This is a genomic window from Brevibacterium aurantiacum (genome assembly GCF_900169065.1).
In the GTDB taxonomy this organism is placed as follows: Bacteria; Actinomycetota; Actinomycetes; order Actinomycetales; family Brevibacteriaceae; genus Brevibacterium; species Brevibacterium aurantiacum.
In genome coordinates this window covers 57,672-160,687 of sequence record NZ_FXZB01000008.1, presented here as the reverse complement: position 1 = coordinate 160,687, position 103,016 = coordinate 57,672, and the positions used below count along the sequence as shown (strand labels likewise).

At 63.4% G+C, this 103,016-nt stretch carries 91 protein-coding genes, 2 tRNA genes, 1 rRNA gene and 1 pseudogene (1 of these 95 only partly in view); 59 read left to right on the top strand and 36 right to left on the bottom strand.

Annotated features, from left to right (window positions below; translation table 11 throughout):
- Positions 1–116 (top strand): 5S ribosomal RNA (gene rrf / locus BAUR9175_RS07420); the annotation flags it as partial.
- A gap of 236 nt (positions 117–352) precedes the next feature.
- On the opposite strand, the gene BAUR9175_RS07415 is transcribed toward rrf, so the two are convergent.
- A complete protein-coding gene (locus tag BAUR9175_RS07415) occupies positions 353–1,006 on the bottom strand; it encodes a GNAT family N-acetyltransferase (protein WP_226824005.1) in 654 nt (217 codons plus the stop codon).
- Between the two features lie 140 nt (positions 1,007–1,146).
- Here BAUR9175_RS07415 and gdhA point away from each other — a divergent pair, with 140 nt between their 5' ends.
- The gene (gene gdhA / locus BAUR9175_RS07410; protein WP_069599794.1) at positions 1,147–2,493 is read left to right on the top strand and encodes an NADP-specific glutamate dehydrogenase; all 1,347 of its coding nucleotides are present in this window, start codon (positions 1,147–1,149) and stop codon (positions 2,491–2,493) included.
- A 118-nt stretch (positions 2,494–2,611) separates the two neighbouring features.
- Here the strand turns inward: gdhA and BAUR9175_RS07405 are convergent, their stop codons facing one another.
- Complete coding sequence (locus BAUR9175_RS07405; RefSeq protein ID WP_096161582.1) at positions 2,612–3,127, bottom strand: flavin reductase family protein; 516 nt, start codon at positions 3,125–3,127, stop codon at positions 2,612–2,614.
- A 31-nt stretch (positions 3,128–3,158) separates the two neighbouring features.
- Here BAUR9175_RS07405 and BAUR9175_RS07400 point away from each other — a divergent pair, with 31 nt between their 5' ends.
- Positions 3,159–3,413: a DUF3039 domain-containing protein gene (locus tag BAUR9175_RS07400; protein WP_009884033.1), complete on the top strand. Its 255-nt coding sequence runs from the start codon at positions 3,159–3,161 to the stop codon at positions 3,411–3,413.
- The gene (locus BAUR9175_RS07395) at positions 3,414–5,198 is read left to right on the top strand and encodes a DEAD/DEAH box helicase (protein WP_069599796.1); all 1,785 of its coding nucleotides are present in this window, start codon (positions 3,414–3,416) and stop codon (positions 5,196–5,198) included.
- A 37-nt stretch (positions 5,199–5,235) separates the two neighbouring features.
- Here the strand turns inward: BAUR9175_RS07395 and BAUR9175_RS07390 are convergent, their stop codons facing one another.
- Complete coding sequence (locus BAUR9175_RS07390; RefSeq protein ID WP_101583373.1) at positions 5,236–6,555, bottom strand: nicotinate phosphoribosyltransferase; 1,320 nt, start codon at positions 6,553–6,555, stop codon at positions 5,236–5,238.
- A gap of 52 nt (positions 6,556–6,607) precedes the next feature.
- Between BAUR9175_RS07390 and clpS the strand changes: the two genes are divergently transcribed.
- From clpS to BAUR9175_RS07340, 10 genes are all read left to right on the top strand, one after another.
- The gene (gene clpS / locus BAUR9175_RS07385) at positions 6,608–6,913 is read left to right on the top strand and encodes an ATP-dependent Clp protease adapter ClpS (RefSeq protein ID WP_069599797.1); all 306 of its coding nucleotides are present in this window, start codon (positions 6,608–6,610) and stop codon (positions 6,911–6,913) included.
- Positions 6,914–6,916: 3 nt separating this feature from the next.
- Positions 6,917–7,492, top strand: coding sequence for a DUF2017 family protein (locus BAUR9175_RS07380; RefSeq protein WP_101583372.1), 576 nt, complete (start codon positions 6,917–6,919; stop codon positions 7,490–7,492).
- The gene (locus BAUR9175_RS07375; protein ID WP_096158470.1) at positions 7,489–8,310 is read left to right on the top strand and encodes an MBL fold metallo-hydrolase; all 822 of its coding nucleotides are present in this window, start codon (positions 7,489–7,491) and stop codon (positions 8,308–8,310) included. The genes BAUR9175_RS07380 and BAUR9175_RS07375 overlap by 4 nt, the downstream gene beginning before the upstream one ends.
- A gap of 86 nt (positions 8,311–8,396) precedes the next feature.
- Positions 8,397–9,119, top strand: coding sequence for a ribonuclease PH (rph, locus tag BAUR9175_RS07370; RefSeq protein WP_009884027.1), 723 nt, complete (start codon positions 8,397–8,399; stop codon positions 9,117–9,119).
- Positions 9,116–9,721 carry an RdgB/HAM1 family non-canonical purine NTP pyrophosphatase gene (gene rdgB, locus BAUR9175_RS07365; RefSeq protein WP_096167584.1) on the top strand — a complete coding sequence of 202 codons (606 nt, stop codon included), beginning with the start codon at positions 9,116–9,118 and terminating at the stop codon, positions 9,719–9,721. Before rph ends, rdgB begins: the two co-directional genes overlap by 4 nt.
- A gap of 182 nt (positions 9,722–9,903) precedes the next feature.
- A complete protein-coding gene (locus BAUR9175_RS07360; RefSeq protein WP_096177519.1) occupies positions 9,904–11,406 on the top strand; it encodes an ABC transporter substrate-binding protein in 1,503 nt (500 codons plus the stop codon).
- Between the two features lie 13 nt (positions 11,407–11,419).
- Positions 11,420–12,367, top strand: coding sequence for an ABC transporter permease (locus tag BAUR9175_RS07355; protein WP_009884024.1), 948 nt, complete (start codon positions 11,420–11,422; stop codon positions 12,365–12,367).
- Entirely contained in the window at positions 12,364–13,266 is a 903-nt protein-coding gene (locus tag BAUR9175_RS07350) for an ABC transporter permease (protein ID WP_096177518.1), read from the top strand. Before BAUR9175_RS07355 ends, BAUR9175_RS07350 begins: the two co-directional genes overlap by 4 nt.
- Entirely contained in the window at positions 13,259–15,064 is a 1,806-nt protein-coding gene (locus BAUR9175_RS07345) for a dipeptide ABC transporter ATP-binding protein (protein WP_101583370.1), read from the top strand. The genes BAUR9175_RS07350 and BAUR9175_RS07345 overlap by 8 nt, the downstream gene beginning before the upstream one ends.
- Positions 15,065–15,116: 52 nt before the next feature.
- Positions 15,117–16,517, top strand: a complete 1,401-nt coding sequence (locus tag BAUR9175_RS07340) for an amidase (RefSeq protein WP_096177516.1) — start codon at positions 15,117–15,119, stop codon at positions 16,515–16,517.
- 119 nt (positions 16,518–16,636) lie between these two features.
- On the opposite strand, the gene BAUR9175_RS07335 is transcribed toward BAUR9175_RS07340, so the two are convergent.
- Positions 16,637–18,307, bottom strand: coding sequence for a zinc ribbon domain-containing protein (locus BAUR9175_RS07335; protein ID WP_096177515.1), 1,671 nt, complete (start codon positions 18,305–18,307; stop codon positions 16,637–16,639).
- Between the two features lie 116 nt (positions 18,308–18,423).
- On the opposite strand from BAUR9175_RS07335, the gene BAUR9175_RS07330 reads away from it, so the two are divergent.
- Entirely contained in the window at positions 18,424–19,704 is a 1,281-nt protein-coding gene (locus tag BAUR9175_RS07330; protein ID WP_101583368.1) for a cell division protein PerM, read from the top strand.
- A gap of 36 nt (positions 19,705–19,740) precedes the next feature.
- Here the strand turns inward: BAUR9175_RS07330 and BAUR9175_RS07325 are convergent, their stop codons facing one another.
- Positions 19,741–20,187, bottom strand: coding sequence for a hypothetical protein (locus tag BAUR9175_RS07325; RefSeq protein ID WP_009884018.1), 447 nt, complete (start codon positions 20,185–20,187; stop codon positions 19,741–19,743).
- A gap of 105 nt (positions 20,188–20,292) precedes the next feature.
- On the opposite strand from BAUR9175_RS07325, the gene purN reads away from it, so the two are divergent.
- The 4 genes from purN to BAUR9175_RS07305 all read left to right on the top strand — a co-directional run bounded on the left by purN (position 20,293) and on the right by BAUR9175_RS07305 (position 23,211).
- On the top strand, positions 20,293–20,913 hold the full coding sequence (gene purN / locus BAUR9175_RS07320; protein WP_009884017.1) for a phosphoribosylglycinamide formyltransferase: 621 nt from the start codon (positions 20,293–20,295) through the stop codon (positions 20,911–20,913).
- Between the two features lie 49 nt (positions 20,914–20,962).
- Complete coding sequence (gene purH / locus BAUR9175_RS07315) at positions 20,963–22,546, top strand: bifunctional phosphoribosylaminoimidazolecarboxamide formyltransferase/IMP cyclohydrolase (RefSeq protein WP_101583366.1); 1,584 nt, start codon at positions 20,963–20,965, stop codon at positions 22,544–22,546.
- Positions 22,547–22,550: 4 nt separating this feature from the next.
- A complete protein-coding gene (locus tag BAUR9175_RS07310) occupies positions 22,551–22,889 on the top strand; it encodes a hypothetical protein (RefSeq protein ID WP_009884015.1) in 339 nt (112 codons plus the stop codon).
- Positions 22,890–23,028: 139 nt separating this feature from the next.
- Entirely contained in the window at positions 23,029–23,211 is a 183-nt protein-coding gene (locus BAUR9175_RS07305; RefSeq protein WP_009884014.1) for an antitoxin, read from the top strand.
- Positions 23,212–23,290: 79 nt separating this feature from the next.
- Here the strand turns inward: BAUR9175_RS07305 and BAUR9175_RS07300 are convergent, their stop codons facing one another.
- Together BAUR9175_RS07300 and BAUR9175_RS07295 are read right to left on the bottom strand one after the other, a co-directional pair.
- Positions 23,291–25,843, bottom strand: coding sequence for a UvrD-helicase domain-containing protein (locus tag BAUR9175_RS07300; RefSeq protein ID WP_101583365.1), 2,553 nt, complete (start codon positions 25,841–25,843; stop codon positions 23,291–23,293).
- A 136-nt stretch (positions 25,844–25,979) separates the two neighbouring features.
- Positions 25,980–26,396 carry a hypothetical protein gene (locus BAUR9175_RS07295; protein WP_101583363.1) on the bottom strand — a complete coding sequence of 139 codons (417 nt, stop codon included), beginning with the start codon at positions 26,394–26,396 and terminating at the stop codon, positions 25,980–25,982.
- Between the two features lie 63 nt (positions 26,397–26,459).
- Here BAUR9175_RS07295 and BAUR9175_RS07290 point away from each other — a divergent pair.
- From BAUR9175_RS07290 to pth, 6 genes are all read left to right on the top strand, one after another.
- A tRNA-Gln gene (locus BAUR9175_RS07290) sits at positions 26,460–26,531 on the top strand.
- A gap of 32 nt (positions 26,532–26,563) precedes the next feature.
- Entirely contained in the window at positions 26,564–28,021 is a 1,458-nt protein-coding gene (gene glmU, locus BAUR9175_RS07285) for a bifunctional UDP-N-acetylglucosamine diphosphorylase/glucosamine-1-phosphate N-acetyltransferase GlmU (protein ID WP_101583361.1), read from the top strand.
- Positions 28,014–28,985 (top strand): ribose-phosphate diphosphokinase, encoded by a 972-nt coding sequence (locus tag BAUR9175_RS07280; protein ID WP_009884010.1) that lies wholly within the window; start codon positions 28,014–28,016, stop codon positions 28,983–28,985. The genes glmU and BAUR9175_RS07280 overlap by 8 nt, the downstream gene beginning before the upstream one ends.
- 103 nt (positions 28,986–29,088) lie before the next feature.
- Positions 29,089–30,126, top strand: coding sequence for an alpha/beta fold hydrolase (locus BAUR9175_RS07275; protein WP_009884009.1), 1,038 nt, complete (start codon positions 29,089–29,091; stop codon positions 30,124–30,126).
- 160 nt (positions 30,127–30,286) lie between these two features.
- On the top strand, positions 30,287–30,928 hold the full coding sequence (locus BAUR9175_RS07270) for a 50S ribosomal protein L25/general stress protein Ctc (protein WP_009884008.1): 642 nt from the start codon (positions 30,287–30,289) through the stop codon (positions 30,926–30,928).
- Between the two features lie 190 nt (positions 30,929–31,118).
- On the top strand, positions 31,119–31,718 hold the full coding sequence (gene pth / locus BAUR9175_RS07265; RefSeq protein ID WP_009884007.1) for an aminoacyl-tRNA hydrolase: 600 nt from the start codon (positions 31,119–31,121) through the stop codon (positions 31,716–31,718).
- A 9-nt stretch (positions 31,719–31,727) separates the two neighbouring features.
- Here the strand turns inward: pth and BAUR9175_RS07260 are convergent, their stop codons facing one another.
- A complete protein-coding gene (locus BAUR9175_RS07260; protein ID WP_009884006.1) occupies positions 31,728–32,480 on the bottom strand; it encodes a rhomboid family intramembrane serine protease in 753 nt (250 codons plus the stop codon).
- A gap of 106 nt (positions 32,481–32,586) precedes the next feature.
- A pseudogene (locus BAUR9175_RS07255) lies at positions 32,587–33,753 on the bottom strand (arylsulfotransferase family protein).
- Positions 33,754–34,132: 379 nt separating this feature from the next.
- Between BAUR9175_RS07255 and mfd the strand changes: the two are divergent.
- The 5 genes from mfd to eno all read left to right on the top strand — a co-directional run bounded on the left by mfd (position 34,133) and on the right by eno (position 40,836).
- Positions 34,133–37,726, top strand: a complete 3,594-nt coding sequence (gene mfd, locus BAUR9175_RS07245) for a transcription-repair coupling factor (protein ID WP_009884004.1) — start codon at positions 34,133–34,135, stop codon at positions 37,724–37,726.
- A gap of 145 nt (positions 37,727–37,871) precedes the next feature.
- Entirely contained in the window at positions 37,872–38,066 is a 195-nt protein-coding gene (locus BAUR9175_RS07240; RefSeq protein ID WP_096161593.1) for a CsbD family protein, read from the top strand.
- A 106-nt stretch (positions 38,067–38,172) separates the two neighbouring features.
- On the top strand, positions 38,173–38,655 hold the full coding sequence (locus tag BAUR9175_RS07235) for a MazG nucleotide pyrophosphohydrolase domain-containing protein (RefSeq protein ID WP_009884002.1): 483 nt from the start codon (positions 38,173–38,175) through the stop codon (positions 38,653–38,655).
- A complete protein-coding gene (locus tag BAUR9175_RS07230) occupies positions 38,652–39,467 on the top strand; it encodes a tyrosine-protein phosphatase (RefSeq protein ID WP_101583356.1) in 816 nt (271 codons plus the stop codon). The genes BAUR9175_RS07235 and BAUR9175_RS07230 overlap by 4 nt, the downstream gene beginning before the upstream one ends.
- An 88-nt stretch (positions 39,468–39,555) precedes the next feature.
- Positions 39,556–40,836 carry a phosphopyruvate hydratase gene (gene eno, locus BAUR9175_RS07225; RefSeq protein WP_009884000.1) on the top strand — a complete coding sequence of 427 codons (1,281 nt, stop codon included), beginning with the start codon at positions 39,556–39,558 and terminating at the stop codon, positions 40,834–40,836.
- Positions 40,837–41,194: 358 nt separating this feature from the next.
- Here eno and BAUR9175_RS07220 read toward each other — a convergent pair whose 3' ends face one another.
- Positions 41,195–42,232, bottom strand: a complete 1,038-nt coding sequence (locus BAUR9175_RS07220; protein WP_240689290.1) for a DUF559 domain-containing protein — start codon at positions 42,230–42,232, stop codon at positions 41,195–41,197.
- Between the two features lie 553 nt (positions 42,233–42,785).
- On the opposite strand from BAUR9175_RS07220, the gene BAUR9175_RS07215 reads away from it, so the two are divergent.
- The 5 genes from BAUR9175_RS07215 (at position 42,786) to BAUR9175_RS07195 (ending at position 47,509) form a co-directional block, all read left to right on the top strand.
- Positions 42,786–43,277: an FtsB family cell division protein gene (locus tag BAUR9175_RS07215; protein ID WP_009883998.1), complete on the top strand. Its 492-nt coding sequence runs from the start codon at positions 42,786–42,788 to the stop codon at positions 43,275–43,277.
- Positions 43,277–43,807: a DUF501 domain-containing protein gene (locus BAUR9175_RS07210; RefSeq protein WP_009883997.1), complete on the top strand. Its 531-nt coding sequence runs from the start codon at positions 43,277–43,279 to the stop codon at positions 43,805–43,807. Before BAUR9175_RS07215 ends, BAUR9175_RS07210 begins: the two co-directional genes overlap by 1 nt.
- An 8-nt stretch (positions 43,808–43,815) precedes the next feature.
- Positions 43,816–44,763 (top strand): Ppx/GppA phosphatase family protein, encoded by a 948-nt coding sequence (locus BAUR9175_RS07205; RefSeq protein ID WP_101583355.1) that lies wholly within the window; start codon positions 43,816–43,818, stop codon positions 44,761–44,763.
- A complete protein-coding gene (locus BAUR9175_RS07200; protein ID WP_096161597.1) occupies positions 44,760–46,055 on the top strand; it encodes a S8 family peptidase in 1,296 nt (431 codons plus the stop codon). Before BAUR9175_RS07205 ends, BAUR9175_RS07200 begins: the two co-directional genes overlap by 4 nt.
- An 80-nt stretch (positions 46,056–46,135) precedes the next feature.
- On the top strand, positions 46,136–47,509 hold the full coding sequence (locus tag BAUR9175_RS07195) for an NAD(P)/FAD-dependent oxidoreductase (RefSeq protein WP_096158492.1): 1,374 nt from the start codon (positions 46,136–46,138) through the stop codon (positions 47,507–47,509).
- 141 nt (positions 47,510–47,650) lie between these two features.
- Here BAUR9175_RS07195 and BAUR9175_RS07190 read toward each other — a convergent pair whose 3' ends face one another.
- Positions 47,651–48,256 carry an NAD(P)-dependent oxidoreductase gene (locus tag BAUR9175_RS07190; protein WP_101583353.1) on the bottom strand — a complete coding sequence of 202 codons (606 nt, stop codon included), beginning with the start codon at positions 48,254–48,256 and terminating at the stop codon, positions 47,651–47,653.
- An 80-nt stretch (positions 48,257–48,336) separates the two neighbouring features.
- On the opposite strand from BAUR9175_RS07190, the gene BAUR9175_RS07185 reads away from it, so the two are divergent.
- Positions 48,337–48,705 (top strand): winged helix-turn-helix transcriptional regulator, encoded by a 369-nt coding sequence (locus BAUR9175_RS07185; protein WP_009883992.1) that lies wholly within the window; start codon positions 48,337–48,339, stop codon positions 48,703–48,705.
- A gap of 12 nt (positions 48,706–48,717) precedes the next feature.
- Here the strand turns inward: BAUR9175_RS07185 and BAUR9175_RS07180 are convergent, their stop codons facing one another.
- The 4 genes from BAUR9175_RS07180 to BAUR9175_RS07165 form a co-directional block, all read right to left on the bottom strand.
- A complete protein-coding gene (locus BAUR9175_RS07180; protein WP_101583352.1) occupies positions 48,718–49,815 on the bottom strand; it encodes a carcinine hydrolase/isopenicillin-N N-acyltransferase family protein in 1,098 nt (365 codons plus the stop codon).
- Between the two features lie 107 nt (positions 49,816–49,922).
- Positions 49,923–50,381, bottom strand: a complete 459-nt coding sequence (locus tag BAUR9175_RS07175; RefSeq protein ID WP_096158495.1) for a hypothetical protein — start codon at positions 50,379–50,381, stop codon at positions 49,923–49,925.
- Between the two features lie 66 nt (positions 50,382–50,447).
- The gene (locus BAUR9175_RS07170; RefSeq protein ID WP_101556642.1) at positions 50,448–51,017 is read right to left on the bottom strand and encodes a dienelactone hydrolase family protein; all 570 of its coding nucleotides are present in this window, start codon (positions 51,015–51,017) and stop codon (positions 50,448–50,450) included.
- A gap of 78 nt (positions 51,018–51,095) precedes the next feature.
- A tRNA-Leu gene (locus BAUR9175_RS07165) sits at positions 51,096–51,169 on the bottom strand.
- Between the two features lie 162 nt (positions 51,170–51,331).
- Between BAUR9175_RS07165 and BAUR9175_RS07160 the strand changes: the two genes are divergently transcribed.
- Together BAUR9175_RS07160 and ppk2 are read left to right on the top strand one after the other, a co-directional pair.
- On the top strand, positions 51,332–52,588 hold the full coding sequence (locus tag BAUR9175_RS07160; RefSeq protein WP_101583350.1) for an MFS transporter: 1,257 nt from the start codon (positions 51,332–51,334) through the stop codon (positions 52,586–52,588).
- Positions 52,589–52,692: 104 nt separating this feature from the next.
- Positions 52,693–53,595, top strand: a complete 903-nt coding sequence (gene ppk2, locus BAUR9175_RS07155) for a polyphosphate kinase 2 (protein ID WP_009883987.1) — start codon at positions 52,693–52,695, stop codon at positions 53,593–53,595.
- Positions 53,596–53,786: 191 nt separating this feature from the next.
- On the opposite strand, the gene BAUR9175_RS07150 is transcribed toward ppk2, so the two are convergent.
- From BAUR9175_RS07150 to BAUR9175_RS07130, 5 genes are all read right to left on the bottom strand, one after another.
- Positions 53,787–54,836: a TIGR01906 family membrane protein gene (locus BAUR9175_RS07150; protein ID WP_009883986.1), complete on the bottom strand. Its 1,050-nt coding sequence runs from the start codon at positions 54,834–54,836 to the stop codon at positions 53,787–53,789.
- A gap of 85 nt (positions 54,837–54,921) precedes the next feature.
- Positions 54,922–55,848, bottom strand: a complete 927-nt coding sequence (locus BAUR9175_RS07145; protein WP_009883985.1) for an AEC family transporter — start codon at positions 55,846–55,848, stop codon at positions 54,922–54,924.
- 28 nt (positions 55,849–55,876) lie between these two features.
- Positions 55,877–56,194: a hypothetical protein gene (locus tag BAUR9175_RS07140; RefSeq protein WP_035279090.1), complete on the bottom strand. Its 318-nt coding sequence runs from the start codon at positions 56,192–56,194 to the stop codon at positions 55,877–55,879.
- Positions 56,195–56,253: 59 nt separating this feature from the next.
- Positions 56,254–56,604, bottom strand: a complete 351-nt coding sequence (locus BAUR9175_RS07135; RefSeq protein ID WP_069599824.1) for a DUF202 domain-containing protein — start codon at positions 56,602–56,604, stop codon at positions 56,254–56,256.
- Positions 56,601–57,014: a YidH family protein gene (locus tag BAUR9175_RS07130; protein WP_009883982.1), complete on the bottom strand. Its 414-nt coding sequence runs from the start codon at positions 57,012–57,014 to the stop codon at positions 56,601–56,603. Before BAUR9175_RS07130 ends, BAUR9175_RS07135 begins: the two co-directional genes overlap by 4 nt.
- A gap of 132 nt (positions 57,015–57,146) precedes the next feature.
- On the opposite strand from BAUR9175_RS07130, the gene BAUR9175_RS07125 reads away from it, so the two are divergent.
- From BAUR9175_RS07125 to hrpA, 3 genes are all read left to right on the top strand, one after another.
- Positions 57,147–58,502 (top strand): Nramp family divalent metal transporter, encoded by a 1,356-nt coding sequence (locus tag BAUR9175_RS07125; RefSeq protein ID WP_101583349.1) that lies wholly within the window; start codon positions 57,147–57,149, stop codon positions 58,500–58,502.
- An 85-nt stretch (positions 58,503–58,587) separates the two neighbouring features.
- Positions 58,588–59,175 carry a DinB family protein gene (locus BAUR9175_RS07120; RefSeq protein WP_009883980.1) on the top strand — a complete coding sequence of 196 codons (588 nt, stop codon included), beginning with the start codon at positions 58,588–58,590 and terminating at the stop codon, positions 59,173–59,175.
- 77 nt (positions 59,176–59,252) lie between these two features.
- Positions 59,253–63,554, top strand: a complete 4,302-nt coding sequence (gene hrpA / locus BAUR9175_RS07115) for an ATP-dependent RNA helicase HrpA (RefSeq protein ID WP_240519914.1) — start codon at positions 59,253–59,255, stop codon at positions 63,552–63,554.
- A gap of 2 nt (positions 63,555–63,556) precedes the next feature.
- On the opposite strand, the gene BAUR9175_RS07110 is transcribed toward hrpA, so the two are convergent.
- A complete protein-coding gene (locus BAUR9175_RS07110) occupies positions 63,557–63,931 on the bottom strand; it encodes a hypothetical protein (RefSeq protein WP_101583347.1) in 375 nt (124 codons plus the stop codon).
- 201 nt (positions 63,932–64,132) lie between these two features.
- Here BAUR9175_RS07110 and BAUR9175_RS07105 point away from each other — a divergent pair, with 201 nt between their 5' ends.
- From BAUR9175_RS07105 to BAUR9175_RS07055, 11 genes are all read left to right on the top strand, one after another.
- Positions 64,133–65,725 (top strand): peptide chain release factor 3, encoded by a 1,593-nt coding sequence (locus BAUR9175_RS07105; RefSeq protein WP_009883977.1) that lies wholly within the window; start codon positions 64,133–64,135, stop codon positions 65,723–65,725.
- A 204-nt stretch (positions 65,726–65,929) separates the two neighbouring features.
- Positions 65,930–67,015 carry an inositol-3-phosphate synthase gene (locus BAUR9175_RS07100; protein ID WP_029417319.1) on the top strand — a complete coding sequence of 362 codons (1,086 nt, stop codon included), beginning with the start codon at positions 65,930–65,932 and terminating at the stop codon, positions 67,013–67,015.
- 288 nt (positions 67,016–67,303) lie between these two features.
- Complete coding sequence (locus BAUR9175_RS07095; RefSeq protein ID WP_101583345.1) at positions 67,304–68,887, top strand: AbgT family transporter; 1,584 nt, start codon at positions 67,304–67,306, stop codon at positions 68,885–68,887.
- 235 nt (positions 68,888–69,122) lie between these two features.
- The gene (locus BAUR9175_RS07090; protein ID WP_069599829.1) at positions 69,123–69,917 is read left to right on the top strand and encodes a Bax inhibitor-1/YccA family protein; all 795 of its coding nucleotides are present in this window, start codon (positions 69,123–69,125) and stop codon (positions 69,915–69,917) included.
- Between the two features lie 262 nt (positions 69,918–70,179).
- The gene (locus BAUR9175_RS07085) at positions 70,180–71,082 is read left to right on the top strand and encodes a dihydrodipicolinate synthase family protein (RefSeq protein WP_069599830.1); all 903 of its coding nucleotides are present in this window, start codon (positions 70,180–70,182) and stop codon (positions 71,080–71,082) included.
- Complete coding sequence (locus BAUR9175_RS07080) at positions 71,075–71,470, top strand: aldehyde dehydrogenase family protein (RefSeq protein WP_069599831.1); 396 nt, start codon at positions 71,075–71,077, stop codon at positions 71,468–71,470. The genes BAUR9175_RS07085 and BAUR9175_RS07080 overlap by 8 nt, the downstream gene beginning before the upstream one ends.
- A 71-nt stretch (positions 71,471–71,541) precedes the next feature.
- On the top strand, positions 71,542–71,889 hold the full coding sequence (locus BAUR9175_RS07075; RefSeq protein ID WP_009885280.1) for a hypothetical protein: 348 nt from the start codon (positions 71,542–71,544) through the stop codon (positions 71,887–71,889).
- 127 nt (positions 71,890–72,016) lie between these two features.
- The gene (locus tag BAUR9175_RS07070; RefSeq protein ID WP_257944290.1) at positions 72,017–73,459 is read left to right on the top strand and encodes a molybdopterin-dependent oxidoreductase; all 1,443 of its coding nucleotides are present in this window, start codon (positions 72,017–72,019) and stop codon (positions 73,457–73,459) included.
- A 357-nt stretch (positions 73,460–73,816) separates the two neighbouring features.
- Complete coding sequence (locus BAUR9175_RS07065) at positions 73,817–74,020, top strand: hypothetical protein (protein WP_009885278.1); 204 nt, start codon at positions 73,817–73,819, stop codon at positions 74,018–74,020.
- Positions 74,017–75,555: a sodium/proline symporter gene (locus BAUR9175_RS07060; protein ID WP_096147119.1), complete on the top strand. Its 1,539-nt coding sequence runs from the start codon at positions 74,017–74,019 to the stop codon at positions 75,553–75,555. The genes BAUR9175_RS07065 and BAUR9175_RS07060 overlap by 4 nt, the downstream gene beginning before the upstream one ends.
- Positions 75,548–76,222: a hypothetical protein gene (locus tag BAUR9175_RS07055; RefSeq protein ID WP_101583344.1), complete on the top strand. Its 675-nt coding sequence runs from the start codon at positions 75,548–75,550 to the stop codon at positions 76,220–76,222. The genes BAUR9175_RS07060 and BAUR9175_RS07055 overlap by 8 nt, the downstream gene beginning before the upstream one ends.
- A 56-nt stretch (positions 76,223–76,278) precedes the next feature.
- On the opposite strand, the gene BAUR9175_RS07050 is transcribed toward BAUR9175_RS07055, so the two are convergent.
- Entirely contained in the window at positions 76,279–76,689 is a 411-nt protein-coding gene (locus BAUR9175_RS07050; RefSeq protein WP_101556698.1) for a VOC family protein, read from the bottom strand.
- Between the two features lie 18 nt (positions 76,690–76,707).
- Between BAUR9175_RS07050 and BAUR9175_RS07045 the strand changes: the two genes are divergently transcribed.
- Positions 76,708–77,631 carry a helix-turn-helix domain-containing protein gene (locus BAUR9175_RS07045; protein ID WP_069599834.1) on the top strand — a complete coding sequence of 308 codons (924 nt, stop codon included), beginning with the start codon at positions 76,708–76,710 and terminating at the stop codon, positions 77,629–77,631.
- A 52-nt stretch (positions 77,632–77,683) separates the two neighbouring features.
- Here the strand turns inward: BAUR9175_RS07045 and nhaC are convergent, their stop codons facing one another.
- From nhaC to BAUR9175_RS06995, 10 genes are all read right to left on the bottom strand, one after another.
- Entirely contained in the window at positions 77,684–79,126 is a 1,443-nt protein-coding gene (gene nhaC, locus BAUR9175_RS07040) for a Na+/H+ antiporter NhaC (RefSeq protein WP_101583342.1), read from the bottom strand.
- Entirely contained in the window at positions 79,123–80,265 is a 1,143-nt protein-coding gene (gene iadA, locus BAUR9175_RS07035) for a beta-aspartyl-peptidase (RefSeq protein WP_009885272.1), read from the bottom strand. Before iadA ends, nhaC begins: the two co-directional genes overlap by 4 nt.
- A gap of 35 nt (positions 80,266–80,300) precedes the next feature.
- Positions 80,301–81,110, bottom strand: a complete 810-nt coding sequence (locus BAUR9175_RS07030; RefSeq protein WP_009885271.1) for an ABC transporter ATP-binding protein — start codon at positions 81,108–81,110, stop codon at positions 80,301–80,303.
- Positions 81,107–81,901: an ABC transporter ATP-binding protein gene (locus BAUR9175_RS07025; protein ID WP_009885270.1), complete on the bottom strand. Its 795-nt coding sequence runs from the start codon at positions 81,899–81,901 to the stop codon at positions 81,107–81,109. The genes BAUR9175_RS07030 and BAUR9175_RS07025 overlap by 4 nt, the downstream gene beginning before the upstream one ends.
- Positions 81,898–82,839: an ABC transporter permease gene (locus BAUR9175_RS07020; RefSeq protein WP_009885269.1), complete on the bottom strand. Its 942-nt coding sequence runs from the start codon at positions 82,837–82,839 to the stop codon at positions 81,898–81,900. The genes BAUR9175_RS07025 and BAUR9175_RS07020 overlap by 4 nt, the downstream gene beginning before the upstream one ends.
- Positions 82,836–83,906 carry an ABC transporter permease gene (locus tag BAUR9175_RS07015; protein WP_009885268.1) on the bottom strand — a complete coding sequence of 357 codons (1,071 nt, stop codon included), beginning with the start codon at positions 83,904–83,906 and terminating at the stop codon, positions 82,836–82,838. Before BAUR9175_RS07015 ends, BAUR9175_RS07020 begins: the two co-directional genes overlap by 4 nt.
- A gap of 2 nt (positions 83,907–83,908) precedes the next feature.
- Positions 83,909–85,480 carry an ABC transporter substrate-binding protein gene (locus tag BAUR9175_RS07010; protein WP_009885267.1) on the bottom strand — a complete coding sequence of 524 codons (1,572 nt, stop codon included), beginning with the start codon at positions 85,478–85,480 and terminating at the stop codon, positions 83,909–83,911.
- 330 nt (positions 85,481–85,810) lie between these two features.
- The gene (locus BAUR9175_RS07005) at positions 85,811–87,946 is read right to left on the bottom strand and encodes an iron ABC transporter permease (RefSeq protein ID WP_009885266.1); all 2,136 of its coding nucleotides are present in this window, start codon (positions 87,944–87,946) and stop codon (positions 85,811–85,813) included.
- 3 nt (positions 87,947–87,949) lie between these two features.
- A complete protein-coding gene (locus BAUR9175_RS07000) occupies positions 87,950–89,011 on the bottom strand; it encodes an ABC transporter substrate-binding protein (protein WP_069599837.1) in 1,062 nt (353 codons plus the stop codon).
- Positions 89,012–89,127: 116 nt separating this feature from the next.
- Positions 89,128–90,000 (bottom strand): ABC transporter ATP-binding protein, encoded by an 873-nt coding sequence (locus BAUR9175_RS06995; protein WP_009885265.1) that lies wholly within the window; start codon positions 89,998–90,000, stop codon positions 89,128–89,130.
- 343 nt (positions 90,001–90,343) lie between these two features.
- On the opposite strand from BAUR9175_RS06995, the gene BAUR9175_RS06990 reads away from it, so the two are divergent.
- Positions 90,344–91,477: a metallophosphoesterase family protein gene (locus tag BAUR9175_RS06990; RefSeq protein ID WP_009885264.1), complete on the top strand. Its 1,134-nt coding sequence runs from the start codon at positions 90,344–90,346 to the stop codon at positions 91,475–91,477.
- On the top strand, positions 91,474–94,122 hold the full coding sequence (locus BAUR9175_RS06985) for an AAA family ATPase (RefSeq protein ID WP_009885263.1): 2,649 nt from the start codon (positions 91,474–91,476) through the stop codon (positions 94,120–94,122). The genes BAUR9175_RS06990 and BAUR9175_RS06985 overlap by 4 nt, the downstream gene beginning before the upstream one ends.
- Positions 94,123–94,254: 132 nt before the next feature.
- Here BAUR9175_RS06985 and BAUR9175_RS06980 read toward each other — a convergent pair whose 3' ends face one another.
- The 4 genes from BAUR9175_RS06980 to BAUR9175_RS06965 form a co-directional block, all read right to left on the bottom strand.
- The gene (locus tag BAUR9175_RS06980) at positions 94,255–95,991 is read right to left on the bottom strand and encodes a class I adenylate-forming enzyme family protein (protein ID WP_101583340.1); all 1,737 of its coding nucleotides are present in this window, start codon (positions 95,989–95,991) and stop codon (positions 94,255–94,257) included.
- Positions 95,992–96,060: 69 nt separating this feature from the next.
- Positions 96,061–97,266, bottom strand: a complete 1,206-nt coding sequence (locus BAUR9175_RS06975) for an acyl-CoA dehydrogenase family protein (RefSeq protein ID WP_069599841.1) — start codon at positions 97,264–97,266, stop codon at positions 96,061–96,063.
- Positions 97,250–98,149 (bottom strand): SDR family oxidoreductase, encoded by a 900-nt coding sequence (locus BAUR9175_RS06970; protein ID WP_009884754.1) that lies wholly within the window; start codon positions 98,147–98,149, stop codon positions 97,250–97,252. Before BAUR9175_RS06970 ends, BAUR9175_RS06975 begins: the two co-directional genes overlap by 17 nt.
- The gene (locus BAUR9175_RS06965) at positions 98,146–99,180 is read right to left on the bottom strand and encodes a phosphotransferase family protein (RefSeq protein ID WP_009884755.1); all 1,035 of its coding nucleotides are present in this window, start codon (positions 99,178–99,180) and stop codon (positions 98,146–98,148) included. The genes BAUR9175_RS06970 and BAUR9175_RS06965 overlap by 4 nt, the downstream gene beginning before the upstream one ends.
- 187 nt (positions 99,181–99,367) lie before the next feature.
- Between BAUR9175_RS06965 and BAUR9175_RS06960 the strand changes: the two genes are divergently transcribed.
- The 4 genes from BAUR9175_RS06960 to ligD (BAUR9175_RS06945) all read left to right on the top strand — a co-directional run.
- Complete coding sequence (locus BAUR9175_RS06960) at positions 99,368–100,339, top strand: NADPH:quinone oxidoreductase family protein (RefSeq protein ID WP_009884756.1); 972 nt, start codon at positions 99,368–99,370, stop codon at positions 100,337–100,339.
- 223 nt (positions 100,340–100,562) lie between these two features.
- On the top strand, positions 100,563–101,534 hold the full coding sequence (locus tag BAUR9175_RS06955; RefSeq protein WP_009884757.1) for an NADP-dependent oxidoreductase: 972 nt from the start codon (positions 100,563–100,565) through the stop codon (positions 101,532–101,534).
- 91 nt (positions 101,535–101,625) lie between these two features.
- A complete protein-coding gene (ligD, locus tag BAUR9175_RS06950; RefSeq protein WP_009884758.1) occupies positions 101,626–102,576 on the top strand; it encodes a non-homologous end-joining DNA ligase in 951 nt (316 codons plus the stop codon).
- A protein-coding gene (gene ligD, locus BAUR9175_RS06945; RefSeq protein ID WP_029417597.1) for a non-homologous end-joining DNA ligase crosses the window boundary here: on the top strand, positions 102,573–103,016 show its beginning. Its footprint extends 459 nt past the window's final position; the window shows 444 of its 903 coding nt (coding positions 1–444); the start codon lies at positions 102,573–102,575; its stop codon lies beyond the right edge, outside the window. Before ligD (BAUR9175_RS06950) ends, ligD (BAUR9175_RS06945) begins: the two co-directional genes overlap by 4 nt.

The following is a 103,016-nucleotide window of genomic DNA, read 5'->3' as shown; positions in this document are numbered from 1 at the left end:
GGTGGTGATAGTGGTGGGGAAACGCCCGGTTAACCGTTCCGATCCCGGTAGCTAAGCCCATTCGCGCTGATGGTACTGCAACTTGGTGGTTGTGGGAGAGTAGGTGACTGCCGCAATATTCTTTAAGGTGAGGGGTCATTCCACTTCGGTGGGATGGCCCCTTACTTGTATTCACGAGTGGTGTGGTGGGGGAGTGTTCGCTGGAGTGATTCAGCGGGTGCTCCCCTTTCTGCTATTCACGGACATTGTGCTGATGTCTCAGAGACTCTGAGCTGGCCGATGCGAGGCTCAGACCCTTACAGTTGCTGCCCCAGCAGTTGCATCGGATCCTCGGCCTGTCGGTATCGGGCTCTCAGGCCTGTTTGAGCCCGAGGAAGCGACGGACCACCTCGGCGCCGGCAACCTCCACTGGCTCGGTACCGCGGACGATCTCTTGAGCTGCCAGGATGACCTGCTGCTCAACGCGCGCCTGTCCATCCTGTGCGACGAGCGTCTTGACTCCATTGGGCGTGTACCCCAGTTTCTCTGAGACTCTGCGACTGGCTGCGTTGCCCTCGAAGTAGCCAGAGTTGAACTCTCTGGCATCGAAATGATCAGCAAACGCCACCAACGCAGCTCTGCGCATCTGGGTTCCATATCCCTTGCCCTGCTCATGCAGCGCCAACCACGACCCTGTAGAGACCGCCCGGGTGCGGACGAAGTCCGTTGCACTCACGCCCTGCACGCCGACAGCTCGGCCGTTGACCCTGACGGTGAACTCCATGGTCCAGTCATCGACTCTGAAGTTCGCTCGAGTGCCCCATTGGTACTGAGCGATGGACCGTGCGATTTCCTCAGGAGTCCCAGAATCCCAGTTGACGAGAAAGGCAGGAATGTTGTTACGGCGAACCCCACCGGCCGCAATATCGGCCAATTCTGAATAGTCCGATTCGCGTACAGGCGACAACTCTATGTGTCCGCAACGAATTCTTAAAGAAAAGGGCGGCCAAACGTCTTCTAAATCCATAAACCGAGTCTAGCGTCGGATGGATTTCGGCAACGCGAAACTCTGAAACTTGCAATATACCAAACCTGGGCCGCGACACCAGTTTGTCCATTATTCGGTCGTATCCGCTCATGTTATGCGGGTCACGGTAAATTGGTTCCATGAGCTTACATCCATCACTGCAGCCAATCTTCGACACCGTGCTTCATCGCAACCCCGGAGAGTCGGAGTTTCATCAGGCGGTACAGGAAGTTCTCTATTCCTTGGGCCCTGTCGTCGACAAGCACCCGGAATACCTCGAACTCTCAGCCTTCGAACGCCTGTGCGAACCCGAACGCCAGATCATCTTCCGCGTCCCCTGGATCGATGATCAGGGGGTCGTCCAGATCAACCGCGCGTTCCGCGTGCAGTTCAACTCCGCACTCGGCCCCTACAAGGGCGGTCTGCGGTTCCACCCGTCAGTGAACTTGGGCATCGTGAAGTTCCTCGGCTTCGAGCAGATCTTCAAAAACGCCATCACAGGTCTGCCCATCGGCGGCGGCAAGGGCGGATCCGACTTCGACCCCAAGGGGCGCAGTGACCTTGAGGTGATGCGCTTCTGCCAGTCATTCATGACAGAGCTCAGCCGCCACATCGGCGAGTACCGCGATGTTCCGGCCGGTGACATCGGCGTCGGCGGACGCGAGATCGGATACCTCTTCGGCCAGTACAAGCGCATGAAGAACGAATACGAAGCTGGTGTTCTCACCGGTAAAGGTCTGTCCTACGGCGGCTCCATGGTCCGCACCGAGGCGACTGGCTACGGTGTCGTGTACTTCCTCAAGGACATGCTCGCAGCAGCGAAGAAGAACATCGATGGACGCACCGTCTCGATCTCCGGATCAGGAAATGTTGCTGTCTTCGCAGCCGAAAAGGTCGCAGCTTTCGGCGGTACGGTCATCACCATGTCCGACTCGGGCGGATTCATCCACGACCCCGACGGCATCGACACCGACATCGTCAAGCGCATCAAGTTCGAAGAGCGCGGTCGCATCTCCGAATACGTTGACGAACGCGGTGGCCGTGCAAAGTACTACGAGGGCGGCAACGTCTGGGACATCGAGGTCGACGTCGCACTTCCGTGCGCGACTCAGAACGAGCTCGACGCCGATTCGGCGCGGACTCTCGTGAAGAACGGAGTCATCGCCCTCGCCGAAGGTGCGAACATGCCCTGTACCCCAGAGGCTGTGAAGACCTTCTCCGATGCCGGTGTGATCTTTGCCCCGGGCAAGGCAGCCAACGCCGGTGGCGTGGCCACCAGTGCCCTGGAGATGCAGCAGAACGCCAGCCGCGACACCTGGGACTTCGACTTCACCGAAGCCCGACTGGCTGAGATCATGGGCGACGTCCATGATAGCTGCGCCGAGGCAGCCGCAGAGTTCGGCTCACCCGGTGACTATGTGGCCGGCGCCAACATCGCAGGCTTCATCCGCGTCTCCGAGGCGATGCTCGCACAGGGCGTCGTCTGATCTGAGCGACACGCAGCCGGCCTCGAACCGGCGCACAGCGGCCCTCTGCTCATCTTCCAGCTTCGTTTGAGGCTGAGGGACGAGCAGAGGGCCGCTGGCATTCGACGATGACCTGCAGTCAGCGTGGCCCGATCGTTCCGTAGCCCTTGCGCCAGCGCAGCAGCGGTTTGCTCTTGCTGCTGCTGACTCCGGTGCCCATCGACACGACTTCGCCGACGACGAGGTAGTGCGTGGCGATTTCAAGGGTCTGCGTCTGCCGCAGTTCGAACCATGCGATCGCATCCGTGAGCACCGGCTGGCCCGAATGGGGTGCCGGAAACGTATCGATGCCCTTGAGCGAACCGTAGAGCGGCTGCCCAGACGCACCCAGGCGCTCGGAGACGTCCCGCTGGGAGGAGTTGAGCAGGGAGATGGCGTAGTGATCACTCATCTCCAGGGACTCCATCATCCGTGACCCGCTGTAGATGCTCACCGCCATGGTCGGCGGATCGTAGGACACGTCGAGGAATGAGTCGACGGTGATCGCATGCAGGGCGGTCCCGCGTTTGACTGAGACCACGGCAACAGCGGCGGCAATATCGTCGCTGAGTTCGCGATAGCGTTCTGTGAGCGAATCCTCGTGAGTTCTGTCCATGGGTCTCATTCTAGGGAACTACAATGGAGCCATGACCTATCCAGCATCAGGTGGTTCAGCAACAATCGAGCGTGAGCAGTCCGAGCAGCTTGTTGAACCCGGCGACCACGAACGATTCAGCCACTACGCACCCAAAGACAAGATCATGGAATCCATGGTCACGGGCACACCGCTGATTGCTCTGTGCGGAAAGGTGTGGGTGCCCACCCGCGACCCCGAACGATTCCCCGTGTGCCCGCGTTGCAAAGAGATCTACTCATCGATGTCTGAAGGACCCAAGGAGTAAATGGCCGCGGAACGTCTCCCAGGGACCTCCGCCGCCGAACAACTGCCACCGGCCTTTCCCGAGCGTGCTGCTTGGGGAACGGCCGGAAAGTTGCGTGCGTGGCAGGCAGAGGCTCTCGAACTCTATTTTCGGGAACAGCCGAAGGACTTCCTCGCCGTCGCAACGCCTGGTGCAGGTAAGACCACCTTCGCCCTGCGCGTCGCCGCAGAACTGCTAGCCCAGCGGGTCGTCAACAGGGTCACCGTCGTCGCCCCAACCGAGCACCTCAAGGTGCAGTGGGCTGACTCGGCCTCACGCGTCGGCATCAAACTCGACCCGCACTTCAAGAATGCCCAGGGCAAGCACGCGCCGGGCTATCACGGTGTGGCCATCACCTATGCTCAGGTCGCGGCGAAGCCGGTCCTTCACCACAACCGCACCGCTGCCGGTCGCACCCTCGTCATCCTCGATGAGGTCCACCATGGTGGTGACGCACTGTCCTGGGGTGATGCAGTCCGTGAGGCATTCGGCCCGGCAGTGCGCAGACTCTCCCTGACAGGAACCCCCTTCCGGTCCGATACCTCGCCGATCCCGTTCGTCACCTACGCTCCAGACGAAAACGGCATCCGCACCTCGGTGGCCGACTATTCCTACGGCTACGGCCGTGCGCTCAAGGACTCCGTCGTGCGTCCGGTCCTGTTCCTCACCTACGCCGGCACCATGTCGTGGCGGACGAAGGCCGGGGACGAGATGTCGCACGTCCTCGGTGAGGAGACGACGAAGGACATCAACTCCCAAGCCTGGCGAACCGCGCTCGACCCCTCAGGTGACTGGATGCCTGCCGTCCTCAAGGCTGCCGATATCCGCCTGACCGAGGTCCGTCGCACCGTGCACGACGCCGGCGGACTCGTCATCGCCACCGACCAGGACTCTGCGCGTGCCTACGCGAAGATCCTCCGCGAACTCACCGGAGAGGCACCGACCGTCGTGCTCTCCGACGAAGCCGGAGCCTCGGAGCGCATCGAGAAGTTCCAGAACTCCACGGACCGCTGGATGGTCGCCGTGCGCATGGTCTCCGAAGGTGTCGACGTACCGCGACTGTGTGTCGGGGTCTATGCCACCTCCTCGGCGACTCCATTGTTCTTCGCCCAGGCGATCGGGCGCTTCGTGCGTGCCCGCAAACGCGGAGAGACAGCCTCGGTGTTCCTGCCCTCCGTGCCGATCCTCCTGGCGCTGGCCAACACGATGGAGGTCGAACGCGACCACGCCCTCGACCGGCCGAAGAACGAAGACGAGAACGACGTCGTGGTCTTCGACGATCAGGCCATGGAACAGGCCAACCGCAGCGAAGGTGCCTCCTCCGATCAGCTGGGCTCATTCGAAGCCATCGGCGCCGAAGCGCTCTTCGACCGCGTGCTCTTCGACGGAGGCGAGTTCGGTACGGGAGGTGCGGTCGGCTCCGAGGACGAGCTCGACTTCATCGGCATTCCCGGCCTCCTCGAACCGGATCAGGTCCACGAACTGCTGCGCACCCAACAGGCACGTCAGGCGAAGCGGAAGACCGCCTCCGCACCGCCGGCACCGGAGCCTGAGGTCAGCGAACTCGACCACCGGGCGATGAAGGAGGAGCGCAATCAGCTCCAGAGCCTCGTCGGTGCCTGGTCTCGTCGCACGGGTACGCCGCACGCGACCGTCCACGTCGAACTGCGCAAGGCTTGCGGGGGACCGGCTGTGGCACAGGCGACCCAGGAACAGATCCAGGCGCGGATCAAAAAGCTGCAGGGCTGGTTCGTCGGCAAGAAGTGACGCCTGAGAGCCTCAGCTCAGCTGACTTCGGTCGAAATCATTTGGGGTAGAAGACCGTGGGGATCGCGGGTTCGCCGTCCTGCATGCGGCGGGCCGAACGTGGCAGCTCGGCCAGAGACTCGTCATGGCGGGCGCAGGCCTTCGTGACTCCGGCCGCGCCGATATAGGACTCATCGATCTCACCATCGACGACGAGGTCGACAGTCAGCGAGCGGCCATCGCCGAGGTCGTCCGGCAGAGTCGGGATGCCCACGGCCTCTTCGACCGCGATGGCACCATCGATGAGACGCAGAGCATCTTTGTGCCCTCCCCGGGAGGGCTTGCCTGCCGAGTTCTTCGCCACCGAGGTCCAGGCACCCGATTCGTCGGCTCGGGCCACGAGCTTGTATACGAGCCCGGCCGCCGGAGCGCCCGAACCGGTGACCACCCGTGTTCCGACAACGTAGGAATCCACGGGGGAGGCTGCGAGAGCGGCGATGGCATATTCGTCGAGGTCGCTGGTGACGGTGATGGTGGTGTCGTGAGCGCCGAGGCGGTCGAGGCCGGCACGGACCTCACTGGCCTGCTCGACGAGGTCGCCGGAGTCGATGCGCACACCGCCGAGGTTCTCACCGGCCAGGCGCACAGCCGTGGCCAGTGCTTCCTCGACGTCATAGGTGTCCAGGAGCAGAGTCGTGTCGGTGCCCAATGATTTGAGCTGAGCGGCGAAGGCCTCCTGCTCGGAATCATGGAGAAGAGTGAAGGAGTGGGCGGAGGTGCCGATGGTTCGCAGACCGTACCGGAGTCCGGCGGCGAGATTCGACGTCGACGCGAACCCGCCGATGACAGCGGCGCGGGCGGCCGCGACCGCTGCATGCTCGTTGGTGCGGCGTCCACCCATCTCCGCACAGGGCCGATCTCCTGCGGCCTGCGCCATGCGCGAGGCCGCCGAGGCGACCGCACAGTCATAGTTCATCGCCGAGAGGATGAGCGTCTCGAGGATGACCCCTTCCGCGAACGTGGACTCAATCGTCATCAGAGGTGACCCGGGGAAGTAGATCTCGCCCTCGGCATACCCGCGGATGCTGCCGGAGAACGAGTAGTCGGCCAGCCAGTCGATGGTCCGCGAGTCGACGATCTGCTCGCGGCTGAGGAACGAGAGCTCTTCGTCGCCGAAACGGAAATCCTTGAGCATCTCGAGAATACGACCGGTACCGGCAACGACCCCGTAGCGGCGACCGGCAGGCAGGCTGCGACCGAAGACTTCGAACAGGCTCCTGCGGTGCGCAGCACCTGATTCCAGGGCAGCCTGGACCATCGTCAATTCGTACTGATCGGTGTAGAAAGCCGTCGAACCGGTCCGTGTGAGATCACTCATAGGCGCGATACTACGTCACGACAGCGTCAGTGTTCTGCCGTAAGGTGGAAACGTGAGCAATCCAACGACTCCAGTTCTGGAGCCGGAGGTCGACATTCGACCGGCGACAGAACAGGCAAAGCCATGGAAGACCGTCGTCTTCAACGACCCCGTCAATCTCATGAGCTACGTCAGCTATGTCTTCCAAGCCTACTTCGGGTATTCGACCGAGAAGGCTCACTCGCTGATGCTTGAAGTCCATGAGAACGGTCGCTCCGTCGTCGCCACAGGCGGACGCGAAGCCATGGAGAGGGACACCCAAGCCATGCACGAATACGGTCTGTGGGCCGCGTGCCAACCCGAATCAGGATCCGACTGAGATATGGCTGCAATCGATGCTCGTGGGGACGATGTCGTCCTCAAACTCGAGGACAATGAACGATCCCTCATGCTCACCGTCTTCACCGACCTGGCAGCACTGCTGGCAGAAGACGACAACGAAGACGGTCGCCCCGATTCTGAGAACTGGGAGGCACGTCTCGGGCTGGTCGAACGGCCACGCCCCCAGGACCCTGCGCTGCTGCGGCTCTTCCCCGACGTCGACCCCCTCGACGAGGAACGATCACAGGAGTTCCGACGCCTCACCGAGTTCGATCTCCAGCAGGCGAAGGCCCACAATGTGCGCATCGTGCTCAACGGACTGGCTAAGGGGTCCTCGATCACCTTGAACCACGATGAGGTTCTAGCGTGGATGAAGGGACTCAACGATCTGCGTCTGGTGCTTGCCGTTCGTATGGGCATCGACACCGAGGAAGCCCAAGAAGAGAAATACGCTCAGCGGGAGGACCTCGACGAATCCGAGGAACTCACACTGACCCTGTATGACTTCCTGACCTGGATTCAGGACCGACTCTCCACTACTTTGCTCAGCGATCTGCCGGGGGACGACGACGTATGAAACTCACTGCCATCGGCACCGCCGGCTCCTTTCCCGGCCCCAACTCAGCGGCCAGCTGCTACCTCATCGAAACAGACGAGGAAAAGCCGACGCGCGTCGTCCTCGACCTCGGATCCGGGGCACTGAGTCCGCTGCAGCGCGCGGTCGATACGGACGGGCTGAGCGCGGTCGTGCTCAGCCATCTTCACCCCGACCACTGCATGGACATGACCGGTCTGTACGTCAAGCACTGCTATGACCCGAAGTTCTTCAACGGCAACATCTCCGACACAGGGTCGATCCGCACGAGGACAAGCGTCTTCGCTCCCGCAGGTGCACAGGAACGATTGACACGTGCCTACTACACGGATCCCGGGAAGTCCCCAGTCGCCGCGAGCGCACACGACTCCGACCTCAGCCACGCCTTCGACTTCACCGATATCGATCACGGGACCAGCCACCAGGTGGGCAGCCTGACGATCGAATCCTTCCTTGTCGACCACCCGGTTGAGGCCTATGCCCTGCGCATCACCGACGCCAAGGGCGCGGTGATCACCTATTCCGGTGACAGCGACGAATGCGACAATCTCGTCGCAGCGGCCCGGGGCGCGGACCTGTTCCTCTGCGAAGCTGCCTTCCAAGAAGACCGCGACACTGCTCGCGGCATCCACCTCACCGGCAAACGTGCCGGACGTGTGGCACAGGCGGCAGACGCCAAGTCACTCGTCCTCACCCACATTCCCTCCTGGACGGACTGCTCCATCGTCCGTGGAGAGGCCGCCCGCGAATACCGTGGACCCATCGAACTGGCCAAACCAGGCAACAGCTGGACCGTGTGAGACTCTCCACCGACACAGACCACGACACAGAACACAGAGCACCCAGGACGCAACAGAACAGCACCGACAACCGAAAGAGGCCCACAGTGCGCGCAGACGGACGAAATGCCGACGAACTCCGCGAAGTGACCATCACTCGCAACTGGATCAACACCGCCGAAGGATCCGCCTTGGTGGAATTCGGCAACACCCGTGTCCTCGTCGCGGCCTCACTGACCGCAGGAGTGCCACGCTGGCTCAAGGGCCAAGGCCGCGGATGGGTCACCGCCGAATACGCGATGCTCCCGCGAGCCACAGACTCCCGCAATACCCGCGAGTCCGTCAAGGGCAAGCTCGGCGGTCGCACCCATGAGATCTCCCGACTCATCGGTCGCAGCCTGAGGGCCGTCATCGACCTCGACAAGCTCGGCGAGAACACCCTCGTCCTCGACTGCGACGTCCTCCAGGCTGACGGCGGCACCCGAACCGCATCGATCACCGGAGCCTACGTGGCACTGGCCGACGCGATCGACAAGGGACGGTCGACCGGGATCATCCCCGCTGCGAACAATCCCATCAAGGACTCGATCGCAGCCATCAGCGTCGGCATCATCGACGGTGAGCCCGTGCTCGATCTGCCCTATGTCGAGGACTCACGCGCCGATACCGACATGAACGTCGTCATGACCGGCAGCGGACAGTTCGTCGAAGTCCAGGGCACCGCCGAAGGCGCACCGTTTGACCGTGACGAACTGGGCACGCTGCTCGACCTCGCAGCCAAAGGCTGTGCCGACCTCACCGGCATCCAGTCGGAAGTCCTGAGCAAATGACCACGTTCGTGCTGGCCACCCACAACGAAGGCAAGAGGCGCGAACTCCTCGCGATCCTCCTGCCCACGTTGGGGGAGGACACGAATGTTCTCACAGCCGCCGAGGCAGGACTCGGCGATATCCCGGAAACCGGGGTGACCTTCGCAGAGAATGCACTGATCAAGGCCCGCGCCGCCGCGCAGGCCACCGGTCACATCGCCATTGCCGATGATTCGGGAATCGCCGTGGATGTCCTCGGCGGGGCACCGGGAATCTTCTCCGCCCGGTGGGCTGGCCGACACGGAGACGATCGAGCCAACCTCGAGCTGCTTCTCGCGCAGCTGTCGGACATCTCGAGCGAACATCGCGGGGCGCAGTTCCGCTGCGCTGCCGCCGCGGTCACTCCCGACGGTCGAGAATTCTCCGCAGAGGGAGTCATGCCCGGGCGTCTGGCCACGAGTCCCTCGGGAGACCATGGTTTCGGCTACGACCCGATCTTCGTGCCCGACGGTTCTGACATCAGCGCCGCACAGATGACACCGGAGGAGAAGAACTCCCGGTCGCACCGAAGAGTCGCCTTCGACAAGCTCGCCGCGGTGCTCGCGGCACAGGCAGGGCTCTGACTCCTGCCCAATGGGCCCGGACATGCTCCGGGCCCGTCCCATTGAGCCTTCTCCACAATCTGGACAACGACTCATCGCCTGGTGAGAACTTCCGCTAAACTGGCGAGGCCGGTGTGCGCCCGCGCACAGTCTGGTCAGAGAAGACGAATGAACCACCGTCGGTTCGTGAAAATGGGAGAGCGATGAAGACTCCGCGCATCATAACGTGGATGGCAGCCCTGGCTGCCTCGAGCCTGATCCTGACCGGCTGTTCGGCAGGAGCATCGGACTCCGGCGACGAGTCCAAGAAGGATTCGATGGCGATCGCGTTCACCGCCGAACCGGTCAACCTCGACTTCACCTCCACCTCGGGCATCGCCATCCCTGAGGCACTGATGGAGAACGTCTACGAGTCCCTCGTCCGCGTCGACGGTGAGGGCGAGATCCAACCGGGCCTGGCCGAGGACTGGGACGTCTCCGATGACCGCAAGACCTACACCTTCCATCTGCAGAAGGGCGTGAAATTCTCCAACGGCGCCGATCTCACGAGCGAAGACGTGAAGTTCTCCTATGAACGGGTGCAGAACGACTGGAAGAACGCACTGAAGTCCAAGATGGACATTGTCGATTCGATCAAGACCCCCGACGATCTCACCGTGGAGATCGCTCTCAAGAAGCCGTCCAATACGTGGCTGTTCAACCTCACCAGCCTCGTCGGAGCTGTCTTCGACACCGAGGGCACCGATGATCTGGCCAACGAAGCCATCGGAACCGGGCCCTTCGCCATCGAGAAGTTCACCCGCGGACAGTCGATCGACTTCACAGCGCGAGACGACTACTGGGGTGAGACACCCGGCGTCAAGAACGTCCAATTCAAATACTTCCAAGACGCAGTCTCGGCCTCGAACGCCCTGAAATCCGGAGAGATCGACGTCGTCTCCAACCTCCAGGCCCCCGAACTGGCCGGAGAGTTCCAGAGCAGCGACTACCAGATCATCTCGGGCACCACGAACGGTGAGGTCGTGCTCTCGATGAACAACGCGAAGGGCATCTTCAAAGACAAAAAGGCCCGGGAGGCGGTCATGCATGCCGTCGACCGCAAGGCAGTCCTTGACACCGCATGGGCCGGCTACGGAGAGCTCATCGGCTCAATGGTCCCGCCGACGGACCCGTACTACGAGGATCTGACGGGAGTCTGGGACTACGATCCGCAGAAGGCCAAAGATCTCGTCAGAGAAGCCGGTATCGAGGGGGAGACGTTCGCCTTCACCGTGCCGAACCTGCCGTACGCGAAGGCCATCTCCGAAATCGTGTCCGCACAGTTGGAAGAGGTCGGGCTCAAAGCCGATATCGAAACTCAGGAATTCCCCGCAGTCTGGTTGGACAAGACCTTCACCGAACACAAGTTCGACATGTCGGTCATCAACCATGCCGAACCCCGGGACATCCTCACCGTCTTCTCCAACGACTACTACATCGGCTACGACGACTCGAAGATCAAGAAGATCGCCGAGAAAGCCGATACCGGCACGGAAGAGGAATACGTCTCAGGGATGAAGACGATCGCGAAGACGATCACCGAAGACGCAGCCTCGGACTTCCTGTTCCTCTTCCCGAACCTCGTCATCGCGAAATCCGACCTCGCCGGAATCCCAGCCAACAGGGTCAACGACGCATTCCGGATCGCGGATCTGAGCTGGAACTGAAGTACCGCCTCCCATGATCATCTATGTGGCCAACCGTGCGATACAGTTCGTTCTGGCGCTGATCGTCGCCTCGGTTGTGGTCTTCGCGCTCATGAGCATCCTGCCCGGCAACGCCGCGCAGGTCGCGTTGGGAACGAACGCCACGCCTGATGCGGTGGCGGCGCTGGAAGCCCAGTACGGACTCGACCAGCCGCCGCTCATCCGCTACTTCAATTGGGTCATGGGCATGCTCACCGGCGACTTCGGAACCTCGTATGTGACAGGGGCAGCGATCACCCCGGTCATCGTCGGCAGCGTCCAGGTCACGGGCATCCTCGTCATCGCCGCGATCTTTCTGGCGATCGTCATCGCCGTTCCTTTGGGCACCTTCGCGGCCCTTGAACAGCGCAACTGGATCGGAGTCACGATCTCCGCGCTGAGCCAGATCGGCATCGCCGTGCCGAACTTCCTCGCGGCCATCATCCTCGTCATCGTCTTCTCCCTGACGCTTGGCTGGTTCCCCTCCCAAGGGTGGATGGCCCCGGTCGAAGGACTGGGCGGGTTCCTCATCCGACTGGTGCTGCCTGTCGTGTCCCTGGCACTCGTCCAGGCCGCGATCCTCACCCGGTACGTGAGATCGGCGGTCCTCGACGTCATGCGCGAGGACTACATTCGCACCGCCCGAGCCAAAGGTCTGACCCGAACCAAGGCGCTGTTCGTCCATGGTCTGCGCAACGCTGCCATCCCCGTCATCACCGTGGCCGGGGTTCAGCTGGCAACACTCCTCGTCGGAGCCGTCATCATCGAACAGATCTTCGTGATCCCCGGCATCGGCTCCGAACTCGTTCGCGCCGTAGCCAACCGCGACCTCGTCTCGGTCCAGGGAATCGTCATGGTCCTCGTCTTCCTCGTGCTCATCATCAACCTCATCGTCGACGTGCTGTACCCGATCGTCGACCCCCGGATCAGGAACGCGTCATGAGCGAGAACCCGAGCACCACCTCGGCGGGGGAGACCTCAATGGATCGTCGCAGACGTACGAAACTGAGGCTCAATGCCTCGATGGTCATCGGTGCCGTCCTCATCTTCGTCATCGTCGCGCTTGCACTCGTGTCCTTCGTGTGGACCCCCTACGATCCCAGCGTCGTCGACCCGGTCGCACGGCTGCAGGCAGCGAGCCCCGAGCACCTGTTCGGCACGGACAAATTCGGCCGCGACACTCTGACCTGGATCATGTACGGGGCCCGGATCACCCTCATGGTCGGCATCGTGGCCGTCGGTATCGCCGTGCTCATCGGCACTCCCATCGGCATCATCGCCGCGGTCTTCGCGCAGTACCCGTGGGGTGTGTGGCTGAGCGCGGTGATCATGCGCGCCAACGACATCCTGCTCGCCTTTCCTGCGCTGCTGCTGGCGATCGTCTTCGCCGCCGTCTACCAACCCGGCACCGGGCCGGCCATGGTGGCCGTGGGAATCGCTGCGATCCCCGGCTTCGCCCGCGTCGCCCGTTCCGGCACGATGCAGGTGCTCGGCTCCGAATATGTGCGCGCGGCCAAGGCTTCGAACCGGAGTGCCCCGGCGATCGCCATCGTCCACGTCCTGCCCAACATCGCCGGCATGGTCATCGTGCAGGCCTCCGTGGCGTTCGCGATCTCCGTCCTCGCCGAGGCGGGTCTGTCCTTCCTGGGACTGGGCACACAGGCTCCCGTGCCCTCCTGGGGCCGGATGCTGCAGGAATCCCAGCAGTTCCTGTCCACCCAGCCCGAACTTGCGCTGTGGCCAGGGCTGTTCATCGCCCTCGCCGTGCTCGGGTTCAACCTCCTGGGCGACGGACTCCGCGACCGATTCGACCCGAAGATGGAGGCCCGCGGCAATGGCTGAGAACCTGCTCGAGGTCCGTGACCTCACCATCACCCCAGCGGGCGCCGAGGCGCCTGTTCTCCACGATGTGTCGCTGAGCCTGGCACCCGGTGAGAGGGTCGGGCTCATCGGCGAATCAGGATCGGGGAAGTCACTGACCGCGCAGTCTGTGATGGGACTGCTGCCCGAAGAGCTGCGAGCCCAGGGCACTGTGTCTCTGCACGGCTTCGCTGGAAATGTTCTTGAGGCGAAGGAGAAGACCCTCGCCAAGATGCGTTCGGACCTCGTCTCCATGGTGTTCCAGGAGCCGATGAGCGCACTCAACCCGCTGATGCGCATCGGCGACCAGATTGCCGAGGTGCTGCGCATCCACGGTGAGGTGGCGCGCGGTGACATTCCCGGACGAGTCCTCGACCTGCTGACAAGCGTGCACATGCCCGATCCGGACAGTGCCCGCTATGCCTACCCGCACCAGATGTCGGGCGGCCAACGACAGCGCGCGATGCTGGCAATCGCCCTGGCGAACTCGCCACGGCTGCTCATCTGTGACGAACCGACCACCGCACTCGACGTGACGGTGCAGAAGCACATGCTCGATCTCATCGCCGAACGCGTCGCCGCAGTGCAGGCAGGACTGCTGTTCATCACCCACGACCTGGCCGTCGTCGCCGGAGTCTGTGACCGGGTGATCGTCATGTACGCCGGGCGTATCGTCGAGACCGGCAGCGTCCACCAGATCTTCACCGATCCCCAGCACGAATACACCCGTGGGCTGCTGGCCTCCTCCGACCTCGAAGCCACCGACGCGCATGGGAAACTCTTCACTCTCAAAACCGCGCTGTCATACGCAGGACCGGTCGATGGCGCCGGGTCGGGCGAGATGCCTGGGCATACCAACGAGGCAGAGCCGGTCAACGAGGCGGAGCCGGTCAAAGCAGATTCGACTGCTGCCGGTGGGCCAGCCGATGTGCGAGACCCCGCGTCCGCCTCGGCGAGGGAGACTGGCGCAGCAGACGAATCCGCGCCGCTCATCGACGTCAGCGGAGTCTCGAAGCACTTCCGCTCCCGAGGGCTGCTGCGACGACGGTCCCCGGTTCGCGCACTCGATGACATCAGCTTCAGCGTCACTTCCGGACAGCGCCTGGGAATCGTGGGGGAGTCGGGGTCGGGGAAATCGACCCTATTGACCATCCTCTCCGGATTGGACCGACCGACCTCCGGCCGGGTGAGGGTCGGCGATATCCGGGTGGAGTCAGCGAGCGCACCGGCTCTGAGGTCGCTGCGCGAGGATCTGCAGATCGTCTTCCAAGACCCCTTTGCCTCCCTTGATCCACGTATGCGGGTCGAAGACATCGTCTCCGAACCCCTCACCGCCCGCGGTATGGCACGGGAAGAACGCCTGGCCAGGGTGGAAGAGATGCTGCTGGCCGTCGATCTCGATACGAAGGCCATGCGACGCTACCCGCACCAATTCTCCGGTGGACAGCGGCAGAGGATCTCGATCGCCCGGGCGCTGGTGACTCGGCCGCAGATCCTTGTCGCCGATGAGCCCGTCTCTGCTCTCGACGTCTCCGTGCGCTCCCAGGTCCTCAACCTGCTCACCGACCTCGTCGATGACTACGCGCTGACCCTGCTCTTCGTCTCCCACGATTTGGGTGTGGTCAAACACCTGTGCTCCGACGTCATCGTCATGAAGGACGGGCACATCGTCGAATCCGGGGCGACCGAAGACATCTACGCCAACCCGCGCGAGGACTACACCCGCAAGCTCATCGCGGCCACCCCGAGTCTGGCCGGAGCGCTCGCCTCAATCACCTGAATCCGACTCTGCGCCACTTCCTCAGCAGAGGCAATAGAAGAAAGGACGGCACTTGAGTCAGAACACGCTTGCCGACCACACAGCGGACGCCATGACCAGCGGCTACACCTCGGGAGACTTCACTCCCTTCGAGGTCCTCGCCGCAGTCGTGGAGAGAATGAACGAGTGCGAACCCGTTATCAACGCACTCCACCATCGGGACGACGAACGTTCACGCGCTGCGGCAGAAGCCAGTGCTCAGCGTTGGCGCGAGGGCCGGTCCCTGGGGGCCTTGGACGGGGTGCCGGTCACGATCAAAGAGAACGTCGCACGAAAGGGAGTGTCGATGCCCGGCGGTCATGCCTGGGCCAAGGTCCCGGTGTCGACTCACGACGCTCCGATCACGCAGCGCCTCGAAGAAGCCGGTGCGCTCATCCTCGGATCGACGACGATGCCCGACTGGGGCATGCTCTCCTCCGGTGTCTCCTCACTGCACGGCATCACCCGTTCGCCCCTGGACCCGAGCCTCACCACCGGTGGATCGAGCGCAGGTGCAGGTGCCGCCGCCGCTGCCGGATACGGTCCCATCCACATCGGCTCTGACATCGGCGGATCGATCCGTCTGCCCTGCACCTGGTTGGGACTGGCCGGCCTCAAACCCAGCTTCGGCAGGGTCCCGCTCGACGCCCCGTACATGGGGCGATGCGCCGGGCCACTGGCCAGGACGATGCCCGACGTCAAGGCCGCGATGGATATCATCTCCGCCCCCGATGACCGTGACTACTCCCGCCTGCCTCAACCTGCTTTAGAGACTCCCAGCCGTCCCAGCTTCGACCCGAAGGGGCTGAAGATCGGGCTCCAGCTCGATGCCGGATGTGGAGAACCCGTCAACCCGGAAATCGCGTCTGCCATCACCGAGGCTGCCGAACGTTTCGCACGAGCCGGAGCCGTCGTCGACACAGTCGACCCCTTCATCGATGATGGGCTGCTGAGAGACATGGACCTGTTCTGGCGAGTGCGCTCATGGAGTGACTTATGCGCCCTGCCGGTGGAGGAACAGGCGCTCATCCTGCCCTACATCCAGCAATGGGCCCAGGGCGGGGCTGACGTCACGGGACTGCGGCTCATGGAGTGCTACCACAGCGTGCAGGAGATCAGACGTCGCAGTGTGGCAGCCACAGCAGCCTACGACCTGGTCATCTCGCCGGTCTCACCCGACGCAGCATTCCCCGCCGAACAGCCCATGCCCTACCCGAGGGTCCACGAACCGATGGGACACATCGGCTTCACCATGCCCTACAACATGTCAGAGCAGCCAGCAGGCACAGTCTTGGCCGGCTACACGAATGACGGTCGGACCATAGGCGCTCAGATCTCGAGTCGTCGCTTCGCCGACGAGCTCGTGATGGCGGCCGGGTCCTGGTTCGAACAGGCAACGGATGTGCCAGCACCCGTGCGTGCTGCGATGAACTGAAGGCGAGGACGTGAGGAGGGCCTGGGTTCTGCAGAACCCAGGCCCTCCTCAACTACGCTTTCCCACTCAGGCGGGACCACCTCGGCGAGGGCAGCGCCGCACGCCGTCGATGACTCGAATCAGAAGTCGAAGAACTCGACCGAGAGCTTGTCTCCGTCGATCTTCACGCTTCCGGACACCGACAGTGGAATATCGTCGTTATAGTACGGACCTTGATTCTTGCCCTTCACAGTGAAGTCGAACTTGCCCGGCTTCTTGGTGAAGAACGAACCGGTGGTCGTGTCACCCGAACCGAAGCTCGCTTCCACCTTGGGCATGTCCTTCATGTCCCACTTGGCGGAGTTCTTCTTGGCCAGATCGGCCAGCTTCTTGTCGGTACCGGCGACTGGGCTCTTTGTCGGATCGTACTTGATGAATTTGCACTTCGGCTTGATGTCCTTGTTGTCGAAGCACTTCTTGAGCTCCTTCTCGACCTGTTTCTGAACTTCCTTCTGGAAGGCGCTCGTCGGGGCGAGATCAAGATTGAGCGTGATCGGAGACACCTCATCGTTGGTCGGTTTTTCACCTGGGGCGAAGGCCTGTGGGAAGTTCACCGCTGCCGTGTCCTTGGCTTCACCGACCCATTTGCTCTTGGGGATCGTAAAGTCATAGTTGCCCGGATACACAGCGAAGGACGTGGTGCCAGCCTGAGCCGTGTAGTCCTTGCCGTTGACGCTGAGGCCATCAGATGCAGGGATGTCGAGCGCGATGACGTTGAGCGCAGGTCCGGTCAGTGACCATTTGTCGAAGAACAGATCCTGCTTGCCATCGTTCTTCGCCTTCAGCTCGACGTTGTACTTGGAGCCGTCGAGATCGTAGGAGACGATGACTGTGCCCTTGTCACCGTCGACCTTCGAGGACTCGACCTTTGCATTCTCGACCTTCGCCGAGGACGCGTCGGTGAACTCCTTGGACAGGAGGTCCAGATTCGTTCCCTCCGGACGAGGCGAGGGCGCGATCTTCTCAGCAGCGGCGAAGTCGCCCTTGCTCAACGATGACACATAGTCTTCGGCAACTTTATCGGGGCCGTAGTTGTTCTTATTGACCGTGTTGACGACGAGGAACCCGACAAGGACGAGAATGATGACGAGGGCCACCGAACCCAGAGCAATGAAGAGAGGCATCCTGCTCTTCTTCTTCTCGGGGCGGGCATCGGCGCGGGTCGCAGTGGCCGCAGGGCCGGCGAACCCGGGAGCCGGCGCCGGCTGTGGGATCGCTTGGGACTGGCCCGGACCCGAACCCGTCCGAGGGGCAGCGGAACCCGAACCGGGCTGGTACTGGCCGGGCTGACCTGTCTGGTACTGACTGGGCTGACCGGGCGCCGGCTGATAGGACGAATCCTGTGCTGAGCCCGGCTGGTACGGACCACCCGGGTAGGGTGCGCCACCCTGGTGGTGACCGGGTTGCTGCTGACCGCCGTTCTGTTGACCGCCGTTGTAATTCGGGGCCTGATTCGAGCTGGCCTGCTGCACTTCGGGGCGCGGCGGCTGGTACTGCCCGGGCTGGTTCGGCTGGGATGGCTGATTGCTCTTGGTCTGATCGTTCGCCGTGAACGGAGGGGCCTGATCGTCGCGGTAGGACGGAGCCTGTTCGGGTCCACTGGCTGGCGCCTGCGGACCGGAGCTGCTGGTGTCCACCGAATCATCAGTAGTGTTGTCCGCCGACGTCTCCGCACCGGATCCCGTTCTGTTGTTCTCGGGAGGGTTCTTAGGAGGCGGCGGGAAATTCGGTTCGTCGTTCCCGTTGCTCATCGTTGGATGCATCCTTCGTGTCTTCAAGCGTGTCCTGGCGCAATTGTACTTCCCACTAAAGAGAATCGCGTGGTCAATACCGGGAAGCAGGTGCCGAGTCAGCGAAAATGGAAGAGATGCACACTTCTCCGCACCCTCGAACCCACCGCCAGCCAGTCCTGCTGGGGCTGCTGGAGGCACTGCGAATCGACCTCATCGCCGTCCCCGCGGCCTTCGTCATCGCCACCGTATTCTGGATCATCGGACTCGGTTCACAGCTGCCGTATTCGATTATCCCGGAGTGGGCATTCGCCCTGTGGGGCGTCGCCCACGGGCTGAGCGTGTCGACGATAGGCTTCGACTTCTCATTGGCCCCGAGCCTGGTCACACTCGGCGTCTGGTTCTTCTTCGCCGCAGGCGCCAAGCGTCTGGTCGCCAGCATCACCGAAGAGGAATCCGCTGACGCTGACATCGTGGACGCCGCGGGGTGGAAGCAGGTCGGCATCGCCTTGGCGACGTACGTCCTCGCGTATGCCGTTCCCATGGTCTCATTGACCTTGCTGCTGGGGGAGGGGAGCCCCACACCGTTGGGCTTCCTCCGCATCGGTCTCCTGCTGCTGTCTGCCTCGGCGGCCGGGTTCCTCTGGGTGCGCGGAGTCGATGACATTCCGCGACTTCGGGATCTCGACAGCGAGGTCTGGGCGGCTGGCGGTCATCTGGTCAAGCGTCTGCTGTGGGGTTCGGCGTTCCTCGCTGTCCTCGTCATCGCCGCCGGCATCGTGCTGAGGTGGAGCGAGCTGAGCGAATCGCTGCAGGTCTACAGTTCACCCCTGTCTGCCGGCGTGGGCCTGCTCGTCATCCAGATCCTCTTCGCCCCTGGCATCCTGTTCGCTACACTGTCCTGGATCGCAGGCGCCGGTGTGAGCGTGGGAGTCGGAGGTTCAAGTTCGGTCTTCCACACCGCAACGGGGCCGGTCCCACATGTGCCTGTGCTCCAGCTGCTCGTCGGCGACTATCCGGCATGGACGGCTGCGGCACCGGTGCTGCTCGTCCTGCTCGGAGTCCTCAGCGTCATCCTCGGCCGAGATCATGCCCGCCAGGTGATGGGAGCCTCGTGGGCCGGGCTGGCGACCGCCGCAGTCAAACTGTTCGTCGTGCTCCAGGTCCTTGCCGTATTCGCGCGAGGAGCTATGGGGCCACTGGGGCTGTCGGCATTCGGGCCCTCTCCGCTGACCTCTGCGCTGGTCATCACCCTATGGGTGGCGGTGGGCATGGCTGTCGGGCTGTTGCTGACCAGGCTCTCCGACATGCAGGCCGCGTCGGGGTTCTCCGGTGACCGGGACGACTTCGACGATGACGAGGAACCCTTCGGCCACATCGCCGAAGAACGACGCACCGACTACTCCGACGAGGACTGAACCACGGGCGGGGCCTGATCCACAGCCGGAGATGGCTCAGTTCGTGCCGGGCAGTTCCTGGCCGGTGAGCTGTTTGAACCAGTCGCCAAGTCCGGTCTGGTACTCCGTTGTGCATGAGAGCTGGGCCTGCTGCGTGATGGCATCACGCACGCATTCCTCATACTTCGACTGAACCGGCCAGAGGACGACGGACGACATCGTCGAGAAGATGAGGTAGAGGGCGAGCAGGCCACCCAGAATGCCCAGGGACATGTTGCGCTTCTGCTTCGTCCTGACGACAGCGACGATGTAGCGAATCGCCCAGACGACAGCGGCGATGGCGAAACCGATGGCCGCGACCTTGAACGGCAGCGGATACGTGAACGTCAGGACCGAGGCGAGGATCAGGAGGATCAGGACCAGGCCATGTCGAGCGGGTGCGGCCTGCTTCTCCTCTTCGGGAGTGGGCGCGCTCTTCTCTTCAGTATTGTTTGGTGACGTCACACGAATAGTTTGTCATAGTCCACTGACAAAAGCCTTGACGGCAGAGAGAGTCCGTATTCTGGTGCCCTGACCGACAGGCGGAGATACAAACGTTAGAATGGGTCTGTGCGCATCGTTCTTCTGGCATCCGGCTCCGGTACCCTCACACAGGCAGTCATCGACGCGTTTGCAGATGCGCAGCGTGGAGTCGAGATCGTCGGCGTCGGTTCGGACTCGCAGACGGCAGGTGTTCTCGACCGCGCGAATGCCCACTCGATTCCCACCTTCGTCGTCCGGCCCAAGGACTGTGCAAGCCGCGAGGACTGGAACCTCCAGCTGCGTGACGCCGTCGCAGATCTGACTCCAGATTGGGTGATCTCGGCCGGGTTCATGCGGATCCTGGGGCCCACGTTCATCGCGGCCTTCCACAATCGCATCATCAACACGCACCCGGCTCTGCTGCCGGCATTCCCCGGCGCGCATGGGGTGCGAGATGCCCTCGCCCACGGTGTGCGCATCACCGGCGGCACCATCCACCTCGTCGACTCAGGAGTCGATACGGGCCCGATCATCACCCAGTTCGCGGTCCCCGTCAGCGACGTGGACACAGAAGACACGGTGCACGAACGCATCAAGACCCAGGAGCGGGCCGAGCTCGTACGGCTCCTGACTCATCTTGCCCACCATGACCTCAGCATCGAGGGACGGCACGTCAGCGGATATGCCACCTCGGCGTCCCCAGTCTGACCCACTCACCAACCGCACGAAACGGCAATCGAGCCTTCAAGGAGGACTTGTGACAGGAACCCGCGCGATCAAAAGAGCGCTCGTCAGCGTTTACGACAAATCGGGATTGGAGGACCTGGCCCGCGGACTGCACGCCGCCGGTGTGCAGATCGTGTCCACCGGTTCGACAGCAGCGAAGATCGCCGAGGCGGGTGCTGCGGTCACGAAGGTCGAAGAGCTGACCGGGTTCCCCGAATGCCTCGAAGGTCGGGTCAAGACCCTGCACCCGCGGGTCCATGCCGGCATTCTGGCCGATTCGCGCAAATCGGACCACATGAGCCAGCTCGAAGAGCTCGAGATCGAGCCATTCGACCTCGTCATCGTCAACCTCTACCCCTTCTCCGACACCGTGGCCAGCGGCGCCGGCTTCGACGACTGCGTGGAGCAGATCGACATCGGCGGGCCGTCCATGGTGCGGGCAGCGGCGAAGAACCACCCAGGCGTCTCCGTCATCACCGACCCCAGCGACTACCCCGCGGTCATTGAAGCGGCCCAGGGACAGGGCTTCGATCTCGCGGCCAGGTGCAGCTTCGCCGCCCGCGCCTTCGCCCACACCGCCGCCTATGACACGGCTGTGGCCTCCTGGTTCGCCGCCGAGATCGCCTCCGGTGCTGACGACGGCGCATCCGCTGAGGAAACTCAGTCTGCCGGGCAGCCCGCATTCGCCGGGGTGACGGGGGAGAAGCTGACCGACCTGCGCTACGGCGAGAACCCACACCAGGCTGCAGCCGTGTACTCCGACGGAACTCGCGGAATCGCCGGTGCGAACCTGCTGGGCGGCAAAGCCATGTCCTACAACAACTACACGGACACCGACGCCGCCATCCGCGCCGCCTTCGATTTCGACCGTCCCGCCGTGGCGATCATCAAGCACGCCAACCCCTGCGGAATCGCGGTGGCCGACACCGCTGCCGCCGCCCACAAGGCAGCCCACGAATGCGACCCTCTCTCGGCCTACGGCGGCGTCATCGCCACCAACCGCGAGGTCGACGCCGAGCTGGCTGCCTCGATCAAGCCGATCTTCACCGAGTGCCTGGCCGCACCCTCATTCTCAGCCGAAGCGCTGGAGCTGCTCTCGAGCAAGAAGAATCTGCGTCTGCTCGAACTCGGTGACGTCGACTTCGCACCTGCTGAGATCAAGCCGATCACCGGCGGATTCCTCGTCCAGGACCGCGACGCGTTCCAGGCCGAGGGAGATGCTTCGGAGAACTGGACGCTGGCCGCAGGCCCGGCCGCTGCACCACAGGTGCTCGCCGACCTGGAATTCGCGTGGAAGGCCTGCCGGGCAGTGAAGTCCAACGCAATCCTCGTGGCCAAGGACGGTGCCTCTGTGGGCGTGGGCATGGGCCAGGTCAATCGTGTCGACTCCGCGAAGCTGGCCGTCGAGCGCGCCGGTGAACAGAGGGCAACGGGCGCAGTGGCCGCCTCGGACGCGTTCTTCCCCTTCGCCGACGGACTCCAGATCCTCCTCGATGCCGGCATCAGCGCGGTTGTGCAGCCAGGTGGCTCCATCCGCGATGAAGAGGTCGTCGCAGCCGCGGAGAAGGCGGGGATCACCATGTACCTGACCGGGAGCCGCCATTTCTTCCACTGAGAAGGTGAAGGCCCACCCACGCCATGCCAGGCGTGGGCGCGGCCCGATCGCCAAGCGCTGGATCTACTGGAAACGGCGCTACGCGAACCCTGTCCTGCGCGACTGGGTTCTTCTGGGCTGCCTGCTGGGAATCTTGATCGCCGCCGCATGTACCCTCATCGACTTCCATCTCGGTGCGATCGTGCTGGCAGTTGTGCCGGCGGGACTGGCGATGATGCGCGCAATGCCCGAACCTTGGGCCGAGGTCTGGACCAATCGATCGAAGACCGTCGACATCGCCACCGGCCTCATCTTCGCTGTGGTTCTCGTGGCTTTGGCGTTCGTCGTCCCGGAGTCGCGCTGAAGCTACCGAGCTCACAGAATCGGTTACTTTGTGCATTCCCTGAAAAACGGGAATCTTCGGTTACACCGAAGCGGAATAAGTGGCAGGGTGAGTGGTGTAAGAAGGTTCGCAAGAACCTTTTCCATTGAAGGGAGACAGTATGGGACTCGACGATCTTACAAACAAAGCCAAGGACGCCGTGAATAGCGAAAAGGGTGAAGAGTTCAGCGATCAGGGTCTGGATAAGGCTACTGACTTCGCCAATGACAAGACCGGCGGCAAGTTCGAAGACCAGATCAACCAGGGTCGCGACGGAGTCGACGGAAAACTTGGCAATGAGTGACTTTTAATTCCATCGCCGCGTCCGGCATGGAAAAGCGCCGAGGTGAATTTCATTTCACCTCGGCGCTTCTTTTATGTCCTCAGCCCAGTTTCTCGATGGGGGCGTAGCGCAGCAGGAGGCGCTTCGTGCCCAAGGAGCCGAAGTCGACGACCGCGACCGTCTTGTCACCGACGCCGTTGACCTCCGTCACAGTTCCCAGACCGAAGGACTCGTGTGAGACCTTCTCTCCCACCGACACGGTGATGACCTCTCGGTTGGGTCGGATCCGATTCGGGAAACCGGCCACAGGCGACGAAGAGTTCGCGGATCCTGAGCGTGAGCCAGAGGACCTGCTCGATCCACGTGAAGAGCCGAATCCGCCGCTGCGTGAGCTGGCGTAGCCGCCGCCGAGGCTTCCTCCGCCGTAGCCGCCGGAGGTGAAGCCGCCGCCCATGCTGGATGAGAAGGTGCCGGTGTTCTCCCATTCGATGAGGCTCTCGGGGATCTCGGACAGGAACCGGCTCGGCGGGTTGTACTGCGGCTGGCCCCACATGCTGCGTGTCTCGGCACGAGTCACAATCAGGCGCTGCCGCGCCCGGGTTAGACCCACATAGGCCAGGCGCCGCTCCTCGGAGAGTTCACTGGGGTTCTCGAAGGATCGGGCATGGGGGAAGCCGCCGTCCTCGAGTCCGGTGAGGAAGACGACCGGGAATTCCAGTCCCTTCGCCGTGTGCAGGGTCATGAGCGTGACCTGGCCGAGCTCGGCATCAGGAATCTGGTCGGTGTCGGAGGCCAGCGCCACCTGCTCGAGGAAGGCCTCGATCGATGAACCGCCGGCGGAAGGAGCATCGCGGCCCTCATCCGCAGCGTCTGCGCCTGCGTCGTCGGTGCTGTCGCCCGCATCGCCGTCTTCGGCTGAAGAGCCTTCGTCGACCGCAGTGCTTGAGCCGGTCTCGGCTGCTTCTGCGTCCGCGTCATCGGCGTCCTCGTCGTCTGTGGCATCGGCCAGGGCCCGAGTCGCGACGAAGTCTTCGGCCACGGCCACCAGCTCGGCGAGGTTGTCGACCCGGGACTCGTCCTGCGGGTCGGTGCTCTTCTGCAGCGACTCGAGGTAGCCGCTCTGCTCGAGGATCGCTTCGATGACCCGCGAGAGCGGAGCCGCCTCGGCGGTGGCCGCCAGGTCACGCATGAGGTCATAGAACTTCGCCACGGAGGTCTTCGCTCGGGCAGAGAGGTGGACGATCTCGTCAAGGCGCCCCAGCGCCGTGTAGAAGCTGATGCCCTCACGGTCGGCGAAGTCTGCGACGATGCCCTCGGTGCGATCGCCGATGGAGCGTTTGGGGACGTTGAGGATGCGTCGCAGATTCACATCGTCATCGGGGTTGGCCACCACACGCAGATACGCGAGGGCGTCCTTGATCTCTTTGCGCTCGTAGAACCGTGTGCCGCCGACGACCTTATAGGGGATGCCCGAGCGGACCAGGGCGTCTTCGATGGCACGTGACTGGGCGTTGGTGCGATAGAAGACGGCGAAGTCACCGTAGGTGTACTTCTCATTGTCGATGAGCTCATCGACCCGGTCGACGATGAAGCGAGCCTCGGCCTGTTCGTTCTCGGCCACCCAGCCGACGATGGTTTCGCCCGTGCCCTCCGAGGTCCACAGCTTCTTGTCCTTGCGATCCTGATTGTTCGAAATCACAGCGTTCGCGGCATCGAGGATGTTCTGCGTGGAGCGATAGTTCTGCTCCAGCAGAATCGTCTCCGCATTGGGGAAGTCCTTCTCGAACTCCATGATGTTGCGCACCGTGGCCCCGCGGAAGGCATAGATCGACTGGTCTGAATCGCCGACGACCGTCAGCTCAGCACCGGTGGCGCCGCCGGCCCCATCACCGGCCAGAGCCTTGATCAGGGCATATTGGGCCGGGTTCGTGTCCTGGTACTCGTCGACGAGGATGTGCCGGAACCGTCGGCGGTAGAAGTCGGCCACCTCGGGGATGGCTCCGAACAGGTGAACGGTCTCAGAAATGAGGTCATCGAAGTCGAAGGCATTGGCCAGCCGCAGACGGGAGGTGTAGCGCTTGAACACATCGGCGAGGACTTCATCGGCCGGATTGTTCGCCCGGGGTATGAAGTCATCGGGTGTCTGCAGATCGTTCTTGAGATTGGAGATTCGGTGCAGCATCGACCGCGGGGTGTACTTCTTCGTGTCGATGCCCAGTTCCTTGAGGATCTGGGACACGAGCCGCTGCGCGTCCTGGGAATCGTAGATCGTGAAGTTGGACTTCATGCCCAGCACCTTCGCCTCCCGGCGGAGGATCCTCACACAGGAGGAGTGGAAGGTCGAGACCCACATGGCACGCGAAGCGGGACCGACGATGGAGCGCACACGCTCGGCCATCTCCTTGGCGGCCTTGTTCGTGAACGTGATCGCCAGGACCTCACCGGGGTGTGCCCGACCGGTGGCCAACGCATAGGCGATACGCCTGGTCAGAACCGTCGTCTTCCCTGAACCGGCACCCGCCACGATGAGGAGCGGTGACCCGGTGTGGGCAACGGCCTCGCGCTGTCGTGGGTTGAGTCCGGTGAGGAGTTCGGCCGCACGTGAGTCGGCTCCCGGCGTGGCTTCTTCGATGTTTTCAGCTGCAGCAGTCATGTCCGGATCAACGATACCGTCCGGCGCTGACGCAGGGAAAAGAGGTGAAGGCCGAACACAGAGGCGGCCCCGTTCCGATCACCGTAAATCTGGTGATCGGAACGGGGCCGCCTCGGCGAATATTGAGAGGTGACGATCAGTGGACGAAGACGGCCACCAGGACGTTGATGATCGCTCCGGCGAAGACCAGATGCGCCATCGTCGCCGAAGGATTCTTCACTCCGGTCGCCACTGCTGCGTCGGCGCCGGCTCCCGCGGGAGCACCATTGAGAGTGCCGGAGGCGAAGGCCTTCTGCTTCTTATTGCCGATGAATGCGAAGACGGTGACGAGAATCGCAATGACGAGCTTGATGCCCATCTTCATGTGCTTGACCTCGCCGTCACCCATCTCGGCAAGGCCGAGCAGGAGAATCCCGGTGATCAGCTGTAAGTAGGAGCCGTGCAGCATGCCCGGGGCGACTTTGGGGGAGCGGATGAGGCTGAAATATCCACCCACGATGATCGCCATTCCGATCAGATGCAGGGCCACTAAAATCTCGCGAAGAATTTCCATACGGTTCATCGTAGTGGCATGATGGTGTCTCGTGAGCGCGGGCCCTCTACTGGCGCACGCTGTTCCGCCCTGGTGTAATGGCAGCACGCCGGCCTTTGGAGCCGTGCAGTATAGGTTCGAATCCTATGGGCGGAGCTGGCCCAATCCGACTTGCGAAGGATTCTAGAATGTCGCAGACCCGACCTACCGCCGTCATCGTTCTGGCCGCTGGCCAAGGCACCCGTATGAAGTCGACCCTGCCGAAGGTCCTGCACCCGATCGGCGGCCGATCCCTGCTCCACCACTCCATCTCGGCAGCAGCAGGTGCCACCCCGGAACACCTCGTCGTGGTCGTCAGGCACGAGCGTGACCAGCTCGTCTCCCACCTCGAATCACTGTCGATCAATTCGACGCAGACCGTTCTCATCGCTGATCAGGATGAAGTCCCCGGCACCGGCCGCGCCACCGAGTGCGCGCTGACCCAGCTGCCCGAGGATCTCTCCGGCACCGTGGTCGTGACCTACGGTGATGTGCCGCTGCTGACCGCGGACACGATCAACAGCCTCGTCGAGGTCCACGAGTCCTCGCACAATGCCGTCACGGTCCTGTCCGCCGAGGTGGACGATCCCAACGGCTACGGACGGATCGTCCGCGACGCCTCCGGTTCACTGCTGCGCATCGTCGAGCAGAAGGACGCCAGCGAAGACCAGCGCAGCATCCGGGAGATCAACTCCGGCATCTACGCCTTCGACGCCGCGGCACTGCGCGACGGTCTCGCCTCACTGACCACGGACAACGCCCAGGGCGAGAAGTACCTCACCGACGTCATCGGATTCTCCCGCGACGCCGGTCACTCCGTCGCCGCCACGGCCACCCAGGATCTGTGGCAGGTCGAGGGCGCCAACGACCGTGTGCAGCTGGCCAACCTCGGCAAGGAACTCAACCGTCGCGTCTGCGAGAAGTGGATGCGCGCCGGTGTGTCCATCATCGACCCCGACACCACCTGGATCGACATGGACGTGTCTCTGGGTGAGGACGTCACCATCCTTCCCGGTGTTCAGCTCCTCGGTGCCACCGACATCGCCTCCGGTGCCGTGGTCGGTCCCGACTCGACCCTCAAGGACACCGAGGTGGGTGCCGGGGCACAGGTCGTGCGCACCCATTCGGAACTGGCCGTCGTCGGCCCCGGAGCCAAGGTCGGACCGTTCGCGTACCTGCGACCTGGGACCAACCTCGGCGAGGATGGGAAGATCGGCACCTTCGTGGAGACGAAGAACGCCGACATCGGACGGGGCGCGAAGGTGCCGCATCTGTCCTACGTCGGCGACGCCGAGATCGGTGAGGGCTCCAACATCGGTGCCGCATCGGTCTTCGTCAACTACGACGGTGTCAACAAGCACCGCACCGTCGTCGGAAAGCACGCACGCATGGGCTCGGACAATATGTACGTCGCCCCTGTCACGGTAGGCGACGGCGCCTACTCGGGTGCGAGCACAACAGTGCGCAAAGATGTCCCTGCGGGAGCGCTTGCCATAACCGTGGCGCCACAGCGTAACCTGGAGGGCTGGGTCGTCAGCAACCGCCCCGGCACACCTGCAGCGCAGGCAGCCGAGGCCGCATCTGAAGGGGAACCGGCAAGTGAATGAAATAACGACAGCAGGCGAGAAGAAGCTCGTCCTGGTCAGTGGGCGTGCGAACGCCGAACTCGCTGAACAAGTCGCTGAGAACCTGGGGACGGAGCTCCTCCCCACCGACATTTACAACTTTGCCAATGGAGAGATCTACGTCCGGTTCTCCGAATCGGTCCGTGGCTGCGACGTCTTCGTCCTGCAGTCGCACAGTGCGCCCATCAACGAATGGCTGATGGAACAGCTCATCATGGTCGACGCTCTCAAGCGCGCCTCAGCGAAGCGGATCACGGTCATCGCACCGTTCTTCCCCTACGCCCGTCAGGACAAGAAGCACCGCGGACGTGAGCCCATCTCGGCCCGTCTCGTGGCCGACCTGTACAAGACGGCCGGTGCCGACCGCATCATCACCGTCGACCTGCACACCGCGCAGATCCAGGGCTACTTCGACGGACCGGTCGATCACCTCATCGCAATGCCGATCCTCGCCGGCTACGTCAAGGACAAGTACCCCGGCGACCTCGCCGTCGTCTCACCCGACGCCGGTCGCATCAAGGTCGCCGAGAACTGGTCGAACTCGCTGGGTGGAGTGCCCCTGGCATTCATCCACAAGACGCGCGACATCACACGTCCGAACGAAACCAAGGCCAACCGCGTTGTCGGTGAGGTCGAGGGCCGCACCTGCGTCCTCGTCGATGACATGATCGACACGGGCGGAACCATCGTCCAAGCCGCCGATGCCTGCATGGCCGCCGGTGCCACCGGAGTCATCGTGGTCTCGACGCACGCAGTGTTCTCCGGCCCGGCAGTCGAACGCCTGTCGAACTCCGTGGCGCAGGAAGTCATCGTGACGAACACGCTGCCGCTGACCGAGGACAAGATGTTCGACAAGCTCACCGTGCTCTCGATCGCTCCGCTGATCGCCCGCGCCGTGCACGAGGTCTTCGAAGACGGATCGGTCACCAGCCTCTTCGAGGTCTGAGGTACCTTCCGCCGACGCTTCATCTGATTCGAACCCCGAGCCGATCTTTCGGCTCGGGGTTCGTTCTGCCTCGGGAGGTTCCCTCTACACTGGAGACAACAGAGTGAAGGGAACCGTGACGATGTCGTCCCACGATTACAATCGGTACCGAGTCAGCGTCTCCGGCGGCGAACTGTCCGTCGGCGTCTGGGAACCGGTGGCCTTCGAGCCCGGCCGCGTCCCCACCGTGTGCGTCATCCACGGCATCACCTCGAACCATCTGTTCTTCGCCGGTCTGGTCTCAGCGCTGCCCGGGGTGCGCATCATCGGCCCCGACCTGCGCGGACGCGCCGACTCCCATCTGCTGGGCCCACCGTTCGGGATGAAGGCCCATGCCGAAGACGTCCTCACCGCCATCGACACCTTCGCCGAACCCGGTCCGGTCACACTGGTCGGACATTCCATGGGCGGCTTCGTCGCCATGACCCTGGCCGGGATGGGCGCTGGGGTCGATTCCGACGCCGAGGTGGCCGACCGTTTCCGCGGACCTGTCCTCATCGACGGGGGACTCCCGCTGTCCGTGCCGGAGGCAGGCAGCGGCAGCGGCTCGCAAGCGCTCGATGATCTCTACGACCAGGACCTGGACACCGATGATCTCATCGCCCCGGTCCTCGGTCCGGCCGCCGAGAGGCTGTCGATGTCCTTCGGCTCGGTCGAGGAGTACCTCGCCTTCTTCGCCGCGCACCCGGCCTTCGTCGACGGGCTCGACACCGTGGCCACGGAGAGCTTCGTCTACGACCTTGCCGCCAAGGACGATCACAGCTTCCAACCCTCCACCCCAGTCGAGGCGATGCAGGCCGACTTCGCCGACATGTACTCCGGGGGCGCCTATCACAACTCCCTGGCGGCGGTGATGAGCAGTCAGCGACGCCAGGCCGAGGTGACGTTCCTCTTCGCCGAACGTGACCTCGTCGCATCCGAGCCGGGACTCTACCCACCTGAGCTCGTGGCCGCCTACCGGCAGCGGTGGGAGGAGATGGCAGTCATCGACGTGCCGGGTACGAACCATTACGACATCCTGCTCACCGAGACCGGAATCGATGCCTGCGCGACGGCGGTGGTGTCCCGACTTGGTGCCATCGGTGACGGTGAACTAGAATGATGGGGTTGCCTCGGCGAGGGAAACACATGTTTCCGTTATCGACGCGGTCCTGACCCACAGCGCTGACCGGCCCATCGCGGCCGAATCGAGCAGCGACAGTGCGGTTGAAGGCTGTTTCGCCGTGGTGCTTGCAAGATAAGGACACCACGAAGGAGAGAAAATGGCTGACTTCAAACTCATCGCCGAACCCCGCACCGAATTCGGCAAGGGCGCTGCCCGCCGGACCCGCCGCGCGGGACGTATCCCCGCAGTCGTCTACGGACACGGCGGAGACCCTGTGCACATCTCGATTGACGGCCACGCCACCATGATGGCACTCAAGCACGCCAACGCCCTGTTCGAGATCGAAAGCACCGACGGTGCCAAGAACGTTCTCGCCATCGCCCGCGACGTGCAGACCGACGCTGTGACACGTGAGATCGAGCACCTCGACCTCATCATCGTCAAGCGCGGCGAAAAGGTCGAGGTCGACGTTCCCGTTCACCTCATCGGCGAATCCGCACCGGGCACCATGGTTCAGCAGGAAGAGTCGACCATCCTCATCAAGGCCGACGCCACCAAGCTGCCTGAGTACATCGAGGTCACCATCGACGGCCGCGCCGCCGGTGAGCACGTTCTGGCCGGACAGATCGAACTGGCTTCGGGCATCGAGCTTGCCGCCGATCCTGAGATGCTCGTCGTCAACGTCTCGGAAGAGGCCGAGATGGACACCGAGTCTGATGCAGAAGAGACCACCGAGGAAGCTGCAGAGGGCGAAGAAGCTGCAGAAGGCGAAGCAGAGGAGAAGACCGAGGACGAGTGACCTCGGCTTCTGCGGATGCGCCTGCATGATGGGCGCAGCCTGAGCTGTGAATTCGGTGGGTCGTTGACGAAACGGCCCACCGAATTCGTTTCGCAGGAACGAAGGAATTCGCAGACACGGAACAAACAGGGGCTCCTGACCATTCAGGCGACCTCGATGGGCACGGACACAGTACGAGCGAAGGACGACGATGACGAACGAAGCATGGCTGGTCTTCGGCTTGGGCAATCCCGGCCCCAAATACGAAACGACGCGACACAACATCGGGCAGATGGTCATCGCCGAACTCGCACACCGCATCGGCGTCAATCTCACCCGCACGAAGCTGCGCTCCAACGTCGGCACATCCCGACTGCCGACAGGCTCGATCCCCGGCGTTCCCGGACCGCGAGTGGTCCTGGCCACCTCGACGGGCTATATGAACGAATCGGGCGGGCCGGTCAGACAGCTCGCCGACTTCTACTCGATCGACACCGACCGGATCATCGCCGTCCACGATGATGTCGACATCCCCTACGACACCATCAAGGCCAAGGTCGGCGGGGGAGAGGGCGGACACAACGGACTGCGATCAATGACCTCGGCGCTGGGGACGAAGAACTATCCCCGAATCCGCGCCGGCGTCGGACGGCCTCTGGGCCGCCAGGACACCGCCGACTATGTGCTCAAGCCCTTCTCCAAGGACGAACGCGCAACACTGCCGATCTTCATCTCGGATATCGCCGATGCTGTGGAGATGTACATCGTTGAGGGACTCGAGAAGGTCCAACTCAAATACCACTCGAAATGACAGTGGCGGTCACTGCTGGGCAGTCGGTGCCTTCCCTGAAGTGACACCCTGACGCTTGCGGTGGATGATCCAGGCGGCGAGGACGCCGCCGACGAAGCCGAAGAGATGACCCTGCCAGGAGATCCCGTTGTCCTGGGGCAGCATCCCGAAGATCATCGATGCGCCGAAGGTGATGAAGACGAAGAAGCCGAGGGCGAAGTAGACGATCTTGCGGAGAATGTCATCGGTGAACCAGGTGCGCACCGCCAGGTATCCGAAGAACCCGAACACGATGCCTGAGGCACCGACGATGTGCTGTCCGACCGGCAGAGTCGTCAGCCAGGCGCCGAGACCGGAGACCACTGCTGTGATGGCGGTGACGAGCCAGAATCGACGTTGGCCCTCAATGGCGATGCACAGGCCGAGGATGAGGAACGGGAACGTATTGGCCGTGAGATGGCCGAATCCCGAGTGCAGCAGGGGAGAGGTCACCACTCCGTAGAGCGACAGCGGGTTCCAGGACTGCAGGCTGAGCATATCGAGATCAGCAGGCAGGAGGGTGTCGATGATCTCAATCACCCACATGAGCGCCAAAAGGGCGATGACGGGGACGAAACGCGCGAGCCTATGATCGCGGCTGACGCTTGTGCGCAGATTGGCGACCTTGGGCGAGCCTGCCTGTGTGTGGCCGCCTGACCTGGGGGAATCGGAGGCGGTTGAATCGTTGCCGAAGATGAACTGGGATTCTGCGGAGGTGAAGCGAGGGGACTGGTCGGAACTCATGTCTCAATTGTGGGTGATGAAGCTTGGAGAACGCCGAAGAACCGGGGCGCGGAGACAATCGTGTCCGATCCGTTAGGCCCGTTACAGTCTTGAGATCTCGGGGGCTTCACTCCACCGTTGTGCTGCCGATCGCCTCCTTGTTCTCATCCAGCGCCTCGACGACGATCCGGGAACCGGTGGGGGTGACATCGGCGGCGGTCTCGAAGCCTTCTCGGTCGACGACCGCAGTCTCTGTCAGCTGTTCCTCGCTGTCACCGCTGAGGATGCGCCAGGCCGCGACCTCGGTCGCTCCGTTCCAGCTCATATGCACGCGTGTGATGCCCTCGCCCGGTTCGGACTTCGTCGCAGTCGGCGGTGCCGACGGGGTCGCCTGCCAGTCGAAGCGATAGGCCCGATAGTTCGAGCCGCCCGTGAACGTCGCGTCGTAGAGCAGCTTGCCATCGTTGGTGAACTCGGAGAAGTACGGTTCTGAACCCCAGCCGATGAACACGTTGCCATTGTCCAACTCCTGGAAATTGCCCTGACTTCCCGAGGAACGATCATCGGGAGCCGGGTATTCGGTGTCGACCGTGGCCCTCTTCGCCTCTTCGTCCACGTCAAGGCGCAACCCCCGGGAATCGCCGAGGCGGGGTGCGGCATGATTGTCGAAGAGAGTGATCTTGCCGTCATCGCGGCGTTGAGCATCATGCTGCCAGGCGAAGGCCGCGCCTTCGCCCATCTCGAAGTCGCTGGCGGATCCGCCCAGCACCCACTGCAGGTCAGCGTCCTTGCGATCGAGCTGATAGATCGCGTGCGTGTTGCGGGCAGAGACGAGCAGAGACTTCCCGTCGTCGTCGACGGACACCGAGTTCAGGTGGATGTAGTCGAACGGCTCCTCCTCCGTGCCTTCGCCGTCCTTGAGCTTCGACTCCGTCTGGTCGACGGGAACGTCATCGAGAGTCCGCCATTCGACCACGGGTTCGCCGGTGGCGATGTCGACCTCCTGGACGACTCCCTCCTAGACCCAGCCGTCCTTCGCACCTCCCACAGAGCTGAGATCCGTCTGGGTCTTGATGTAGGACAGGAGAAGCATCGTGTCGTCGTCGGTGATCGTCGTCTCGTGCAGATCCGAGGTCTTGTGCGCCAGGTCCCCACCCATGCCGACCCGGGCGATCTCGTTGTAGCTGTCATCGAGCATGACGACCTCGCCTGCCGTTTCAGGGGTCTGCGCCAGACCTTCCCACCAGGTGAGGACCGGTTCGTCCTGGTATTCCTGGACCCGTAAGTCCCACATCTGTCCCGAACCCTGCCGCGCCCAGACCGGCTCTCCGGCCGAGTCGAGGATGAGCCCGCCGACCCATGACTCCTCATCAGCGGCGGTCTGCCCCTTGGGGGCGATAAACGTCGTGAGGTCCTTCTCTTCCTTCGGTGGGGGAGAGGTGACGTCGATGTCGATCTGCGGCGGGTTGAGGTCGGGTCTGCTGTGGAAATCCCAACGATCGGGTTGGGGAATTTCTTCTTCAGCGGTACATCCTGACAGGAGCAGCGTCGCGGCCGCCACAGATGCGAACAGAGCGCGGTAAGACATACTCTCATCTTCACACGTCCGCGCGCGCAGAGTGCGGAGCACAGGCGTTGTCGTTTCTCGTGTCCGGCCCGTGGCTTAGAATTGCATGGTGCTCAATGGACTCGATCTCACACGCCAGAACCCCACCATCACTGACCTCGTCTCAGCGTTCAACGACCCGGAGACCACCGGTGGGACGATCGATGCGATCAGGGGACTGTGGCCATCGATCCTGCGCCGAACGCTCGTGTCCGCCGATTCCGGCTCGACCACCTCGGCACCACAGCTCATCGTCACGGCCACGACCCGTGAGGCCGAGGACCTGGCCCGGTCGCTGGCGGACTGGGTGGCCGAAGATTCGATCGCGATCTTCCCCAGCTGGGAGACTCTCCCACACGAAAAGCTCTCACCTCGTTCCGACACCGTCGGGCAGCGCCTGCAGATCCTGCACCGCCTGGCCCACCCCAGCCCGGACCGACACCTGGCCTTCATCATCGCCCCGGTCCGCGCCTTCCTGCAGCCCTTGGTCAAGGGGCTCGGAGACATCGAGCCGGTGGAACTGGGCGTCGGAGACGAATACGAGATCGACCAGCTTTCCCAACGCCTGACCGAACTGGCCTACTCACGAGTGGACATGGTCTCCCGCCGAGGTGAGTTCGCGGTTCGCGGCGGCATCGTCGACATCTTCCCACCGACCGACGAGCATGCCCTGCGCATCGAATTCTTCGGTGACGAGATCGACGAGATCCGCGAGTTCTCCGTCAGCGACCAGAGGTCCATTCCCGCCGAGGCGGATGCTCAGCCATTGACTCTCTCGGCCCCGCCCTGTCGTGAGCTCCTGCTCACCGACTCCATCCGCGAACGTGCCGCCGCGCTGTCCCAGACGCTGCCGGCCGCCTCGGACATGCTCGACAAGATCGCCGGCGGTGTCGCCGTCGAGGGTATGGAATCGCTGTCTGCCGTGTTGGCCGATGGCATGGAGCCGATCATCGCTCTGCTGCCTGAGGCCACGAAGATCATCATCACCGAACCCGAACGCGTCCACGCCAGGGCCGCCGACCTCGTTGTGACGACGAACGAATTCCTCGAGGCTGCGTGGTCAGGGGCCGCAGCCGGCGGAGAATCCCCGATCGATCTGTCCGCAGCGACTTTCCGGACGATGGAGGAGATGGAGGAGGGCGCTCGCCTCATCGGCCTGGCCTGGTGGGAGCTCGGCGGCTTCTCCACCGATGAAGAACTCGTCTCACCGACGGAGAACCTGTTCCCCGTACCGGCTCGCGCACCTCGAGGATATGCCGGCGACGTCGAAGCGATCCTTACCGACGTCAAGGGACTCATCCACGACAAGTGGCGCATCCTCGTCCTCACCGAAGGCCAGGGGCCGGGCCAGCGCATGGTCGAGGTGTTCTCGGAAGCCGGAGTGCCGGCGACCTTCGTCGACGACCCGGCGGACCTCCCCGAGGCCCTGGTCACCGTCACCACCGCCGCACCCTTCGGCGGGTTCGTCTTCGACGACCTCAAACTGGCCGTCCTCACCGAAGCCGATGTGCTCGGACGCGCAGCAGCCACCTCGACGAGGGACATGCGTCGCCTGCCCACTCGGCGCAAACGCAACCAGGTGGACCCGCTCAACCTGGCGCCCGGCGACTTCGTGGTCCACGACCAGCATGGTGTCGGCAAATTCGTTGAGATGACGCAGCGGACGACGGGCAAGGGCCCGAACAAGCACACTCGTGAGTACCTCATCCTCGAATACGCCCCGGCCAAGCGCGGTCAGCCCGGAGACCGTCTGTACGTGCCCAGCGATGCCCTCGACCAGGTCAGCCGCTACGTCGGCGGGGAGAGTCCGACCCTGAACAAGATGGGCGGCTCCGACTGGTCGACGACGAAGGCCAAGGCCAGGAAGGCGGTCAAGGAGATCGCCGGCGAACTCGTCCGCCTCTACTCGGCCAGACAGGCCACCGTCGGCCACACCTATGGGCCGGACACACCATGGCAGCGTGAACTCGAAGACGCCTTCCACTATGTGGAGACCGCCGATCAGCTCACGACCATCGACGAGGTCAAGGGCGACATGGAGAAGGCAGTCCCAATGGACCGTCTGATCTGCGGCGACGTCGGCTACGGAAAGACCGAGATCGCAGTCCGTGCGGCATTTAAGGCGATCCAGGACGGTAAACAGGTCGCCGTGCTCGTGCCCACGACTCTGCTCGTGCAGCAGCACCTCGAAACGTTTGCCGAACGCTACTCAGGCTTCCCCGTCACTGTCGGGGCGCTCTCTCGCTTCCAGACGAAGAAGGAGTCGGACAAGGTCGTCGAAGATCTGGCCGCAGGCAAGCTCGACCTCGTCATCGGCACACACCGCCTGCTCAGCGGCGAGGTGAGGTTCAAGAGCCTGGGCCTGGTCATCATCGACGAGGAGCAGCGCTTCGGCGTCGAACACAAGGAGACGCTCAAGGCGATGCGCACGAATGTGGACGTGCTCGCGATGTCGGCAACTCCGATCCCAAGAACCCTGGAGATGGCCGTGACCGGCATCCGAGAGATGTCGACCTTGGCCACCCCGCCCGAGGAGCGCCATCCGGTGCTGACCTACGTGGGTAAGAAGGAAGACAAGCAGATCAAGGCCGCGATCCGTCGCGAACTCATGCGCGAGGGCCAGGTCTTCTACATCCACAACAGAGTCAAGGACATCGAATCCGTGGCCGGCCACATCGCCGAACTCGTTCCCGAGGCCAGGATCGCCATTGCCCACGGAAAGATGAACGAACAGCGCCTGGAACAGGTCATCGTTGACTTCTGGGAGAAGAAGTTCGATGTGCTCGTGTGCACGACGATTGTCGAGACCGGCATCGACATCTCCAACGCCAACACGCTCATCATCGATCACGCTGATCGCTTCGGACTCTCGCAGCTGCACCAGCTGCGCGGTCGGGTCGGTCGTGGCAGGGAACGGGCCTACGCCTATTTCCTCTACCCGGCAGACACGACACTCACGGAGACGGCTCACGACCGTCTGACTACGCTGGCCGCCCACACAGAGCTCGGCGCCGGCATGCAGGTGGCTATGAAGGACCTCGAGATCCGCGGTGCCGGCAACCTCCTCGGCGGACAGCAGTCCGGACAGATCGAGGGGGTCGGATTCGACCTCTACGTGCGGCTCGTGGGGGAGGCCGTCGCCAACTTCCGCGGGGAGGACACCGAGCCCGAGGCCGATATGCGCATCGAGCTGCCCGTCGACGCACATCTGCCGGCAGAGTACGTCGACCACGAACGGCTGCGGCTTGAGGCCTATCGGAAGCTGGCCGCCGCGACGAACGAGAGCGAACTGCAGGAAGTCCTCGACGAGCTCGTCGACAGATACGGGCCCTACCCGGAGTCCGTGGGAGTGCTCGCCGATGTCGCCAGGCTGCGGATCAGGGCCAAAGCATCGGGGATCAACGACATCGTCGTCCAAGGCAACTTCGTGCGCTTCGGTCCGCTCGAACTTGAAGATTCGCAGGTGGTGCGGCTCAAGCGGCTCTACCCGAAGTCTCTGCTCAAGCCGGCGATCAGGTCGGTGCTCGTACCCAAGCCGATGTCCGGCAGCGGCTTCGATGCCAAGGAGATGACCGATTCCGACATCCTGCGTTGGGCTCACCAGTTCCTCGATGCGATCGTGCCGGTCGTTGCCTCCGAAGTCGTCGAGGCCGGAGTGTGATCGTGGCGAGGTCGCAGGCCCGGAACTGTGATGATCGACGTGAGGGTAATCTGCACGTATTCTGAAAGTCCACATTCGACCGCTCTTGCTAGCGTAGAGTGCGAATACAGGTACAGACGTACCGTGCGACTTAAGGAGAGCCACCATGGGTTTTGACGACAAGTTCGACAACAAGACTGAAGAATTCTCCGGCAAGGCCAAGGAGACCGTCGGCGACATGACCGGCGACGACGAGCTCAAGGCCGAAGGGTCTGCTGAGCAGCTCAAGGGCAAGTCCAAGCAGGTCGGTGAGAAGGTCAAGGACCTCGGCAAAGACGTCAAGGACAAGTTCAGCAAGTAATGAGGAATTCGGCCCCCATCGCACCCGCGGTGGGGGTCATTCTTATTGTTCGGCCAGTGAGGAATCGGAAGGCGGCACGGCAGTGGAGCAGTCAAGGGTATCGGGCTTGAACGACACCTCAAGCGCTGATGTCGTCGAAGCCGGGACCACCGGCGTCACCCCGGCACAGACGCAGGGAGCGATCGAGGCGATGGCGACTCTGCGTCGCCGGTGCCCCTGGTCGAGCAAGCAGGACCACGGAAGTCTCGAGAAGTATGCGCGCGAAGAAACCGAAGAGCTCATCGAAGCGCTCGAGGACTACCGCAGCGATGCCAGTCCTGCGCACCGGGCGGCCGTCGTCGAGGAGCTCGGAGACGTCTTCTACCAGGTCCTCTTCCACTCGGCCCTGTTGGATGAGAGCGGGTCCGCTCCCTACGGCCACACACTGGGACTCATCATCGACGGACTCGAGGAAAAGCTCATCCGACGCCACCCCTTGGCCTTCGGTGAGGACAGTCGTGACGACGAGATGCCTGAGCTCGAAGACGTCGAACGCGAGTACCGCCGGATCAAGACCGAAGAGAAGCAGCAGAAAGACGATAATCAGTGAGCTTGGATCGCATCGACATCGAAGGCACATTCAATTTCCGCGACATCGGAGGATCTCCCACCTCGGCGGGAGATACGACCGTCGCCACAGGCAAGGTCTACCGCGCCGACGGACTCGCCCAGCTCACAGACAAGTCGCGTGCCGACCTCAGAGCACTCGGCATCACCACCGTCGTGGATCTGCGTGACGTGGGGGAGCGGTCCAAGCTGCCCGACGCCCTTGATGGACTCGGTGTGAACCACATCGAGCTGCCCATCTTCGATGATCATTTCTTCCCCGCGAAGCAGCTCAGCCGCGAGGAGATGAAAAAGGCCGCCGAAGCGACCGGCATGGACCTCTCAGATCGCTCGCTGAGCAAGATCTATGACCTCATGATCGGCCATTTCGGGACCCGCCTGGCCATGGCCGTCGACGTCGTTGCACAAAGCTGTGGCGTGGCCGTGGTCTTCCACTGCTCTGCCGGCAAGGACCGGACCGGAGTGGTCGCCGCATTCATCCAGATCCTCCTCGTCGTGGGCCGACACGAGATCCTCGAGGACTACGCAATCACCTCGCAGCACCTGTCCGGCGGCTTCCTCGAGAACATCGTCAGAAACTTCGCCGATGCCGGCATCTCCGGCAACCTCGCCGAGACCGCAACAGCGGCACCGCCGGAACTCATGGCCAAAATCCTTGACTCCATCGAGGGCAAGTACGGCGAGAACGGTGTCGAGGCCTATCTGCTTGAGCATGGAATGGCCCCGGAGAGTCCGGAGAAGCTGCGCCGACAGCTGCTGGCACCCGTGAACCGCGAAGAATCCGTCCAGGGCTGAGCCGGAGAGCAAGCCCGGTGCCGCGGTGCATTAAGCTGTCCTGCAGGCACATGTTCCCCATGTGAAACCAATTGCGAAGGAGTAATCAGTGGCTGAGATTGTTGCCGCAAACGCCCGTGAAATCCTGGATTCCCGGGGAAATCCCACCGTCGAGGTGGAAGTGCTGTTAGCCGACGAATCCGTCGGTCGTGCCGGTGTCCCTTCCGGTGCTTCCACCGGTGAGTTCGAAGCCGTGGAGCTGCGCGACGGAGACCCGGAACGTTACCTGGGCAAAGGCGTCACCAGTGCTGTTGACGCAGTTGTCGACGAGATCCATGAAGTCATCGTCGGCCTGGAAAGCGATGACCAGCGACTGGTCGACCAGGCTCTGATCGAGCTCGACGGCACCGAGAACAAGTCCCGCCTGGGTGCCAACGCCATCCTCGGCACCTCGCTGGCAGTGGCTCGTGCAGCCGCAGTGTCCGCGGACCTGCCGCTCTACCGCTACCTGGGCGGACCGAACGCGCACGTCATGCCCGTTCCGATGATGAACATCCTCAACGGTGGATCGCACGCCGATTCCAACGTCGACATCCAGGAATTCATGATCGCCCCGATCGGTGCGGCCAGCTTCCACGAGGGACTGCAGTGGAGCGTCGAGGTCTACCACGCGCTCAAAGGCGTGCTCAAGGAACGCGGTCTGTCCACCGGACTCGGTGATGAGGGCGGATTCGCGCCGAACCTCGACTCCAATGCCGCGGCGCTCGACCTCATCCTCGAGGCCATCGAGCTCGCCGGACACCGTCCGGGCCGTGACATCGCTGTGGCACTCGACGTGGCCTCCTCGGAGTTCTACTCAGACGGAGCCTACGAGTTCGAAGGCGAGAAGAAGTCGGCTCAGGACATGGCTGCCTACTACGAGGGTCTGCTGGCCAAGTACCCGCTCGTGTCCATCGAGGACCCCCTGGATGAGAACGACTGGGAGGGCTGGGCCACGCTGACCCAGTCCATCGGCTCAAAGGTTCAACTCGTCGGCGATGACCTCTTCGTCACGAACCCCGAGCGGCTCCAGCGCGGTGTCGACAACAACACCGCGAACTCTCTGCTCGTGAAGGTCAACCAGATCGGTACGCTCACGGAGACCCTCGACGCAGTGTCGCTGGCACAGACCAACGGCTACACGACGATGATCTCCCACCGTTCGGGTGAGACCGAGGACACGACGATCGCCGACCTGGCCGTGGCCACGAACGCCGGCCAGATCAAGGCAGGCGCTCCGGCACGGTCCGAGCGTGTGGCCAAGTACAACCAGCTGCTGCGCATCGAAGAGCAGCTCGGCGACGCCGCCCGGTACGCCGGACGAGGAGCATTCCCGCGCTTCGACGGCTGAGTGAACTTCGCGCGGTCGGCTGAACGACTGCAGCGCTGAGGCGCTGAATGGCTTCATCCCCGAGGCGGGGGTCAGGTGATCATCAAAGGTCACCCGGCCCCCGCCTCGGCGACATTCATCGGTGGGTCGTTGCTGCTGAGGTCGGTGTGCTTCGCGATCACACAACCTCTTCGCGACTTCAAGAACTCTTGGCGATCACACAAAACTACTCCGCGACTCCAAAACCTCCTGTCCCTCGCAGAACACCCCGGGAATACAGCAACTCCACCCGCACCGCGCAATTCATACATTTGCAGAGGTTGTTCATGAAGCTGCGGGCGACGGGTCTATCGAGGCAGCCGACCGCATCGATGGAAAGTCACCTGGCGCTCACGAGGGCCCGCCTGATCTCTTCGAACTTCGCCTCTGTGAAGAGCTCTTTCCACGTGACTCTGATGACCCCCCAGCCCTGATCACGCAGCCATTGTTCTCTGCGCCGTTCGCGTTCGAGTTCGTCCCGTGGCACTCCCGAGCCGAGATACAGCTTTCCAAGTCCATCGATCTCAACGATCAGCCGAGCTGCTTTATGGCAGAAATCGACGCGAATCTTTCTTCGCAGCGAGGGTGCGTCGAACTCAACTTGGGGCACGAAACCGACGAATCCGTGCTGAAAGAACCTCACCGCGGCGATCGACTCGGCGGGGGACTCGCGACGGGCATCGGCCAGTTCGAGGGCGAGATGAACCTTCTTGGTGTTCCTGGTCTCCAGGCATTGCGCCAGAGTCGCCAGGATCTTCTCCCTTGTCGTCAGTCCGCGGTGCAGGGCATCGTCGAGCATCGACACCGAGATATCGGGGTTGTATGTGCGCGCCACGTCAATGAGTGTTCGCTCCAGCGTCGTCACCTCGGTGCCGCGAACTCTCTGACGGTGATGCTTCGGGATTGTCACGCCCCTGACATGGATGCTCTTGAACCTGCGGTTGACTCCAGGGCGCACCACCTCCACCTGGTGAGTGACGGGGTAGGCAATAGGCAGGCCGTGGATGAGGGCAGCGGAGATGTGCGAGAACACCTCAGCCGGGGGAGATGCCGGCGACGTTCGGGTTGCTGTGTCTGATCCATTCGCGGTGTTAGTTTCTTCCTGCCGTGCCTCCTGACTCTGCTTCTGGAACCTGACTTCGCATCGAGCCATGACTGCGGCGTCGAGCTCTTCGATCTGGTCGCGGAGGTCTCCGTGCTCGGTGAACTCCGAATGAGTTCCTTCAATGATGCTGGCCCACAGTCGCCGATGGCCTTCCACGGTGCAGACGTGTCTGACCGAATAGACGCCGCGAGACAGCCGACGAACGCAGCAGCTTCGAGCCCGCCGAATGTCTGCGTGAGTGAACCCAAGCCGGATGATCTGTTGTGTGGTCATAATTTTGTACATATCATTAAACTGCATCAAAAGTTGTCAAACGGCAACATAGGTTTGTGCAACTGTGGATAACGCTGTGGGTAAATGAGTCTGGTGCGGGGGCTGGGGAGGGGAGTGCGGCGGTCGGGAAGCGTTGAGGCGCGAGCGACAGGCTTCGTACCCTGCACTGTGAGTGCTAGATCACCCCGTAGCAACGGGAGGTTTTAGAGCTGGCGGTGCCGGAAGCTGAACTAGTTGTAGGACGTGAAGGTAAGGGGAGGGCATGCGCCTGCGACGAGGGTGAGGGCCGCGAGCCTGAATGCGAAGGGCGTGTGTCAGCCGCGGCGGCGTCAGACGGAACGGGCGCCTGAGGCGACGGGGCGTGAGTGGCCCGAGCGACGGCCTGAGACGACAGGGGTGGGCGCGCTAGAGAGGCGAGCGAACCGGGCGGATTCAGACTTTCGAAAAATAGAACACGCCACGACACCCAAATCCTCGCAGGCCGGATGCTGACACGGCAGACTTAGATGTGTTGTGACTGCCTTCCCCATCCCCGGTCGCAGAGGAAAGAGACATGGTTCCGAGCAAACCCAGAAACAGCGCCCCCAAATCGGCTCCAGGCCGAGCCGCTCCCCGTCGACGCCCAACGCCGGTCGTCGAGGCTCAGTCCACCGAGGGCACTCGCAAACGGAAACTGTCCTGGCAGACAGGTGTCTTCCTCCTTGTCATCGCCATCGTGCTCGTCACATTTCTTCCCTCGATCAACTCCGCACTCAAGCAGGCACAGCAGATCGCGGCACTCAACAGCGAGATCGAATCGACGAAGTCCGAGGTCCAGGGGCTGGAAGAGAAGAACGAGAATCTCAAGGACCCCGCGTACATCAAACGCAAGGCCCGCAAGGACCAGTACTACGTGGAAGAGGGCAAGAACGCGGTCATCGTCACCAACCAGGAGGCGATCGACGGTGACGATCCGGATGCTGACCGTCCGCAGCGCAAGCAAGCCTGGTACCTTGAGTTGCTGGAGTCGATTCAAGAGGTCGGCAATACCGTGGAGAAGGGCTGATGATCACAGAGTGCACCGAGGCGGACTTCGCCATACTGAAGGAACAGCTCGGGCGGATTCCGCGCGGCGTCGTCGGGATCGCCGCCCGCAGCACTTCAGGTGAGCCGCTGGTCGTCGCGACCGCTCCCCGGCTCGAGGACGGCACACCGTTCCCCACCACCTTCTACCTCACGCACCCTGCCTTCGTCGCTGAATGCTCACGCCTCGAAGCCTCGGGAATCATGACCGAATGGAGCGCCGAGATCGCCGAAGACGAGGAACTCGCGGCCGCCTACGCCAAGGCCCACGCTGCCTACCTCGCAACACGGTCGGAGATCGGACAGTCTGCCGGAATCGCCGAGGTGGAAGAGATCAAGGACTACACCGCCGGTGGCATGCCCACCCGAGTGAAATGCCTGCACGCTCTCGTCGGACACTCCCTGGCCGCAGGGGCAGGAGTCAACCCGATCGGAGACCGTGCCATCTCCTTCATGACCGACGTTCCCACCCCGGCAGGCGCAGAGGGCGCCTCGACCGAGGCAAGCGAATAGGAGAGCTCATGCGCGTAGCCGCCTTCGACTGTGGGACCAATTCCCTGCGCCTGCTCATCGCCGATGTCGACGAACAGGGCCAGATGACCGAACTGCGTCGCGAAACCCGGATCGTGCGCCTGGGCCAGGGAGTCGACGCAACGGGTGAGTTCGCCCCCGAAGCGCTCGAGCGCACGTTTGCCGCGGCCCGAGAGTTCGCCGAGGTGGCCGCCGAGTACTCACCGGAGAAACTGAGATTCGTCGCCACCTCCGCCAGCCGTGACGTGAAGAACCGTGATGAATTCTCCGCCGGAATCTTCGGCATCCTCGGCGTCGTGCCCGACGTCATCACCGGTGATGAAGAGGCCCATCTGTCATTCCTCGGCGCCACCGTCGGACGTTCTGCCGACAGCGGCCCGTTCCTCGTCATGGACCTGGGCGGCGGCTCAACCGAACTGGTCCTCGGCACCGAAAGCGTCACCTCGGCGGTGAGCATGGACATCGGATCCGTGCGCCTGACCGAACGACACATGTCCGTCGACGTCCCCGACCGGGCGCAGATCCAGGCGGCCATCGACGACATCGACGCCAACCTGGACAAGGCGGCAGAGATCGTCAACCTCGCTGCGCCGCGGACGATGATCGGGGTTGCAGGCACCGTCACCACACTGACCGCGGGAATCCTCGACCTTGAGAGCTACCAGCGTGAACGCATCCACGGCACCCATCTGCGTGTGGCAGACATCGACGCCGAGGCCGATGAACTGCTGAGCATGGGGCGTGAGGCTCGTGCCGCACTGCCGTACATGCACCCCGGACGCGTCGACGTCATCGCGGCCGGGGGACTCCTGTTCGCCCGCATCGCAGCCCGCATCGACTCTGCAGTCAAGAGTGCCGGAGCCGAGCTCGACATCATGGTCTCGGAGACGGACATCCTCGACGGCACCGCGCTCGACCTCGCGCGCACGCAGTCGTGAAGCCCGTCGCCGCGCGGGAACTGACGGCTCCCAAGCGTCTCCGCGCTGGAAAGCGCACCGCAAAGCTCGCACTCGTCGGCTCCCTGGTGCTGGGTCTGGTCATGGGCACGACTCAGCCGGCGCTTGCTGCACCCGAACCCGGACCCGGGCAGTGGTACATCAAGAAGTACGGCATCGATGACATGTGGAAGAAGTCCACGGGCAAAGGTGTGAAGGTCGCCGTCATCGATTCAGGTGTCAACACCAAACATGAGGACCTCAAAGGCGTGGTCAGCAAGTCCAAGGACTTCAGCGGACTCGACAAAGACGGCAAGACACCCATCGGCGGCAAGACCACCATCCATCACGGCACCGCCGTCGCCGGCGTCATCGCCGGTCAGGGGAAAGGCGCAGGCCCGACGGGAGTCGCCCCCGACGTCGATATTCTCTCTGCGTCGATGTGGTTGGGACCTGAGCGGCCGAAGGAATCCGGCTCGACTCGCGAGCAGGCCGACAAGGCGATCAGGTGGGCCGTCGACTCGGGAGCCAAAGTCATCAACATGTCTCTGGGTTGGGACGATCCTGCCTGGCCTTCAAGCTGGGACGAATCCTTCGCCTATGCCTATAAGAAGGACGTCGTCGTCATCGCCTGTGTCGGCAATGCCTCCCAGGGAGCCACGCAGGCGTGGTCACCGTCGACAGTGCCCGGTGTCATCGGAGTCGGCGGACTGGGTAAGAAGAACCGCGTCCTATCCGAATCCACAGCGCCCGGAACGGCCGTGGATCTCATGGGGCCGGCGGAAGACATTCCGATCCCTTACTACTCGGGCGGCTATGCCGAGGGGCAGGGCTGTTCCTTTGCCTCACCCATCGTCTCCGGCGTGGCAGCGCTGATCCGGGCCGAGGATCCCGACCTCAGCGCCGATGAAGTCACCGCCAAGCTGACTTTGACGGCCAAGCCGGTCCCCGGACATAAGGGGCAGAGCAAAAAGGACAAACCGGATCCGATCGTCGGTTGGGGCCGGCTCGATCCGAAGGCCGCGATGAAGTCAGGCGTTCCGAAGACCGTGCCCAGCGCGGCCGACGACCTTGCCGATTGGGTGACGATGCACCGACGCGCGGCATCCGATCCGTCCGAGACCGAAAACGCAGTCCCGGCCGAGGACAACAACCCGAAGGCGGTCGCGCCGAAGGACGTCGTCTCATCACAGTCGACACCCATGTTGGGCTACTCGGTTCTGGGCGCTGGCGCCCTCATTGCGGTGATCCTCTTCGTGCTTTCCGCGGTGGTTTTCATTCGCCGCAGACGGTGATCGAACCTGGTGCTGAACCTCTCATCTGGGGCGTCGAGATTCAATTAGTGAAAGTTTTCACAAAGGCCTAGGATGGGCATATGGCACTCATCAGAAACTCAAAATTGCGTCCTCGAATCCTCGTCGTTGGTGGCGGCTACCTTGGTCTCGTTACCGCTCAGAATCTGTTGAAGAACCTCGGTCGTGGCGAAGCCACAGTGACCGTGGTCGATCCCAACCCGTACATGACCTACCTGCCGTTCCTCCCCGAGGTGGCTGCCGGGTCCATCGAGCCGCGTCACGCTGTCGTGCCGCTGCGCCGCAACCTCTCCGGTGCTGAAGTCATCACCGCGAAGGTCACCTCGATCAATCACGGCGACAAGTTCGTCACCGTCGAGCCGGAGAACGACGAAGCGTTCGAGCTCGACTACGACCACATCATCATGGCCGCCGGTTCGGTGGCGCGTGCTCTGCCGATCCCAGGCCTCAAGGAGAACGCCATCGCGCTCAAGCGCATCGAGGAAGCTGTCGCACTTCGCGATCACCTCCTCAGCCGCTTGGCCGATGCCTCGCTGATGGAAGACGATGATGAGCGTCGCAAGGCGCTGACCTTCGTCTTCGTCGGCGGCGGATTCGCTGGCATCGAACTCCTCACCGAGCTCGAAGACGTTGTCCGCTCCGCAGTGGCTCAGTACGAGACGCTGACCGAAGCCGATGTCCGCTTCGTCCTCGTCGAGGCACTCGATCGTGTCATGCCCGAGGTCGGCGAAGCTCAGGCTCGCTGGGTCGTTGAGCACATGCGCGAACGCGGCATCGACGTGTACCTCGAGACCTTCCTCCAGGACTGCACCGACAAGCACATCAAGCTCTCCAGCGGCGAAGAATTCGACGCCGACACCATCGTCTGGTCGGCTGGCGTCAAGGCCAACCCGATCCTCGTCGACTCGGACCTGCCTCTCGATGAGCGCGGTCGTGTGACCGTGCGCGCCGATCTGCGCGTCGAGGGCGACAACGGTGTGGTCGAAGGCGCTTGGGCCGCCGGCGACAACGCTGCTGTGCCTGACCTCTCCGGTGGCGGCGTGGGCGGCTACTGCGTGCCCAACGCTCAGCACGCCGTGCGCCAGGCACCAGTGCTGGCTGCCAACGTTCTTGCCGCACTGCGCGGAGAGACCGAGTTCAAGCAGTACTTCCACAAGACCATCGGCACCGTTGCAGGTCTCGGCCTGTACAAGGGCGTTTCGCAGATGGGCGACTTCGAAGCCCGCGGCGTCCTCGCTTGGCTGATGCACCGCGCCTACCACGGCTACGCGATCCCAACAGTGGATCGCAAGGTCAAGGTCTTCGGCAACTGGATCCTCAACGCCATCGTCGGCCGCGACGCCATGCCGCTGGCCGATCTCGATGTTCCTCGCAAGAACTTCGTGGAGGCAGCCAACTCGAAGCCGGCTCCGAAGAAGGAAACTGCCAAGGCCTGATGCCTGAGTGCAGGATTCGCCCCAGGCGATTGCCGGTGTGAACCCTGATGAGTTCTGAAGAACGCCGGGAGTGCGATTGCACTCCCGGCGTTCTTGTCATTCACGAGGGGCTGGATCAGAGCGGCTGAGGCTCTGCAGCGCTCAGTTCGCGACGGTGAAGCGAGCGTCGATGTGCTTCGCGTCGACGATCTCATCGACCATGGCCACCGCAAAGTCCTCCGCGGAGATCGAATCGCCGGCAGGCGTCTCAAGTTCGGTTTTGTAGGTGCCTGTGCGCTCACCGGGGCCGATCTCTGGGGCGGGGGAGATCAGAGTCCAGGGGGAGTAGTCGCCGGCCCGCATGAGGTCGAGTGCCTTCGTGCCGGTCTCCGACTCAGCCTTGTAGGCCTCTGGGAAGCCTTCGGTGTCTTTGAGCATGGTGTCGCCGACGAAGAGCGATCCGGCGCCGCCGACGACGAAGACACGCTTGTCTCCGCTGGCCTGAGCCAGTGTCTCCAGGGCCTGCAGCCACTCTTCGTGTGGTGCGCCGGTGCGGCTGGGGCCGGTTGTCGAGACGATGACGTCATGATCGGCGACGACCTGTCGGTCGAACTCGGCGTCGCCCATATCGCCCTTGAGGTTTGCCGCAGCTCCTGGCACCTCAGCACCGGTTCGAGTGATGGCGGTGATCTCGAGCCCACGCTCTGTGGCTTCCTTGGTGACGCGGGATCCGATCATTCCTGATGCGCCGTACAGTGCGATCTTCATGGTGTGTCCTTTCGTTGGAGTGAGGTACTGCCATAAAGATATCCTTTGAATATCGAGTACCTCAAAGATACTATTGAGATATGAGATTGAGCAGTTCCTGGGAAGGCGATGCCTTCGATCCCGAATGCCCGACCAGAATCGTCCTCGATCGGGTCGGTGACAAGTGGACGGTCCTCATCATCGGAATCCTTGATGAGGGCCCGAAGCGCTTCAGCGAGATCCGTTTGGCGATCGGTGGCATCACACCGAAGGTCCTCACTTCGACACTGCGGTCGTTGGTCGCCGATGGGCTGGTGACCAGAGAGGTCTTCGCCGAGGTCCCTCCTCGCGTGGAGTATGAGCTGACCGACCTGGGCCGGTCCCTGCAGGAGCCCGTAGCTGCACTGCGTCGATGGGCGGAGCTGAACGTGGCGGCGATTTCAGACAACAGGAGCCGTGTGGCGCGTTAGGAAATGTCGGTGTCAGGCGCTGAGCCGGTAGTCGTGTGGCTTCTTGCCGACGACTCGAAGAGTGCCTGCTGAGAGACCGTAGACGCTCTGCCATTGGGTATGCGGTTGCCGGACATCATTGAGTAGATTGACTGTGTCGTCGACGGAGACCTTGCCCCGAGAGGAATCGAGAGTCTTCGCACAGGTGCTGTAACGGGAGTGCGTGATGCGATCTTCTTCGGCGAATGACGACATGTGGAAATTCTCCAGGCACATCCATGGCTGGCCCGATGGCGGACGGATGACAGCGAGTTTGCGGGCATCGAACTCGACGACTGCCTTGGCGCCCGAACGGTCGGCGAGCAGGTAGTGCAGTCCCGGGCCGCCCGCGAAATCGATGTTGTAGGTGTCGAATACCTCGATGGCGTCTTTGACCGTGTCGGCGTGGTCGAGGATCATTCTCTGGACGCCCAGGCCACCCAGCCATTCGCGGCCGTCAACGACTTCGGCTCGTGCCGATGCGTCGGCGGCGAGGCCGATGTAGACCCCGGAATCATTGATTCCATCGAAGGCGTACGCCTCGCAGCGTGGCAGGTCCTGTGTTTTCTGCTTGTTGCCGAGATCTGATTCGGACTCGATGCCCACATAGCGAAGGTCGGTCACAGCCAAGGTCGAGCGACCGTTGTTCAACTTTGATTCCACCACCGAGGCGGGAGCTGGGTCCCAATCGAAATTGCGAGCGACCAGCGGCGCTCCGTCGGCATCGGCGGCTGCGAAGAGAGTACAGGCGTATCCGGTCGGCAGTGCGGCCGCATTCGCTCCATCGGGCGCCGAGGTGGTTGCGGGTGCACCCTCCCAAGTGAGGTGGAACGTGGGGTGCCCGTCCAGGCGTGTGCACGAATCAAGGGTCGCCTGCTTCTGCATGTCGGTCTGGGCGATCGACAGAGGCTGGGCATGCTGCTGTGTTCCGGTCTCTGCTGAGGTCGTCGAGGATTTCCCCGGCTCGCTTCCTCCCGCCCCAGATGCGCACCCGGCTAGACCAAGCGATGCCGAGGCGGTGCCGGCAACTAGAAGGGTTCGTCGTGTGATGCCTGCGGTGGTCATCGATGGTCCCGTCATAGACCTGCCCATCTGTGGACTGTAGTCACGGAGCCGCGGCGGCGAGTGAGCGCAACACTGCGGTTGCCGTGAATACTACTCCTATGCGGGGACAGCGATCAGAGGGGACGAAGCCAGGGTCAGCGACCGATCTCCGCGAGCACCTCGGCGAGTTCACGCAGCTCGCCCGCGACACGATAGGTGCGAGGGGAACCGGAGTAGGTCCAATTGCTTGTGATCATTGATGCGCTGGCACCCTTGGTGGTGGCGGAATAGTCCTCACGGCTCACCTGCGCCGTTCGATCAGCGATGAGGCGATCACGCAGCTCGGGGGTCAGGCCCTCCCAGTGGTCGGAGGCTTCGTAACCGAGCTCGTGCCAATCGCCGCCGGGCTCGCGGTAGGCGATCGGGCGGTTGTTCAGAGCTGAGGCATTGTCCGGAGCCGGGGTTGCTTCGATGCCTGCGCCGTTGCTGGAATCGTCACTGGTCGATGAGGCTGAGAAGAGAACGGCAGGCCCCGGGGTGGAGCCGACGTTGGGATTTCCCAGATCGCCGACTGACTGGGGTGGTGCCTGTGGAGTGAGAAGCAGCTTCGTCATGGCACTATCTTGCCCGGGCCAGAGCAGAGACGCGAACTTGTCTGCGCCGCTGTGCCTCTGCAGTTCTCAGATGTCGGCGAGGAACCCACGCACCCGCTCGAGGAGAACCGCCGTGGCCTTCGGATCGTAGGCGTCGAGGGATGAGTCGAGGAAGAGGTGTCCGTCGCCCGGGTAGACGAAAAGCTCCGCCGAGGCCGTCGAATCAGCGAGTTCTCGAGCTGAGGGCAGATCCTCCTGGAAGAACTCATCATCTTCCCTGCCATGGATCTGTACGGGCACGCTCGCGGGCCATGCCGACCCGAATTCGGAGACTGGGAGGCAGGCATCGAAGAGAAGCGCGCCCCGAGCATCGTTGCTGGTCTGGGCGAGATTCTGGGCGGTGGCAACTCCGAAGGAGATTCCTGCGTAGACGAACCCGCCGTCTGGTGTGGGGAGTGAGGCGGGGCCACGCTGGCGAATTGTGTCGAATCCGACCTCTCCGGCGTAGGCGAAGCCTTCTTCGATGGACGCGAATGTGTGGCCTTCGAACATGTCGGGAGCGTGCACTGTGTGCCCGGAGGACCTCAGTTCCTCTGCGAATGCGGCGACTCCGTCGGTGAGCCCCTGGATGTGATGGAAGAGCGCGATTTCAGCCATGGCGATGAATCTCCTTTGATTGCCTTCGGCAGATGCTCCGATTGTACGCAGGAGGAGGAGAACGGCGGGAAGAAAAAGTCCCCCCAGTGGGACTCGAACCCACACTTGATCGATTTTAAGTCGACTGCCTCTGCCGATTGGGCTATAGGGGGATATGCGGGCCTTCGCCCGTTGTGCAGACACTGCATTCACAGCGCCAGCACTCACTTTATAGCGTACCTGGGCCCGCCGCGATCCGTGACACGGCGGCCTCGCCGACGCCGCGATCTGAGACACACCGACACCCCGATTGTGAGACGGCTAGTCTCAAACCCATGACCGAGAATCCGCCCAGCAGACAGGCCTGGGTGATCCTCGTCGTCGGAGTCCTCTCCCAGATGGCAGCCACCATCGCGATCACAGGTCCGGCCTTCCTGATCCCGTACATGCACACGGATCTCGGCTATACGCTGACTCAGGCCGGCACCGTCGCCGCGGCCCCGAGCTTCGGCCTCATCCTCACCCTCATCGCCTGGGGTGCCTTCGCCGACAGATTCGGCGAACGCCTGGCCATGACCCTGGGCATCGCCCTGACCGCTCTGGCCTCTGGAATCGCCGTCGCCCTGGTCGGCTCACCGGTATGGATGGTTCTCATTATCGCTGCCTCCGGCGCTGCCGCAGCCTCCGTGAACTCGGCCAGCGGGCGCGTGGTCATGGGGTGGTTCCCCCGCCACCGTCGCGGTCTGGCCATGGGCATCAGACAGATGTCGCAGCCCCTGGGCACGAGCGTTGCGGCAGTGACCGTCCCACCCATCGCCGCCTCAGGCGGGTTCAGCGCCTACCTGTGGTTCGTCGTCATCGTCACCGGTGTCATGGCCGTCATCTGCTTCGGACTCGTCAAAGATCCTCCCCGCGCCGAGGCGGTTCCCAGCCCCGTAGTCACGTCCACCGATGCTGGACAGCCGGGCCCCACCTCGGCGAGAGGAGAGTCGACGGCATCACCGGCGACAGACAACCCCTACCGGATGGATTCGTTCCTGTGGCGGATCCACGCGGTCTCCGCGCTGCTGGTGATCCCACAGTTTGCGTTCTCCACCTACGGCCTCATCTGGCTCATCGCGAACCAGCACATCAGCGTCGGCATCGCCGGCGGCATCGTCGCGGCCTCGCAGATCGTGGGAGCGATCGGGCGCCTCATCGTCGGCGGCCTCTCCGATCGACTCGGCTCCAGGGTCGGGCTGATGCGGGTCGTGGCGATCGCAGCGGTCGTCTTCGTGGCGGCGATCGCGCTGACGTCGCTGACGCCGATGCCGATCGTAGCCACAGTGGTGTTCATCCTGGCGTCTGCGATCTCGGTGGCCGACAACGGACTGGCCTTCGCCTCGCTCGCCGAGGCGGCCGGCCCCCATTGGTCGGGCAAGGCCATGGGTACGCAGAACACGGGACAGTTCGTCATGTCCGCGCTCATGGGCCCGGGATTCGGTGCACTCATCACGATCTTCGGCTATCCGCTGTCCTTCGCCTTCGTCGCGATCGCACCCCTGCTCAGCCTGGGAATCATTCCGAAACAGGACATTGATCGGATAACCTGATGTTCATCTTTGCTCAGTACTGTGCCTGAAGACTGGTGACGACCGCGACATGACGAGGCCAAGCCGCTGAAGAAGACGAAAGCTGTCGATGAGAAGGAGCGCCCGTGAACAACCTGCTCAATGAGAATCTGCGCGAATACATCGACAAGCTGCGAATCGAAGGCTACACGGTCGAGGACTCACACACCACGGACCCGCACCTCATCGACCCGATGGGCCGTGCGGTTGAGACCTGGCGTGAAGGCTACCCCTACCCGGAGCTCATGGACCGGGAGGAATACGAGCTCGAGAAGTACCAGCTGCAGGTGGAGCTGCTGAAGTTCCAGTACTGGGGGCAGGACACCGACCGGAAGCACGTTATCGTCTTCGAAGGCCGTGACGCCGCCGGCAAGGGTGGCACGATCAAACGGTTCACCGAACACCTCAACCCCCGTGCGGCACGTGTCGTGGCACTGAACAAACCCTCAGACAAGGAAGCCGGGCAGTGGTACTTCCAGCGCTACATCAGCCACCTGCCGACCAGCGGCGAGTTCGTCATGTTCGACCGCTCCTGGTACAACCGGGCCAATGTCGAACGCGTGATGAATTTCTGCACCGACTACGAGTACGAGACCTTCATGGGTCAGGCCCCGGTGTTTGAGAAGATGCTCATCGACTCCGGCATCCACGTCACCAAGTTCTGGTTCTCCGTGACACAGCGCGAACAGCGGACACGATTCGCCATCCGCCAGATCGATCCGGTGCGACAGTGGAAGCTGTCTCCCATGGATCTGGAATCTCTGGATCGCTGGGACGACTACACCGCGGCGAAGGAAGAGATGTTCCGCCGCACGGACACCGATCACGCTCCCTGGATCACCATCAAGAGCAATGACAAGAAGCGGGCACGACTCAATGCGCTGCGCTACTTCCTCAACCAGTTCGACTACGAGGACAAGGACACCTCGGTCGTCTACGAGCCCGACCCGATCATCGTGCGCCGCGGCCGCGATGCCGTCGACGATTGAGGTTCGCCGCGGCCGGGGATATTTCGACGCGGCCGGGGGCCGAGTCACAGATGTGAGAAATACTGCGGCCGGGTGGAAGGGGAAAGACCACCCGGCCGACAACCGTGGAGCGGACAGAGTCCGCAGCATTCACTTGGGTATGAGACCCGTATTGGGCATGAAGCCCACGTTGGGCATGAGGCCCGTGGTGCTCAGGCTTCTCGGCGAGCCTTCTTCAGCGCGCGGCGCTTCTTGTGACCTGCGAAGCTGAGCCAGAAGAGGACGATGGCAAGGAGGACGAAGAGTCCGCCTCCGGCGATGCCCGAGTCGACCCAGAACTGCGGTGGGAACAGACGGATGAGGGAGTCATCGCTGTAGAACTCCCAGGTTCCGTCGGAGAAGAAGATCTTGTGGAATCCGCGGAAGAACGTATCCCAGCCGAGGAACGCGAGCACTGCCGCGGCGGCCATGACGACGACGCTGATGATGGCACCCAGGCGCAGTCCGACGTGGATGCCCATCCCGTGCCTGCGTGACATGTAGAGGCCGAAGAGCACGGCACCGGTGAGGCCGATGAGGGCAATCAGGTACAGCAGTGAGATGAGACCCTTGACGTCGGCCATGTGGTTGAGCTCGTCGGAGATGAAGATCGGCTCGCCGTTGGGCATGATGACGTCGGCGAGGTAACGCCGGGAGTCGAGGTTGGCCAGGTAGTCGATGACGTAGGTGCCGTAGTGCTCTCGGTCGGCGGCGCTGAAGCCGAACTGGTCGGCCGGGAACCCGGGACGGAAGTACTCGAACTTGAGGAACAGGCCTGAGGCCACGAACCGCACGGCCAGGGCCAACAGGATGAACGGTGTGGCCAGGGTGATCCAGATGGTGCCGATGATATCGAGGACGCTGCGGCGTCGCTCGGGCACCTCGGGGTCATGAGGTTCGGTCGATGTCGCGGCGTGAGTCACTGCTGCCCAATCGGCTTCGCTCATCACCGCGGTGCGCGCGTTTGCGGGAACCTCACGGGTCCTGGCGGTCTCGGCAGGGTTCGACGAGTGAGCGGGCGCAACGCGCACCGGTCCGGTCGAAGGCTTGGGCTCGTCCTTGGCGATCGGTTCCCTGATGGGGTCGAACGCCTCGGTGTCGGTCGAAGGATCATTCGCGGCCTCCAGCGGAGGCTCCGACTGCTTTTCGGCAGCACTACTGGATCCTGAACTCATCCGCCTGCTCAGGAGGTCTTCGGTCTCGTTCTTCTTGTCTCCAGCCACGTTCCCATTGTCATTGACCCGAGTGGGCAAGCGGGCTCCGACACGCCACAGACCCCCAGATCACCGAGGAGGCCGGGACGGAACGTCAGCCCAGCAGGGCTGCGATGATGACCAGGGTCGGCACGGCCAGCACCGTGGTGATGAAGACCGCATCACGCATGAGTGCCTCGGACTGTCGGTACTGCATGGAATAGATGTAGACGTTCTGAGCTGTCGGCAGGGCCGAGGTGACGACGATGGCGAAGAGCGCGATGCCCGAGTACCCGAGCAGGGGACCGCCGATGACCCAGGCCAGCACCGGCTGGATGACCTGCTTGGCGACCGTGATGTAGGTCAACTGCTTCCTGGTACCCGGTGCCGGCAGCCCCCAGCCGTCCTTGAGCGAGATGCCGAAGGCCAACAGTGCGCCCGGGACCGCAGTGGCTCCGATCATGTCGATGGGCTCGAAGATGAAGCGGGGGAGTTCGAAGCCGGTGGCCGAGGCGGCCACCCCCGCGGCGGCGCCGAGGACGATGGGATTCTTGAGTATCTGGAGGACGCCTGAGTACCAGCGCTGATTGTGCTTCTTCTTTCCCGCGGCGTCGAGGACGGCCATGCCGATGGGTGCGAGGATGAGCAGCTGGAACAGCAGCACGGGAGCGACATATCCGATGTCGTGGAGGACGTAGGCCGCAATCGGGATGCCGAGGTTGCCGATGTTGACGTAGCTGACGGCCCAGGCCGAGAACATCGCCTCGCCGGTGCTGCGTTTTCGGATGTATCGGGTGAGGACGAACAGCAGCACACCCACGATGAGTGCGGACCCTCCTGTGGCCAGGAGAGCAGTGTTGAAGATCAGCCCCAGATCGGTGTCGGCGACCGTGACGTAGAGCAGGGTTGGTGTACCGGCGTAGAAGACGAGCTTCGCGATGACCTGCTGTCCGTTGGGCCCCAGAACCTCGGATCTGCCCAGCACGAAACCGACCAGGATGACTCCTGCGATGACGGCGAAGCCTTCGAAAACAGCCAGCATGGGCTACCTGTGGTCCTCGCTTTCCGGTTCAGGCAGCTTCGGCGGAGTCGACGGCCACATAGGCAGCCGTCGCTGTGACGGCAGCGACGCTGAGCACCGCGGGCCACGCACCGATCTTCTTCGCCAGCGGATGAGAGGCCCCGAACCCGCCGAGGTAGCCCAAGGTCAGCGCCGTGCCGATGGGCCAGCCCTGCTTGGTGAACCATGTGCGGGCCGCGTAGGCACCGGCGGCGGCGAGCACGACTCCGCCGAGGGGGCGGATCCCGGTCTCGCGGGCGGTCAGGTACCCGCCGACGAGACCGACGGCGACAAGCGGTGCGGTTGAAACTTCACGTGCGTCCTTCATGAGGTCCAGTTTAGGCAACGCCGCATTTGAACCGGAGGCCGGTCTCACAACGAGGAACGTCATTCGAGGGAGATCTTGATGACCGAGGCGATTCCGAGAGCGGCGATGAGGCAGACCGAGCTGCTGAGGAAGAGAACCGCCCATGGGGTCGGCCGTCCCCGTTCAGCCCGAATCGATACCGATCCGAGGCGGTAGCGCCTGACCTGCATGGCGATGGCGGCGATCGCCAAACCTATGCAGATGACGAAGATGACGATGGACAGCCCTTCGAACACGTTGATCCAGCGGACGAACAGGAGGCTGACGACCGTCATCGTCAGACTGGTGCGCAGCCATGACTGGGTCGTCCTCTCCGGCTGCAGCCCCGGATCGGCGTGGGGCTGTGGCCGTCTGGGACTCGGCGTGGTCACAGGACTCCGGCGAAGACCAGAACGAGGAGGCCGGCGCCGAGTGCGGAGGCAAGGGAGACGATGGGAATGATGAGCGGCAGCGGCAGCGAAGTCTTGTGGCGCATGGCCGATTCGATGCGGTGCCACCTGAATGCCGCACCGGCGGCCAGGATGAATCCGATGACCATGAGGACGATGGACAGCGTCGCCCGCAGCCCGGAGGTGAAGATCTCCGAGGTGAAGGCTTCGACCGCGATGCCACCGCCGATGAATGCCAGAGCCGTGCGAATCCACGACAGGAATGTGCGTTCGTTGGCGAGGGTGAATCGCGGATCAGGGTCCTCGCCGTCGGGAAACATCCGTCGGGCGATCCTGCTGCGTGGGTCATCGGGGGTCACGTATCGAGGATAGCCGTTGTCGTCGAATACCATGTCAAGGTACGACGATTTCCGCTGAAGTTCGCTTCCGCCGCGAGGTCGCCGGTAGTGCGAAATGAGCGCAACGGTGAGTTCGATGTCGGTGGTGGCAGCAGTGACAGCCGATGACGAAGGTGTAGACCCGACATGACTGACAGTGACGACAGACCCCTGAACTCCGGACCCGGTGACGGTTCCGGACCCGGCGACGGTTCCGGCGACGGATTCGATCCGGCAGCGAATACCGGCGTGGCCGAAGCCCAAGGACCCGCCAAATGGAAGGTGATCGGTCCCGGACTGGTCGTTGCCGCTACCGGTGTGGGTGCCGCAGATATGGTGGCGACCCTGGTGGCAGGCAGCCAGTTCGGATACGGACTGCTGTGGGCGGTGATCGTCGGTGTGATCCTCAAGATCGTCCTCGTCGAGGGCGCCGGCCGATTCACCTTGGCCACAGGAAAGACGATCTTCGAAGGCTGGACGTCGCTGGGGCGGTGGACGACCTGGTACTTCGGGCCCTACATCATCATCTGGGGATTCGTCTACGGAGCCACCGCGATGAGTTCTGCCGCACTGCCCCTGGCCGCGCTGTTCCCCGGAGTCAACCTCACCGTGTGGGCGATCATCATGGGACTCGCGGGCTTTGCCATGGTGTGGTTCGGACGATATTCCGTCTTTGAGAAGATCACCGCCGCCCTCGTCGGAATCATGTTCGTCACCGTCGTCGGTTTGGCCATCATCGCCGTTCCCAACATCCCGGACATGCTCACCGGACTCATCCCGCTGATCCCGGAAGGCGGTGTCATCTACACTTTGGCTCTGGCCGGCGGTGTCGGCGGCACGATCACTCTCGCCGCCTACGGGTACTGGCTGCGTGAGAAGGGCTGGCACACACCGAAGTGGATGCGCGTGATGCGCATCGACAACTCCATGGCCTACGTGCTGACAGGAATCTTCGTCATCGCCATGCTCGTCGTCGGTGCCGAAGTCGTCCGCGCAGCCGGTGTCGCCATCTCTGCCGATGACAAGGGACTCATCGAACTCTCCGATGTGCTCAAAGCCAAGTACGGTGATGTGGTCGGAATCGGCTTCCTCGTCGGTTTCTGGGCCGCGTCCTTCTCCTCGATCATCGGAGTCTGGAACGGTGTATCGCTGATGTTCGCTGACTTCTGGGGACACATGCGCAAGAAGCCGGCCGGTCACCCCGACACCCTGACCGGTGGAAAGTACTTCAAAGCCTACGTGCTGTGGCTGACCTTCCCACCGATGCTGCTCTTCCTCCTGGGTAAGCCGATCGGTCTGATCCTGGCCTACGGCGTGCTCGGATCGCTGTTCATGCCGTTCCTGGCGATCACGCTTCTCGGTCTCCTCAACGGCAAGAAGATCCCGAAGAAGTGGGCGAACAAACTGCACACCAATATTGCGCTGGCCATCACAGCGCTGCTGTTCATCGTCCTCGGCGTCCAGCAGCTCTACTCGAGCCTGGCACCGCTCTGGGGCGGATGATCGGTCTCTAGCCGTACCTGCTGCATCTGCTGCACCTGGGGGAAGAAGTCTGTCCTTCTTCCCTCGGGTGCGGCAGACTTGAAGCATGGCCCGCGATGATGCGATGAAGACGATCCTCAAAAACCACCTGCAGGCATGCCGCAACGATCTGCTGTGGAAGCTCGAAGGACTCAGCGAACGCGACCTGCGGCTGCCGCACACGGCCACGGGGCTCAACCTCGCCGGTGTCGTCAAACATATGGCGAACACGGAGATCGGGTACTTCGGCGACACCTTCGGCAGGCCCTGGCCGAATCCTGGTGAGGCCATCACGCCTGAGCAGTTCGAGACCGACCCGCAGGCCGACTGGTACGCCACTGAGAGCGAGACGGCAGGCTCCGTCATCGACTTCTACACACGTGTGTGGGCCTTCGCCGATGAGACCATCGACACGCACGCACTCGATGCGCAGGGCACGGTTCCTCATTGGCCCGCTGAGAGAGCTGCGGTGTCTCTCAAGCAGATCATGGTCCACGTCATCGTGGACCTCGCGCGGCATCTGGGCCAGGTCGACATCGTCCGCGAGAGCATTGACGGACAGGCTGGGTTGAACCCCCGCAATTCGAATATGCCGGAGGACCAGGACTGGGATGCCTACCTCGCCAAACTGCGGTCGTTGGCGAACAACACCTGAGTCCGTCCATGGGACTGGGCGGGTGGATCCATGGGAGGCGCCCACCTCGGCGGGGCAGACGATAAGCTGGGACTGAAATGGCACATGAGAACTCAGCATCCTCCACCCCGCGCACCGAACCGTCGGCTCCGAGCAAGGACACGAAATCGTCGCGCCCGGACGCGCCGTCCTCGCGCTCTGACTTGCAGCCCTCACCCAAGGGTACGCAGTCGGGGAAGCGATCACCTCGGCGCAGGAACCAGCGGCACAAGAACACCGGGGCAGGACATCGTGAGCGTCGGGCACGGTTGACGGAGGCTCGCCGGTCACAGTCTGTGGACGTCACCTACCCGGAGAACCTGCCGGTCAGTGCCGCCAAGGACGAGATAGCCGAGGCCATCCGCGACAACCAGGTCGTCATCGTCGCCGGTGAGACCGGCTCAGGCAAGACAACCCAGCTGCCCAAGATCTGCCTCGAACTGGGGCTGGGAGTCAACGGACTCATCGGGCACACCCAGCCTCGGCGCATCGCGGCCAGGACCGTGGCCGAGCGCATCGCCGACGAACTAGGCGAGGACCTGGGCGGGACCATCGGCTACCAGGTGCGCTTCACCGCTCAGGTCGCGGACTCAACCCGGGTCAAGGTCATGACCGACGGCATCCTGCTCTCCGAACTCTCCCGCGACAAACTGCTGCGCGACTACGAAGTCATCATCATCGACGAGGCCCACGAACGCAGCCTCAACATCGACTTCCTGCTCGGCTACCTCAAAGAAGTGATGGGGAAGCGGCCCGAACTCAAGGTCATCATCACCTCGGCGACAATCGACCCGCAGTCCTTCGCCGCGCACTTCGACGACGCCCCGATCATCGAGGTCGCAGGCCGCACCTATCCGGTCGAGGTCCGCTACCGTCCACTCGTCGACGATGACGAAGACGACGACGTCGATGGCCCGGGGGAGTCGGGAAGCTACGAAACGGGGCCCGAAGAGCAGACCGAGGGCATCATCGCCGCCTTCGACGAACTCAGCACCGAAGCACCCGGCGACATCCTCGTCTTCCTCTCTGGGGAACGCGAAATCCGCGACACCGCCGAAGCACTCGAAGCTCACCTGCGCAAACGGCCGCGCCTGAGCAATTGGGAAGTCGTACCGCTCTTCGCCCGGCTCTCCGCCGGTGAACAGCAAAAGGTCTTCAAACCGCATTCGCGCCCGCGCCTGGTCCTGGCCACGAACGTCGCCGAAACCTCACTGACCGTCCCCGGCATCAAATACGTCATCGACGTCGGCACCGCCCGCATCTCCCGGTACTCCAACCGCACCCGCGTCCAACGCCTGCCGATCGAACGCATCTCCCAGGCGAGTGCGAACCAGCGCAAGGGCCGGTCGGGACGCACCAGCGACGGCATCTGCATCCGCCTGTACTCGGAAACAGACTTCGACTCACGCCCCGAATTCACCGACCCGGAGATCCTGCGCACGAACCTGGCCAGCGTCATCCTGCAGATGACCGACCTCGGATTCGCGGCCAGCGACAAAGAGATCCTCGATTTCCCGTTCCTCACCCCGCCGGAGGCCAAGGCCGTCCGTGACGGGCGCACCATGCTCGCCGAGCTGGGCGCTCTGACCAGCGATAAGGCGGGAACGATCACGGTCACCCCGACGGGCAGGCAGCTGTCCCTGCTCCCGATCGATCCGCGCCTGGCGCGCATGGTCATCGCCGGCGCCGAGGCGGGATGCGGGGGAGAGGTCACCATCATCGTCGCGGCCCTGTCCATCCAGGACCCCCGCGAACGCCCTACCGAGGTCCGTGCCGCCGCCGATGAGAAGCACGCTCGCTTCACTCACCCGGGCAGCGACTTCCTGTCCTACCTCAATCTGTGGAACTACCTGGATGACCAGCAGTCGGCGCTGACCAGCTCGAAATTCCGGCGCCAGTGCAAGGCCGAATTCCTCAACTTCGTGCGCATCCGCGAATGGCAGGACCTCGTCGGCCAGCTGCGCTCCCTGTCGGGATCGGCCGGCATCCGCGTCAACAAATCCGTGTGGCGTCCAGTGCAAACATCGGCCGCCGAGGTGGGGCCTGGGGCTGCGTCGAACGCGAAGGGGGCGAAGGGGGCCGTGTCGAACGCTGCCGGGTCGAACGCTGCCGCAGCGACGACCGGAGCGAAGAGCGCCAACGGCAAGATCGGCTTCGCCGAACTCAGCGCGCAGAAACGCAGTGCGAAGAAGAGCAGCGGATCTGACGGGGCGAACGACTCCGGGCAGAGCGCCGCCAGTGCCCGCCTCGACCCGCATGCCGCGGCCATCCATCGGGCGCTGCTGACGGGACTGCTGTCGATGATCGGCTCCCGGTCCGAGCGCAACAAGGACTATCAGGGAGCCCGCGGCACGCGCTTCGCGATCTTCCCCGGGTCAGGCCTGTTCAAGAAGAAACCCGATTTCGTCATGGCCGCCGAACTCGTCGAAACCTCACGACTGTGGGCGCGCACGGTCTCAGCGATCGAACCCGACTGGGTCGTCGAAGCCGCCGGTGACCTGGTGACCAGACAGTATTCGGATCCGCACTGGTCGAAGAAGGCCGGCGGGTCGATGGTCTACGAGAAGATCTCCCTCTACGGCGTCACCCTCGTCTCCGACCGTCGCGTCGGATACGGCACCTTCGACCGGGAGGCCGCGCGTGACATGTTCATCCGCAAGGGCCTCATCGAAGGTGACTGGCACGAACGCTTCGGATTCCTCGAAACCAACGCTGCCGTCATCGACGAGGCGGAGGCGCTCGCCTCACGCACACGCAACCGCAGGGTCCTTGACCAGGACGATGCCCTCTTCGAGTTCTACGATGAGCGGATTCCGGCCACAATCACCTCGGCGGCGGATTTCCGTGCTTGGTGGAAGAAGCAGAAACGTCGTGACTCGCACATCCTGGATCTGTCCACCTCGATCCTGCTCAGCGACGACAGTGAGGAACTGACCGCCTCGGTGGCCGACGACTTCCCGATGGAATGGGAACTCGTCGACGGGTCCACGGCCAAGCTGCGCTACTCCTTCGAACCCGGCAGCACCGAGGACGGAGTGACCGTCGAACTGCCCGCGGCAGCCGTGCCCCTGGTGGACTCCGACGAATTCTCCTGGCAGGTCCCGGGACTGCGGGAAGAACTCGTCGCCGCCTACATTCGCTCGCTGCCGAAGAACAAACGCCGCTACTTCGTGCCCGCACCGGACGTCGCCCGCGACATCCTTCCAGTCCTCACCCCCTATCGCGGGGCTCTGCCCGAAGTGCTCGCCGCTCAGCTGAGCGAACGCGCCGGCGGAGGAGGCCTGAACGACCTGGTGCCGATCACAGTGACCGCCGAGGACTTCGACCTCGGCCGCATCCCACCTCACCTGCGGATCCGCTTCCGCGTCATCGACGGCACCACCACCGTGGGCATCGGGGAAGACCTGAAGAAACTGACGAAGACCGCGAAACCCCAGGTGCGCAAAGCTCGGGCACAGCAGGTTTCGTTCACTGCGCAGACCGGCATGACCTCATGGTCCTTCGGCGCACTGACCAATCCAGATGAGGCGGAAGTCGGCGCTGTACCCGGGCTCGTGGACCGCGGAACCAGTGTCGACCTCGTCGCCTTCGACACCGCGGCACAGGCGCGACTGTCCTCACGCGAAGGACTCATCACACTGCTGAGCCTGCGCACGAACGAGGCGCTGAAATACCTGCGAGACGGACTCACTACCGATGAGAAGCTGGTCCTCGCCGGCCACCAGAAGACCTCGGACGAGATGCTGCATGCCCTGGTCAGAGCAGGAATCCGCAGTGTCGTCGAAGCCGAACTGGGGGCAGCAGAGACCGGTTGGGTGGCCGATGCCGCAGAGTTCGGTTCGCTCGAGACGAAGGTGCACGCGGCACTGACCGACATGTGCGCGAGCCTCCTGCCTCACCTGATGAAGGCACTGCGCTCGGCCACCGAACTCGACAAACTCGTATCGAAGGCTTCGTCCCTGGCGATCCTGTCCAACCTCGCCGATGTGCAGGCATGGCGCGGATCGCGAGTCACGGGTGCGTCGGTTGCCGCGATGTCCGGGCAGATGGTTCGCGAGCTGCCGAGGTGGGTGCAGGCAGAGGTGGTCCGCATCGACGGAATGCAGAACTCGCCGATGCGTGACAAGCAGCTCATGGACCGCGTCAGCGGCAGCACCGACTCCGTGATGAAGAAGGTCGGCAACAGATTCCCCGAACTGTCCAAGGCAGACTGGTCGAAGGTTGTCGTCTCGGTGCCCAGTGAGTGGCGGGACGTGATCATCATGCTCGAGGAGCTGCGCGTCAGCCTCTACGCGAACTCGCTGGGAACGGCCCACCCGGTGTCGGAGAAGAGGATCGCAAAGGCCCTCGCACAATTGTGAGGCTAGGCGGGAGCGGAGGTGAAGTAGCCGGCGAAGAGCCACCAGATCGGGAGGATCGCCGCGGCGAGGAAAGCCGCGACGGCCCACCAGATGCGCCACTTCCAGGTGCGCCTGCGGGTGCCGAAGAAGAGGAACACGAGATAGAAGACGAGACAGAACGCACCGGAGAGACTGAGCATCACCATGCTGAAGGCCTCCAACCCGGAGGTCCCAAGATCGAAGAGGTAGCTGGTGACCTGCCCGATCTCGAGGGAGAACTTGATCGCATACACGAGGAAGGGGATGCCGAGGATCGCTGCGAGAATCAGCGGCAGGGCCTTGAGCAGGCGTTCCTTCGGTTCAGAGCGTCCGGCGTATTCAACAAATTCCTCGTTCATCGCCATCCAGCATAAACGTGGAATCCGACAGGACGCTGGACGACTGGCTGGCGCCCACTGCAACACTGGGCCTGCCAGCGACGCTGGGTCTGCCAGCGACACCGTCGGAGATACGGACGCAAAGCTCCCCGACAGGCGTTCAAAGACAACTGTGACTGACCGGACACCCGGTCGGGGACAGAAGAGGGATAAGATATTTTGGTGACTTCTGGCCAGTATTCTGACAAGGACATTCGAACCCAGGCGGACCGCCGCCGGACGTTCGCTGTCATTTCGCACCCCGACGCGGGTAAATCGACGACCACCGAGGCGCTCGCCCTGCATGCGCGAGCCATCGGCAAGGCCGGCGCCACCCACGGCAAGGCCGGTCGCCGCGCCACCGTCTCCGACTGGATGAAGATGGAGCAGGACCGCGGAATCTCGATCTCCTCGGCGGCACTGCAGTTCGAGTACCGGGACGCGGTCTTCAACCTCGTCGACACCCCGGGACACGCTGACTTCTCCGAGGACACCTACCGTGTGCTCTCTGCCGTCGACTGCGCAGTGATGCTCATCGATGCGGCCAAGGGCCTCGAGGCCCAGACCATGAAGCTCTTCGAAGTCTGTGCCCACCGGGGCATCCCGATCATCACCGTGATCAACAAATGGGACCGTGCCGGTCTCGACGCTCTGGAGCTCATGGACGAGGTTCAGGAACGCACCGGCCTGCTGCCTACTCCGCTGACCTGGCCGGTCGGACAGTCCGGTGACTTCAGGGGAGTCCTCGACCGACTCACCGGCGACTACACGAAGTACGACCGCACCGATGCCGGTGCCAACATCGCCGGAGAAGAGACCTATTCGGCGGACAAGGCCATCGAGCTCGAAGGCGATGCCTGGCAGACCGCCGCCGACGAATCCGATCTCCTCGACATGGAAGATCAGAACCACGACCAGGAGACATTCCTCGCCGGCAAATCGACCCCGGTGATGTTCGCCTCCGCCGTGCTCAACTTCGGCATTCACAAACTCCTCGATATGCTCGTCGACCTGGCACCTGCTGCAGAGGCACGTCTGGACAAGGACGATGAGCCCCGCGACGTGGCCGACCCGTTCTCCGGATTCGTCTTCAAGGTCCAGGCCGGTATGGACTCCAACCACCGTGACCGCCTGGCCTACATCCGCGTCTGCTCGGGCGTCTTCGAACGCGGTTCCGTGCTCACCCACGCCGCGACCGGGAAACCCTTCGCCACGAAGTACGCGCAGCAGGTCTTCGGCCGTGACCGTGATGTCGTCGACGAAGCCTTCCCGGGCGACGTCGTCGGTTTGGTCAACGCCAGCGCACTGCGCGTGGGCGATTCGCTGTACTTGGACAAGAAGGTCGAATTCCCCGGCATTCCGACCTTCTCACCCGAGCACTTCATGGTGATCAGGGCCAAGGACTCCTCGAAGTACAAGCAGTTCCGCCGCGGCATCGAACAGCTCGATCACGAGGGTGTCATTCAGGTGCTGCGCTCAGACCTGCGCGGTGACCAGGCTCCTGTCCTCGGCGCCGTGGGACCGATGCAGTTCGAGGTTGCCGAAGACCGGATGAACAACGAGTTCCACGCACCCTGCTCACTTGAGCGCCTCAACTTCTCCCTGGCCCGTCGCACCACACCGGAATGTGTGCCGACCTTGGCCAGAGAACGGTCGGTGGAGGTTCTGCACCGTTCCGACGGTGAGCTACTCGCCCTCTTCTCGGACAGATGGCGACTCCAAGGCGTGCAGAAGAACCATCCGGATCTGGTTCTGGAGCCGCTCGTCGTCAGCTGAGTACACACACCGCGAACGGCCGTGCCAAGAGCACGAGCGCTCGCATGCCTCGGAATTCGACGAGGAGGTCCGCTGTTTCGATGAGAGGCCTCGCCGTTTTGACGAGGACATTAAGATGAATAGTCGGGGTCATTTCAAGGTGGCCCCAGTTGGGGAGACCTGACGCTCGGGGAGACCCGAAATGACAAAGGAGATATCACAGACGTGGGAACGAAATCGATTCGAGTCGCGATTGCCGGATTGGGCAACTGCGCCTCTTCCCTGATCCAAGGTGTTGAGTATTACCGGGACGCAGCTCCGGGCAGTAAAGTACCGGGACTCATGCACGTGGAATTCGGGGACTATCACGTCGGTGATATCGAATTCGTCGCCGCATTCGATGTCGACGACAAGAAGGTCGGTGCCGATATCGCCGAGGCGATCGTCGCCAGTGAGAACAACACGATCAAAATCGCCGACGTCCCCTCGACCGGGGTCCAGGTGCAGCGCGGACCGACTCTGGACGGACTCGGCGAGTACTACCGCGAGACCATCGTCGAATCAGACGTCGAACCCGTCGACGTCGCTCAGGCTCTGCGTGATGCGCGCGCCGACGTCCTCGTCTGCTACCTGCCCGTGGGTTCGCAGGAGGCCGTGGAGTTCTACGCACAGGCCGCCATCGACGCGAAGGTCGCCTTCGTCAATGCCCTCCCGGTCTTCATCGCCGGCACCAAGGAGTGGGACGAGAAGTTCCGCGCCGCCGGTGTGCCCATCGTCGGTGACGACATCAAGAGCCAGATCGGTGCGACCATCACCCACCGTGTGATGGCCAAACTGTTCGAAGACCGCGGCGTCGTCCTCGACCGCACCTACCAGCTCAATGTCGGCGGCAACATGGACTTCAAGAACATGCTCGAGCGCAAGCGCCTCGAATCGAAGAAGATCTCGAAGACTCAGGCCGTAACCTCGAACACCTCGGCCGAGCTCGAACCTCGCAATGTCCACATCGGCCCCAGTGACTACATTGAGTGGCTCGACGACCGCAAATGGGCCTTCGTCCGCCTCGAGGGCCGCAACTTCGGCGATGCCCCCGTGTCTCTTGAGTACAAGCTCGAGGTCTGGGACTCGCCGAACTCGGCCGGAGTCATCATCGATGCCGTCCGTGCGGCGAAGATCGGCCTCGACCGCGGTGTCGGCGGTGCCCTCATCTCCGCATCGTCGTATTTCATGAAGTCACCCCCTGAGCAGAAGGGCGACGACGCAGCCCATGACGCAGTCGAAGCCTTCATCCAAGGAAACCTCGAGCGCTGAGCTAAGTACCGCAGCATACTGAGAATGCCGATCACACGTTCGTGTGGTCGGCATTCTTTCTGTCCCCGTTTCTCAGTACCGGGCGTACGGATGCTCCTCGACCACCTCGGCGAATGCTGCAGTCGATCCAGGATATGAGATTGCCTCGCCGCAATCGGCGTTGTCCATAACACTGAGAACTTGCACACAGTGGTCCCTGCCACACAATGATCATGATCGACCGCCGAGGTGGGCGGCTTAATCCGGATCACCTGCACACCCTTTTCGACGAGTCACCGAGGAGCATCGATGTCGCGCAATGCCGCTGTCAACGACACGAAACCGAAGAAGCCGGCCGAGCTCAGCTGGCTGATGCGTCTGCTGGTCGTCATCGAGAAGGCCGGAAACAAGCTGCCGCACCCCTTCTGGCTGTTCCTGTCCCTGGCCGTAGTGGTCATGGCGCTCTCGGCGATCTTCTCCGCCACCGGTCTGCAGGCAGTCAACCCGGCCACCGAAGAGACGGTGACGGTGACCAACCTCTTCAGCACAGAGTCCCTACGCGAGATCGTCGCGGGAGCCACGAACAACTTCGTCACGTTCCCACCGCTGGGCCTCGTCCTCATCGTGCTCATCGGTGTCGCCGTGGCAGAGCAGTCCGGACTGATCCCGGCAATGCTGCGCGGCACGATCGCCGGTGCCTCACCGAAGTGGATCACCTTCATCGTCGCACTCGCCGGCACTGCGGCATCGATTGCCTCCGACGCCTCATACATGATCATGATTCCCCTCGGCGGACTCGCGTTCAAGGCGGTGGGGCGCAATCCGATGCTCGGCTGCCTCGTCGCCTACGCTGCAACCTCGGGTGGGTATTCGGCAGCACCGATGGTCAACTCAATGGATACGATCCTCGGCGGTCTCTCCACCTCGGCGGCACAGATCATCGAACCGGACTACGTGGTCAGCCCGCTCGCGAACTTCTACTTCAACTTCATCTCGATGTTCGTAGTCGCAGCCGCCGTCACCCTCGTCACCGAACTGCTGCTGTCGAAGCGAGCCGACCAGATCGAACTCGACGAACCCGACGAGAACGATCCCGAGAACTTCGACGTCAAGATGGCGCTGGACTCCAACGAGAAGCGCGGCATGGTCATCGCAGTCCTGTCCATCGTCGCCTGCGCCGCGATCCTGTTCTTCCTCGCACTGCCGAAGGGATCGTTCCTGCGAGACGAAGCCGGTGGATTCGGTCCCGAATCGGGGCTCATGGCAGGAATCGCCGCCATCATCGGCTTCGGGTTCTTCATCGTCGGCATCGTCTACGGCTACGCCACCGGATCGATCAAGAAGACCTCGGACATTCCCGACATGATGGGCAAGGGACTCCTGCCCTTCGTCCCGGTCATCGTCCTCTTCTTCGCAGCCAGCCAGTTCCTGGCGCTGTTCAAGATGTCCAGCCTCGGCGAGATCCTCGCAATCAAGGGAGCCGAGTTCTTCGGCTCACTCGAGACGGGAACATTCGTCATCCTCCTCGGCGGATGGCTGCTCGTCGCCCTCGGCGCACTGTTCCTGACATCAGGCTCAGGACTGTGGACACTCATGGCGCCGGTTCTCGTGCCGATGTTCATGCTCCTGTCCATCTCCCCGGAGACCACGCAGGCCCTGTACCGCATCGGTGACTCGACGACGAACATCATCTCGCCGATGAGCCCCTACTTCGTCGTCGTCCTCGGCTTCATCCAGAGGTACAAGCGAGACGCCGGAATCGGCACCGTGCTGTCCTTCACCATTCCGCTCTCATTCGCAATGTTCGTCCTCTGGGGACTGCTCTTCTTCATCTGGTGGTCCATCGGAATTCCCTGGGGACCCGGTTCGGCCACGAGCTACCACATGGGCTGAGGTCTCAGTCGAGTGACCACACCTGCCACGAAAACAACATCTGCCGTGGAAACGGGAATAATCGACCCCGCGGCCGGCGTTACGATCGTGCAACGCTCGTTGACTTGAGCGCAGGACCATCAGTGACTGTCCAGCTCAAGTGACTAGACTGAGACTATGAAACAACTCTCGTGCGGCATGTCGTCTGTGCGAGCAACCTGCTCAGATCGAAAGGATCTCGACCGTGAGTAACCCCATGATGAACCGGGCCCTCAACCAGGGAGTCCAGGCCGGCCGCAACGAACCGGTCATGTCCGACCAGGAACTCAACAACCTGTTCGACCAGCCCGCCGCGCAGAACCGCAACGCCGGTCCGCAGACCGCCGAACGCGCGATGACCTACGACGACGTGATGATGAAGACCGGTGTGCTCTTCGCCATTCTTCTCGCTGGTGCCGTCGTCGGCTGGTTCGTTCCAGTCCTTGCCCTTCCCGCGATGCTCATCGCCCTGGTCCTCGGCCTGGTCAACGCGTTCAAGAAGGAACCGAGCAAGGCCCTGATCATCGGCTATGCGGTCTTTGAGGGCGTCTTCCTCGGCGGCATCTCCGCGATCTTCGAAGCCCAGTTCTCCGGCATCGTCCTCCAGGCCGTTCTGGCCACGCTCTGCGTCTTCGGCGTCATGCTCGCCCTGTTCAAGTTCCAGGGTGTGCGCTTCGGCTCGAAGATGAAGAAGTTCATGCTCATCGCCGTCGGCGGTTATGCCATCTTCTCGCTCATCAACTTCGGCATCGCGATGTTCACCGGCACCGGTGGCGCCCGCAGCGTCGAAATCAACATCATGGGAATGACCTTCCCCTTGGGTGTCATCATCGGCATCGTCGCCACCGTGCTCGCAGCCATGACACTCATCATGGACTTCCAGATGATCGAACAGGGTGTGAAGCAGCGGATCCCGGAGAAGTACTCCTGGATGTGCGCCTTCTCCCTCATGGTCACCCTCGTGTGGCTCTACATCGAAATCCTGCGCCTCATCTCCTACTTCAGAAACTAGGAGCGCATCGCCTGCCTCACGGACACCACCGAACGGCGGCGACAGCAGCGAAGCGAAGGGCGGATTCCCAGACAGGGAGTCCGCCCTTCGTCGTATCTGAAACGGTGCGTCGGAGCTGAAGCGCCGAGGTTGTTGGTGCGTTTGTGCACCACGGTCTGTAGCTCCGGGCATTGAAGGCCACCGTCTGTCTTCATAGGTTCGCAGTGTCGGAACCAGCAGAACTTCACCGCAGAAGCAGCGCCGAGAGAAGGATGATCCCATCATGAGCGGACCGAACATGCGCGGCGTCTTCGCCGTTCCCACCACCCCCTTCGATTCGAGCGGGGCGCAGAGCGCCGAGCAGACCGCCGCTGGCGTCGAATCCGTGCTCGCTGCCGGAGTCACTGGAATCCTGTGCCTCGGCGCCACGGGGGAGGCCCTGGCACTGAGCCGGCAGGAACGCGATGCCCAGATCCGCACGGTGGTCGACACTGCAGCCGGCCGCGCCCACGTCGTCGTCGGCTGCATGGCCTACACCCCGACGGAGGTGAGCGCACAGATCGCACAGGCACAGCAGCTGGGCGCCGACGCGGCGATGATCACCCCGCCCTTCTACGGTGGGCTCGAACCCGATACGGCCGTCGCCGCACTGCACACGGTCATGTCCACATCCGAGCTGCCGGTCATGGTCTACAACAACCCGCACTCGACGGGGACCGACCTTCTGCCCCAGCACCTCGGGACACTGCTCGACACCGGCAGCTTCTGGAGCGTGAAGGAGACCTCCGGAGCAGCCACAAGAATCCGTGAGCTGCGCGATGAACTGGGCACCGACGTCGAGGTGTTCGTCGGCGCCGACGGCATCGCGCTCGAAGGATTCACCCAAGGTGCCAGCGGCTGGGTCGCGGCCTCCGCCTGGCTCCTGCCGCGACAGTGCCAACAGCTGTGGGATTTTTCGAACCAGGGCAGGTGGGACGAGGCCGTGGCACTGTGGAATCAACTGGCCGGTCCGCTGGGACAGATCGAAGACAGTCCCGCCTTCATCTCCCTCATCAAACAGACGCTGAGCCGGCGCGGGGCCCAGCAGGGCCCCGTCCGTGCTCCGCTGCCCACCGCAGCACCCGACACCGTCGACGCGCTGCTGGCAGCGATCACCGCCATGGAGGAGGAGACCGCAGATGTCTGAGAAGGGCGAACTCGCCGTCACCTGCATCCTCGAGGGCAACCTCGGCGTGCATATGAATGGTCGCAGCCTTCCCGGTGAAGGGCCGCACATCGATCTCATCTCCCCGATGACAGGAACCGCGCTGGGGTCACTAGCGGAGGCCTCGACAGCTCAGCTCGACGCTGCGGTCGGGCATGCCCGCCAGGCGTTTGCTTCCGGTCCGTGGGCCCGCGATGCTGCATACCGGGCAGGCGTTCTGCGCAGCCTCGCCGAGGCTGTTGAGGCAGATGCGGAGGTCATCGCCCATCTCGATGCCGTCGAGGCGGGAAAGGTGTTCGCCGGCAGCGTCAGCGAGGATGTCCCGGACGTCGTGGCGAATCTGCGCTTCTTCGCCGTCCCCGGGGAGTGAAAAGTTACAAGCCAACCGCGGGGACGGGCCCGACCTCGGGAACGCGCGTGCACCCGGACTATCATGGGCTCATGAGCACAGCAGAGGCGGATCTTGAGACCGAGGTTCGGCGTCTGCGCATCCGCATCATCGGCCTCAACCCTCGCCAGCTCGCCGAGGCGGGTCCGAATTCTCCCGCCACCGACGCTGGCACCATGTCCAGGAGAGGCACCATCACCGAGGCGCTCGCGCAGTTCTCGGCGATCGGCTCTGATGGTCGTAGCGTCCCCGACCTGGGGGATCAGAGCTTAGCTGACCAGGTCGTCGTCCTCATCGAAGACGGAATGGCATCGACCAAGGCACTCCCGGAAGAATCTCGGCAGGAACGACTGGAAGCGCTGCTCGAAACAGCGATTCGACTCCGTCGCGAACTCGCCTAGTTCCCTTCTCCACCGCGGCCCCGCGAGGCGACGTCATCGATCTGTAAGGTTTTCCGCCCCCTCCGGAAGCCGCAGACGAGGATAATCAACAGCACCAGCCGCTGTCCCGAGAAGGTGTGCACCCTTGATGACCGATCGCCGTCCACTGCTCTTCACCCTCGCAGGCATCGTCGCGACCCTCGTGTACTTCGGCGCCGGCGAGTTCATCTCCGGTGCCTTCTCCGCCACCTCGGCGCCGCTGCTGATCCTGGGACAGACGATCATCCCACTCGTACCCACCGCGATGATCAAGACTGCCATCAGCATCTTCGGGACGAACGACAAGCTCGCCCTCGTCATCACCCTCGTCATCGTCGGAGCGATCCTCGGCGGCGTGATCGGCCGGATCGGCCTGCACCGGCGGGCGCTGTCATTCGTGCTCCTCATCGGCCTCGGCATCCTGCCGGTCGTATTGCTGTTGAGCACAGGAGGATCGTTCCTCGACGCGGTTCCGGCACTCTTAGGGGTGGGGCTGGGATGTGCCGTCTATGTGGGGCTCATCCGCTTCGCCGGTCGGGCCGAGCAGCTCTCCGGTGGCCCAGTCGACAACGACGTGAAGCTCGACGCGGACGCCCATTCCGGCACAGACTTACACCCCGGCACCGACCGGCGTGCCTTCTTCGGTCTGGCTGCGGGACTGAGCGTGGTCGGAATCGCCGCCATCGCGGCCGGACAGTCCGCCGCGATCCTCGCCCGAAATGCGGCAGGAGCGGTGACGAAACTGGTGCTGCCACGGCCGGCCACCTCGGCGCCTAAGATCCCGGCAGGAGCAGATCTGGACATCGAGGGACTCGCCCCGATCATCACCCCCAACGACGACTTCTACCGCATCGACACCGCGCTCATCCCGCCGTCCGTTGACGCTGCGTCCTGGTCACTGCGCATCCACGGAATGGTCGACGAGGAAGTCACGATCACCATGGACGAACTGCTCGAACTGCCACTGGAAGAGCACCGAGTCAGCCTGACCTGTGTCTCGAACGAGGTCGGCGGTGACCTCGTCGGCAACGCCACGTGGCTCGGGTACCCGGTGCGCGAACTGCTCAAACGTGCCAAACCTCAGGACGGGGCAGACATGGTGCTCTCGACCTCCGATGACGGCTTCACCGCCTCCACACCACTTGAAACGCTCACCGATGATCGAGCGTCGCTGCTGGCCGTGGGCATGAACGGCGAACCGCTGCCCCGCGACCACGGCTTCCCCGCCCGACTCGTCGTGCCCGGACTCTACGGCTTCGTCTCCGCGACCAAATGGGTCACCGAACTCGAAGTCACCCGCTTCGCCGACAAAGAGGCCTACTGGACGACGCGCGGCTGGTCCACCCACGGCCCCGTCCTCGTGGCCTCAAGGGTCGACGTTCCCCGCGCCGGTGCCCAGGTCAACCCGAACAAAGACGGCCAGATCGTCACCGCAGGCATGGCCTGGGCCCAACACGTCGGCATCGCCGAGGTGCGAGTGCGCATCGACAGCGGAGACTGGCACACCGCCGAACTGAGCGAAGAGCTGAACTCTGACACCTGGCGGCAGTAGCGGTGTGCCTTCGATGACCTTGAGTCGGGCAGCCACACCGTGACGGTGCGAGCGGTCGATGCTGACGGCAACGTCCAGATCTCCGAACGCAGGCCCGCGATCCCCGGCAGCGCCACCGGTCTCCACGACAGGGACTTCACCGTCGCCTGAGCAGCCGAGTCACACCTGCGGACAGTCAAAAGCCGAGGCTGTCGGACCGCTGGGCCGAGAAGCTTGAGAACTATCTGACAAAACGTTGTATTCTCACCTCAACATGGTGGTGAGCGCCGTGGAAGCCCAGGTCGCCCCGCGCAGCCTGTGGCTCGGCACGGTTCCGACACCGCCAACCCTGTTCAGCGACACAACGAGGTGGTCTCAATGTTCGGTCTCCCGGCGGCAACCGTCGCCATCATCTTCGGCATCCCCGCAATATGGGTGATCTACACGCTCGTCTTCGTCTACCTCTCCCGTGGCTGGAAGGCCGAGGACGTCGCCGAGGACAAGCTCACAGCGGGCGGATCCGGTCCAACCACCTCGGCGCCGGGCCACCGCTCCGAGCCTGAGAACGGCGGAATGGCATGAACCTCGAAACCTGGTTCCTCGTCATCTACTTCATCGCCATGGTCGGCATCGGCGTGTGGACGCTCAAGATCGGCAACAAGGACAGCGAAGGCTACCTTCTGGGCGGGCGCAGCCTCGGTCCGGCAGTGACCGCACTGCGTCTGCAGTCCTCATCGATGTCGGGCTACATGTTCCTCGGCGCCGGCTCCCTGGCCTACACCAAGGGCTACTTCTCACTCTGGTACGCGATGGGTGACATCGGCGGCGGCGTACTCAACCTGTCGATCCTGGGCAGGCGAATGCGCAAGCTCTCCCAGATCCTGGGGTCGCTGACCTCGATCGAATACCTCGAGCACCGGTACCCATCGCCGTGGATCCGCGCGATTGCCGCTCCGGTCGCCGTGTTCTGCATCTTCTTCTACGTCATGAGCCAGTTCATCGCCGGCGGTCGCGGCCTGGAGATGGTCACCGGCATCCCGTACGCGTGGGCGCTGCTCATCGCCGTCGGAGTCATCGTCTTCTACACGTTCCTCGGCGGCTACCTGGCCGTGGCCTACACCGACTTCGTCCAAGCGATCATCATGCTCATCGGCATGGTCTGGATCCTCATCGGCACGATGCAGGCGGTGGGCGGATGGACGGCCGGAAACAATGCCGTCGGCGAGATCAACCCGAACCTGCTGACCATGTGGGGACCCGACGGCTTCGGCTCCGTACAGTGGGGCGTCATCATCGGTGCAGTCCTCGTCTTCTCCATCGGCTACATGGGCTGGCCGCACGTCAACGTCAGTCACATGGCCATGAAACGGCCCTCGGTCGCGCGCACAGCGAGCATGTACGCCACCGGCTTCAACCTGCTCTTCATTCCCGCGCCCTACATCGTGGGCATCATGGCGCTCATCCTCCTGCCCAACCTCGACAACCCGGAGCTCGCGGTCTTCCAGGTCGCGGACACCGTGCTGCCAAACTTCGCCGTGGGCATCGTCATGGCAGGCATCATGGCGGCCATCATGTCCACCGCGGACGCGCTGCTGCTGCAGTCGGGCACGATCGCCAGCCAGGACCTGTTCCAGCGCTTCATCAAGAAGGACATGTCCGACAGCCAGTCGGTGTGGGTCTCACGCTTCACCGTCCTCATCCTCGCCATCATCGGCTACATCGTGGCCGTCAACGATCCACCGGCCGTCGCCGAGGTGGTCATCTTCTCCACTACCGTGCTCGGTGCCGCATTCGTCCCCGTCTACGTCGCCGCAGCCTGGTGGAAGAAGGCCAACGTTCCCGGGGCCATCTCCTCAATGGTCTTGGGCACCGTGTCCTCGGTCGTCTGGCAGCTGACCGGACTCGTCGACGTCACCGGCGTCGACCCGATGGGCATCGGCATCGTCTGCTCGACCCTGGCACTCATCCTCGTGTCCCTGGCCACGCAGAAGTCCCACCCGGTGCCGGCACATGTTGTCGCGGCGTTGAAGGAGACCGACAAGATCGGTGCTATCCCGGCTCACATGCTCACCGGGCAGAACGATGCGCTGGCAGCACAGGTGCCCAAGGATGCGTGAACAGCCGGGACCCGGTGCTGATCGGAGAGAGGAACCGTCCGATCAGACTACCGGGGCTGCTCAGCCGGCAGGCGTCACTGAGCCTGCACTGCGTCTGACTCCGCACATCACCGACGCCGAGGCGCTCGCCGTGTTCGCGCGCAAGCTCCCCGGCGCTCAGGCCGAGGTCCGACAAGTCATTCATCCTTTCTGGAGGACGGTGCTCAGCGCCCGCACTCGAGGTATCTTCGGCCGCTCCCGGAAGAAGTCGTTGAGCAGTGGTGCTGCGGGTGCCGGTGCGGGTTCGGGGCCTGGGGTCGGGCAGCGGATGAACGTCCTCGTCAACGCGTATTCGGGCAAGGGCTTCATCGCCGACTTCGAACCAATCGGCACGCCTGTCGACGCTGCCGTGTGGGACGCTGCACTCGAAGCATCGGACCAGGCTGGTCCGAGACCGAGTCTCTTCGAGGTCTCGCGAACGGCCCGTTCACTGGTGCCGACCAAGGTGCTCAAGACGGTGAAGCTGGGCATGGGAATCACCCTCGATGAGGCGGCGCCACCTCGGGGGATCCTCAAGCCGAATTGGATAGTGACCGGAGCCAATGAGAAGTTCGCGGCGACGATCCTTGTCGACGGACTCGATTCCTCCCATTACATCGTGAGGGTGGAGAAGCTCGAACAGGACTGACAGGCGTCCCCGCGGGGACGCCTCGATGGAACAGTGACCGTGGCGGTACGGATGCGTCAGCCCCAGTTCTTCGCGTCGGTGAGGCAGAACGGGTGGCCGGCGGGATCGAGGAGGACGACCCAGGTGTCTCCGGGCTGCGGATCGGCGCGGGTGGCTCCGAGTTCGATGCAGCTGGCGGCCGCGGCCTCGATGTCATCGGCAGCGAGGTCGAAGTGGAACTGCTTGTGCCCGTCGTCGGGCCAGTCCGGGCGCTTGTGGTCCGGGATCGTCCCGATGCCCAGGGCATTGCTGGGGCCGGTGAGCATTGCGTATTTTTCATCGGAATACGCCACAGGCCAACCCAGCACGGCCGAATAGAAGTCGCCGAGTGCCGCAGCGTCGGGGGCGTCGAGGGTGACCATCGCGAGCTTCGCGACAGGGGTGCTCGCAGTGGTGGAATCGGTGGTTTTCATCTCTGTGTCAGTCATGTCTGCCATTCTGGTCCCATGGACGACGTCGTCGATAGGAAAAACCCGCCACACAGCAAGCAAGCCTCGCCTCCCGACCACTTCTACGGGCGGGTGCTCAAACCCGCTCAGATGATCGAGCACGCTCATTATTCGGCCGTCACCGAGGTGGCCGCTGAGTTGCGCCCGTGGGTGAAACGGTATTGGGCGGTGAATTGGGATCTGTCGGACGGAGAGCGTTATCAGACGGCGACGGTTTCGGAGCCGACGATCAATCTCACCGTCGAATACGGTGACATCCATCGGGCAAATACGAGCGGTCCAGGTATCTGGCTGACTGGTCCGGTGACTGGGCAGCGGTTCGATGTCGGGCTCTTCGGTCGCGGTGGTGTCGTCGGAGTCAACTTCCACCTCGGCGGGACTGTGGCCTTCGCGAACGAAGCGCCCGCGACGATTCGGGATACGACGGTGCCTGCGCGGAGCTGGTTCCCGGGCATCGATGAGGCCCTGGCTGTCATGGATGAGCAAACAGTCGGCGAAGGCCTCGGCGTCGCAGATGGCCTGGCTGCAGCTGTCGGGGTCATCGAGGGTTGGCTGTTGTCATTCCGCCCGCAGATGACGAAGGGCTATGCCAGGTTTCGCCAGATCCTCGGTCTGCTCGATGATCCGACGATCATCAGCCTCGGCGAGTTGGCGGTTCGCACCGACACCAGCGAACGGTCGCTGCAGCGGCTGTTTCAGGAGCACTGTGGTGTCGGGGTCAAGCAGATCCTGGTCCGCGCCCGGATCAGGGACGCCATCGCCGCACTCGACCGGGGGTGGGATGGAGCATTCGGCGATCTGGCCGCGGAACTCGGGTGGTTCGACCAGTCTCACTTCACCGCGGACTTCCATCGGGTCACCGGATACACGCCGAGCGAATATCTCAGCGCTAAAGAGAGGAGCGGACAGTCACAGCAGTGAATCAGGGTGGTGCGGAAAGAGCCGTGCCAGGCGCAGTCGGGACCATCCCAGGTCAGCGGCGCTTGACGATGCCGATTCCGGTGTAGCCGAGGATGATCGCGAAGGCGAAGCCGACGTAGCAGAACACTGCCCATGGGGCGTAGTCGAGGACGGAGACGCCCAGAACTCCGGCCATGTAGACGCCTGCCGAGGACCAGGGGACTAGCGGAACGACGACGGTGCCGGAGTCCTCCAGCGTGCGTGAGAGGTTCTTGGCATCCAGGCCACGATCGGCGTAGGCCTTCTTGAACAGTTCGCCCGGGACGATGATCGACAGATAGGAGTTGCCGGTCACGACCGCCATCGTGATGCATGAGAGCACCGTGGAGAGGACGAGATCTCCCGTGCGCTTCACGAACTTCAGCAGCGATCGGATGATGGTCTCGAGAGCACCGGACTTGGACATGATGCCGGCGAATGCGAAGGCACTGAACGCAATGAGGATGACACCGGTCATCGACGCCATCCCGCCCTGCGTGACCAGTTCCGTGACGTCGGGATCGAGACCGTCGATGGTTTCCTGACCGACCTCGAGCATGTCAGGGGTGAACCCGTCGACGGTCGAGGCGAAGATCGATTCGACACTGACTTTCTGGAAGATCGCAGCGAGGATCCCCGCTGCCAGGGACGAGCCGATGATCGTCGGCAGGGTCGGGAGCTTGAGGATCGCTCCGCCCAAGATGATGAGCATCGGCAGCAGCAGAAGCACGTTGAAGTCGAAGAGGCCGTTCAGCGTCCCCGTGACAGCATCGATCCGCTCCGAATCGGTCCCACCCGAGGACTGGTTGACTCCGACGAACAGGTAGATTGCCAGCGCCACGATCGTGGCCGGGATCGTGGTGTAGAGCATGTGCCGAATGTGCTCCCACAGGGTGGTGCCGGCCGCGATCGGTGCCAGGTTCGTCGTATCCGACAGCGGCGAGAGTTTGTCCTCGAAATAGGCGCCGGCGACGATGGCGCCGGCCGTGGCAGCCAGCGGTGCGTCGAGTCCGGTGGCGATTCCCATGAGGGCGACTCCCACGGTTCCGGCCGAGCCCCACGACGTTCCGGTGATGACCGAGACGATCGCGGAGATGACGAAGGCGATGAGGACGATGAACTGTGCGCTGATGAGCCCGAGTCCGTAGTAGATCATCATCGGAATGGTGCCGGCGATCATCCATGTGCCGATGAGGATGCCGATCGAGATGAGCACGAGCAGAGCCGGCATCGCCGTGTCGAGCTTCTCTCTGATGCCCAGCAGCATCTCCTCCCAGGTCAGCCCCATCCGCAGGGCCACCAGGCCGGCGATGATCGCCGAGAGGATCAGCAGCGGTTCGGGTGCGAGACCGAGGGCGCCGTAGCCCACCGCCAGCAGGACGAGCATCGCGGCCAGTGGGACGAGTGACCAGCCCAACGGCGGGCGCCTCTGCTCGACGTCGTCAGTGAGAGTGCTTCCGTCGTGAATGTCGCTCATTCGAAAGTGCCTCGGATCTGTGGTTCGCCGTTGCGGACGATTTCGCGTCCCTGGGCAAAGGCGAGCCGAATGGTGTGCTGATCATCGGTGAGGAGGATGTCGGCATCGGCACCGGGGCGGAGGCGTCCCTTGTGCCCGAGGCCGAGAGCGTCTGCCGTATTGGACGTGACGAGCGAGATGGCCTGTGACAGGTCGAGACCAGGCAGATCGGCACACGCCCACACCTGTTCGTAAAGAGTCGTCTGCGTGGCCACTTCCATGCCGACGAGCCGACCTTCTACGTCGAACTCCGGCAGGCTGCCGTTGGCATCGGAGGAGAGAGTGAGATGACTGAGATCCCCGCCGAGGTCGATGTAGCGTTGCAGCGATTTCGTGGTCGTGGACCCGGCGGTCATGTCGACCGTGGCGCCCTTGGCGGCCAGGTCCACCGCGTCGGCCAGGAGCTCGGAGCTCCTGGTGATGTGGGTGGCGTAGATGGCCTGCGGTGCGATCGGGTACTCGTCGAGGAGCCGATGCAGCGGGACGAGGCGAGTCGAGTACGGTCCGACGTGGAAGTGGGTGATGCCGGCCTTGCCGGACAGCAGCCCGCCGACATGCGCCTGGCTGACGAGCTCGGCCAGGGACTCGACGGTGGGTTGGAATGAACGCCTGTCGGAGATCGCGACCTCTCCGACGCCGATGACCTTGTCGATGAGGACGACATCGTCGACGACAGCGCCGGTCAGGGTGCGTGCCGGGACCTGATAACTGCCCGTGTAGATGTAGGTGGTGATGCCCTCCGCCTCGAGCCCTCTCGCCTTGGCGAGGAGATCGGCATGACTGCGGGTCACTCCGTCGGTTCCCAGGCAGCCGATGACAGTGGTCACACCGGAGCGCACGATATCGCTGACCAGGATCTCGGGGGTGCGATTGGCGTAGCCGCCTTCGCCTCCGCCACCGGCGATGTGGACATGGGGGTCGATGAACCCTGGAGTCGCCGTCAGCCCCTCGGCATCGATGACGGCGGCGTGGGGAAGTCCGTGGATCGCCTCGGCGGGTATGTCACCGATGAAGGTGATCTGCCGCCCCTCGATGAGGATGTCCTGCTTCCCGAGCCGTTCCGGAGCGCAGATATCGGCCCCGCGCAGCAATGTCACCATGGTCTGTCTCCTCCTTGCGACGCTCCTTGCAGCAATTACCCCGGAATGATCCCCTTGCCATCGACTCGAGGGATGGCGCTCAGCAGCTTCTTTGTGTACGGATGTTGGGGATCGTTCCAGATCTGTTCGGTCGAGCCGACTTCGACGACCCCACCGGCTTCCATGACTGCCACCCGATCAGCGATCTCATGAACGATGGAGAGATCGTGACTGATGAAGATCATCGACGCACCCGATTCGATGGCCAGGTCCCTCATCATCTTGGCGATTCTGGCCTGGAGGAACGCATCGAGGGAGGCGATCGGCTCGTCTCCCACGAGCACCTTGGGCCCGGCGGCGAGCGCGCGGGCGATGGCGATGCGCTGTCGTTGGCCGCCGGAGAACGAATGGGAGAACCTCTGGGCGGCGTCGAGGGGCAGGTCGACCGCTTCGAGGAGGGAGTCCACCGTCCACGTCTGGTCGGAGTCGAGGGCGAGAGCATCGGTGAGTTGGTCTCTGATGCGCCTGCGTGGGTTCAGGGATGCGTAGGGGTTCTGGAACACCATCTGGATCCCCAGCAGGTGATTGGGGCGGCGGCCCAGACCGAGTGGCTTCACCGGGTGCGAATCGAAGGTGATGCGTCCAGCGGCAGGTTTCTCGAGGCCGCAGATGAGTTTGGCCAGCGTCGACTTTCCGCAGCCTGATTCGCCGACGAGCCCGAGCACCTCGGACCGGCCCAGCTGCAGTGATACGTCGCTGACGGCACGGAAACGTCCGCCTCCGTCGAGCTTGTACTCGCAGGCGACGTTGTCGAGTTCGAGCAGCGGCTGCGCGGGCGTTCGGGTGTCGTCCTTCGTTGTGGTCATCGGGGTGAGACCTCCGCTCCGGGCAGTGATTCGATGAGCGATCGGGTGTATTCGTGCTGGGGTGCTGTGATCAGCGGCTCCCGATCACCGGTCTCGACCACCAGCCCGCTCTCCATCACGACGATGGTGTCGGCCACCGAGGACAGAACCCCGAAGTCGTGAGTGACCAGCAGGACGGCGAGGTTGAGATCATCGCAGAGCTCACGCAGCAGGCGCAGGATCCCTGCCTGCACAGTGACGTCGAGGGCCGTCGTCGGTTCGTCAGCGATGAGGACCTTCGGTTCGCAGATGATCGCCGAGGCGAAGGCGATGCGCTGCAGCTGCCCACCCGAGAACTGGTGAGGGTACTTCGAGACCGCTTCCTCCGGGTGGGGCACCTTCGTCTGCCCGAGGATCCTGATCGCCTGACGAAGGGCCTCCTTCTTCGAGACCTTCCTGTGGTGTCGGAGGTGGTCGGTGATCTGGTCGCCGATCGAGAGCATGGGGTGGAAGGCCGAGGACGGGTCCTGGAACACCATCGCCAGCTGCCGACCGCGCAGTCGATTGTGCTTCTTCGACGGCAGCCCGACGAGTTCGGTGCCAGCGAAGTCGATGCTGCCCGACAATGTCGACCGATCCGGTGACAGACCCATGATGGCCAATCCGGTCTGGGTCTTGCCGGAACCCGACGCTCCGGCGACACCGGTGATCTTCCCGGCTTCGAGATCGAAGGAGACATCGCGAAGAATGTGCTTCTCCGCAGACCCTGTCGTCACTGTCAGGTTGAGATCGCGAATGCTGATGACGCTCATTTCGTTGTCTCTCCCACTTCCTGCGCGGTGTGCGGATCGAGGGTGTCTCGCAGACTGTCTCCGATGAAATTGAATGCCACGACGATTGTGAGGATGCACAGGCCGGGGAAGAACGCGATCCACCATGCGGAGAACTGGGAGACGCCTTCACTGATCATGGCGCCCCAATCGGGAGTCGGAGGAACCACGCCCAGGGACAGGAACGACAGTCCGGCCATCGTCAGGATCGCGGTGCCCACGTCCAAGGTGGCCAGGACGACGATGGGCGAGACGACGTTGGGGGCGATCTCACGCAGCAGCGACTTGCCGGCGCTGAAGCCGAGCAGGCGACCGGCGATGACGTATTCGCTGCTCCGGGCCGTCATCACCAGTGACCTGGTGACGCGTGCATAGGAGGGCCACGACACGAGGAGGATGGCGATGATCGCATTCTTCAGCCCGGGGCCCAACGCCGCTGCGATCACCATGGCGAGGATGATCGTGGGGAAGGCGAAGACGAGATCGGCGATGCGCATGATGATCTCATCGACGAACCGTCCGAAGTAGCCGGCGATGGCACCGAGCACGGACCCCATCACCGCGGAGCAGAGGACGACGAAGACGGCTGCCGGGAGAGTCGTGCGCGCGGCCACGACTATGCGGGAGAAGACATCGCGTCCGAGGGTGTCGGTGCCGAGTATGTTCTGGCCATCGGGGGCAACCAGGCGGCCGAAGTTCTGGGCCAGCGGGTCGAAGGGCGCCAGCAGCGGGGCGAAGAGGGCCACGAGCAGCCAGATGAGCAGGATGGCGGCCCCGACGAAGCCGAGTGGCGAGCGCAGTGCCTTCGGGAATCTCAGTCTCCACCGTTTGATACCGGCGTCGACGGGATTGCGATCGAGAGCCTCGGCGCCGGTGGAATCGGGATTCGTCGGTGGCTGTTTGGGCGAACTGATGCTCATCGCACCCTCACTCTCGGATCCACGAAGCCGTAGATCAGGTCGACGACGAAATTGACGATGATGTACACGATTCCGATGACCAGACCGACACCCATGATGACGGGCAGGTCGAGAGTCGTCGCGCCGCGGTAGGCATACTGCCCGAGGCCGTTCCAGGCGAAGACGGTCTCCGTGAGCACCGCCCCGGACAACAGCGACCCGAAGGCCAGACCCACGACCGTGATGATCGGAACCAGAGCGCCGCGGAAGATGTACTTGAAGACGACCGTCCGTGGGGCCAGCCCCTTCGCCCTGGCCGCCGTGACGTAGTCGAGTTTGATGATGTCGAGCACGCTCGAGCGGCTGAACCGCGTCAGCAGTCCGATCGTGAACAGCGCCAGGACACAGGAGGGGAGGATCAGATGTCCGAGCGCATTGGTGAAGGTGGCCATCTGACCTGCCAGGAGGGAATCGACCGTGTACAGGCCCGTCACCCTGGGAGGCGGCGTCATCCAGGGGTCGAGCCGACCGGCCCCGCCGACGACCCTGAGTTTGAAGAAGAAGACGAAGTAGCCGACCGCTGCGATCCAGAACGTCGGTGCCGAGATGCCGATCAGGCTCAGTGTCCGGATGGCGTGGTCGACGATCGTGTTCTGCTTGAGCGCACTGAGCAGTCCCAGCAGCAGGCCGATGATGACGGACAGGAGGATCGCTCCGATGCCGAGTTCGATCGATGCGGGGAAAACCTGACCGATCGACTCCAGTACCGGAACCCGCGTCTGGTTGGACACACCCAGGTCACCCTGGAGCAGATTGCCCAGATAGGTGAAGTATTGGACGATCAGCGGCTGATCCAATCCGAGTCGCTCACGTGTCTGGGCGACGATTTCAGGGTCCGCGGCGGCACGATCTCCCAGGATGGCGGCGACCGGGTCTGTCGGAACCAGGTTCGTCATCAGGAACGTCACGACGGTCACGCCCCAGATCAGGAGGATGCTGATTCCGATCCGCACCAGGATGAAGCGCAGGAGCGGGTGGATCTTCGGTGGCCTGAGGTTCTTCTGCTGATCGGTGGCCGAAACCGACATCCTCACTCAGCTTTCGCGAAGTCGAATGTGACGTCGGCATTGGAGACATACGATTCGATGCGATTGCTCACGACCACCGTGCTCACCGGCTGGACCAGGGGCACCCAGATGCCGGTCTCCGTGGTCGCCTGGAACAGCTTCGCGTAGGCGGGACTGCGGTCATCGCCTTCGGCCTTGGTGGCGGCCGCGGCCAGTTCGTCGATCTCGGTACTGTCTCCCTCGGCCCAATTGACACGCTCGGCGACGCTGCCTCCGGGAACGAAGACGTTGTAGTTCGATGGGTCCGGGTAGTCGGCGCCCCAGGTGCCGATTCCCATGGGCTGCTCTGCAGCGCGGAAGCCGTCGAGCTGTGTGGCGCTCGGTGCCGGTTTCAGTGAGAGCTTGATGCCTGCCTCTTTGAGCTGGGCCTGAATCGTCTGCGCCAACTGTGCGATGTCCATGCCGTTGACCGCCTGATCGCTGGCGTAGTGGAAGGGCACGGCCTCACCGTCGTAGCCGGCCTTGTCCAACAGCTTCTTCGTCTTGTCCAGGTCACGGTCCGGTGCTTGGTCCTTGGGCACGGCGCCGTTGAACTCATTCGGAACCGGGCTGGCCATGCGCTGGCCGTTCTCACCGGCCAGGTCGAGGATCTTGTCGTAGTCCAGCGCCGAGGCGACGGCCTTCCTGAAGTTGGGATCGGCCGTGGGACCGCCGATCTCCTCATCGGTGTTGTTGAAGATGTAGATGCTGCGCGTCGACGGCAGGGACGAGATCTGGACCGCGTTCTTGTCGAGGGTCTCCACCTGGTCCGAGCTGAGATCGAAGGACACGTCTGCCTGGCCCGATTGGATGTCGGTCACCTGAGTTTCGGCGGAGACATTGCGCAGGACGACCTTGGAGAATTTCGGCGCCGCGCCGTTGTAGTGCTCGTTGGCCGTGAGCACGACCTTGCTGTCGGCGTCGTAGGTCTCGACCTTGTACGGGCCCGATCCCTGTGAGTTCTGGTTGAGGAACTGCTCGGCGCCGTCGTTTTCATCGGTGGTGCCCTCGTTGTCCTTGACGACCTTGGAGTTCACGATGCCGATCGAGGAGTTGGGCAGAATGTAGGGGAGCGCAGGGTTGGGGTTTTTGCTGATCAGTTCGATGGTCTCATCGTCGACCTTCTTCACCGTGACGCCGTCGAGGAAGAAGGACGGGTTGCCTTCGATGCCCTGCAGGCGTTTGAAGGAGAAGACGATGTCGTCGACTGTGACGGGATCTCCGTTGGAGAATTTCGCGTCCTTCTGCTTGAGCGTCAGGGTCATCTTCTTGTCGTTGTCCGACATCTCGTACGAGCACAGGCCGTCGGTGGGTTTGGTCAGGTCGCCGTCTTCGAATTCGAGGGCCGTCTGATAGATCGCATTGTCGATCGTCGAGCCGGTGAACTCGAACTGGCGGTGGGGATCGATCGTCTTGAGGTTGAAGGCGGTCTCAGCGACGATTGCGTCACCCGCCGCTCCGCCTTCCGAGTCTCCTCCGCTGCATGCGGCCAGACCGAATGTGAGAGCAAGGGCAGAACCGATCGCGAGCGCTCGGCGGGGGAGGCGGATCTTCATGTGATCGTCCTTACAGTAGGTGTTGCAGATCACACTAAGTCCCAATCAGCGTCCGTTCAATCAGCCATGCCACAACGCTGAGTGTTTTCCGGTGTGGCATTCTGCCAATGTCTCACCAGGTGGGAGCCTTGCCTCTGGTGGGAGCGACCCCGAGTCCGCCGCAGCCACTATTGAGGCAACTGGCAATTCCCGTTGGGGAACCCTGCGGAGCGCCTTGAGGTATTCGCGTGCCAAACATGCACAGGTGCGTCATGTGTGCTCTACTCCCACACGTTTGGCAAGCGGATGCCGGCAAGCGCACCGCCGCACCGCCGCAGCGCCCCCTGCCACTCAGGCCCGCGAGCGCGCCAGCAGGTATACGAAGTACGGGGCGCCGATGAGCGCGACGATGAGGCCGGCAGGGATCTGCGCAGGTGCGATGATCGTGCGGCCCGCGGCATCGGCGACGACGAGACCCAACGCGCCGAGGAGCATGGCCGTCGGGATCACACGGGCATGTTGGCTGCCGACCAGCACTCGGGCGGCGTGTGGGGCGACAAGACCGATGAATCCGACTACGCCGACCGCGGAGACACTGACTGCGGCGAGCACTGCGGCGGTGATGAGCACACCCAGACGGACAGGCTCACGCGGGACTCCGACCAGCCTCGGCGTATCGTCGTCGAGGGCCAGCAGATCCAGCTCACGCGTCCACACGATGGCCAGTGGGATCGCGGCCAGCAGGACGAGGGTCACGGGTGCGACATCGGCCCAGACTCGACCGTATGTGGAACCGGAGAGCCAGGTGAACAGGGCCGGTGTGTCCCACGGGTTCGCGCGGATGAGGAACAGAGTGGTCAGCGCGGTGAAGCCGAACCACATGCCGATGCCGATGAGCACGAGACGGTCGGTGTTCATCCCACCGCGCCACGAGAGACCGTAGACGAGGGCGAATGCGAGGAGAGCACCGAGGACCCCGACGCTCGAGATGAGGACGACGGTGGCTCCTGGAACCAGGGTGACGACGATAACTGCGCCCAGCCCGGCACCGCCGGTGATGCCCAGCAGGCCCGGTTCGGCCAGCGGGTTGCGGGCGCTGGCTTGGACGAACGTTCCCGACAACCCGAGTGCAGCACCAGCCGCCAGCGCTGCGGCCACACGCGGGGCCCGGGAGTCGAAGGCGAAGGAGATGACAGGTGCCGCCTGGTCCTGGGCCCACAGCACGACATCGCCGAGGAGGTAGAACCGTTCACCCGTGAGCAGGCCGAGGATCGCCACGACGATCAGCAGCACCGAGGCGAACGCGATGATGAGCGCGGCGCGACGAGGTCCGTGCGCACGCGACCGAGCAGCCGAAGTCGCCTGCGTGGGCCCCGAAGACCGCATGGACCGCGCCAGCAGAACCAGGACGACTGCACCGAGGACCGTCGTCGTCACACCCGAGGGCAGGGTGATCGCCTCGGTGGCTCCGACGATGGCACGCAGCAGCGCATCGGCGAGGATGACGATGATCGCGCCGATGAGGGCCGTGGCCGGAATCAGCACCGCATGCTTGCCCAGCACCGGGATCAGGCGGGCGAGCAGTCGGGCGATGACCGGAGCGCAGAGCCCCACGAACCCGATCGGCCCCGCCAGGGTCACGGCCGTGGCGGTGAGGATGACAGCGAGCAGAATCCCGACTGCCCGGGTGGAGCGGATCGGCACACCGAGGACAGAAGCGGCATCATCGCCGAGGCTGAGCAGATCCAGTCGTCGTGAGAGGGCGATGGCGGCGGCGATGATGATGACGATGACGGGAATGCTGCGGACCGCCGCTGTCCCATCGAGTTGGTTGAGGGTGCCCGATCCCCAGGAATAGAGACTCGTCGTCTCCTCGGCGAAGAGAATGAGCAGCGTCGACGTCCCCGCCTGCAGTGCCAGAGCCGTCGCGGTCCCGGCGAGCACGAGGCGAGTCGTCGACGACGCCGCACCACCGGCCAGCCCGAGGACGAGAGCCGCAGCGAGGAGACCCCCGATGAAGGCGACGCCTCCGGAGGCCCACATCGGAATCGCAAGCCCGAAGGCCGTGACCACGGTGACCGCGAAGTACGAACCGCCCGTGACGGCAAGGGTGTCCGGGGAGGCCAGCGGATTGCGGGCCAAGGACTGGAACAGCGCTCCGGCCACGCCGAGGGCGACGCCGACGAGTATCCCCGCTCCCACGCGCGGAAGCCGGGATCCGAGGAGGATGTCACGCGCACTCGGACCCACCTCGGCGGGAGAGCCGGAGGTCCCGGTCAGGACCGCGAACAGGTCCTTGAAACCGATCCCCGAGGTGCCCTGCGTGATGTGCCAGGCCGACAGCAGCGCGAGGACGAGCACCAGGCCGAGGAGGACACCGGTGGCCGAGAGGGCACCGATGGCACCGACTCCTCGCGCGGGGGCAGCACCTCTCCGTTCGGTGGGGCCATCCGCCGAGGTGGTGGGCAGCGTCGTGGGTGCGGTCATGGGCTACTTGGTCAGTGCGTCGACGTAGGCGTCGAGGGCCTGCTCGGAGGATTTGGGTCCGCCGAAGGTCCAGATGCCGGAGGGGAACGCATAGGTGCGCTCGTCCTTGACGGCGGGGATGTTCGACCAGATGTCGTTCTTCTTCAGCAGGTCGACGAAGTCCTCGGACTCGGGATCGTCGGTTCCGGTGTAGAAGAAGTTCGCGTCGCCGACCTTCGAAATGCCTTCGATGTCGGTCTGTCCCAAACCGTAGGCCGGATCGACTTCACCGGTCCAGACGTTCTTCAGGCCCAGCTCCTCGCCCAGTTCGCCGAAGAGGGATCCCTGACCGAAGGGACGCAGCGCCACGTTCGAGCCGTTGACCCAACCGTCGAAGTAGACGAATTCCTCAGTCTCGAGGTCGGCGGATTCGATCGCCTTCTTCGACTCCTCGACCTTGGCATCGAAGTCGTCGAGGACACTGTCGGCGCGCTCGCCGCGGCCGGTCACCTCGGCGAGGGTGGAGAAGGTGTCCTTCATATATCCGATCGGATCCTTGCCGTCGGCTCCGGTCATCGCCATCACGGGGATGCCCTGGTCCTCGAGCTGCCCGACGATCTTGTCATCGCGGGAAGTCGTCTCGATGATGACGAGATCGGGGTTGGCCGAGAGGATCGATTCCACGTTGGGTTCCTGGCGGGTGCCGACGTCCGTGGTGTCCTCGGGCAGCTTCTCCGCCGTGTCCCAGGTGGTGAAGCCCTGTGCATCCGCCACTGCAGCCGGATCGACGCACAGGGAGAGCAGGTCCTCGGTGTACTGCCATTCGAGTGAGACGACTGTGTCTGCGGGGGAGTCGAGTTCGATGGAATGTCCGGTGTCATCTTTGACGGAGACCGGATCCGCCGAGGTGGTGCTCGAGTCTTCGGCGCAGTCGCCGGAGGTTGATGTCGATGTGTCCTCCTTCGCCGAGGCATCGGTGGAGGTGGTGCCGCACGCCGACAGGGCGAGGGCGCAGACGGCAGAGACGGAGGCGAGGACGAGCAGCGGCTTGCGCGGACGAGTCCGGGGCAGTGTGGAAAGGGACATGGCTTCTTTCTGAGCATGAGTTCGACAGTGATGATGGCGGTGGTGCTGGGTGGTGACGAGTGTGGTGCTCGGTGGCAGCTGTCGGCCGGTGGGCCGTTCCTGGTGGCCGCGAGCGGTCAGACCGCTCGCGCAAGTTGCGCGGTGGCACGGGCAGGGCGACGACGGCGGGGCAGCGCCTCGATCCGGACAATTCCGGTGTCGTCGTCCAGGCGCGTGGTGATGGGGAGCCCGTAGACCTCGGTGAGCACCTCGGCGGTGAAGACCTCTTCGCAGGTGCCTGCTGATCGGATCCGGCCCTGGCTGAGCAGGACGATGTCGTCGGCCACGGCGGCCGCGTGGTTGAGGTCGTGGAGGACGACTCCGACCGCCGTTCCGTGGTCGTCGGCCAGATCGCGCATGAGGTCGAGGATTTCCACCTGGTAGCGCAGATCCAGGTGATTCGTGGGCTCGTCGAGCAGCAGGACCCCAGTCTCCTGGGCCAGGCAGGTGGCCAACCACACGCGCTGGAGTTCGCCGCCGGAGAGCTGGTCGACGGAGCGGTCGGCCATTCGCGCGGTTCCAGTCAGTTCCAGGGCCTTGTCGATCGCTGCCCTGTCGGAGTCGGTGAGTGAGGCGAACCGGCGACGGTGCGGATGACGGCCGTAGGCGACGATCTCGCGCACGCTCAGCCCTGAAGGATGCGGCCGCGACTGGGAGAGCAGAGTGACCGTGCGGGCGAACTCGCGTGCCGACAGTGCTCTGGTCGAGGTGGCCGGGGCGGCCGGGGCGGCCGGGTTGGCCGGGGCGGCCGATCCTGTGGTTCTGATGGTGACGTCACCGGAGCCGATCGGGTGCAGACGTGCCAGGGATCGCAGCACGGTCGATTTGCCGCTGCCGTTGGGGCCGATGAGTGCGGTGACGCGCCCAGGGGCGATGGTCAGCGACACGTCATGGACGACCGGTGTGCGCTCGTATCCCAGGTGCAGGCCGGAGGCGTGCAACGTCGTCATATTCGAGTCTCGGCTACGTGCGTGGACAGAATCATAATCACCCATGAACCATAGCCTAACCTAAGTTAGGGTTGCCTCGCACCAGGTGGGCGTCGCAGTGTCGGCAGCTCTCGCGGCAGCGGCGCTCGCCGTAGCCACCCTCGTAGCAGTGCGGCAAACGTGCTGTCACCTCCCGCACGGCGGCGGTCCGTACGAGAACCGCTGGGCAAACGTGCTCAGGGTGCGTCATTTGTGCGCTACCTCCACACGTTTGGCCAGCGGGTGATCGTGCACCTTTCACGTCAGCGCCTGTCCGTAGGGTGGGTGTGCATATATAGGATGGGCGAGAGCCAAGGAGGAACCCATGAGATTCGTCGCCACCGGAGACTGGCAGCTGGGCATGACGGCCCACTATCTCAGTACCGAAGCACGCCCGCGCTTTCACCGTGCCCGCCTCGACGCCGTCAAGCGCATCGGCGAGATCGCTGCCGAACAGTCCTGCGACTTCGTCGTCGTCTGCGGTGATGTGTTCGAGTCCAACCAGCTCGACCGCGCCATCATCTCCCGCACCTTCGAAGTCCTGGCCGCCTTCACCGTGCCCGTCGTTCTGCTGCCGGGCAATCACGACCCTCTCGACGCCGCCTCCATCTACGACTCGCACGCCTTCACCTCCCGTCAGCCTGGCCATGTCCATGTCCTGCGTGACAGTGAACCCTTCGAGGTCCGTCCCGGCGTCGAGATCATCGGAGCCCCCTGGTTCTCGAAACGTCCGCAAGGTGACCTCGTCGCCCAAGCAACACAGAACCTCGCCGAGGCGGCTCCGGGCAAGGTGCGCATCATCGCCGGGCACGGCGCCGTGAGCACTCTGGACCCCGACCGCGAATCTCTGGCCACGATCGACGTCGACAGCCTCAAGACCGTGCTGCGAGAGGACCGTGCCCAGTTCGTCGCACTGGGGGACAGACACGCCACCTACGCCGTGGATGAGCGCATCTGGTACTCCGGGGCCCCAGAAGTGACTTCCCGGCGGGAGGACGATCCCGGCAATGTTCTCCTCGTCGACATCGATGCACAGTCACATGCGAGTTCGGTGGAGAAGATGCACATCGGCCGCTGGTCCTACCTCGTCGTAGAGGAGGACGTGAACTCGGATGAGGACGTCAGCCACCTCGAACAGCGGCTGGCAGACATCCCGGACAAAGACAGCACAGCAGTGTGGCTCATCCTCAGAGGAACCCTGTCCACGGCAGCGAAGTCGAGACTCGACGATATCCTCGACCACGCCACTGACCTGTTCGCCCTCGTGTCCTTGTGGGAGCGGCATACGGACATCGCTGTGGTCGCCGCCGACGAGGATTTCGCCGGGCTCGGCCTGAGCGGATATCTGCAGGAGTCTCTCGACGAATTGGCGGAGACGGCCGCAGGGGAGGACCTATCAGCGTCGGCGGCACAGGACGCGTTGGGGCTCTTGTACCGATTTGCGAGGAGCGGATCATGAAATTCCATTCCATCCACCTGCGCAACTACCGCGGCATCGCGGACTCCCGCGTCGAATTCGGCGACGGCGTCACCGTCGTCGAAGGGCCGAATGAGGTCGGCAAGTCCTCGATCCATGAAGCCATCACTCATCTGAGGGAGGACAAATCGAGCTCACGAAAGGCCAGCGTCAAAGAGACACAGCCTGTCGGCGTCGATGCCGGCCCCGAGGTGGAACTGCACCTGAGCACCGGTGACTACGAACTCAAGTACCGGAAGCGGTGGATCAAACAGCCCTTCACCGAACTCAGCGTCATCAAACCCAGGCCCGAACAGCTGAGCAGCGATGATGCCCACGATCGGTTCCTGTCGATCCTCGCCGACACTGTCGACGTCGATCTCCTCGTCGCACTCGACGTGGCACAGGGAGAGAGTCTGGCACAAGCTCCGCTGGCTCAGATCAAAGCCCTGCACTCCGCGCTCAGCGAATCGGGTGTCGAGGTCGCCGACCACGATGACTTCCTCGACCAGGTCGAAGCCGAGTACTTGAAGTACTTCACCAAGTCCGGCAGAGAGACAGGGGAGTACAAGGACATCAACGCTCAGGTCCCTGTCGTCGAAGCTGCCTTCGAGGAACTGCGTGAACGCAGTCGTGGCATGGACGATCTCGTCGACAACCATGCCCGAGCCGCCGCTCGTCTGAAAACGGTGCGCACCCAGCTGACACAGGCCCTCGCCGATCGTGATGAAGCCGAGCAGGCGGCGAAGGCGGTGGCCGAACTCAAAGCAGTGCTCGACCAGGCGGTGGATCACGCGAAGTCGGCACAGCGGGATGAACAGATCGCTCGGGAGGCGCTGGACAGACGCACACAACTTATCGCTGACGCCACCGATGCCCAGAGCGCGGTGACAGTGGCTGGGAAGACTGTCGCTGGGCTCGAATCGGCCCAGGGTGACAAGGACTCCGACTTCGATCGCTTCCAGAAGGCCCTCGAGGAGAAGCAGAGCGCAGTCGACGATGCTCGTGCGCAGGCGAAGGCTGCTGCCAAAACCCTGGCCAAAGCCCGTGCACGTGCAGAACAGTCCGATCTCACCCGCCGACTTGAGGCTATCCGCGAGCATGATGAGAAGAAGAGCCGTGCGCAGGCGACGATCGGATCGATCACGGTCACGACCAAGGACGTCGAGAAACTGAGCTCCCTCGAGACGGAGGTGCGGATTGCTGAGCACGCGAAGACCTCCGCCGCAGCGCAGATCGAAGCGAAACAGCTCGGGACACGGGCCCTGAACATCGACGGAACTGAACTCGGCGAAGGAAACAGCGGAGAATTCGCAGCACTCAAGGACGTGCGAATCATGATCGACGGCGTCGCCGACATCACCGTGCGCCCAGGAGCATCTCCCGTTGAGTTGGACAAAGCACTGACCTCAGCGAAGGGAGCCTTCGAAGCGGAGCTGGAACGCCTCGACATCGACTCTGTGTCCCAGGCCCGGGATAATGCCAACGTTCGCGCGGATGCAGAAGCTGTCATGGCAGAGGCGGATTCGACGCTCAAGGTGCTCCTGGGCCAGGACAAGCGCGACAAGCTTGAAGCCGCGCTCGCTCGCGCACAGCAGATCCTCGGAGCCGATGGAACCAGCGCAAGCACCGATGACAAAGCTGGGAATGGTGCCGAGGTGGACGGCCAGACTCGTGACCGGAGCCTCAGCGAGCTCGAAACGGCAGTCGCCGAGTCCGAGGCGACCGTCGACGACGCTCAATCCGCGGTGGACTCCACTCGCATCGAGCTCGAACGAACTCGCACAAGCCGAGATGACGCGCGAGTGGAGACGGTCCGGGCCCAGACCAGCCTGAAAGAAGCCGAAACTCAGCACGAGCGGCTGACGAGCAGTCTGGCGGAGGCCCGAAAGACGAATTCTGACGCCGATCTGGATGAAGAAGTGACGTCTGCCGAGGCCCGAGCGACGAATGTGGGCTCGCAGGTTGACGAGGCGAGAGTCGCCTACGAAGCAGCAGATCCCGAGACCTTGGAGATGCAGCTGCAGAACGTGCGGCAACTCGTCGGCAGCAAGGAAGCACAGCGAGAAGAAGTGCGTCAGGACGTCGATCGCCTGTCGGCTCTCATCGACGATCGTGCCAGCGAAGGCATCTATGAAAAACTCGCGGCCGCCGAAGAGACGATGGAGTCGGCCCGCAGGAAGCAGACACGACTAGGCCGTCAGGCGACGGCGATCAACCTGTTGCGCACCACTGTCCTCAATCACAAGGAAGAATCCCAGCGGAAGTACGTGGCTCCTTTCAAGGAGCAGATTGAGAAGCTGGGCCGACTGGTCTTCGGACAAGGACTGTCGGTCGAGGTCTCCGAAGACCTCGAAATCGTCTCACGCACTTTGGACGAACGCACAGTGCCCTTCGAATCACTGTCGGGAGGGACGAAGGAACAGCTGGCGCTCATCGGCCGACTCGCAGTGGCCACTCTCGTCGACAGCGATTCGGGGGCGCCCGTGGTTCTCGACGATGCTTTCGGCTTCGCCGATGCCGAACGTCTCAACGCACTCAACGTCATCCTCTCCACAGTCGGCCAGAGCGCCCAGGTCATCCTGCTCACCTGCCAACCCGACCGCTTCGCTCGCCTCGGCGGAGCGAAGTCTGTGAGCCTGACGTAACCGAGCATCGCGCATGCAGACCCAGCCGGATCCGACGGCTGCCCCCTGCGCAGACAGACACGGCCGCCGCATCAAGCGGATACGACGGCCGTGACCGGCTGACATCATTGGCAGCGCGCGAACGCTTCTGGATCAGTCAGAGCCGACCGCCCCCGCCTTCGCTGCCTCGGCAGCAGCCACGGCATCGGCACGAATCGTGCGCCGCAGGATCTTGCCTGAGCTGGTCTTAGGCAGCTCGTCGATGATGGTCACCTGCCGCGGAGCCTTATAGGAGGCCAACTTCTCGCGACAGAATTCGACGATCTCGGCCTCGGTGACGGCATCGGCCTCGGGACCCGACTGCAGAGTCACGAACGCGGCAACGTTCTCACCCCGATACTCGTCAGGGATGCCGACGACTGCTGCCTCCTGAATCGCCGGATGGGTGTAGAGGACGTCCTCGAACTCCCGCGGCCAGACCTTGAAGCCGGAGGCGTTGATCATGTCCTTCTTGCGGTCGACGATGAACAGCCAGCCGTCTTCGTTCATGTACCCCACATCGCCGGTGCGCAGCTCCCCATCCGGGAGCTGCTCGGCTGTTGCCTTCTCATTGTTGATGTATTCGGCGACGACCTCAGGTCCCGAGACGGCAACCTCGCCGATCTCGTTCGGGCCCAAGGGCTCACCGAAGTCGTCGAGGATGCGAATCATGGTGTCCGGCTGGGGCAGACCGCAGGAGAGGTTGCCGCTGTCGGGATCGACCGGCGCCCTCAGCCCCGGTGGGACGGTCGCCACCTGCGCACAGGTCTCGGTCAGACCGTAGCCCTGTCCGATGTAGACGCCGGTCTTCTGTTCGAACTTCGTCACCAAGCCCTCGGGCAGGGGTGCACCACCCGACATGATCCGCTTGAACGATGCGAAGTGCTCCGCCGTCGCGCTGGGATGGGCAAGCATTGCGGTGTAGACCGTGGCCGGGCCTGCCATATACGTCGGCTTCTCCCGCAGGAAGAGTTCGAGAAGGGAGCCCGGATCGAATCGATAGTTGAGGATCAGCCGCGCGCCACCGCTGACACCGGCGATGAACTGGCAGACGAACCCGGTGATGTGGAAGATCGGGGCCAGCGTGAGGAAGCCGTCGCCGGGTTCGAACGTCGGCGTCCGGACACAGTAGCGGGCATTGCTCGACACCGAGGCGTGAGTCGCAGACGCACCCTTCGCTTTGCCCGAGGTCCCCGAGGTGTACACGACGATCGCTTCGTCCTCGGGAGCGGGAATGAGAGGAGTGAAACCGGTGTCCAGGCGGGACTCGACAACGGCTTGGAAGTCGGGGAGATTCGGCACCTGGTCGGGGCCCGGGTTCTCACCGGGGGCACCTGGCAGGTCAGCGAACATCGAGAAGATCGCCTCGGGCCCGTCGACCTGGAAACTCCTGTCGTCGCTGAGGACGACGACCGGCAGTGCCGCGGCATAGGGAGCCACGCGACCCAGGAACGCCGCCTTGGATACCACAAGCCCCTTCACCTCGGCGTCGGCGAAGATGTGCTCGAGCTCCCCGCGATACATGGGATTGAGGGGAACGACGACGCCTCCGACCTTCCAGATGCCGTAGGTGGCGATCATGAAGGCGGGGGTGTTCTGCTCATAGATGGCCACCCGGTCGCCGACAGCGATGCCGTGCTCGACCAGATAGGCCGCGAACGCAGTGGAATACTGGTCGAACTGGGACCAGGTCAGCCCGAAACCGTAGTAGTTGAGGGCCTCTTCGCGGCCGTGGGTGGCCACGGTCGACGCCAGATCCTGCAGGGTCGTGGACTTCTCCAGGGTGTACGGCTTGTTCGCGAGATCTCCCCAGGTCTTCAGCCAGGGACGGGTATCTGCCCACGTGCTCATCGCTTCACTTCCTTCATCGTTGAATGGTGTGCCGAAATCGTTGAAAGGGGTTTCGAACAGCCGATCCGCCTACTTGCGGTACTTCTTCATCTCGTTGCGCGCAATGCTGCGTTTGTGCACCTCATCGGGGCCGTCGGCCAGGCGCAGGGTGCGCATGTGCGCCCACATGCTGGCCAATGGGAAGTCCTCCGTGACACCGGCACCGCCGTGGACCTGGATCGCGCGATCGATGATCTTCAGCGCCATGGCTGGAGCCACAACCTTGATCTCGGCGATCTCGTTCTTCGCGACCTTGTTGCCGTGCTTGTCCATCATGTCCGCCGCATGCAGCGTCAGCAGCCTAGCCTGATCGATCTCGATCCGGGCCTCGGCGATCCACTCCTGGATGTTCGCCCGAGACGACAGCTTCTCACCGAATGTCACACGTTCATCGGCACGTTTGACCATGAGTTCGAGGGCGCGCTCGGCGGCACCGATCGCGCGCATGCAGTGATGGATGCGCCCCGGTCCCAGACGGGCCTGGCTGATCGCGAAGCCCTCACCTTCGCCCTTGAGGATGTCCTTGGACGGGACGCGGACGTTGTCGAAGGTGATCTCCGCATGTCCCTCCCGATCGTGGTAGCCGAAGACGGGCAGGTTGCGCACCACGGTGACACCGGGGGCGTCGATCGGGACGACGAGCATCGACTGCTGTCGGTGCACCTCGGCGTCGGGGGAGGTCTTGCCCATGACGATGAGGACTCGGCAATTGGGGTGCATGCCGTTCGAGGCGAACCATTTGCGGCCGTTGAGGACGAACCCGTCATCCGTGGGCTCCATACGCATCTCGACGTTCGTCGCATCGGAGCTGGCGACAGCGGGTTCGGTCATGGCGAACGCCGAGGCGATTGTGCCGTCGAGCAGCGGCCCCAGGTACTTCTCCTTGTGCTCGTCGGTGCCGAAACGGGTGAAGACCTCCATGTTGCCCGTGTCGGGGGCATTGCAGTTGATGGATTCGGGGGCGATCTCGATGCTGTGGCCGGTGATCTCGGCCAGGGGCGCGTACTCGAGGTTCGTCAGTCCCGGCCCCCACTGGGGATCGGGGTGGAAGAGGTTCCACAGACCCCGGCTCTTGGCTTCGGCCTTGAGGTCTTCGAGGATCTGCGGCTGAGTGTGCGGGCTGTTCGCCGCCGCCATCTGCTGGGCATAGACGGGCTCCGCCGGATAGACGAAGCCCTCCATGAACGTCGTCAGACGCTCCTGATAGTCACGGCCGCGGTCAGTCGTTTCCAGCATGTGTGGTCTCCTCGTTGAGTCGGTTCGCTTCGTTGAGTCGGTGCTGATAGCGGCTCATGCCCGCCAGCCAGCGGTCGTAGTCGCTGCCCTTCATGCGATACATATCGAGCACCTCGGGGTGGGGGAGGATGAGGAACTGCTCAGCCTCGACGGCATCGAGGGCCACGTTCGCGACGGCAGCGGGCGTGAGCACCGTGCCGGCTTCGGTGACCGCGGCCTGTGCCGGCCCGTCGGCACCGCTTGCGCGCAGCAGGTCTGTGTCGACGCCCATCGGAGCGATCACCGAGGCCCGGATGCCATCGTCGCGGTAGGTCAGCGCGAGCCATTCGGCGAAGCCGACCGAGGCGTGTTTGGTGACGCTGTAGGCTGCCGATCCGATCTGGGTGAGCAGGCCCGCCGCCGAGGCGGTGGCGACGAAATATCCTTCACCGGCTTCCTGCCAGCGGGGGATGAGGGCCTGAGCTGCGCGGATGTGGGCGCGCAGGTTGACGTCGATGATGGCATCCCAGTCGGCATCGTTCTCGCCCAGTTCGCCGGGTCCGATGATGCCGGCGTTGGCGAAGTACATGTCCACCCCTCCGAGGCGGTCGTCGGCGAAGGCGATGAGTTCGTCGATGCCTGCCACCGAGGACACGTCACCGACCCAAGCGTGGGCACCGGATTCGAACCCCGAGGCGGTGTCGGTACTCAGTGCTGAGGCGGTGTCGGCGACGGTGGCGGAGATGTCGGCAAGGACGACGGTGGCGCCGCGGGAGACCAGTTCGGCGGCGAGAGCGGCACCGATGCCGCCGGCCGCACCGGTGACGATGGCTCGGGTGCCGTTGACGATTCGTGCCCCCGCCGCATGTGAGCCTGCTGCAGAGTTCACGCCGGCGGTGCTCATGCTTTCTCCAGAATGGTCAGGGCTTGCCGGGCCAAGTCCTCGACGCCGGCGCCCGCAGTTTCCGGGTCGAGGTCGAGATCGCCCATCTTGCCTGTGAGCAGCCGGGTGTAGACGCCTTCGCGGATGCAGGCCAGTTTCCACATGGCAAAGGCTTCGTAGTAGCCGACGTCGTGGACCTCGTGGCCGCTGACCTCCTGGTAGCGGTCGATGAGCTCGTCGGAGGTGGGAAAGCCGAGTTCCGGGGTGGGGACCCAGATGCTCGTGTACTGCTCGGGCACGGTGAGCATGGCGATGAAGTAGCCCAGATCGGTGAGCACCTCGCCGATGGCGGTCAGCTCCCAGTCGACGACGGCGTTGACCGTGCCCTCAGGGGCGAAGATCATGTTGTTGGGTTTGTAGTCACCATGGGCCAGGCCGACGGGGCTTCGGGCCGGATCCGGCATGGTTTCGAGGAGGGCATCGTGGACCTCGCGGATGATCGGGATGTCGCGCAGTGTGATGTCCTCGACCTGGCCCAGCCAGCGACGCAGCTGCCGTTCGATGAGCCCGCCTGGGCGACGCAGATCCCCCAGCCCCACCTCGTCGACATCGACACGATGGATGGCGGCCAGCGTGTCGATCATTCCGAACGCGCACGAACGCTTGTCGTCAGGGCCGGGACCGTCGGGAATGCGTGCCCAGTCGGCGGGCTCATTGATCGCGAAGCCGGGGCAGTGCTCCATGAACACGAAGGGCACATCGAGGACCTCGGGGTCATCGACGATGTCGACGATGTGGGGCACCGGTACGGTGCTGTCGCCCAGCGCGGCCATGATCCGGCCTTCGCGTGCGACGTTGTGGGCACTTCCCCCGGAGTGCCCGAGCGGAGGGCGCCTGATCACCCAGCGCGGCAGTCCGTCGACGGTGATGGTGAAGGTGAGGTTCGAGCGTCCGATGGACATGACTTCGACGTCGAAGTCCGTGACCCCGAATCTGTCCGAGATCCATCGTCCGATGGTTCTGGTATCGAATCCTGCAGGTGCTGTGGTCAACGTCGACCCTCCCGAGTGAACAATCGTTCAGTTTCGTTTACAGTATTCAAACCGGGCGTGAGAGTCAAGCTGAAATCGTGATGCTCGTCACGGCCGAATGTGATAGTGATGAATGGGTCATCCCACACTCTTTCACCAAGCAGTCAGTTGCCATCAGCACACACCTTTCACCAGAAGTGAGGAAATCATGAGAGCCATTCGCGTTGCCACGTTGACCGGTCCGGACGATGTCGAGATCGCCGAGGTGGATCGTCCGAGTCCAGGTTCGGGCGAGGTCCTGATCGAGGTTGCCTATGCGGGAGTCACGTTCCCCGAGCTGCTCCAGACCCGGGGCATGTACCAGACCAAGCACGAGCTGCCGTTCGTCCTCGGCTCCGAAGCCGCCGGCATTGTCGTCGAAGCCGGTGCCGGATCGCGATTCTCCTCCGGCGACCGCGTCGCCGCGATCCCCGGCAAGGGATCCTTCGCCGAATTCATGGTCGCCGCCGACGAGCAGACGGTGCCCGTGCCCGACGAAGTCAGCCTGGCCCATGCGGCCGGTATGCCGATGAATGTGCTCACCGCTGACTTCGCGCTGCGCCTCCGGGCGCAGGCGCAGGCGGGGCAGTCCATCCTCGTCCACGGTGCCGCAGGCGGGCTGGGATCAGCCACGGTGCAGATGGCCCTGGCCATGGGCCTCGAGGTCATCGGCGTCGTGTCGACCGAGGACAAAGCCGAGACCGTGCGCGATCTCGGTGCCACACACGTGGTCATGGCCGAGGGGTTCAAGGATGCAGCCAAGGAGCTCTACCCGAACGGCGTCGACTATGTCTTCGACCCCGTCGGGGGAGATCGCTTCACGGACTCGACCCGTGTCCTGGCCCCGTTTGGTCGTCTCCTCGTTCTCGGATTCAGCGCCGGTGAGATCCCCTCGATCAAGGTCAACCGCCTGCTGCTGAAGAACATCTCCGTCGACGGTGTGGCCTGGGGAGCCGCGGCCCGCGAGCGGCCCGACTACATCGCCGAACAATGGGACGCGGTGGCCGACTATGTCGCGGCGGGCAAGCTCAACCCAGCAATCCATGCCACGCACCCACTCGACGAAGCGGCGAAGGCCATCGGTGAACTGGACTCCCGCAGCGTGCGGGGCAAGGTGCTGCTCGAGCTCAAGGGGGAATAGGTCCACCAGCCCGGTCGACGTCGCGGAATCCGCCTCGGCGGTGGAATCCTTGAAATCAGGCTGCCGTGCGATCAACGTGGCCCTGGTCCGAGACCGGCATAGAGGCCGTAGCCGAACCACTCGGTCGCGTTGCCGAGCGAGGCGTAGGGCCCGCGGTCAAGTTCTCCGGCTCGCGTCCTCAGACCCCCTGGTGTCCGCGAGCGAAAACCACGAGGATGGGGCCATGAGCGAATCGACATCAGACACTTCTTCCCAGCCAACCATGCGAGCCATCAGCCAGGACGAGCTCGGAGGTCCCGAGGTCCTCCACGAGGTACAGCTGCCCATCCCGAAGCCCGGTCCGTCGCAGATCCTCATCCGCGTCCATGCTGCCGGAATGAACCCGACGGATTGGAAGCACCGAGGCCATCGCGCATTTCTGCCGGCACCTCCATTCGTGCTCGGCTGGGATGTATCTGGCGTCGTCGAGCAGGTGGGCGTCGGCGTCACCCTGTTCGAACCCGGCGATGAGGTCTTCGGCATGCTTCCCTACCCATTCGGGGTGGGCGCCCATGCCGAGTACGCTCTCGCACCGACCCGTGCCTTCGTCCCGAAGCCGAAGGACATCGACCATGTGCAGGCCGCAGCGATTCCCCTTGCAGCACTGACCGCGTGGCAGGCTCTCGTCGACACCGCCGAGGTGGGCGAGGGTGACCGCGTCCTCATCCATGCCGCAGCCGGGGGAGTGGGCCATCTGGCCGTGCAGATCGCAAAGGCCCGCGGCGCCCACGTGATCGGCACCGCGAGTGCCCCGAAGCACGACTTCGTCCGTGGCCTGGGTGCCGACGAGATGATCGACTACCGCGAGGTCGACTTCGCCGAGACCGCCCATGACATCGACATCGTCCTCGACACGATCGGAGGGGAGTATCAGCCGCGCTCGCTGCAGACCATGAAGTCCGGCGGCATCCTGGTCTCGACGATTCCGATTCCGATGGAGGGAATGGCGGAGCGGGCGGCTGCGCAGGGAATGCGCATCGAGAACATCCTCGTCGAGGCCGACCACGCCGGGATGCTCGCCATCGCCGAGCTTGTCGAATCCGGACAGCTGAGCGCGACGATCGCGAATACCTTCCCCTTGGCCGATGCGGCCGCGGCCCACGAGCAGCTGCAGACCAACCGGACTGCAGGCAAACTCGTCCTCACGGTGGTCTGAGCGGCCCCGACTGCAGACGGACCACACCGCAATCGGCCGTAGCCACCATCGAGTTCGGCACAACCACTATCGAGTCCGAAGAGGAGTGAGCATGTCCGAGGCACCGAGACCAGCCCTGGCGACACTTCGCCACGAGCGATTCTGGGACGAGGAGTGGGTCTATGAGCGCAAGCTCGACGGACAGCGCTGCTTGGCGGTTCGCGACGGAGGAAGGACACCGCACCTGTACTCCCGCAACGGTCGAGACGATTCCGCGACGTTCCCTGAGGTCGTCACCGCCCTCACACAGCAGGCAGGTGGATCCTATGTCATCGACGGTGAGATCGTGGCGTTCGACGGGGCTGCGACCAGCTTCTCCCGACTGCAGCCTCGGATCAATCTCACTGATCCCACCGACATCGAGAACTCGGGAATTGCGGTCTGCTTCTACGTCTTCGACCTCCTCGAGCTTGAGGGCGAAGATCTCAAGGACAGGCCGCTGGTCGAACGGAAGAAGAAGCTCTTCGACCTCGTCGACTGGACCGATCCGCTGCGCTGGACACCGCATCGCAATCGGGGCGATGAGGACTGGTTCCGCGAAATCTGTGGCAGAGGATGGGAGGGCCTCATCGCCAAACGGCGCGATTCGACTTATCCCTCCGGCCGGACGCCGGACTGGCTGAAGTTCAAATGCGAGGCGGGCCAGGAGCTTGTCATCGTCGGGTTCACCGAGCCGCAGGGGCAGAGGGTCGGACTGGGCGCGCTCATGCTCGGCTACTACGACTATTCGGAGGACACGAAGGATCTCGTGTACGCGGGAAAGGTGGGGACCGGGTTCAGCGAGGACGACCTCGGCGAACTGCATGAGATGCTCAGGGCAATCGAGATCCCGGACTCCGCGTGCACCAAAGGCCGCATACCCCGCGAGGGGCACTGGGTGGAACCAGAACACGTCGCCGAGGTGGCCTTCACCGAATGGACGGCGGAGAATCAGCTCCGCCACCCCAGATACCTCGGACTGAGAAACGACAAACGGGCGGAAGACGTCGTCAAGGAGGCATGATGAGTTCGTCAGCGGAAGTCGCAGGAGTTCCGATCGACAAGGCCGACAAAGAGATGTTCGGCCCTGACGACGGAGGGCCGATCACCAAGGTGGACCTGGCGAAGTACTACTCGGACGTCGCCGAGGTGATGCTGCCCCACACCCGAGACCGCCCCATTTCGATGCAGCGGTTTCCCGACGGAATCGCCGCGGAGTCGTTCTATGAGAAGAAGTACCCCGATCATTTCCCCGACTTCGTCGAAGCAGTGAGGGTCGCAACGCAGGACGGTGACCAGGACCAGGTGATGATCAACAATGCCCAGAGTCTGGTCTACCTCGCCGACCAGGCCAGCATCACACCGCATACCTGGTTGGCCACCTCGGCGGATCTCGACCATCCGGATCAGCTCATCGTCGATCTCGATCCCTCTGTTCCGGGAATCGACGCGGTGCGAAAGGCG

Bases quoted from the DNA above. Each gene is read 5' to 3' on its own strand.
- BAUR9175_RS07400 (WP_009884033.1), top strand. From the start codon at position 3,159: ATGACCTATCCAGCATCAGGTGGTTCAGCAACAATCGAGCGTGAGCAG.
- BAUR9175_RS07160 (WP_101583350.1), top strand. From the start codon at position 51,332: ATGACCGAGAATCCGCCCAGCAGACAGGCCTGGGTGATCCTCGTCGTC.
- BAUR9175_RS07065 (WP_009885278.1), top strand. From the start codon at position 73,817: ATGTTCGGTCTCCCGGCGGCAACCGTCGCCATCATCTTCGGCATCCCC.
- BAUR9175_RS06985 (WP_009885263.1), top strand. From the start codon at position 91,474: ATGAAATTCCATTCCATCCACCTGCGCAACTACCGCGGCATCGCGGAC.
- rdgB (WP_096167584.1), top strand. From the start codon at position 9,116: ATGACCACGTTCGTGCTGGCCACCCACAACGAAGGCAAGAGGCGCGAA.
- BAUR9175_RS07210 (WP_009883997.1), top strand. From the start codon at position 43,277: ATGATCACAGAGTGCACCGAGGCGGACTTCGCCATACTGAAGGAACAG.
- BAUR9175_RS07380 (WP_101583372.1), top strand. From the start codon at position 6,917: ATGGCTGCAATCGATGCTCGTGGGGACGATGTCGTCCTCAAACTCGAG.
- BAUR9175_RS07005 (WP_009885266.1), bottom strand. From the start codon at position 87,946: ATGACCGCACCCACGACGCTGCCCACCACCTCGGCGGATGGCCCCACC.
- iadA (WP_009885272.1), bottom strand. From the start codon at position 80,265: ATGGTGACATTGCTGCGCGGGGCCGATATCTGCGCTCCGGAACGGCTC.
- BAUR9175_RS07215 (WP_009883998.1), top strand. From the start codon at position 42,786: ATGGTTCCGAGCAAACCCAGAAACAGCGCCCCCAAATCGGCTCCAGGC.
- BAUR9175_RS07030 (WP_009885271.1), bottom strand. From the start codon at position 81,110: ATGACCACAACGAAGGACGACACCCGAACGCCCGCGCAGCCGCTGCTC.
- hrpA (WP_240519914.1), top strand. From the start codon at position 59,253: ATGGCACATGAGAACTCAGCATCCTCCACCCCGCGCACCGAACCGTCG.
- ligD (WP_009884758.1), top strand. From the start codon at position 101,626: ATGTCCGAGGCACCGAGACCAGCCCTGGCGACACTTCGCCACGAGCGA.
- BAUR9175_RS06975 (WP_069599841.1), bottom strand. From the start codon at position 97,266: ATGCTGGAAACGACTGACCGCGGCCGTGACTATCAGGAGCGTCTGACG.
- BAUR9175_RS07375 (WP_096158470.1), top strand. From the start codon at position 7,489: ATGAAACTCACTGCCATCGGCACCGCCGGCTCCTTTCCCGGCCCCAAC.
- BAUR9175_RS07390 (WP_101583373.1), bottom strand. From the start codon at position 6,555: ATGAGTGATCTCACACGGACCGGTTCGACGGCTTTCTACACCGATCAG.
- BAUR9175_RS07145 (WP_009883985.1), bottom strand. From the start codon at position 55,848: ATGCTGGCTGTTTTCGAAGGCTTCGCCGTCATCGCAGGAGTCATCCTG.
- BAUR9175_RS07110 (WP_101583347.1), bottom strand. From the start codon at position 63,931: ATGAACGAGGAATTTGTTGAATACGCCGGACGCTCTGAACCGAAGGAA.
- pth (WP_009884007.1), top strand. From the start codon at position 31,119: ATGACGAACGAAGCATGGCTGGTCTTCGGCTTGGGCAATCCCGGCCCC.
- glmU (WP_101583361.1), top strand. From the start codon at position 26,564: ATGTCGCAGACCCGACCTACCGCCGTCATCGTTCTGGCCGCTGGCCAA.
- BAUR9175_RS07075 (WP_009885280.1), top strand. From the start codon at position 71,542: ATGAGCACAGCAGAGGCGGATCTTGAGACCGAGGTTCGGCGTCTGCGC.
- BAUR9175_RS07260 (WP_009884006.1), bottom strand. From the start codon at position 32,480: ATGAGTTCCGACCAGTCCCCTCGCTTCACCTCCGCAGAATCCCAGTTC.
- BAUR9175_RS07300 (WP_101583365.1), bottom strand. From the start codon at position 25,843: ATGACTGCTGCAGCTGAAAACATCGAAGAAGCCACGCCGGGAGCCGAC.
- BAUR9175_RS07080 (WP_069599831.1), top strand. From the start codon at position 71,075: ATGTCTGAGAAGGGCGAACTCGCCGTCACCTGCATCCTCGAGGGCAAC.
- BAUR9175_RS07205 (WP_101583355.1), top strand. From the start codon at position 43,816: ATGCGCGTAGCCGCCTTCGACTGTGGGACCAATTCCCTGCGCCTGCTC.
- BAUR9175_RS07240 (WP_096161593.1), top strand. From the start codon at position 37,872: ATGGGTTTTGACGACAAGTTCGACAACAAGACTGAAGAATTCTCCGGC.
- BAUR9175_RS06990 (WP_009885264.1), top strand. From the start codon at position 90,344: ATGAGATTCGTCGCCACCGGAGACTGGCAGCTGGGCATGACGGCCCAC.
- BAUR9175_RS07140 (WP_035279090.1), bottom strand. From the start codon at position 56,194: ATGAAGGACGCACGTGAAGTTTCAACCGCACCGCTTGTCGCCGTCGGT.
- BAUR9175_RS06970 (WP_009884754.1), bottom strand. From the start codon at position 98,149: ATGAGCACCGCCGGCGTGAACTCTGCAGCAGGCTCACATGCGGCGGGG.
- BAUR9175_RS07330 (WP_101583368.1), top strand. From the start codon at position 18,424: ATGCACACTTCTCCGCACCCTCGAACCCACCGCCAGCCAGTCCTGCTG.
- BAUR9175_RS06960 (WP_009884756.1), top strand. From the start codon at position 99,368: ATGAGAGCCATTCGCGTTGCCACGTTGACCGGTCCGGACGATGTCGAG.
- BAUR9175_RS07085 (WP_069599830.1), top strand. From the start codon at position 70,180: ATGAGCGGACCGAACATGCGCGGCGTCTTCGCCGTTCCCACCACCCCC.
- BAUR9175_RS07345 (WP_101583370.1), top strand. From the start codon at position 13,259: ATGGCTGAGAACCTGCTCGAGGTCCGTGACCTCACCATCACCCCAGCG.
- BAUR9175_RS07355 (WP_009884024.1), top strand. From the start codon at position 11,420: ATGATCATCTATGTGGCCAACCGTGCGATACAGTTCGTTCTGGCGCTG.
- nhaC (WP_101583342.1), bottom strand. From the start codon at position 79,126: ATGAGCGACATTCACGACGGAAGCACTCTCACTGACGACGTCGAGCAG.
- BAUR9175_RS07060 (WP_096147119.1), top strand. From the start codon at position 74,017: ATGAACCTCGAAACCTGGTTCCTCGTCATCTACTTCATCGCCATGGTC.
- BAUR9175_RS07185 (WP_009883992.1), top strand. From the start codon at position 48,337: ATGAGATTGAGCAGTTCCTGGGAAGGCGATGCCTTCGATCCCGAATGC.
- BAUR9175_RS07295 (WP_101583363.1), bottom strand. From the start codon at position 26,396: ATGGAAATTCTTCGCGAGATTTTAGTGGCCCTGCATCTGATCGGAATG.
- BAUR9175_RS07270 (WP_009884008.1), top strand. From the start codon at position 30,287: ATGGCTGACTTCAAACTCATCGCCGAACCCCGCACCGAATTCGGCAAG.
- BAUR9175_RS07195 (WP_096158492.1), top strand. From the start codon at position 46,136: ATGGCACTCATCAGAAACTCAAAATTGCGTCCTCGAATCCTCGTCGTT.
- BAUR9175_RS07335 (WP_096177515.1), bottom strand. From the start codon at position 18,307: ATGAGCAACGGGAACGACGAACCGAATTTCCCGCCGCCTCCTAAGAAC.
- BAUR9175_RS07020 (WP_009885269.1), bottom strand. From the start codon at position 82,839: ATGAGCATCAGTTCGCCCAAACAGCCACCGACGAATCCCGATTCCACC.
- BAUR9175_RS07180 (WP_101583352.1), bottom strand. From the start codon at position 49,815: ATGGGCAGGTCTATGACGGGACCATCGATGACCACCGCAGGCATCACA.
- BAUR9175_RS07050 (WP_101556698.1), bottom strand. From the start codon at position 76,689: ATGACTGACACAGAGATGAAAACCACCGATTCCACCACTGCGAGCACC.
- BAUR9175_RS06995 (WP_009885265.1), bottom strand. From the start codon at position 90,000: ATGACGACGTTGCACGCCTCCGGCCTGCACCTGGGATACGAGCGCACA.
- BAUR9175_RS07055 (WP_101583344.1), top strand. From the start codon at position 75,548: ATGCGTGAACAGCCGGGACCCGGTGCTGATCGGAGAGAGGAACCGTCC.
- BAUR9175_RS07190 (WP_101583353.1), bottom strand. From the start codon at position 48,256: ATGAAGATCGCACTGTACGGCGCATCAGGAATGATCGGATCCCGCGTC.
- mfd (WP_009884004.1), top strand. From the start codon at position 34,133: ATGGTGCTCAATGGACTCGATCTCACACGCCAGAACCCCACCATCACT.
- BAUR9175_RS07130 (WP_009883982.1), bottom strand. From the start codon at position 57,014: ATGGTATTCGACGACAACGGCTATCCTCGATACGTGACCCCCGATGAC.
- BAUR9175_RS07015 (WP_009885268.1), bottom strand. From the start codon at position 83,906: ATGTCGGTTTCGGCCACCGATCAGCAGAAGAACCTCAGGCCACCGAAG.
- BAUR9175_RS07010 (WP_009885267.1), bottom strand. From the start codon at position 85,480: ATGAAGATCCGCCTCCCCCGCCGAGCGCTCGCGATCGGTTCTGCCCTT.
- BAUR9175_RS07305 (WP_009884014.1), top strand. From the start codon at position 23,029: ATGGGACTCGACGATCTTACAAACAAAGCCAAGGACGCCGTGAATAGC.
- BAUR9175_RS06955 (WP_009884757.1), top strand. From the start codon at position 100,563: ATGAGCGAATCGACATCAGACACTTCTTCCCAGCCAACCATGCGAGCC.
- BAUR9175_RS07095 (WP_101583345.1), top strand. From the start codon at position 67,304: ATGTCGCGCAATGCCGCTGTCAACGACACGAAACCGAAGAAGCCGGCC.
- BAUR9175_RS06980 (WP_101583340.1), bottom strand. From the start codon at position 95,991: ATGAGCACGTGGGCAGATACCCGTCCCTGGCTGAAGACCTGGGGAGAT.
- BAUR9175_RS07170 (WP_101556642.1), bottom strand. From the start codon at position 51,017: ATGGCTGAAATCGCGCTCTTCCATCACATCCAGGGGCTCACCGACGGA.
- BAUR9175_RS07395 (WP_069599796.1), top strand. From the start codon at position 3,414: ATGGCCGCGGAACGTCTCCCAGGGACCTCCGCCGCCGAACAACTGCCA.
- BAUR9175_RS07090 (WP_069599829.1), top strand. From the start codon at position 69,123: ATGATGAACCGGGCCCTCAACCAGGGAGTCCAGGCCGGCCGCAACGAA.
- BAUR9175_RS07000 (WP_069599837.1), bottom strand. From the start codon at position 89,011: ATGTCCCTTTCCACACTGCCCCGGACTCGTCCGCGCAAGCCGCTGCTC.
- BAUR9175_RS07360 (WP_096177519.1), top strand. From the start codon at position 9,904: ATGAAGACTCCGCGCATCATAACGTGGATGGCAGCCCTGGCTGCCTCG.
- gdhA (WP_069599794.1), top strand. From the start codon at position 1,147: ATGAGCTTACATCCATCACTGCAGCCAATCTTCGACACCGTGCTTCAT.
- BAUR9175_RS07350 (WP_096177518.1), top strand. From the start codon at position 12,364: ATGAGCGAGAACCCGAGCACCACCTCGGCGGGGGAGACCTCAATGGAT.
- BAUR9175_RS07125 (WP_101583349.1), top strand. From the start codon at position 57,147: ATGACTGACAGTGACGACAGACCCCTGAACTCCGGACCCGGTGACGGT.
- BAUR9175_RS07415 (WP_226824005.1), bottom strand. From the start codon at position 1,006: ATGGATTTAGAAGACGTTTGGCCGCCCTTTTCTTTAAGAATTCGTTGC.
- BAUR9175_RS07025 (WP_009885270.1), bottom strand. From the start codon at position 81,901: ATGAGCGTCATCAGCATTCGCGATCTCAACCTGACAGTGACGACAGGG.
- BAUR9175_RS07045 (WP_069599834.1), top strand. From the start codon at position 76,708: ATGGACGACGTCGTCGATAGGAAAAACCCGCCACACAGCAAGCAAGCC.
- BAUR9175_RS07405 (WP_096161582.1), bottom strand. From the start codon at position 3,127: ATGGACAGAACTCACGAGGATTCGCTCACAGAACGCTATCGCGAACTC.
- BAUR9175_RS07175 (WP_096158495.1), bottom strand. From the start codon at position 50,381: ATGACGAAGCTGCTTCTCACTCCACAGGCACCACCCCAGTCAGTCGGC.
- BAUR9175_RS07220 (WP_240689290.1), bottom strand. From the start codon at position 42,232: ATGACCACACAACAGATCATCCGGCTTGGGTTCACTCACGCAGACATT.
- BAUR9175_RS07070 (WP_257944290.1), top strand. From the start codon at position 72,017: ATGACCGATCGCCGTCCACTGCTCTTCACCCTCGCAGGCATCGTCGCG.
- BAUR9175_RS07120 (WP_009883980.1), top strand. From the start codon at position 58,588: ATGGCCCGCGATGATGCGATGAAGACGATCCTCAAAAACCACCTGCAG.